Below are 115,343 nucleotides of genomic sequence, written 5' to 3'. Positions count from 1 at the left end.
GCTGCTGGCTGAGGTGCAACAGCTCGCTGCGACTGCGCTCGTGTTCGAGCAGGGCATGGATCTTGTGGCGCAAGACGCTGGGGTCGAATGGCTTGAGGATAAAATCCACCGCGCCGGTGGCATAACCGCGCAGCACCGCGTCCTGGGTCTGGGCGATGGCGGAGACAAAAATGATCGGGGTATGCCGGGTACGCGGGTTGCCGCGCATCAGGCGGGCCACTTCGAAACCGTCCATATGCGGCATCTGCACATCCAGCAGCACCAGCCCGACATCCTCCTCCAGCAGGCATTGCAAGGCGGCCTCACCGCCATCGACGCAACGCAGTTGCCAGTCGCCATGCTCAAGCAGGGCCTGCATCGCCTCGAGATTCTCCGGACGATCATCCACCACCAGAAGAATCTGCGTCGCCTGCTCCACCCTCATCTGCACCGGTACCATTCCATTCACCCTCGTCCCTGGCGGCCGCCTTACGGACTCCCGCTGTGCTTCAGGTTAGATCATGTGGCGCAGATGACACCGACAAGCTGTCGCGGCTCGCCAGCCAGCGCCCCAGCATGCCCAGCAACGCATCGCGACTGACCGGCTTGGCCAGGTAGTCGTCGGCCCCGGCGGCGATGCATTTTTCCCGATCACCCTTCATCGCATGGGCGGTCAGGGCGATGATCGGAATGCCGCAGCCATGCTCGCCCTTGAGCAGGCGGGTCGCGGTGTAGCCGTCCATGTTGGGCATGGCCATGTCCATCAGAATCAGGTCGCAGGGTTCGCGCTGATAACAGGCGATGGCCTCCAGACCATCGCGGGCCGGAATGACTCGCAGCCCCACCTCGTCGAGCAGGGCCGTCAGGGCATAGACATTGCGCACATCGTCATCGACCAGCAGCACGCGACACCCCTGCAGCGCCTGCTCGGTCATGTCAGGCGCGGACTCTTGCGGTTCGCGCACGCCGCCGAGAAAACCCTGCACCGCCTGGCTCAGGGCCTGCATGTCCTCGCCGTGCTTGTGCACCACCACGGCACTGTAGCGACGCAAGCGCTGCAGGGTCTGATGGGTGACATCCACCCCGGTATTGATCACCACCCGCGTGCCGTTCAGCGAGCGCTGGCGGTCGAGGCTTTGCAGCAGTTCGAAACCATCCTGGTCGGGCAGGTCGAGGTCGACGACCAGGGCGCTGAACACGCTGTCGGTATAGGCCTGCAGCGCTTCGTCGGCCCTGGCGCAGGCCTGTACGGTGAAACCCAGGCGCTGCAAATGCTCGCGGTAATGCTCCCGTTCGACCTGCACATCCTCCACCAGCAGCAGACGATGCTCCGGACTCTGGCCGAGATGCTGCAGATCGACGAAGACCCGCTCCAGGTCCTCACGCCGGATCGGCTTGACCAGGTAACGCGTGCCGTCGTCGTTCCAGTCGGCCGGCTGCGGCACGCAGGAGATGATATGCACCGGAGTGTGGCGGTACCGGGCCTGCCCGCGCAGACGGCGGAACAGCTGCCAGCCGCTGATATCCGGCAGCAGGATATCGAGGATCACCGCGCTGAACTGTTCGTCGTGCAGCAGTTTGAGCGCCTGCAGCCCCGTGCGGCAATGCACGCTGGTAAAGCCGTGGGTCTGGGCCTGCTCGGCGAGCACCGCGGCGAAATTGCCATCGTCCTCGACGATCAACACCGCCGGGCCCTGACCGCTGCGCTGGGGCTCTGCGGCCTCGGCCGGCTCCTCGCTGACGGGCAGCATCTGCACCGGCAGACGCACGGTAAAGCAGGAGCCCTGCCCCGGCGCGCTTTGCAGGCTGATCTCGCCATCCATGGCCAGGACCAGCTGGCGGGTGATCGCCAGCCCCAGACCGGTGCCGCCGAAACGCCGGCTGGTGGAGCCGTCGATCTGCTGGAAGGCCTGGAAAATCTGCTCGTGCTGCTCGGCGGCGATGCCGATACCGCTGTCGCGCACGCTGAAACTCAGCCATTCGAGGCCGTCCCCTGCCGCGCCGGGGGTGCAGGCGACCACCAGACTGACTTCGCCCTGTTCGGTGAACTTCAGGGCATTGGACAGCAGGTTGCGCAGGATCTGCTGCAGGCGCACCCGGTCGCTGTGGATCATCCGCGGCACCCCGGCCTCCTGCCGGGTATGCAGGCGCAGGCCCTTGAGTTCGGCCATCGGCCGCATACTGGCATCCAACTCGACGAGAATATCCTGCATGTTCAGCGGCTCGAGCTTGAGTTGCATGCGCCCGGACTCGACCTTGGCCAGATCGAGCACATCATTGATCAGCTGCAGCAGGTCGCTGCCGGCGCGATGGACGATATCGGCGTGCTTGGTCTGCTTCTCGGTCAGGTTGCCGGCACTGTTCAGACGCAGTTGATCGCTGAGAATCAGGATGCTGTTGAGCGGCGTGCGCAGCTCGTGGGACATGTTGGCGAGGAACTCGGATTTATAGCGGTTGGCCAGAATCAGCTGTTCGGCCTGGTCACGCAGGCGCTGCTCGGCCGCCTTGCGCTCGCTGATATCGATGATCACCGCCTGCACCCAGGCTTGCTCGCCACCGTGAATCGGCGAGAGCCCCACCTCCAGTGGAATCAGGTGGCCGTCGCGGTGCTGGCCGAACAACTCGCGGTTGTTGCCCATGCGCCTGGGCTCGGGGTTGTCCTGGTAACCGCTGCGCAGGCTGACATGGCCGCCGCGCTTGGCCTCGGGCAGGAGTTTCTCCACCGCCTGGCCGACCAGGTCCTCGCGCTCGTAACCGAACATCTGCTCGGTCTGCTGGTTGACCATGGCGATCTTGCCATCGCTGTCGACCAGTACGATGGCGTTGGGCGAGGCCTCGACCACCAGGCGGAAGCGCTGCTCGGCGGCCTTGCGCTCGCTGATGTCGATGATCACCGCCTGCACCCAGCTTTCCAGGCCACTGCGCATCGGCGACAGGCCCACCTCAAGGGGGATCAGGTGCCCATCGCGGTGCTGACCGAACAGCTCGCGGTTATTGCCCATGCGCCGCGGCTCGGGGCGCTCCTGGTAGCCGCTGCGCAGGCCGACATGACCGCCGCGCTGCGCCTCGGGCAGAAGTTTCTCCACCGGCTGGCCGACCAGCTCCTGGCGCTCGTAGCCGAACATCTGCTCGGTCTGCCGGTTGACCATGGCGATCCTGCCCGCGCTATCGACCAGCACGATGGCATTGGGCGAAGCCTCGACCACCAGGCGAAAACGCTCCTCCGCTCCCTTGCGCGCACGCAGATCGACCAGATTGAGCAGGTAGTTGACCCCCGCCGAGTCCCCCAGCATGCTCAGGCTCAAGCTCACCGGTACCTCGCCGCCGTTGTCGCGATGGGCCTGATATTCGTCGCTCAACTCGGCCGTGCCCTGGTCGTTGACCAGCCGGCTGAGCTGCTCGATCGCCGGCAGAAAGCGCCGCACCCGCTCCCCCAGCAGCTGCTGTGCGGTACAGCCGAGCAGCTCGGCAGCGCTGTGGTTGGCCATCTCGATACGCCCATCGGCGCTGCACAGCAGGGTTGCCACCGGCAGCCGCTCGACCAGCAGACGAAAACGCTCCTCGCGCTCCCCCAACTGCTCGGTGGCCTGCTGGCTGGCATGCAGTTCGCGCTCGCGCAGGTGCAGGTAACCGCCGACCAGCAAGGCCAGGAGTACCGCAGCCACCAGGCCGGCCCAGAGGCTGAAGTAGCTGCCGGGGTTGATTAATGCCGCCTCATAGACCGCCGTGCTGCTCACCTCCAGCACCCAGTTGCGGCCATAGAGCGGCAGCTCCAGCGTCTTGCGAAAGCTCGGTTGCCAGCCGGGGACCTGGTCAGGGTCGCTCAGCAGCAGGGTTTGCGGTGCCTGCAGATCCTTGATCGAAACATCGAAGCGCCGACTCTGCGCGCCCAGGATGCCCGCCATCAGGTCATGGCTGCGAAAGGCCCCGTGGACCATGCCCAACAAGGCGGCGCGGCGCTCCTCGAGCGTGCCCTGGGGCATGCCCACCCGATAGACCGGCAGATAGAGCAACACCCCGCCCTGCACATTGTTCTGGGTTTCCTGGCGCAGGGTGACCGGGGCGCTAAGGGTGGCTTCGCTCCTGACAATCGCCTGCTCGATCGCGGCCAGGCGCACCGACTCGCTGAGCATGTCGAAACCCAGGACGCGGCGATTGCGCCAATCCAGCGGACTGATGTAATCGATCAGCAGGTAGTGTTCCCGCGGCCCCGGGGGAAAGACCCGATATTCCTCGCGGCCCTGCCCATGCACCTCGGCCAGCAACGTATCGAGCTGCTCCTGGCGCACGTAACGCGACCAGGCCAGCGCCTGGATGCCGGGGTAACGATCCTGCACCTGCAATTGCTCTAGCGCCCGCTCCCACTCCTCGGGGGAGACGTTGTCGCTGCCCGTCATCAGCCCCGACACGCCACGCAGGACCATCTCGTAGGCGAGCATGCGGCTTTTCACCCGCTGGCCGATGTCCTCGGCCTCCAGCTCGAAGCGCTGCTGTCGCTCGAGCAGTTTGCGCTGCTCGAGGGCCTGCCACTGCCAGAGAATCAGCGCGCCCAGGCCAAGCAGCAGCGCCAGGGTGACCCAAAACGGCAACCAGGGCTTGCGTGAGCTGGCGCTATGCCTGACGTCCATGTGACCTCCAGTGTCATTCCCCGCCCGGCGGCCGGTCGCACCTGGGACCGCGGGCCTTACAAAACCATGCAAAGGATTCTAGTCACAAATCGAATCAGCGCAGATCGGCACCCCCAGATTTGACAGGCGGTAAACGGCAGCGGCGGCCGCTGGCGCGAGGCAGAGCCGCCCGAGCGAGGCGCTGGATCGGTATCGTCCGGGCAAAAAAATACCGCGCCCCCTCACGGGGGCGCGGCATCTTTTGACGCGACTGCGCTTACAGCGGACGCAGGTTGATCTCGACCCGACGGTTCTGCGCACGGCCGGCTTCGCTCGCATTGCTGGCGATCGGCTGGCTCGGGCCCGCACCGTAGGAGGAAATTCGCGACGCGGCCACGCCATTGGCGCTGAGGTAGGAGGCTACGCTCTGGGCACGGCGATTCGACAGGTTCTGGTTCAACTCGAGAGAGCCGGTGCTGTCGGTATGGCCGACGATGTCGATACCGTTCTTGTCGAACTCCTTGAACACCAGGAGCAGGGAGTTCAGGGTCGGGTAGAACGCGCTGGAAATGTCCGACGAGTTGCTCGCGAAGGTGATATTGCCCGGCATGATCAGCTTCAGGTCATCGCCGTTGCGTTGCACCTGCACGCCGGTACCCTGCAGGGTCTGGCGCAGCTTGGCTTCCTGGGTGTCGACATAGTAGCCATAACCGCCACCCGCCGCGCCGCCCACGGCCGCGCCGATCAATGCGCCTTTGGCACGGTCCTTCTTGCTCGAGGTGGCCGCCCCGATTACCGCCCCGGTCACTGCTCCAACACCACCATAGATGCCGGCCTTGCCCGCCTCCCGCTCACCGGTATAAGGGTTGGTGGTACAGCCGGCCAACAGGCTCAGGCCCACCGCTGCAAATGCCATATTTCGCAAGTTCATCATTGATACATCCTTTTCTTTCGTGTTGTCAGAGCAGTCTCTGCCTGCGTCTTCGACGCCAGACCAGGGCATTAAGTTCATTGTGCGGCCCGACGATTGGTCAACCGATGGTACAGGGTCCTGGCCCGGTTATTTGCGGCAAGGCCTCCAAAACCGCCTGGCTAGCGAGGGATGCTAGGCACGCACAAAGGGATTTTCGCGCATTTCATCGCCCAGACGGGTGTCGTCGCCATGACCGGTGACCACAGTGGCGTCCTCGTCCAGGCTGTACAGACGCTGCTTGATCGAGCGTTCGATGGTCTTGTAGTCCCCGCCCCACAGATCGGTGCGGCCGATGCCGCGGCGAAACAGGGTGTCGCCGGCGATCAGCAGCTTGTCCTGGGGGAACCAGAAGCTCATGGAGCCCGGCGTATGCCCCGGGGTATGCAGCGCCACGCCACAGCCGCAGGCCAGCGCTTCGTCATCACTCAGCCACTGGTCTGGGGCCGGCACCGGGGTGTAGGGCACGCCGAACATGCGGCACTGCATCTCCAGATTGTCCCAGAGGAACTGATCCTCCTTGTGCAGGTGCAGAGTCGCCCCGGTCTTCTCCTTCATCTGCCCGGAGGCGAGGAAGTGATCCAGATGGGCGTGAGTATGGATGATGCTGACCACCTTGAGGCCATGGGCCTCCAGGCGTGCCATGATCAGTTCCGGATTGCCGCCCGGATCGACCACGATGGCCTTCTTGGTCACCGGGTCGCCGATGATCGTGCAGTTGCACTGCAAAGGCCCGACGGGGAATGTTTCGCGGATCAGGGCGGGGGCTGCGGCAGAACTCATGGTCAATCCTCACTGCGGTAATCGCTGGGCAGTTTACCCGTCCACTTCTTGAAGGCACGGCGAAAATTGCTCGGGTCGCTGAAACCCAGCAGGTAGGCGATTTCATACAGCGGCAGATGGGTGGTGGTGAGGTACTGCAAGGCCAGGCTCTTGCGCACCTCGTCCAGTACCTCCTGGTAACTGGTGCCCATGGCCGACAGGTGCCGGCGCAGGCTGCGTCCGCTGGTATGCAGGGCCTCGGCGGCGCTGGCCAGGTCGGGGAAATCGCCGGGACGCGTCAGCAGCAGGCGGCGCACCCGGGTCAGCAGGCCATCCTGCACGTCCAGGCTGGCCAGCAGCGCTTCACACTGCTGCTCGCACATCTGCACCGTGGCCGGGTTGGCCAGGGCCATGGGCCGGTCCAGATAGGCGCGCGGCAGACTCAGGCGGTGGTAAGGCTGATCAAACCCCACCGGCACACCAAACAGCCGCTCATAGCGCTCGGCATAGTGCGGCGCGGCATGGGCAAAGCCCACTTCCACCTGCTGCAAGCGCTCACCCACGAGAAAACGCGCGATGGTGTACAGGCTGGCGAGCAATCCTTCGGCGGCGAAACGACTGAGCGGGCCGAGCGGCATGGTCTCGCTGGCGCGCAACTCGACCCGCGCGCCCTCCTCGACCATTTCCAGCTCATAGGTCAGGCCAAGCACCCGGTAATACCTGAGGGCGAATTGCATGGCCTTGCCCAGGTTGGCGCTGGACAGCACGGCATAGCCGAGGATGCCGTGGGTCGAGACGTTCAGCCGCTGGCCGAGCAGCAAGCCCAGGGCCGGCTCGTCGCACAGGCGCAGGGCGCAACCACTCAGCTGGGTGAAGTCGCTGAAGGACAGACGTCCCTGGGGATTACCCAGCACCTCGGGCCGCACCCGGGCCGCGGCAAACAGCTGGTCACGGGCGACGCCCAACTCCTCGACCAGGTCGAGCAAGGCGGCGGCGTAGGCGACAGGTACCAGTTCGGCCGTGAAATTCAGGGATGGTTTCATGGGCTTTCTGGGGGCGATGGCCATATATGACTCATTTTTTTATCGAAGATACCCCTGTTCGACAAACACCGACAAGCCCATAAATGCACCTTAGTGCCAATTCGGCCGAAGCAGTGCAACTGCCCGACACGAGTACCGGACAGCTTCCGCGACAACCTCATCCGCCTGCCACCACCTAAGGTTTGGCAAATCCGCCTTGCTGCCAGCGCGGCACAGGGTCGCCCTGCGCCGGCACGCTGACAAGCCCGGACACCGGCACTTCTGGCCATAAATGACCGAAATATTGGCTGTTGTTAACCTTTGCCAAGCCTGCGGATCGACCCATAGTGCAGACATGCTTCAGTCACCGACTCAGGGAGTCAGTATGGTCAGCACTACCCCGGAAGGTTTGCAGATTCGCCCGCGGCATATGGATTTCGATTTCCCCAATCCACTGCCACGCCACTGGCACAGCGGCGACGCCTTCAAGAGCCACCTGTTCGATGCCATGTCGGTGCTGTTCCCCGATGGCGAGCGTTTCTTTATCGACTCGGTGCGGCATTTCCGCGAGCAGATCGAAGACCCGGTACTGAAGGAACAGATCCGCGGCTTTATCGGCCAGGAAGGTCATCACAGCCGCGAGCACCTGGAATACAGCAATCGCCTGCGCGACCTGGGTTACGACATCAGCCGCATCGAGAAACGCGCCCAGGCGCGCATCCGCTACACCCAGAAGAAATTCTCGCCGCAGCGCCAGCTGGCGGCCACCGCCGCGCTGGAACATATCACCGCGATCATGGCCGACGGCCTGCTCAAGGACCCGCGCCATATGGCCGGGGCGCACCCGACCATGGCCCGCCTGTGGCGCTGGCACGCCCTGGAGGAAACCGAGCACAAGGCGGTGGCCTTCGATGTCTACAACCAGGTCTGCGGCAGCCGCAAGCTGCTGCGCCGGGCGATGCTGATGGGCACCTTCTTCTTTATCCTCGACACCAGCCGTGGACTGACCCATATGCTCAAGCAGGACGGCCTGCTGTGGAACTGGCGGGTCTGGCGCGACGGCCTGCAGTGGATGTGGGGCAAGCAGGGCGTATTCCGTCCCCTGCTCGGCACCTATCGGGACTTCTTCAAGGCCGACTTCCACCCCTGGCAGCACAACAACCTGGACCTGCTCTACCAGACCCGCCACGAGTTCGATGTGCAGCCGGACAGCCAGACGGCCTGAGCCAAAGTAGACCCGCAACGACCAAGGGAGCCGACTGGCTCCCTTTTTTTGTGACTATGCCATGCGCGCTCAGGGGGCGGCTTAGCGGCCTGGGTGGGTGCGCACGGCGCACCCTACAACGCTTAGCCCTGGAGAAAACGCAGGGTGTCCGCCGCGCTCTGCTGGGGGATTTCTTCCATGGGGATATGGCCAACCCCCGGATAGGTCTTGACCTGGATGCCCGGCAGATCACGCTGCCACAGCGGTACATGCTCGGGGGAAATCCAGCGATCGCGCTCGCCCCACAGCAACAGGGTCGGGGCCTGGATCTGCGCCACCCGTGCCGGCGTGCCCTGCAGCTCCTGCTTGTTGACCTTGAGCAGGATGCGGAAGATTTCCATCATCGCCCGCCGGTTGCCGGGGCGGCGGCTCAGGTCGTTGTAGCGTTCGACCACCCCGGGCTTGATCCGCCCCGGCTCGCCGTAGACCTCCTTGATGCCCTGGGCGATCAGGGCGCGCGGCATCCACAGCGGCATGGCCAGGGTGGCTCCCGGCAACGCCGCAGAGGCGATCATCCAGGGCACCTTGCGCATGTGGTAGCCGGCCGGATCGATCAGTACCAGCTTGTCGACCCGTTGCGGCTGGGCCAGGGCGAAGTTCCAGGCGATATAGCCGCCCAGGGAGTTGCCGGCGATCGAGGCCTTGTTCACCCCGAGATGATCGAGCAGTAGGCCGAAGACCTTGATCATCCGCTCGGCCGAGTACTGGCCATCCCGCGCCGGGCCAGTCAGGCCGAAGCCCGGCACATCGAAACGGATAATCCGGTAGTGCGCGGCGAAGGCCGGCACCCAGTCATCCCAGGTATGCAGGGAAGCCACCACGCCATGGATCAGCACCAGCACCGGCTTGTCCCGGCTGCCCTCGTCGCGGTAGTGCAGATGGAAGCCATCCAGCTCGACATAGCGTGAACCGCTGGCGGCATTGCCGTAGCGCGATTTGAGACTGGCCAGGGGCAAGGCCCCGAACCCCAGGCGGGCGAAACCAGCCGCCAATGGCGGCGTCAGCGAAAGGCTGGAAGCGGACATGCAGGCACCTCGACAGTGTTGTTATAGGAATAGTCACCGGCCTATCAGAGCATGGGCGAACAGGGCTGACGCCTAACCTAGGTTGAGCCTGAGCGCGGACACAGCGTGGCGATCAGCAATTGGCCGAGCACCTGCTTGGCCCGTTCGATTTCGCCGCGGCTGGCGGCGCGGCCGAGCAGATCCAGCGAGGCGGCCTCCAGCGCCCAGAGCAGCGCGCGGTAGGTCAGCGGATCGGCCCGGGGGCCGTCGCCGTGCAGGCGCTCGGCAAGCAGTCGGGCCATCTCGGTATGGGCGCGCTGACGCTGGGCAGCCAGGGGCGAGTCGGCACGCAGGGCTTCCTCCTGCATCAGGCGGATGATCGGCCCGACCGCCAGGTGATAGTCGAAATAACGCTCGACCATGGCCTGCAGCCAGGCCTGTGGGCTGCCGGCGATGCTCTGCATTTCCCGGAAGCGCGACAGCAGCAGGGCGACCGCGGTCTGGTAGATGCCTTCGAGCACCTGCATCTTGTTCTCGAAGTACTTGTAGAAGGTGCGCCGGGAGACATTGGCCGCCGCCAGCAGGTCATTGACCGTGGTCTCGGCCAGGCCCTTGCGGGCAAACACGGCAATGGCCGCCAGCTGGATATGGGTGCGTTGCAAATGCCCCACCAGCGGGCCCTCGCCGCCCTGCCCCTGCTGCTGCGCCAGCGCGCCGTAACCGCCGAGGTCCTCGAAGACCGCCTGCACCGCGCCCAACCCGGCCAACTCCTGCTGCATGACGGTTTCCCCAACCAAGGCGCGGGTGACGCGCAGAGCCAAGCTGGTTACTCTGGGCCACGCCATATCCGCAGGATTATCGATGTGCTGAACACGCTAACACGCCGCATCGCCTCACCGCTGGCCATCCTTTTGCTGGTTCTGCTGGCCGTCCTGCCCGTGCAGGCCGCCGAGCTGTTTTACCTCGGGCAGAAGATTCCCGATATCCACAAACCCTGGAACAGCGCCGACTATCAGCTGCTGCTCGATGCCCTGGAAAAGGTCGACAAGACCCAGGCCAATGCCCTGCCCAGACGTAGCGGCGAATTCACCGGGCCGATCTATGCGCGGATGGTCAGCGAGGAGAATTTCCGCCCGCAGCTGAATATCTACGCACCGCTGGAGCTGCGCCAGAACGAAGCCCGCGACGCGCTGTTCCGCCTCAAGGAACTGATGCGCCTGTACTTCGACTTCCGCGCCGCTCAGCAACCCTACGCCGCCGAGGCCCTGGGCCTGATGAGCTACTCGCTGCGCCAGCAGTCGGTGCTGTTCACCCTCACCACCGAATTCTGGATGACCCTGGCGCAGAGCGAGCAAAGCAATCCCGTGCGCCTGCAGGGCCTGCATGAAACCAAGGCCGCCGCCGCCATGCTGACCTCCAGCGCCCTGGATTACCTGGGACTGACCAAGCAGTTCGGCCGCGAAGAACTGGTGCTCTACAGCGCCGAACTGAGCAAGCAGCTACCGGAGCTGTTCGTCAACCTCAATGGCGAGGTGCGCGAGCAGTTGCTGCTGCGCTGCGAACAGCTGGCAGAACAGCATGCCTATGCCGAAGTGCAGCGCAATATGCAGGAACTGCTGCCGGTGCTGCAGAGCATTCAACAGGACGTACAGGCCAAGCTGGCCAGCGCCAAGCCGATGCCGGCCGCGCCGCCGGCACTCGATCTGTCGGTTCCCGCGCCAGCCGACTCAGCGCAATAAACCCAGGCCCTTGGCCCGCGCCACCGCCTGGGTGCGCCGCTCGACACCCAGCTTGCTGTTGATATGCCGCGCGTGGGTTTTCACCGTGTGCAGGGAAATAAACAGACGCTCGCTGATCTGCTGGTTCGAGCAGCCCTGGGCGATCAGCTGCAACACCGCCAGTTCCCGCGTACTCAGGGCCTCGACCACCGCCTGCTCGGCGACACCCGGGGTATTCACCGGTTCGGGCAGGGCGGCCAGCAGAGCATCGACGAGCGGGCAGCGAGCCTGCGCCAGCAGCTGCTGATGCAGCCAGTCCGGCTGTTGCAGCAACAGTTCCTGAAAGGCCAGCAAGCCTCCGCCAGAAGCCGCCTGCAAGGCACTGCGCAGTTGCTGCTGAGCCTCGCGCTCGCGCCCCATGTCCAGCGACAGCAGGGTCAGCTGCACCTGGGCGATGCTCGCCAGCAACTGCCCGCCAGCCCCCTGGGCGCGCTGGCTGAGGGCGCGCAGGCGACGTTCGGCTTCCCCCGGCAGGCCGCGTAAGCGTTCGAGTGCGGCCAGGTGCAGGTCGATATACAGGGGCAGTTGCGGATGCAGTTCGGGGGCCGTCGCCGCTTCCTCGCCGCTGTAGGTCTGGGCCAACCGGTTGAGCCAGAATCCAGCCAGCTCGTACTGCTCCTGGCGCAGCCACAGCTCACACTTGCACAAGGTGATCATCGCCAGGTAGTAGACCGCCGGAATATCCCAGATATGCATCAGCCGTTCGGCCTCGGCCAGCTGGGCAAAGCCTTCGGCAAGATTACCGCGACGGCCCTCCAGGCCGGCCAGAACGCAATGCCCGATCAGCAGGCTGACATCACGGCAACCGCGGGCCTCGGCGATTCCGGCCAGCAGGCGTTGACGCGCCTGCTGCGGCTGCAGGCGCAGGCTGAGCAGGTAACCCTCGTACAGGGTCAGACGCCCACGCACCGCGTACTGACGCTGCGCCGACAGCCCGTGCAAACACTGCAAGCCCTGGCGGACTTCCTCCAGCGCTCGCAGCACCTCGCCGCGAGCCTGTAGCACCCGTGCCCGGTCGTAATGGGTCAGCGCTTCGAACAGCGGATTACCGACCCGCTGCGCCAACTCCAGGGCCTCACGGTTAAGGCCGCGGGCACGCCACATATCGCCCTGCACAATCGCCAGATTGGCCAGGCTGGACAGGCACATCAGACGCTGCCCATAGCGCTCCAGCGGCAAGCAGGTCAGGGCCTCGGCGCAATACTGCCGGGCCCGCTCGCTCTCGCCACGGCCCCGGGCTATCACCCCGCTCAAGGCCATCCATTGCGCCAGCAGGCCCTGCTGCTCGGCCGCACCGGGAGCCGGGAGGAAACGCTCCAGCTGGTTGACCAGTTCTTCGGCGGCATCCAGTTGGCAGGCCAGGGCCAGGGCCCAGCCATACAGCACCACCAGGCGCGGGGTGCTGGCCAGCAGGCTGTCCGGCAGGTCCATTTTCCAGCGCAACAGGGTCGCCACATTCTGCTCGGCCAGCAGCTGCTCCTCGGACAGACTCTGCACCAGATTGGCCGCTACATCCGGGTGTCCGGCGCGCAGGGCCTGTTCGATGGCCTCATCCAGCAACCCCTGGGCACTGAACCAGCGGCAGGCGCGCAGGTGCAGACCGGAGACCGACTGGAGCATGTCGGCGGCCGGGCGGCTGCGCAGCAGGTCGGAGAACAGATGATGGTAGCGAAACCACTTGCCGTGTTCGTCCAGGGGCACCAGAAACACCTGATGCGCCTGCAGGTGACGCAGCATGGCCGCGCTGTCATGGGCATCGCGCAGGGCATCGCAGAGTTCGGCGCAGAAGCGCTCCTGGCTGGCGGTTTCGTAGAGAAAGGCCTGCACCTCGGCTGGCAGTCCCTCGATCACCTCCTCCAGCAGGTAGTCGCGGATCAGGCCTTCGGCCCCGTGGGCCGGCGACGTCCGCCCCTCCACCTCCTGGGCCTCGCTACTGGCCAGCGACCACAGACGCAACCCGGCCACCCAGCCTTCGCTGCGCAGCAACAGGCTGGCCAGGGATTCGGCCGACAGTTGCGTGCCCTGACGGGCCAGCAACTCGATACTTTCCTCGTCGGTCAGACGCAGGTCCTGCTCGTGCAGCTCCAGCAACTGACGCGACAGACGCAGACGCGCCAGGTGCCAATCCGGACGCTGGCGGCTGGTCACCAGCAGCACCAGGCCGGCGGGCAGATGGTTGAGGAAGAACTGCAGGCAGCGGTCCAGCACCGCGCCCTGGGCCAGATGATAGTCATCCAGCACCAGCAACAGCGGCTGCTGCGGATCGAGGCGCAGGGCCAGATCGTCGAGCAGCCCGTCCAGCCACTCCTCGAAGGCAAACGGCTGATGCCGCTGGCGGAGCCGAAGCAGGCCGAGCGCGTCCTGGCCGAGCCCGGGGAAGAACTGCTGCAAGCCGGCCAGCAGCCGCTCGAGAAAACGCCCGGGATCGCTGTCACGCGGGTTCAGGCCCAGCCACAGGCTCTGCCAGCGCTCGGGCAGCGCTTCGCAGAACTCGATCGCCAGGGAGCTTTTGCCAAAGCCTGCCGGTGCGCTGATCAGCAGCAAGCGCCCAGGCAAGCCGGCCATCAGCCGTTCGCACAGACGCGGACGCGATACGTAACGGGAGGGCAAGGGCGGGCGGTAAAAGTGCCCCCCTACCGCCGCGCCGGGAGCAACAAAGCCAGAAATTCGAAACAGATCAGTCATCGGCCGGTTCTTGTAGCAGTCAGGCAGCAGCACTACCAATGCTCGGCAGCCTAGCGCCTTAAGCCGGGCATTTGAAGCCCCGCCCGCCAACGGCGGACCACGCCGACCGCCCCATGCGCCAGCATCAGCAGGTCCCGCAAGCCTTGCGGCCTGACGCCTGCAGGCCCTTCCGAGGCTCCGGCGCGGTTCACCCCATGACGCAAATTGAGGCATAAAAAAGCCGGCCACTAGGGCCGGCTTCTTATGCAGCAGCGACGCAGATCAGCGCACGCCCGCCTGGCGCAGGGCCGCCGGGGTGTAATCGCTTTCTTTTGCCGGGTAGTCGAACTCGTAAGCACTCTTCTCTTCGTTCTTCATACCCAGAGCCAGGTAGCGACCGGACAGCAGGTCGTACAGGGTCTCTACGCTGTACCACGGCACTTGCTTGTCGTAGTAGTACTGGGCATGGGCCTCAGCGACGCGCCACAGGGTACCGCGACCGTCGTAATGGTCGATCTGCGCGGCCTGCCAGGTATCCTCGTCGATGAAGAAGTCACGCTTGGCATAGATATGACGCTCGCCCGACTTCAGGGTCGCGGTCACGTGCCAGACGCGGTGCAGCTCATAACGGGTCAGGTCCTGGTTGATATGGCCAGCCTTGATGATCTGGTCATACTTCAGCTTCGGCGAATCCAGACGGTAGCTGTTGTAAGGAATGTAGATCTCCTTCTTGCCGTTCAACTTCCACTCGTAACGGTCAGGTGCACCGTTGTACATGTCGAAGTTGTCGGAGGTGCGCAGACCATCGGCGGCGGTACCCGGACCGTCATAGGACACCTGCGGCGCGCGACGTACGCGACGCTGACCGGCGTTATACAGCCACGCCAGACGCGGCTCCTTCACCTGGTTGAGGGTTTCGTGCACCAGCAGCACGTTACCGGCCAGACGCGACGGCGCGGTTACCCGCTGCTTGAAGTAGAACAGCACGTTGCTCGGCTTGCTGGTGTCGGCATCCTTAAGCGCACCACGGAAGGTGAACTCATCCTGGAAGTACACCATGCTGTAGGAACCGTTCGGCTGCGGGGTCGCCTGGGTGACCAGACGCTTGACGCTGCCGCCGCGATAGCGGGTGATGTGGTTCCAGATCGCTTCCAGGCCGTCCTTGGGAATCGGGAACGGGATGGCCTGTTCGAAGTTCTCCAGACCGTTACCGCCCTCGACCATCTTGGTGTTGGAGGCGTTGCGCATGGCCGCTTCCAGCACGAAGTCAGGCATGCTGGCCGAACGGTGAGTCGGGAACACCGGCATCTTGTAGCTGTCCGGATAACGCTTGAACAGCGCCAGCTGACCCGGGGTCAACTTGTCCTTGTACTGTTCCGCGTTGGCCGCGGTGATGGTGAACAGCGGTTGCTCGCTGGGGAACGGATCCGACAGGAAGCCCGCCGCATCGGCAGTGCCGGCAGTCTTTGGCAAGCCGCCGGTCCAGGCCGGGATCGAGCCGTCGGCGTTGCCGCCCATTTCCGCTCCGACCGGCGTCAGGCTTTTGCCCAGCTTGGCGGCTTCGTCCGCGGACACCGCAGCCATTACGCTGCAGGCCATCAGCGACAATGCCAATACACCGCCTTGCAACAGGTTTTTTGTTGTTTTCATCTGCATATTCTTCCTCAAAATTCCTGTCTGCTTAGAAGTTCACGCCAAAGCTGAGCGCAACGAAGTCGCGATCGATGTTGGTGTTGTATTCGCCACCGAAGAAATCGGTGTAGGAAAGGCTGGCGGTATAGGTGTTCTGGTATTCGGCATCCAGACCCAGGCTGATGGCCTTGTTGCCTTCGTTGAAGGTCGGGCCGTAGCCATCGACGTCATGCGACCAGGACACGTTCGGCTTGAGGTTTACCCCGGCAAACACGTCGTTGTAGTCGAGGATGGCGCGAGCGCGGTAGCCCCAGGACGTGGTGGTGTAGAAGCCCTTGTTGTTGCACTCATCCGGGTTGGCGGTGTTGGCAATGCCAGTACACAGGCTGTTGCTCGGGAACTCGCCGGCACCGAACTCGGGTGCACGACCGAAGCGCAGTTCGTTCTTGCCCAGGTCGCTGACATGGGAATAACCGACTTCGCCCACCAGGGTCAGACGCGAGGCCCCCATGACCTGATCGACGAACTGGGTCACGGTAACCTGCGCCTGGGTCAGCGGCTTGCGCACATAACCCTGCAGCTCTTCGCCCGGACCAAAGGCCGCATGGCCGCTGGTGTAGATCGGCAGATTGGTATCGACACCCAAGGCCTGCGCCAGACCACCCTGGGCAACAGCCCCGAGAGTCAGGTCAGTGGTATTGATCTGCATCGGCATATTCGGCCGATAGCTCAGTTCACCGGCAACCGAGGCGGAGCCCACGGTGGTGGAGAAGCTGACGCCGTGCAGGCGAATATCTTCCGGATATTCCAGGTAGTACTTGGCGAACATTTCGCCCGTGCTCGGATCTTCTACCGAGTCAGGCAGCAGGAACACGCTTTGACCGGCGGTATAGGACAGGCTCGGCGTACGGCTGTGGTAGTTCATGGTGTAGAAGCCGAACTCGGTGTCCAGCTCCTGCGAGAACCAGCGCAGGGCAATACCGTACTGGCCGCTGTCGCGAGCATCGCGGTCGCCGGAACGACCTACATAACGATAGCCTGGGCTGCCAGGGCCACCTGCGTCGCTACCGGCAACGGCCAGGCGGTCGTTACAGCCGTCGGCCAGCACGTCAAGGGCGAAGAAGGTACCGCAGTTATCGACGATGGTCTGGTCCCACTCGAGCTGGTAGAACACCTCGGCGGAGAGGTTGTCGGTCAGGCTCTGGGCCACATAGAACATGTTGACCGGGATCAGACCTTCCTTGATCTCGGCACCCGGACGGCGGAAGGAGGCCACATCGACAGGGTTGATCGAGTTGATCGAGTTCAGAATGAAGGTGCTTTCACCCCAGCTGACAACCTGACGGCCAGCGCGGACCGAGCCCGGCAGATCGCCAATCGAATAGTTGTGATAGATAAAGGCATCGAGAATCTGTGCGCCGGACGACTGCGCGCCTTCCTTGCGGTTACTGTCGCTGATGTCGTACAGCTGACGGCTTTCGTCCTTCAGCTCGAAGTCGTACCAGTACTTGCCACGGACGAAGACGCCGGTATCGCCATACTTCAGCTCGAGGTCATGGATACCCTTGAAGATCTTCGAGAAGGTCTCGCCGCGCTTGAAGTTCTGACGGCCATCGTCGCCGGTTTGTGAGGAGGCCTTACCGCCGTTACGGGAACCGATCAGATCCGGGTCGGCGCTACGCACCGACCAGCTGGCACCGACCGACATGGACGAGTCGAGCTGGCCTTCGATTTCGCCGATATTGAAAGTAACGCCGAACGCTGGTGCGGCGAGGGTGGATGCTAGGCTGACGGCCAGTGGCAGTTTTGCCAGGCGCCAGGTTTGCTTTGTCTTTGTCATCGACGCTACTCCATGTGTTTTTGTTATGGATGGTGCGAACTATAGCCAGCGGGTGGTACTGCTTGATCCCTCGAAAGTGTGATTTGCAGCCCCCAGGCACTCTGGCTCGCAGGTTTCGGCCGGGTGGCCGCTCTCTGCAACAGCAAGAATGGCCTGAGTACAGCAATTAGCAAGCCAAACGCTTGTTTGACTGGACAGTCACTAAACTACGCTCGGGTTCTCGCCGAGCGACACTTCGCCGAACCGCCCAACGAAGTGACAAGTTATAGACGCCGGTTACTCGGCAGCCCAGTTAAAACGCCCGTTTCAGGTCCACACCGCAGGCCGGACAGGGCGGCTGCCCCGCCCAGCCGCCCAGCTTAAAGAGTGGATAAAAAAGCACTGCCGGCGGCCTGCCACTGGACGATATCCAGGCGAATGCGCTTCTTGTCCAGCTTGCCGACGCTGGTCTTGGGAATTTCGGTAACAAGAGCGATCTGGGTCGGTATCGCCCACTTGTTGATGCTGCCCTGCTCGACAAATGGCTTGAGGTGATCCTTCAGCCCCTTGGCATCCAGGCTTTGGCCTTCGCGCAGCACCAGCAAGGCAAAGGGCCGCTCGCCCCACTGCGGATCGACCACACCAACCACCGCGACTTCGCGCACGGCCGGGTGACGACTGATCAGGTCTTCCAGCTCCAGGGAGGAAATCCACTCGCCGCCGGTCTTGATCACATCCTTGATGCGGTCGCGGATATCGATAAAGCTGAAGTCGTCGATGGTGGCGACATCGCCGGTATGCAGCCAGCCATGCTCCCACAGCTCCGCGCCCTTCTCCGGTTCGCGGAAATAGCCCTGGGTCAGCCAGGGCGCACGCAGCACCAGTTCGCCCTGACTTTCGCCATCGGCCGGCAACAGGCTGCCGTCGGGGGCCATGATCGCCGCCTCCACCAGCGGCACCGGCACCCCGGCCTTGATCCGGTAAGTGGTGCGCTCATCTTCGCTGCCGGCCAGCATCTCGTCGTTGATATGGGCGCAGGAAATCAGCGGGCAGGTTTCCGACATGCCATAGGCCGCGGTCAGCTGGATACCGCGGGCCTTGGCCGCCTCGTACAGCGAGCGATTCAGCGCACTGCCGCCGATGATCAGCTTGAGGCCGCCAAAGTCATAACCCTGGGCCGAGGGCGCGCCCATCACCATCTGCAGAATGGTCGGCACACAGTGGGAGAAGGTGACCTTCTCCTCCTTGATCAGCCGACAGAGCATGTCCGGCTCGTAGCGGCCCGGGTAGACCTGCTTGACCCCGAGCATGGTGGCCACATAGGGGATGCCCCAGGCATGCACGTGGAACATCGGGGTGATCGGCATATACACATCGTTGGTGCCGAGCAGACGGATGCTGTCCAGGCTGCCGAGCACGCTGGCTTCGGCCAGGGTGTGCAGCACCAGCTGGCGGTGGCTGAAGTACACACCCTTGGGGTTACCGGTGGTGCCGGTGGTGTAGAAGGTGGTGGCCACCGAGTTTTCGTCGAAATCCTCAAACGCGTAGCTCGAACTGGCCGCGGCCAGCAGCGTCTCGTACTCGCCGACCAGATTGGGCAGCTCGGCGGTTTTATCGGCCGCATCGGTGAGCAGGATGGTCTTCTCCACCGTGGTCAACTGGCTTTCGAGGCCCTTGTACAGCGGCACGAACTCGCTGTTGACCAGCACGAACTTATCTTCGGCATGGTTCATGGTGTAGAGGATCTGATCGGCCGAGAGGCGGATATTGATGGTGTGCAGCACCGCGCCGAGCATCGGGATGGCGAACATGCACTCCAGGTAACGGTGGCTGTCCCAGTCCATCACCGCCACGGTATCGCCGGCCTTGACCCCGGCCTCGCTCAGCACATTGGCCAGGCGGGCGATGCGCTCGTTGAGGGTGGCATAGCTGTAACGCAGCTGATCGCGGTAGACGATCTCGCGGGTCTTCTCGTAGCGACTGCCGGACAGCAGCAGGCGCTTGATCAGCAAGGGGGCTTGGTGAGCATTCTCAGCGGGCGCAATCACGCGGGTCTGCAGCATGGCGGTACCTTTTCTGGTTTTTTTCAGTGCAGCCAATCTAGAGCCCCGACGACCCGACCAAATCAGCCCAAAGAATGATTTTTTGCGTGACCGCACGAGCGCTTTCGGTCACGACAGAAGATCGACAGCGCGCCACGCGTCGATGCGGCCCGCTAGATCCCGATAAAGTCCAGCGACTTGCCGACCCTGCGCCAGAAGCCGCGCTGCATGCGTTCGCTCTCGCCGCTGGCGGCAATCCGCTCGAAGGGCTGCACTTCGCGGGTCGCCGCGATCTCTGCGCTGGCTGCCGCCGCGGACACCAGTTGCAGCGGGCCATCGCCCTGACCTGGGGCCTGCGCGTTGACGGCCGGCGGATTGAGCTCGTCGTAACGCAGGTAGTAGGTGCCCCCGGCCTCGGCGTCCAGGGCAAAACTGGCGATCAGGGTAAAGTCCAGCGGGCCATCGGCCAGCAGGGTCCAGTAGCTGCCGAACAGGGGTCGGCGCATCTCCAGCTGGTAACTGGCAACGTCGAACTCCAGCACCAGGTAGCCATTGCTCGGCAGGCTGCCGATCAGCTGGTTGTTGAGAAACAGCGCCGGGGCCTCCAGCTCCTGATCGGCCCAGTCGCTTTGCGGGCGGTAGAGGTAGACCAGGGCATGGTTGTCGTCGCTGAGTCGGTGCGGGCGAAAGGACTCGCCCTGGGTTGTGCCAAAGAACGCACCGGGCGTCGAACAGCCGCTCAGTGCAACCGTTAACAGCAAGGCAAAAAGACTAAGACCGCGCATCGCCAGCCCCTGATTGGATTCGTTCGCCGAGCATAGCCGCGCAATCGACCGGCCACACCCGACAAAAGTGCGGGTCAGCGCCGGCGGTCGAGCAGGTTCACCGCCAGCCTGTCCAGCCAGCCCCACAGACGTTGCTGCGCGCGCCGCCAGAGGGGCCGCGCGCGCCAATCCTCCAGGGTAACCTGCTGGCTGTCGGCGAAATCCGCCTGAAAACTCGCCACCACGCTGGCCGTCAAGGTTGGCTCCAGGGCTTCGAGGTTGGCGTCGAGATTGAAGCGCAGGTTCCAGTGATCGAAGTTGCAGGAGCCGACACTGACCCAGTCGTCCACCAGCACCATCTTCAGGTGCAGAAAGCGCGGCTGGTACTCGAAGATCTGCACCCCGGCCCTGAGCAGGCCGGGGTAATAGCGCTGGCCGGCAAAACGTACCGGCGGATGATCGGTGTGCCGACCGCTGAGCAGCAGGCGCACCTCGACGCCCCGGGAGGCCGCCTTGCGCAAGGCCCGACGGACTTTCCAGGTCGGCAGAAAATAGGGGGTCGCCAGCCAGATGCGTTGCTTGGCACCGCGCAGTGCGCGCACCAGCGACAGCAGAATATCGCGGTGCTGAAGGGCGTCGGCGAAAGCCACCCGGCCCAGACCCTGCCCCACCGGCGGCACGGGCAGCAACAGCTTGAGCCCCAGGGGCATGCGCGGTCGCCAGGCGATCCGGGCCTGGCAGGCCAGCCACTGGCGTTCGAACAACTGCAGCCAGTCGGCCACCAGCGGACCGCCGATCTCCACCATCGCCTCGTGCCAACGGCCGGCCTGCTCGCCCGGGTTCCAGAATTCGTCGGTGGCACCGGTACCACCAACAAAGGCGAATTGCCCATCGACCAGCAACAGCTTGCGGTGATCACGATGGAAGTTGCGCAGCCCCTGCTTCCAGCGCACCGGGTTGTACCAGTGCAACTGCACCCCGGCCTCATGCAGTCGGCGGCGCTCGGCCTGGTGCAGGCCCTGCGCGCCAAAGGCATCGAACAGACAGCGCACGGCCACGCCACGTTGCGCCGCAGCGCACAGCGCGTCGATCAGCGCCGCGGCGCAGGCACCGCTCTCGACCAGATACAGCTCCAGCTCCACCTGCCGCTGCGCGCTCGCGATCAGCTCCAGCATGCGCGGGAAGAAGCGCTGGCCATCGAGCAGCAAGGTGAAGCGATTACCCTGCCGCCAGGGAAAGACGTTATGGGGCATGGACACGGACGCATAAGCAAACAGGGCTGGGCATTACGCCTCCGGCAACGGATTGAGCTGCCACCATAGCCATCTGGCCGCACCTTGCAAGCCTCGACACGGGCGGCGATGGCGCGCGCACCAGCTCAGGGCAGCGGCGCGGCCACGGGGAGCAACTGGCAACCCTGACGCGCCCCCAGCCACTGGGCACTCTGGCGGCTGCCCAGGCCACGGGCGGTCACCTGTTTGTGCGCGGCGTCATCGAACAGCTCGCCGAGCGGCACGTACTGCTCGACATAGCCCAGGCAGTAGTCGGCCGGCTGCTGGCTGACATAGCGGCAGGAGCAGTACTCCTTGGCCGAGTAGGCCGCGATGATGCCGGGGAAGGCCTGCAGGTGCGCACGGTTCTGCCAGGCCCAGAGCGCGAGCAGGAGCATGCCCAGCACCAGCAGAATGCGTAGCGGACGACGACGGATCATGGCTGCACCTCGTGGGCAAAGGCCGCCTGCACCAGTTTCAGCAACTGGTTGTGCTGGAAGCTGGCGTCGCGGTCATCGGCGTAGCGCACGACCACCAGTTTTTCCCGCGGCAATATATACAGGCCCTGACCCCAGTGACCGAGGGCGGCGAAGGCCTCGCCCGGTGCATCCGGCCAGGGCTTGCGCGCGCCGGCCACCGCGGCGTTGAGCCACCAATGGCCGCCCGGCACGGCCTCGTCGGGCTTGCCGGCCTGGGGCCGGTAGTTGGCGAAAGGCGTGCGGTTGAACTCGACCCAGGCCTTGGGCAGCAGTTGCCGCTCTCGCCAGCGGCCGTCACGCTGCATCAGCAGGCCGACGCGAGCCAGATCGCGGGCGCTCATATAGAGGTAGGAGGAGCCGACGAAGGTGCCGGCCGGGTCCCGCTCCCATACCGCCGACTGGATGCCCAGAGGCTCGAACAGCGCGGTCCAGGGGTAGTCGGCATAGGCCTCGGCACCGACCATGCCGCGCAGCGCCGCCGCCAGTACATTGCTGTCGCCGCTGGAGTAGCGAAAGCGCGCGCCGGGTTCGACGTCCGCGGCATGGGCGGCGGTAAAGGCGGCCATATCGGCGCGCCCGCGGGTGTAGAGCATGGCCACCACCGAGGACTTCAGCGGCGCGTATTCGTAGTCTTCCTGCCAGGCCAGGCCCGAGGCCCAGTTGAGCAAATGGCCGAGTTTGACCTCGGGGTGCGCGGCAAAGGGCGGGTAATACGCGGCAGCAGGCTGATCCAGGCGAAACAGTCCCTGCCCGTAGGCCACGCCCAGGGTGCTGGCCAGCAGGCTCTTGGCCATGGACCAGGTCAGGTGCGGCGTGCTGGCAGTGGTCGGCGCGGCGTATCGCTCATACACCAACACACCATCGCGGATCACCAGCAGGGCATCGCTGCGCACGCCACTGCGGCCGACTTCGTCGCGTGCGGGGAAGGCATAGCTTTCCAGGGCACTGAGCGCCGCGCTGGCCGGCGCTGGCTGGCTCGGCCAATGCGCATCGGGCCAGCTTTGCCCCCAGGCCATGCTGCCGGCCAGGGCGACGCTGCAGGCCAGGGCCCAGCGCATACAGCCGTGGAGAAAGGACATAGATCCGCCTAGAGAATCGTCGAAGGCGGCACCCTAGCACGCCATCGATGACGCTAAAAAGCGCCAGAAGCGTCTGTTTCCAGACCGCGCCTATTTCGGCAGGCGGTAATCCTCGGGGCCCATCAGGTCCATGCCGCACTCGAGGTTCTCGATCCAGTAGAGGAAGGCATTGATCATCTCCGCGCCGACAAAGGGCCGGCCGTGTTGCGGCACTATCATCGCCACGTCCATCTCGCGCACCATGGCCGCCCAAAGCCGGCAGATCTTGTTGCTGGCCATATAGCGGCGGTGAAAACCGAGCATGTTCGGCACATGGTTGACGAAGTCGTTCACCGGGCTGGCGTCGTCCACCAGGGAGGCCCCCATATCGCCGGAAAACAGGATCTTGCTGACCGGATCGTACAGCTGGAAGTTGCCCACCGAGTGGAGGAAGTGCGCCGGCACGGCTTTCAGCGTGCACTTGCCCAGGGCGAAGGACTGGCCAGCGTCCGGCAGGGCGATGATCCGGTCGAAGGTGTTGATGCCACGGCTCAGGGCCAGGTAGTTGGCCGTCAGGTGCGGCAGAAAACGCGCCCACAGCTTGGAGCAGATGACCTTGGCGCGGGTGTGCAGCAGCCACTTGTCCAGGGAGGCGATGATGTCCGGGTCCTGGTGCGAGGCGAAGATATAGGTCAGGTCCTGCACCGGAATGTGCTTGGACAGTTCCAGCGACAACGGCGTATAGGTCAGGTCGCCGCCCGGATCGAGCAGCAGGTATTGCTCGTGGTCGGTGATCAGGAACTGGTTGGACTGCACCCCTTCGCCGCTGACCAGGTCATCGAACATCATGCATTGGTGGTGACCGTTGTCGAACAGAATGATGGGGTCGCGTCGCATGGCGGGCTCTCTTCGCAAAGCTCACGACTTTAATCCCGACGCGCCCGCGGCTTACTGATCTGCATCAATCCGCCTCGCTATCGACGCGGCGCTCGGCTCAACCGCGCAACAGCGCCAGGGCTTTGTCCAGACGCTTGCGCCGCGCCGCACCGGCAATCGCCAGCAGCCCCTGGTCACGCTGCCACAACTGTGCCCAACGCCCATCGCCGGCGGCAAAGGCTGCATCCAGCTCGCCACACAGGGCGTCGAACTGGGCGAACAAACCGGCCAGCAGCAGGTGGCTGGCCGCTGCACTCGGGCACTGCCGCGCCACTTCTGCGCAGCCGGCCAGCAGGCCGAGCAGGCGCAACTGCAGGGCCTGCGGCCAGGCCGAATCCTGGCCCAGGCCAAACAGCCAGGCCGTCAGCGCCGCCAATACATAGGTGTCTTCCAGAGTGCGGAAGGGTTTTACATAGTCATCCCAGCCATCGCCGGGCAGTCGCTCGCAGTGCGCGCCCTGCAAATACAGACGGCCATGGCTGATATCCGGCATCAGCGGCAACGCCGGCAACGGCTCGATACGCACGCCCGGTGCGCCATTGCGCACTACGCCCAGGGCCAGTTGCACTGGCGCACCCGCGCCTTCCTCACGAGCGGCCACCAGCAGCCAGTCGGCGGCTTCGGCGGCGGTGACGAAATCCTTGCGGCCATCGAGGGTCAGCGCGTTGATCCACGTACTCATGTCCGCCGGCCGGGTGCTGCGATTTTCCGTCACGCACAGCGCCCCCAGGGTCCAGGGCGCGGCCGGCCAGAGTGCGCGCAACGCGCCCTGATAGCCGGCGAGAAACGCCAGCCCCGGAGTCGCCGCCAGCCGCCCACCGAACAAGGCCAGCTGCAAAGGCGGCGGAGTGCCGAGGCGTTCGAGCAGGCTGGCGTACCAAGTTTCCAGGCCCGCGACCGGCAGACGTGCTTGTGGGCTTAACAGCTGTTGCCAGGGCATGCATGGCTCCTTGTTGGGGTGTTGAAGTCAGTGTCACGCAAGCATCACCAAAGATTCACGGAGGTGACACCGCCGCTACCTAGCCTGAGCTTGCCCAACAAGATCGACCGGCTGCAAGGCAAAAAGCCGGCTAACGGAGATGACGGCATGACCCAGATGGCAATCACTCGCGACCGCACTACCCCCGCCCGCCGCCTGCAGGCCGAGCGCTTACAGGGCGCTGCCGCCCTGCGCGAAGCCCAGGCCCTGCGCTTTCGCGTATTCAGCGCCGAATTCGATGCCAAGCTCAAGGGGGCCGAGCTGGGCCTGGACATGGATGACTACGATATTCACTGCCAGCATATCGGCGTGCGCGATCTCAACAGCGGCGAGCTGGTCGCCACCACCCGCCTGCTCGATCACCAGGCCGCGGCCGGGCTCGGACGCTTCTACAGCGAAGAGGAATTCAGCCTGCACGGCCTGGCCGGCCTCGAAGGGCCACTTCTGGAAATCGGCCGCACCTGCGTCGCCCCCGCCTACCGCAACGGCGCGACCATCGCCGTGCTCTGGGGCGAACTGGCCGAGGTGCTCAACGAAGGCGGCTACCGCTACCTGATGGGCTGCGCCAGCATCTCCATGCAGGACGGCGGCATCCAGGCCCAGGCGATCATGCAGCGCCTGCGCGAACGCTATCTGTGCACCGAACACCTGCGCGCCGAGCCGAAAACGCCGCTGCCGACGCTGGATGTGCCGGGCAACGTGATCGCCGAAATGCCGCCGCTGCTCAAGGCCTATATGCGCCTGGGCGCGAAGATCTGCGGCGAGCCGTGCTGGGACCAGGACTTCCAGGTCGCCGACGTGTTTATCCTGCTCAAGCGCGACGAGTTGTGCCCGCGCTATGCACGACATTTCAAGGCCGCCGTCTGAGCGCACTTGCCCGAATCGCCGCCAGCCCGGTAGGGTGCGCCGCGCGCACCGCAAAGCCAGCCTGGTGACGGGCGCAGAAACCCCTGTGGTGCGCATGGCGCACCCTACCCGCTGTAGCACTTTGCCCGCGGAGCGGCCGATGAAGAAATTGCGTTTGTACCTGCGCCTGGCGCGCCTGCTGGCGGTGATCGGCCTCGGCACCCTGCTGGCCAGCGCCATCACCCTGCTGGAGCGCCTGGTACGGCACGACCTGATGCCGACCCGTCAGCGCCTGACCCGCTGGTTTCTCGCGCGCCTGGCCGCCGCCCTGCCGTTCCGCCTGCAGGTGCAGGGCGGGCTGCCGCGCCAGCCGATGCTGTGGGTCAGCAATCACGTGTCCTGGACCGATATTCCGCTGCTCGGCATGCTCACCCCGCTGTCCTTTCTGTCCAAGGCCGAGGTGCGCACCTGGCCGGTGGCCGGTTGGCTGGCGCACAAGGCCGGCACCCTGTTTATCCGCCGCGGTTCGGGCGACAGCAATCTGCTCAACCAGCAGCTCGGCCGCCACCTGCAACGCGGGCGCAACCTGCTGATCTTCCCCGAAGGCACCACCACCGACGGCCTCGGCCTGCGCACCTTCCACGGGCGCCTGCTAAGCAGCGCGATCGACAGCGGTGTATCTGTGCAGCCGGTGGCCATCCGCTACCTGCGCGGTGGCCAGCCGTGCAGCGTCGCCCCTTTTATCGGCGACGACGACATGCTTTCGCACCTGCTGCGCCTGCTCGGCAGCGAGCTGAGTGAGGTGCAGATCCAGCTGCTGACCCCGATTGCCAGCAGCGAGTTGAACCGCAACGCCCTGGCGCGGGCGGCGCAGCAGGCGATCAGCCAGGCGCTGTTTGGCGCAGCCGAGGTGCCCCAGACGCAAAGCCAGGCCGCCTAGCGCTGTCGAACAGGCCGTTGTTAACGGCCTGCGCGCTCACGGGCGGCATAAGCCTGCAGCTCGGGATAGAACTGGCGAAAATCCTCCAGCAGCGGCTGATACAGCCGCTCCAGCTCGACCAGGCCGCCGGCCAGCAGCCCTGGGCGCGACAGACGCCGGTCGAGCCCCGCCACCACCTGCTCCAGCACGGCGAATTCGCGGTAACTGCCCAGCCAGTCCTGCGCCGCCATGCGCGGTGCGATCAGCGCCAGGCGCTCGGGCAAGCGCGGCTCGGTCGCCAGCACCTGGTACACCCGCCCGGTAAAGCGCGGCAGCGGCTCACTGGCGTAGTCGGCCCAGTGCAGTGCCAGGCAGTGATCGAAAAACACATCCAGCAAGATGCCGCTGTAACGCCGGCGCTCGGCGGCAAAGCGCGCCCGCGCCTGCAATTGCAGCGGGTGGCTGTCGGTGAATACATCGATGCGTCGGTGCAGGCGGATCGCCGCCTCGATATCCGCCGGCCACTGCCCGGCCAGCGGCCCTTTGACGAAATCGCCATACAGGCTGCCCAGCAGTTGCGCCGGCGCGTCGCCGCCCAGGTGTAGATGCGCGAGGTAGTTCATGACCACAGCTTACACATCAGCACGCGTGATGAAGACTATCGCCACGAACGATCTGTATATCGCCGACAACCGATATAAGGTTCGCCCCATCGCGATATGACGTTACAGCACACAGGGAACGCCCCCATGCAACTCGACATCGATGAAGTGATCAAGGCCCTGGCCCACCCGGTGCGGCGCGACATCCTGCACTGGCTGAAAGACCCCCAGGCCTATTTCGCCGACCAGGAACACTCGCTGGAACACGGCGTCTGCGCCGGCAAGATCGACCAACGCACCGGGCTGTCGCAATCGACGGTCTCCGCGCACCTGGCGACCCTGCAACGCGCCGGCCTGATCAACAGCAAGAAGGTCGGCCAGTGGCACTTCTTCAAGCGCAACGAAGAGGCCATCCAGGCGTTTCTCGAACATATCAGCCAGGCACTCTAGGAGCCTGTCGGGCTTGACCGTCCGTAGCGAGGGGAAGTCCGGTTTGAGTCAGTTTTGTTGGTCTTTTGAGGCGAATAGCGAGCTATTTAACGAGAAAGAACAGCGAAAATGGCCAAATCCGGCTTCCCCGCAGTAGGACAGCGTTAAGTCCGACAGGCTCCTAGCCATTTCTAGTCAGCCCCAACATAAAGGACGCTCACCCATGACCACGCTTTTCGACCCTATCCAGATCGGCGACCTGCACCTCAACAACCGCATCATCATGGCCCCACTGACCCGCACCCGCGCCGATGAAGGCCGTGTGCCCAATGCGCTGATGGCCGAGTACTACGTCCAGCGAGCCAGCGCCGGGTTGATTATCAGCGAAGCCACGGCCGTCACCCCGATGGGCGTCGGCTACCCGGACACCCCCGGCATCTGGTCGGATGCGCAAGTGCGCGGCTGGAGCAATATCACCAAGGCTGTACACGCCGCCGGCGGCAAGATCGTTCTGCAGCTGTGGCACGTCGGGCGCATCTCCGACCCGATCTACCTCAACGGCCAATTGCCGGTCGCGCCAAGCGCCATTCAACCTGCCGGGCATGTCAGCCTGATCCGCCCGATGAAGAATTTCGTCACCCCGCGCGCACTGGAAACCGAAGAAATCGCCGACATCGTCGAGGCCTATCGCCTGGGCGCAGAAAACGCCAAGGCTGCCGGTTTTGACGGAGTGGAAATCCACGGCGCGAACGGCTACCTACTCGACCAGTTCCTGCAGAGCAGCACCAACCAGCGCAGCGACCGTTACGGCGGCAGCCTGGAAAACCGCGCACGCCTGCTGCTGGAAGTGACCGACGCAGCGATCGAAGTCTGGGGGGCCGGCCGTGTCGGTATGCACCTGGCACCACGCGCCGACGCCCACGACATGGGCGACGCCGATCGTGCCGAAACCTTCACCTACGTCGCTCGCGAGCTGGGCAAACGCGGCATCGCCTTTATCTGCGCCCGCGAGCAGGAAGCCGACGACAGCCTGTCGCCAAGCCTGAAACAAGCCTTCGGCGGCGTATTTATCGCCAACGAGCGCTTCACCAAGGACCAGGCCAACGCCTGGCTGGCCGAAGGCAAGGCCGACGCGGTGGCCTTTGGCATTCCCTTTATTGCCAACCCGGACCTGCCCGCGCGCCTGGCGCAGGACACCGAGTTGAACGTTCCCCGGCCGGAAAGCTTCTACGGCCAGGGCCCGGTCGGCTACCTCGACTACCCGGCGTTGTAGCCTGCGCTGCACCCTGGATAAAAAAGCCCGCCAATTGGCGGGCTTTTTTTGAGCAGTTAACTCAGAGCGCGTCTATCTGCTGCTGCAGGTTCTGCACTTGGGCCTGCAGGGCACTGATATTGCGGGTCATCTGCGCACGGAAGGCATCGAACTCGGCGGTATTGCTGCTGGCCGCCGGGCGGGTTTCCAGATCGCCCTTGAGCACCAGAATGTCCTGCTCCAGACGGGCAATGGCCTGATTGGGGTTACCGATTTTCTTCAGGGCCTCGACCTCGCCGCTCAGGCTCTTGAACTGAGCGTCGAACGTGCCGGTATCGGCCAGCGCCGTCTGCAATTTCGCCTGCTGGCCTTTCAGCGCGGCCTGCTCACTGCCCAGGGTCTTCAGGTTGCTCTCGAACTTCCCGGTGGCCCCCTGCTGACTTTTCAGCTCGGCGGCCAACTGTTCGATCTGCTTGCCCTGACCGCTCTGCTGGCCGGCCACGGCCTGCTGCTGCTTGCTCAGCTCGGCCAGCTTGTTTTCCAGTTGCTTGACCTGCAGCTTGAGCGCCTCGCTGCCGCTGGTGACGCTGGACTCGGTGGCCACCACCTTGCCGGAAATATCCTGAATGCGCCCGGCCGCTTCCTCGCTGATACGGGCGAAGCTTTCCTGGGTGGCAACCAGTTGCTGCTCCATCAGCTTGATCTGCTGGAAGCTCCACCAGCCCAAACCGCCGAGGGCGATCATCAGGGCACCGACCAGGGCCCAGAGCGGCCCGGTGCTGGCGCTTTTGACCGGCACCGTCCGCCCATAGGCCGCAGGCGCGGCGGCGGGCTCGTGGTGATCGGCGGCGAAATCGTCGTGATCGCGCGCCCCTGCCCTCAGGCTGGGCACATGATCGAGTTCGTCGTGGGCATCGTTACGCATGGGTCAACCTTCAAGAAAATGCTAATGGCGCGCAGTATAACGATTCGCAGATCCCGCTTCAGCGTTGCGCAACACAGGTGTAATACGCACCGACGAAGGGCGCAATAGTTCGCGCCTGCGCTCTGTAGACCACGAAATCCGCGTTTTTGTGAACTGGTACAGGCTTTGCATTTACCCCCTTGCGACATTTGCCCGCGGTTTCGCGACAAGACGAACAACCCGGGCCGGCATAACCACCAGGGGAAGGCATATGGAACTGAACAAAGCAGTTTTGGATTGCATGCAGGCTTTACGCCGCAGGTTGCGCGAAGAACAGGCCGTGGATATTCGCCTGAGCCAACCCGACGCGATCAACGCCATGCTCAGCGCCTGCCTCGGCTCCAGCGACGAGCAGACCCGGCAACTCGGCCAGCGCCTGGCAGAGCTCAGCGACAGCCCCTACAGCACCGCCCCAGCGGCCCCGGCCCCACGCATGCAGGCCGGCCACCCGCTGCTGCTGGAGACCGCCCACGTGGTCAGCAGCGGCTCGGTGCGCATCTACCGCGGCCAGCGGGTCTATGCCTGAGGCCAGGCCTCAGGCGGGCTCGCGACCCTGCCACCACTGACAGAATTCATCCAGCGCGGTCCACAGGTCGACCCTGGGCTGGTAGTCCAGATAGTGCCGCGCGCGGCTGATATCCAGGGAGAAGTCCTTGGCCATCACCGCTACCCCGAGGCGAAACAGGCTGGGCTCCGGACGCCCGGGCAGCAGCCGGCACAGCCCCTCGTTAAGTGCGGCTGCGCCATAGGCCAGGGGATAAGGCAGATGACGGCTGACCGGCGGCAGATCGAGCCGCTGCAGCACGTAGTTGACCGCCTCCCAGAGCGGCACCGGCTCGCCATTGCTGATGTTGTAGACCTGCCCCAGCGCCGGCTCGGCCACCCGCAGCGCACTCAGCAAGGCCGCGTTGAGGTTGTCCACACTGGTGAAATCGACCCGGTTGCGGCCAGTGCCGATGATCGCCAGACGCCCCTTGCGCTGCATAGCAATCAAGCGCGGGAAGATGCTGGTATCGCCCGCACCGGTGACGAAGCGCGGGCGCAGGGCCAGCACCTCCAGGCCCCGCGCCTGGGCGGCGAACACCCGCTGCTCGGCCAGGTATTTGGTCTTGCCATAATGGTCGGAGAAACGCCGGGGCAGCTGTTCCTCCCGAAGCCCGACATGGGCCCTGCCATCGAAATACACCGAGGGCGAAGACAGATGTACCAGGCGGCGCACGCCCTGTTCGACACAGGCGTCGATCAGGTTCTCGGTGACGGTCACATTGGCCTGATAGAAATGCGCGTAGCTGCCCCACACCCCCACTGCGCCCGCGCAATGCACCACCGCATCGACATCGCGGCAGAGTTGCCGCGCCAGCGCCGGGTCGGCTAGATCACCCTGGACGACTTCGCCGCCGCGCGCGCATAACGCCTGCATGCCCTCGGCACGTCGCCCACTGACCCGCACGTCCAGGCCCTGCGTCAGGGCAAAGTCGGCAAAGCGTCCGCCGATAAAGCCGCTGGCCCCGGTTACCAGAATCTTCATTGCCGCCCCCTGTGTTCGAAGTCCTTGCTCACTCTAGCAGCGCCCGCGGCGGCCGCTCGTGGCCCTGCCGGCCAGAACAGCGACCCCAGCACCCGCTCCAGGCCAACGGCAGCGGCCGTAGCGACTAAGCTGTCAGCGCAGACAACTGACCAAGGAGCAGCGGATGGCCAACAACTGGATGATTTACGGAGCCAACGGTTATACCGGCCACCTGCTGGCCGCCGAAGCGCAGCGTCAGGGCCTGACGCCCATCCTGGGCGGGCGCAACCCCGCGGCGGTGCATGCCCTGGGCAGCCTGCTCGGCCTGGAGTGCCGGGTGTTCGATATCCAGCAAGCCGAGCGCGCCCGCGAGGCCCTGGCCGATATCGCCGTGGTGGCCCACTGCGCCGGGCCGTTCTCCGCCACCAGCGCGCCGATGCTCGACGCCTGCCTGGCCAGCAACACCCACTATGTGGACATCACCGGCGAGATCGGCGTGTTCGAGGCGGCCCACCGCCGCGATGCCCAGGCCCGCGAACGGGGCCTGGTGGTCTGCCCCGGCGTAGGCTTCGATGTGATCCCCAGCGACTGCCTGGCCGCCTGCCTGCACCAGGCCCTGCCGGATGCCACGCACCTGGCTTTGGGCTTCGACAGCGGCAGCGGGCTATCGCCCGGCACCGCGAAAACCGCGGTAGAGGGCCTCAAGTTTGGTGGCAAGGTGCGCCGCGCCGGGGTCATCACCGACGTACCACTGGGCTACAAGCGCCGCGCGATCAACTTCGGCCGCGGGGAAAAACCGGCGGTGACCATCCCCTGGGGCGATGTTTCGACCGCCTACCATTCCACCGGCATCGACAATATCGAGGTCTACCTGCCCACCCCCACGGCCGTGGCCATGCTGATGCGGCTGATCGACCCGCTGCGCCCCCTGCTCGGCCTGGACGGGGTGCAGAACTGGCTCAAGGCGCTGCTCGGCAAGCGCGTCCAGGGCCCCGATGCGGCCGCCCGCGTACGCCAGCGCACCTGGCTGTGGGGCGAAGTACGCAATGCCGCCGGCGAGGTGAAAAGCGCACGCCTGGAAACCGCCAACGGCTATGAGGTCACCGTGCACGGCGCGCTGCTGGCGGTCCGGCACCTGCTCGACTACCAGGGCCCCGGCGGCTACTTCACCCCATCCCGGCTGCTCGGCGAACGCTGCGTCGAGCAACTGCCGGGCGCGGGCAGAGTGCTGATTTCCTGAGGCGCGACCGCACTCAATCCAACGTCACCAGGCAGGCGGCTGTCGCCTGGCCGAGGTGGCGAGTCAACTCGCCGAGCAACTCGCCGCCATTGCGCCAGTGGTGCCAATACAGCGGCACATCCAGCGGCCGGCCGGGCAGCAGCTCCTGCAGGCTGCCGCGGGCCAGCTCGGCCTGCACTTGCAACTCGGGCATCAGCCCCCAGCCGAAGCCGGCCTCGGCCAGGCGCACAAAGCCTTCGGACGAGGGGCAGAGATGGTGGAGAAAACCGCCTTCGACGCCCAGGGCAGACAGGTAGCGATGCTGCAGCTGATCATCAGGGCCGAAGACGATGGCGGGGGCCTGAGCCAGCGCCGTCGGCGTCACCCCCCGCGGAAAGTGCCGGGCGATAAAGCCCGGACTGGCCAGGGCGCGGTAACGCATTCCCCCCAGCAGCACGGCCCGCGCCCCCGCCACCGGGCGCTCGCTGGCGCAGACACAGGCCGCCACTTCGCCGGCCCGCATGCGCTTGAGGCCGACATCCTGATCCTCCACCACCAGATCCAGTAACAAGCGCCGGCTGGCACAGAACTCGCCCACCGCCGCCGCCCACCAGGTCGCCAGGCTGTCGGCGTTGAGGGCGATGCGCAGCCGCTCGGGCAGGCCGCCCTCATCCAGCGCCGGCACCTGCGCCTGAATATCCCGCTCCAGCAGGCGCACCTGCTGCACATGATTGAGCAGACGCTGGCCGACTTCCGTGGCCACCGGTGGCGTGGCCCGCAGCAGCACCGGCTGACCGACCCGCGCCTCGAGCAGTTTGATCCGCTGCGACACCGCCGACTGCGACAGGCCCAGCACCTGCGCCGCCCGTTCGAAACCGGCCTGCTCCACCACGGCCGCCAGGGCGGCGAGTAGTTTGTAATCCAACAAAATAAGATTTCCTAATGAGCGATCAGCAAGATTGGTTTTTCTTATACAGACAGACGCAGCAGACTGACCAGCATCAACCACCTCGAACAAGGCAATCCGCATGGCCGGCGAAACCTCACTGACGACATTGCTGCGCAGCATGAACCCACAGCTGAACGATGGCGCTTATGTATTTTGCAGCCTGAGCGATGCCGCGCAACTGGACGGCGTACAGCCGCTGGGCAGTTTTCAAGAGGCTGAAGGCCTCACCGTGATCCTGCCGCGCCTGCAGGCCGAACAACTGCGTTTGCCCTACAACTATGTCGCGGCCTGGCTGACCCTGCACGTGCATTCGGCGCTGCAAGCAGTCGGTTTGACGGCCGCCGTCGCCGGCGCACTGGCTCAAGCCGGGATCAGCTGCAACGTGATCGCCGGCTTCTACCACGACCACCTGTTCGTCGCCCACGCCGATGGGCCACGTGCGCTAGCCGTCCTGCAACAGCTCACTGACAGCGCGGAATAACCGATATGTGGCAGAGCTATTTGAATGGATTACTGGTCGCCGCCGGGCTGATCATCGCCCTCGGGGCGCAGAATGCCTTCGTCCTGGCGCAAAGCCTGCGGCGCGAACATCACCTGCCGGTCGCCCTGCTGTGCGTGGTCTGCGATGCCCTGCTGGTGGCTGCCGGGGTGTTCGGCCTGGCCGCCCTGCTGGCACAGAGCCCGCTGCTGCTGGATGTGGCGCGCTGGGGCGGAGCCATCTTTCTGCTCTGGTACGGCGGCCAGGCATTGCTGCGGGCCTGCCGGCCCCAGGCCCTGGACCAGATGGCCCAGGCCGGGCCGCGCTCGCGCCGGGCGGTGTTGCTCGCGGCCCTGGCCGTCACCCTGCTCAACCCCCACGTCTACCTGGACACCGTACTGCTGATCGGCTCGCTCGGCGCTCAGCAGAGCGTACCCGGGGCCTACGCCGTGGGTGCCGCCAGCGCCTCGCTGATTTGGTTCCTCTGCCTGGCCTTGGGTGCGGCCTGGCTCGCCCCCTGGCTGGCGCGCCCGAGCACCTGGCGGCTGATCGACCTGGGGGTGGCCCTGATGATGTTCAGCATCGCCTGGCAATTGCTGAACCAGCCGCTCTAGTGCCCCGGGCCGGCAGCTATTTTTCCACACAGTTGCCGCGTGTTTAAGCCGGGGGGCCGGTGCTATGATTCAAGGCTTGCGGCGCAAAGAAATAATTCCCGCCGCTGATATGGCCGCCCGTGATCGGCTTCGCGAACACCGCACCTGACCTGACTAGGAGATCAACCATGGCTTTCGAATTGCCGCCACTGCCTTACCCACATGACGCCCTGCAGCCGCACATTTCCAAGGAAACTCTGGAATACCACCACGACAAGCACCACAACACCTATGTCGTGAACCTGAACAACCTGGTGCCCGGCACCGAGTTCGAAGGCAAGACCCTGGAAGAAATCGTCAAGACCTCCTCCGGCGGCATCTTCAACAACGCCGCGCAGGTCTGGAACCACACCTTCTACTGGAACTGCCTGGCCCCCAACGCCGGTGGCCAGCCGACCGGTGCCCTGGCTGACGCGATCAACGCCACCTTCGGTTCCTTCGACAAGTTCAAGGAAGAGTTCAGCAAGGTTTCCATCGGCACCTTCGGTTCCGGCTGGGGCTGGCTGGTGAAGAAGGCCGACGGTTCCCTGGCCCTGGCCAGCACCATCGGTGCCGGCTGCCCGCTGACCAGCGGCGATACCCCGCTGCTGACCTGCGACGTGTGGGAACACGCCTACTACATCGACTACCGCAACCTGCGTCCGAAGTACGTCGAGGCATTCTGGAACCTGGTCAACTGGGACTTCGTAGCGAAAAACTACGCCGCCTAAGCACCCGCGTTACAGCCTGAAAACCCGGCCACCTGGCCGGGTTTTCACGTATCGGGCCCCGGCTTTCTGCCACCCCAGCACCGCCCCGCCGCCGAACGGCAACGACCTGCCGTATGGCGCACACCTTTATGCAGGCCACCCAGCGGCCGCGCCCGGGCAAATAAAGCGCAGGGTTCAAGTCGTGCGGTAGGGCGGCCGATACAGTCCTGAGCCCCTGTCACTTCGGCACAATCGCGGCCCCAGCCACAGCAACCGCGGGCGCAATAAACTTTGCTAATGGCCCTTTGACTGCAAGCACGACTTTGCCAATACTCAGTAGCGTCTGACGCCTAAGGCCTCGAACAAGGAACCACCACTTGAAGCTGGAACTCAAGAACAGCTTGTCCCTAAAACTGCTGCGCGTGGTACTGCTCTCGGCGCTGATCGTTGGGGTGGTTCTGAGCTGCGCGCAGATCATCTTCGACGTGTACAAGACGCGCCAGGCCGTGGCCAACGATGCCCAGCGCATTCTCGGCATGTTTCGCGACCCCTCGACCCAGGCGGTTTACAGCCTGGATCGGGAAATGGGCATGCAGGTCATCGAAGGGCTGTTCCAGCACGAGTCGGTGCGCGTTGCCGCCATTGGCCACCCGAACGAGCCCATGCTGGCGGAAAAAGCCCGCGAGCAGGCCGACATACCGACCCGCTGGCTGACCGACCCGATTCTCGGCAAGGAACAGAACTTCACCACCCAGCTGGTCGGTCGCGGGCCCTACAGCGAGTACTACGGCGACCTCAGCATCACCCTGGACACCGCCCCTTACGGCGAGAGTTTCGTCACCAACTCGGTGATCATCTTTATCTCCGGCGTGCTGCGTGCCCTGGCCATGGGCCTGGTGCTTTATCTGGTCTACCACTGGCTACTGACCAAGCCGCTGTCGAAGATCATCGAGCACCTGACCAATATCAACCCCGACCGGCCCAGCGAACACAAACTGCCGATGCTCAAGGGCAACGAGAAGAACGAACTGGGCCTGTGGATCAACACCGCCAACCAGTTGCTGGCCTCTATCGAACGCAACACCCACCTGCGCCGCGAAGCGGAAAACAGCCTGCTGCGCATGGCCCAGTACGACTTCCTCACCGGCCTGCCAAATCGCCAGCAGCTGCAACAGCAACTCGACCAGATTCTCGACGACGCCGGCCGCCTGCAACGCCGGGTCGCGGTGCTGTGCGTCGGCCTGGACGATTTCAAGGGCATCAACGAGCAGTTCAGCTACCAGACCGGCGACCAACTGCTGCTGGCCCTGTCCGACCGCCTGCGCGGCCACAGCGGCCGCCTCGGCGCCCTGGCCCGCCTGGGCGGCGACCAGTTCGCCCTGGTCCAGGCCGATATCGAACAACCCTACGAGGCCGCCGAACTGGCCCAGTGCGTGCTCGACGACCTCGACACACCCTTTATGCTGGACAATCAGGAAGTACGCCTGCGCGCCACCATCGGCATTACCCTGTTCCCGGAAGACGGCGACAGCACCGAGAAGCTGCTGCAGAAAGCCGAACAGACCATGACCCTGGCCAAGAGCCGCTCACGCAACCGCTACCAGTTCTATATCGCCAGCGTCGACAGCGAGATGCGCCGCCGCCGTGAACTGGAAAAGGACCTGCGCGACGCCCTGGCCCTCGACCAGCTGCACCTGGTCTACCAGCCCCAGGTGGATTACCGCGACCACAGCGTGGTCGGCGTCGAGGCGCTGTTGCGCTGGCAGCACCCTCAGCACGGCCTGGTCCCGCCCGACCTGTTTATCCCCCTGGCCGAGCAGAACGGCACCATCATTGCCATCGGCGAATGGATTCTCGACCAGACCTGCCGCCAGCTGCGCGAATGGCACGATCAGGGTTTCAGCGAACTGCGCATGGCGGTCAACCTGTCCACCGTGCAACTGCACCACTCGGAGCTGCCGCGGGTGGTCAACAACCTGATGCAGATCTACCGCCTGCCGCCGCGCAGCCTGGAACTGGAAGTCACCGAAACCGGCCTGATGGAAGACATCAACACCGCCGCCCAGCATCTACTCAGCCTGCGCCGCTCCGGGGCACTGATCGCCATCGACGACTTCGGCACCGGCTATTCCTCGCTGAGCTACCTCAAGAGCCTGCCGCTGGACAAGATCAAGATCGACAAGAGCTTCGTCCAGGACCTGCTGGACGACGAAGACGATGCCACCATCGTGCGCGCCATCATCCAGCTGGGTAAGAGCCTGGGCATGCAGGTGATCGCCGAAGGGGTGGAAACCGTCGAGCAGGAGGCCTACATCATTGCTCAGGGTTGCAACGAAGGTCAGGGCTACCTCTACAGCAAGCCCTTGCCGGCCCGCGAGCTGACCGGCTACCTCAAGCAGGCCCGCCGCCTCAACATCGCGGCCAACCCCGCCACGCTGTAAAAGCATCAACCAGCCAGGGTGCGCCGCAAACCACAGCCCCCTGGTGCGCACGGCGCACCCTACCGGGCGACCTTATCAGGCAACGGCGTTAAACCTGCTGCACGCCCAGTAACCAGGCCATGGCCAGCGCCCCCAGGATGCACAACAGCGCCCCGCCGGCGGCCTGCCAGTAGAACTGGCGCACCAGCTCATCCTCCCCCGCACAGGACAGCACGAAAGGCTGAGCTTCGCCGGGTTTGGCCAGATGGTGCTGCGCGGGCCGGGCGCTTTGTCGGCGATGGCGGTCTTCGGCCTCCAGGCTCGCCGCCAGACGCACGCGCTGCCATTCCCGCTCATCCAGCTGGCCATTGCCGTCGCTGTCAAAACGCTGCAGCAAGCCGGCAAAGTCACCTTTCCACTCACGAATCACCGCGCCCTTGGCCGCCGCCAGATCCAGGCCCTGACGGCCACCGCCGCCGCTGCGGAAAGCGCCGATGGCATACAGCGGCTGGCCGACCTGCAGGCGCTCTTCGCTGTAGCGATAGCGCTTGCCGCTGGCGAACAGCGCACTCCAGCCAGTTTTCGGCGGCCCCAGGGGGTGACGCAGCTGCCCCTGCCAGACCACCCGGGTGGCCGGACGCACCTCGGCCCCGCGGGGATCGATCAGACAACTGCCCGTGCCGTCAGCCAGGCCCAGCCAGGCTTCGCTGCTGCCGCTTTCCAGGGTGCGCCAGCTGCGGCTTTTGCCGCTGGAGCGGTATTCCTCGATCCGGTAACGCCACCACAGACAGGGCGTGCCGGTCAGCGGGGCGCTTAGCTGCGCCTCCGCCGTCTCCTCCAGAATGCCGTAGAACTCGACGTAGCCCTGGGCCGCCGAACGGATCTTCGAGGTCGGGGTATCGAGCAAGTGCCTGGCCTGGGAGAAACGCCGCAGAAACCACCAGCCGCCGCCCGCCGTTGCCGCGACGCTGCATGCCAGGCCGATAACCTGTGCCTGAATCTCCACGGCCTAGCCGAACAGGGTCTTGAGGTCGACGTCGGCCTTTTCCGCGTCGCTGAATTCCAGCAACACCGCCTCCTTGAAGGCGAACAACCGAGCGATCAGCACATCGGGGAACTGCTCGATACGCACGTTGTTGAGGTTGACCGCCTCGTTGTACAGCTCGCGACGGTCGGCAATGCCGTTTTCCAGACCGCTGATGCGCTGCTGCAGGTGCTGAAAGCTCTCATTGGCCTTCAGCTCCGGATAGTTCTCCGCCAGGGCGAACAGCTGGCCGAGGCCGGCGCGCAAGCCGCTTTCGGCCTTGCCCAGCGCACCCATATCGGTCTTCTCCCGGGCACTGGCCACCGCCTGCCGGGCGGCGACCACCCGCTCCAGGGTGGTGCGTTCATGCTGCATATACTGCTTGCAGGTCTCGACCAGCTTGGGCAGCTCCTCATGGCGCTGCTTGAGCAGTACATCGATATTCGCCCAGGCCTTGCTGACCCCGTGCTTCAGACGCACCAGGGCGTTATAGAGCACCACCGCGTAAGCGGCCGCGAGAATCAGAATAACGACAATGGCGACGCTGGTAAGGCTCATGCAGGACTCCCCTGGGGCTGTAGATGGCATCTGTGCTGGCATTTTAACCTTATCCCTGACACCCGATGGGGAGCCGGCTCACGGGTTTGGAGAAAACTCGGCGCAGCAACCCTTTGCACAAAATGCAAATCTTTCGCATTATGTTTTGGTTTCTAGTGCTCGCGCGCCGAGCTCGCTTCATTTATCTCGTAAAGGACTCCGTCATGCTTCGACTGCCCCTGGCTTCCGCCAGCCTGCTTGCTATTGCCATTTCCCTCGCCGGCTGCGGCGAAGACAAAGCCCCGGCCAGCCAGGCCGCCGCCCCTGCCGCCAGCAGCGCCAGCGCTCCGGTCGCCGCCGCCAGCCAGGTCGACGAAGCCGCCGCCAAGGCCGTGGTTAACCATTACGCCGACCTGGCCCTGGCCGTGTTCAGCGACGCCGCCAGCACCGGTAAAACCCTGCAAGGTGCCATCGATGCCCTGCTCGTCAACCCGAATGACGACACCCTGAGAGGTGCCCGCGAAGCCTGGCTGGCAGCCCGCGTACCCTACATGCAGTCGGAGGTGTTCCGCTTCGGCAACGCCGTGGTCGACGACTGGGAAGGTCAGCTCAACGCCTGGCCGCTGGACGAAGGCCTGATCGACTACGTCGCCAAGGACTACCAGCACGCCCTGGGCAACCCGGGCGCGCAGGCCAATATCGTCGCCAACAGCGAGCTGCAGGTCGGCGAAGACAAGCTCGACGTCAGCACCATCACCCCGGAACTGCTGGCCAGCCTGAACGAACTGGGCGGCTCCGAAGCCAACGTCGCCACCGGCTACCACGCCATCGAGTTCCTGCTCTGGGGCCAGGACCTGAACGGCAGCGGCCCGGGTGCCGGCGAGCGTCCGGCCAGCGACTTCGTGGTCGGCGAAGGCGCTACCGGCGGCAACAACGAGCGCCGTCGCGCCTTCCTCCAGGCCGCCACCCAGCTGCTGGTCAGCGACCTCGACGCGATGGTCGCGCAGTGGCAAGCCGGCAATGCCGACAACTACCGCGCCAAGCTTGAGGCCGAATCGGCCGAGAACGGCCTGCGCAAGATGCTGTTCGGCATGGGCAGCCTGTCCCTCGGCGAACTGGCCGGCGAGCGCATGAAGGTCGCGCTGGAAGCCAACTCCACCGAAGACGAGCACGACTGCTTCAGCGACAACACCCACAACTCGCACTTCTACAACGGCAAGGGCATCCGCAACGTCTACCTCGGCGAGTACCAGAAGGTCGACGGCACCACCCTGAGCGGCCCGAGCCTGTCGTCGCTGGTGGCCAAGGTTGACGCCGCAGCCGACAGCAGCCTGAAAGCCGATTTAGAAGCGACAGAGGCCAAACTCCAGACACTAGTGGACAGCGCGGCCATTAATGGCCAGCACTTCGACCAGCTGATCGCCGCCGACAACAGCGCAGGCCAGCAGATCGTGCGTGACGCCATCGCCGCCCTGGTCAAGCAGACCGCAGCCATCGAGCAGGCCGCCGGCAAGCTGGGTATCAGCGATCTCAATCCGGATACCGCTGACCACAGCTTCTAAGCACGACGCTGCGCAACAGCAGCGAAACGCCCCAGGCCGCGACTCTACCCGTAGAGTCGCGGCTTTTTTGTGGCTAAGTAGGGTGCGCCGTGCGCACCGAGGCTGGCTGCAGGTTCTTGGTGCGCACAGCGCACCCTACCGATTGCGGCTGCTGCAAGCTCCCCCTCTTCCAGCCACGCCTTCGGGGCCGTCGCTACGCTGATGCCAGCAATCGTTCCCGGTGATTCTTATGCACTGCGACCTTTAGCCACCACTGATAATGCAAATCCGTCTTATTTAAACCTGTCCAGACTGTTAAGATCGGCCGCCTGTTTTTCTGCTGCGGATCACTTTCCATGTTTGCGCCGTATCGCGTTGCGCTGCTGGCCTTGGGCCTGAGCCTGGCAGCCTGCGATCAAACGCCCCGCTTCACCCAGTCCGAGCCCGGCGAGGCCCTGTCCGCCGGCAGCGCCACGGTGTTCAAGCGCGACCACAACGCCTTTTCCATGCCCGCGGCCAACCTGTCGCCGAGCCGTCGCCTGGACTTCAGTGTCGGCAACAGCTTCTTTCGCAACCCCTGGGTCAGCGCGCCGGCGACCACCACCGCCCGCGACGGCCTGGGCCCGCTGTTCAATACCAACGGCTGCCAGAACTGCCATATCAAGGACGGCCGCGGCCATCCTCCGCAGCCCGATGCCCTGAGTTCGGTGTCGATGCTGGTGCGCCTGTCGATACCGGCCGGCAGCGAACACGCGCAGATCATCGAGCGCCTCGGCGTGCTGGCCGAACCCACCTACGGCGGCCAGTTGCAGGACATGGCCAACCCGGGCGTAGCACCCGAGGGCAAGGTACGCGTCAGCTACAGTACGCAGCTCGTCAACTTTGCCGATGGCCAGCAAGTCGAGCTGCGCACGCCCAGCCTGGAGATCAGCCAGCTCGGCTACGGCGATCTGCATCCCGACACCCTGTTCTCCGCGCGTATCGCCCCGCCGATGATCGGCCTGGGCCTGCTCGAAGCCATTCCCGAGGCCGCCATCCTGGCCAATGCCGATCCGGACGACCGCGATGGCGACGGCATTTCCGGACGCGCCAATCGGGTCTGGGACCGCGAGCAACAAGGCACGGTGCTCGGCCGCTTCGGCTGGAAAGCCGGCCACCCCACGCTCAACCAGCAGAACGCCGAGGCCTTTGCGGGCGACATGGGCCTGACCAGCACGCTGGTTGCCCATGACAACTGCACAGCGGCGCAAACCGACTGCCGCAACGCGCCCCATGGCGGCGAGCCCGAGGTCAGCGACAACCTTCTGGCCAGCGTGCTGTTCTACACCCGCAACCTGGGCGTACCGGCGCGCCGCGAGGTCGACGCGCCGCAGGTGCTCGCCGGCAAGAGCCTGTTCTACCGGGCCGGCTGCCAGGGCTGTCATACCCCGCAGTTCACCACCGCCAGCGACGCCGCCGAACCGGAACTGGCCAATCAGGTCATACGTCCTTACAGCGATCTGCTGCTGCATGACATGGGTGAAGGCCTGGCCGACCATCGTCCGGAATTTCTCGCCAGCGGCAGTGAGTGGCGCACACCGCCACTGTGGGGCATCGGCCTGACGGAGACAGTCAACGGTCATACCCAGTTCCTGCATGACGGCCGCGCGCGCAACCTGCTGGAGGCCATTCTCTGGCACGGCGGCGAAGCCGACGCGGCCAAACAACTCGTCCTGACGTTCGATGCCGAGGAGCGCGCGGCGCTGCTGGCTTTTCTGAATTCGCTGTAAGGAGCCACCGATGATCCGCTCACCCCTCACGCTCGCCCTGCTTAGCCTGGCCCTGGCTGGCTGTACGCCAGTCGACCCGCAGGACGCCGTCAGCAGCGCCCTGGCCGACGGCGTCCTGCTACCGATCTACAGCGCCTGGAGCGAAGCCGACCGCCAGCTGGCTGCCAGCGGCCAGGCCTTCTGCGCCGGCCAGCAGAACCTGGCGGACGCGCGTCAGGCCTTTGCCAGCGCGCAAAGCACCTGGGCCGCCCTGCAGCCGGCCGTGCTCGGCCCCCTGGCCGAAGGCAACCGCGCCTGGCAGGTGCAGTTCTGGCCGGACAAGAAGAACCTGGTGGCGCGCCAGGTCGAAGCGCTGGTCAACAGCAAACCCGAACTGACCCCGACCGATCTGGATAAATCCAGCGTCGTGGTGCAAGGCCTGACCGCCTATGAATACCTGCTGTTCGACCCGGCGATCGACCTCAATGTCGCCGAGCAGAAGGCCCGTTACTGCCCGCTGATCGTCGCCATCGGTCAGCACCAGCAGGTGCTCGCCGCCGACGTGCTGACGAACTGGCAGCGCCAGGACGGCATGGCCGCGCAGCTGAAAAGCTTCCCCAACCCGCGCTATGCCGAAGCCGCCGAGGCCGTGGCCGATATCCTGCGCACCCAGGTCAGCGCCATCGACGGCCTGAAAAAGAAACTCGGCACCCCGCTCGGCCGCCAGAGCAAAGGCCAGCCGCAGCCCTATCAGGCCGAAGCCTGGCGCAGCAAGGCCAGCCTGGCCAACCTCGCCGCCAGCCTGGCCAGCGCCGAACGCATCTGGCTGGGGGCCGAGCAGGATGGCATCCAGGCGCTGCTCGGCAGTGCTCAGGCCGAGCTGAAACAGCGCATCGACGCCGCCTACAGCGACACCCGCCAGCGTCTGGCCGCCGCCCAACGGCCGCTCGGCGAGCTGCTCGGCGACGAAGCCGGCCGCGCCGAGCTCAACGCCCTGTATGACAGTCTCGACGCCCTGCACCGCCTGCACGAAGCCGAGCTGGCGAAGGTGCTGGGGATCCAGCTGGGCTTTAACGCCCATGATGGTGACTGAGCCATGCCGATAAACCGCCGCGCCTTTCTCGGCCTGGGGGCCACCGCCCTGGCCGCCACCACCTTCGGCGGCTGGACGCTGCTGCACAGCGGCCCGCAGCCACTGCTGCTGTCGGCGCGCAACGACAGCGCCGGCAAACACTTCGCGGTGGGCTACCGCCTGGATGGCAACCAGGTGTTCGCCACCCAGGTCAGCGAACGCTGCCACGATGTGATCGGCCACCCGTTTCTGCCGATGGCGCTGTTCGTCGGCCGCCGCCCGAGTACCCAGAGCTACCTGATCGACACCCGCGACGGCCGCCTGCTGCAGACCCTGCACGCCCCCGAGCAACGCCACTTCTACGGCCATGCGGTGTTCCACAAGGATGGCGACTGGCTGTACGCCACCGAGAACGACACCTCCGAGCCCGGTCGCGGCGTGCTGGGCGTCTATCGCCTGCTAGGCGAACAGTTGCAGCGCACCGGCGAGCTATCGACGCACGGCATTGGACCGCACCAGCTGCTCTGGCTGCCGGACGGCGAAACCCTGGCGGTGGCCAACGGCGGCATCCGCACCGAAGCCGACAGCCGGGTGGAGATGAACCTCGACAGCATGGCGTCCAGTCTGGTGCTGCTGCGCCGCGACGGCAGCCTGATCAGCAAGGAGCAGCTGCCCGAACGGATGAACAGTGTGCGGCATATGGCCGTGGCCAGCGACGGCACTATCGTCAGCGGCCAGCAATATATGGGCGCTGCCAGCGACGCGGTGCCGCTGCTGGCGATCAAGCGCCCCGATCAGCCCTTCCAGCACTTCCCGGTGGCCGAGGCGCAGCGCCAGCTGATGAATCAGTACACCGCCAGTGTGGCGATCCACAGCGAGCTGCGCCTGCTGGCCCTGACCGCCCCGCGCGGCAACCGGGTGTTTATCTGGGACCTGGACAGCGCCGAGCTGCGCCTCGATGCACCACTGGCCGACTGCGCCGGGGTGGGCGCGGTGGCCGAAGGCTTTGTGGTCAGCAGCGGCATGGGCCGTTGCCGCCTGTACGACTGCCGCCGCAACGCAATCACCGCCCAGCCCCTGCAACTACCCGCCGGGCTATGGGACAACCACCTGCGCCTGGCCTGAGAACCTGTTTACGATCTGCTGCGCTTCGGCCCTGCTGCGTTAAAAACAGGCTCGGAATGCTCATGTACAAAAGTACACTCCGCTTCCTCGCCTGTTTTTGCCTTGCAGGTCTCTAGCTCGCGAGAGCGCAAGCAGGTTCTGAAAGCCCGGCGCTAGGCTGTTCGCCCTACCATTCCTACGTTTGTAACACGCCTGCGGCAGGCTAAAGAACGCTGCCGCAGAGCCGATCTATACTGGCTGACAACCCGATTGCTGATAGGCAATCGGGCCCAGTTGATACCAGTCGATAAGGATATTCGCAGACACGCCAGGCGCGTCGCTGGAGTTCGCCATCTATCTACTTAGGGATCTCACCCATGTTTCTGCAAAAATCCTTGCGCGCACAAATCCTCGCCCTGCTCGGCGGCAGTCTGGCACTGATCCTGATCACCGCCCTGGTCTGTTTCAGCTTCCTATCCAGCGGCCTGCAGAACTATCGCGGCCTGCTTGAGGGACCACTGGAGGAGTCGACCCTGATCGACGTCGCCAACCTGAACTTCAAAACCCAGGTGCAGGAATGGAAAAACGTACTGCTGCGCGGTAGCGACAAGGCTCAGCTGGATAAATACTGGAGCCAGTTCGAGGCGCAAGAGCGCAAGGTGCAGGACACGCTCGGCAAACTGAGCACATTGGCCAGCAATGACCCGACCCTCAAAGGCAAGATCGAGGCATTGCGCAGCGAACACCAGAGCCTGGGCGGTAAATACCGGGCAGGTCGTGATGCCTTTATTGCCGCCGGTGCCGACGCCAAAGCCGGCGACAAAGCGGTATCCGGTATCGACCGCCACGCAACCCAGCAAATGGACGCGCTCGCCGAAGAACTGCACAAGCAAAGCCTCGATCAGGCCGGCCTGATCAACGCTGCGGCCGACCGTACAATACTGGTCGGTACCCTGGGCATGCTCAGTGCCACCCTAATCATCGCCCTGTTCAGCCTGTGGCTGGTCAACCGTAACCTGATCAACCCGATCCGCGAACTGATCGCCCATATCGCGCAGCTCAGCCAGGGCAACTTCGACAAGCAGGTAGATGCGAGTCGTCAGGACGAACTGGGCCACCTGGCCGTGGCCGCGAATATTCTGCGCGACTTCCTGGCCGACACCTTTACCCGCCTGAAGCGCAGCACCGCCGACCTCGACATCGCCAGTGGCGAACTCAACGCCATTGCCACCCTGATGGCCCAAGGCACCCGCGAGCAGTTCTCGCGCACCGACCAGGTGGCCACGGCGATGCACGAGATGTCTGCCACCGCCCAGGAAGTCGCGCGCCACGCGGCCGAGGCGGCGAATGCCGCCGACGATGCCGACAGCGCCGCGCGCCAGGGCGAAACCGTGATGCAGGCAACCATCAAGACCATCACCGATATTCGCGGAGAGATCAGCAACACCTCCGAGGTTATCCGTCGCCTGGAGGCCGATAGCGGGCGTATCGGCAAAGTGCTGGAAGTGATTCGCGGCATTGCCGAACAAACCAACCTGCTGGCGCTCAATGCCGCCATCGAGGCCGCCCGCGCCGGCGAACAGGGCCGCGGCTTTGCCGTGGTAGCGGACGAGGTACGCACCCTGGCGCAACGCACCGCCGAATCCACCGCCGAGATCCACCAAATCATCGACACCGTGCAAACCGGAGCGGTCAATGCGGTACGCGCCATCGAAAGCGGCCAGCAACGCAGCGAGGAAGGCGTAACCCAGGTCACCGAGGCCGGTGCCACCCTGCAACTGATCACCGGCGCGGTTGAGGCGATCCGCGATATGAACCGGCAGATCGCCACCGCCGCCGAGGAGCAGACCTCGGTGGCCGAGGACATCTCGCGCAACCTCACCGAGATCACCGCCATCGCCACCGCCAACCAGGAAAACGTGCAGCGCACCGAAAGCGCCGGACAGAACCTGCACAAGCTTTCCGGGCAACTCAGTGAGGTCACTCAACGCCTGAGTGCCTGAGCCGGCATACATCCCGCAAATAAAATGCCGGCTGATGCCGGCATTCTGCTTAATAACTGACCCATTGATCAGCCGCGAAAAGGCCAGCAGCCTTTTGCAAATGCGAATCTTTGACAGGCCCTTGCACTCGGTCTAAGGTGCCTGTCTTGCCTATTCCCAGGCCCCATTTGCCCTGCCAAGGAACCGGAATATGTTGCTCCGCCGCATGCTGATCATGCTGGGCGTCGTGCTCCTCGTGGTACTCGCCCTCGCCGCCTCGAAAGGCCTCTCCATCTACCGAGAAATTCAGATGTTCTCGGCTCCGCAACCGGCCATCAGCGTGTCTGCGGCCAAGGCCGTCGAGCAGCCGTGGCAGACTCGCCTGCCGGCCATCGGTACGCTCAAGGCGATTCAGGGCGTCGACCTGACCGTGGAAGTGGGCGGCACGGTGCGCGAGATGCTGTTCAATTCCGGCGAGCAGGTCAGTCTCAAGCAGCCGCTGCTGCAGATGGACAGCGATGTCGAACAGGCCAGCCTGGGCACCGCCCAGGCCGAACTGGGCCTGGCGCGGGTCGAATTCGAGCGCGGGCGCAGCCTGGTCAACCGCCAGAGCATCTCCAAAAGCGAGTTCGATCGGCTCTCGGCCAGCCTGCAGAAGGCCAACGCCAGCGTCGCCCAGTTGCAGGCGCTATTGGCCAAGAAACGCATCCTCGCCCCCTTCGCCGGCACCATCGGCATCCGCCAGGTGGAGGTTGGCGACTACCTGTCGTCCGGCACCATCATCGCCACCCTGCAGGACCTGTCCAAGCTGCATGTCGATTTCTTCCTGCCGGAGCAGGCCGTACCCAAGCTGGTCCTCGGCGAGCGCGTGCGCCTGAGTGTCGCCGCCTACCCGGACGAGTCGTTCGAAGGCGCAATAACCGCGATCAACCCCAAGGTCGAAGACAGCACCCGCAACGTACAGGTCCGCGCCATGCTCGACAACCCCGACGGCAAGCTGCTGCCGGGCATGTTCGCCAACCTGCAGGTGCTGCTGGCGGAACAGCCGGTGCGGGTGGTGGTGCCGGAAACCGCCATCACCTACACCCTGTACGGCAACTCGGTGTACGTGATCGAGGAACAGGCCGCCGAGGGCGACACCCCGGCGCAACTGCAAGTGCAACGCCGCTTCGTCGAAACCGGCGAGCGGCGTCGAGGCCAGGTGGTCATCCTCAAGGGCCTGCAAGCGGGCGAACAGGTGGTGACCGCCGGCCAACTGAAACTGGATAACGGTGCCCATGTCGCCATTGTCGACGCACCGCTCGAGCCGAGCGCCGAGTAAGCGCGCCGGCTTAAAGGAAATTACTTATGGCTTTTACCGACCCCTTTATCCGTCGCCCGGTGCTGGCCACCGTGGTCAGCCTGTTGATCATCCTGCTCGGCCTGCAGGCGTTCAATAAGCTGACCATCCGCCAGTACCCACAGATGGAGAACGCCCTGATCACGGTGACCACCGCCTACCCGGGGGCCAACGCCGAGACCATCCAGGGCTATATCACCCAGCCGCTGCAGCAGAGCCTGGCGAGTGCCGACGGCATCGACTACATGACCTCGGTCAGCCGCCAGAACGTCTCGATCATCTCGATCTACGCCCGCATCGGGGCCAACAGCGACCGGCTGTTCACCGAGCTGCTGGCCAAGGCCAACGAGGTGAAGAACCAGCTGCCCCAGGACGCCGAAGACCCGGTACTGAGCAAGGAAGCCGCCGACTCCACGGCGCTGATGTATATCAGCTTCTACAGCGACGAGCTGTCCAACCCGCAGATCACCGACTACCTGTCCCGGGTAATCCAGCCCAAGCTGGCCACCCTGCCGGGCATGGCCGAGGCCGAGATCCTCGGCAACCAGGTATTCGCCATGCGTCTGTGGCTCGACCCGGTGAAGATGGCCGCCTACGGCGTCACCGCCGGCGACGTCAACGATGCGGTGCGCCAGTACAACTTCCTCGCCGCCGCCGGCGAGATGAAGGGCGAGTTCGTGGTCACCAGCCTCAACGCCGAGACCGAGCTGAAATCCGCCGAGGCCTTCGCCGCCATCCCGCTGAAGACCGTCGGCGACAGCCGGGTGCTGATCCGCGATGTGGCACGGGTGGAGATGGGCGCGGAAAGCTACGACTCGATCAGCTCCTTCGATGGCACCCCCTCGGTGTATATCGCCATCAAGGGCACGCCGGGGGCCAACCCGCTGGATGTGATCAAGGAAGTACGCGGCATCATGCCCTCACTGGAGGCCCAACTGCCGCCCAACCTCAAGGTATCCATCGCCTACGACGCCACCCTGTTTATCCAGGCCTCCATCGACGAGGTGGTCAAGACCCTGTTCGAAGCGGTACTGATCGTCATCGTGGTGGTGTTCCTGTTCCTCGGCGCGCTGCGCTCGGTGCTGATCCCGGTTATCACCATCCCCCTGTCGATGATCGGCGTACTGTTCTTTATGCAGTTGATGGGCTACTCGATCAACCTGCTGACCCTGCTGGCCATGGTCCTGGCCATCGGCCTGGTGGTGGACGATGCCATCGTCGTGGTGGAAAACATCCACCGCCATATCGAGGAAGGCAAGACGCCCTTCGATGCCGCCATCGAAGGGGCACGGGAGATCGCTATACCGGTGGTATCGATGACCATCACCCTGGCAGCGGTGTATGCCCCGATCGGCTTTCTCGAAGGCCTGACCGGCGCGCTGTTCAAGGAGTTTGCCCTGACCCTGGCCGGCGCGGTGATCATCTCCGGCATCGTCGCCCTGACCCTGTCGCCGATGATGTGCGCCAAGCTGCTGCGCCACGAGGAGAATCCCACAGGCCTGGCGCACCGCCTCGATGTCATCTTCGACCGACTCAAGCAGCGCTACCAGCGCGCCCTGCACGGCACCCTGGAGACTCGCCCGGTGGTGCTGGTGTTCGCCCTGATCGTGCTGCTGCTGATCCCCGTGCTGCTCACCTTCACCAAGAGCGAACTGGCCCCCGACGAGGACCAGGGCATCATCTTTATGATGGCCAACGCCCCGCAGCCAACCAACCTGGAGTATCTGAACGCCTACACCGAGCAGTTCGTGGACATCTTCAAGGAGTTCCCCGAGTACTACTCCTCGTTCCAGATCAATGGCTTCAACGGTGTGCAATCGGGCATCGGCGGCTTTCTGATGACGCCCTGGAACGAGCGCGAACGCACCCAGATGGAGCTGCTGCCCGAGGTTCAGGGCCGCCTGGCACAGATCCCCGGCCTGCAGATCTTCGGCTTCAACCTGCCCTCCTTGCCAGGTACGGGCGAGGGCCTGCCGTTCCAGTTCGTGATCAACACGCCAAACGATTACGAGTCGCTGCTGCAGGTCGCCGAGCGGGTCAAGCAACGCGCCATGGAGTCCGGCCAGTTCGCCTTCCTGGACGTCGACCTGGCCTTCGACAAGCCGGAAATCCTGGTGGAGATCGACCGCGAGAAGGCTGCGCAGATGGGCGTGTCGATGCAGGACCTCGGCCAGACCCTGGCCAGCCTGCTCGGCGAAGGCGAGATCAATCGCTTTACCATCGACGGCCGCAGCTACAAGGTGATCGCCCAGGTCGAGCGCGCCTACCGCGACAACCCGGACTGGCTCGGCAGCTACTACGTGAAGAGCGAAAGCGGTGCGATGCTCGCCCTGTCGACCCTGGTCACGGTCAGCGACCGCGCACGGCCGACCCAGCTCAACCAGTTCCAGCAGCTCAACTCGGCGATCATCCAGGGCGTGAGCATCGTCAGCATGGGCGAGGCCATCGCCTCCCTGGAGCAGATCATGGCCGAGGAAGCGCCGGCCGGCTTCGCCTACGACTATGCCGGCGCAGCGCGCCAGTTCGTCCAGGAAGGCAGTGCGCTGTACCTGACCTTCGGCCTGGCCCTGGCGCTGATCTTCCTGGTGCTGGCGGCGCAGTTCGAGAGCTTCCGCGACCCGCTGGTGATCCTGATCACCGTACCGCTGTCGATCTGCGGCGCACTGGTGCCGCTGTTTCTCGGCTGGTCGAGCATGAACATCTACACCCAGGTGGGCCTGGTAACCCTGATCGGCCTGATCACCAAGCACGGCATCCTGATTGTAGAGTTTGCCAACCAGTTGCGCCGCACCCAGGGCCTGTCGCGCCGCGCCGCGGTCGAGGAAGCCGCCGCCATCCGCCTGCGCCCGGTACTGATGACCACCGCGGCCATGGTCTTCGGCATGGTGCCGCTGATCCTGGCCAGTGGTGCGGGGGCGGTCAGCCGTTTCGACATCGGCCTGGTGATCGCCACCGGCATGTCCATCGGCACCCTGTTCACCCTGTTCGTGCTGCCCTGCGTGTACAGCCTGCTGGCGCAGCCGGATGCGTCGGCAGAAACGGCCAACGCTCACTGACGGCCGCAGAAAACGCCTGGGAGAGATGTGGCCGTCGTCCTGCGATGGCCCACAGGGTGGCAGACATAGGCTAGGGGACGCTCCATCCTACGGCTCTGAGCGCAAAAAAAATGCCGCTTCCCAGGTAAGGGGGAAGCGGCATTTTTCTTATGTGAATAGCATGACCACTGGCAGCTTTTTTACCGGTGGGCGCAGGCGGAGATTCAGCCTTGCGGGCCCTTGCCCTGTAACAGACCGAACATAAACAGCAACAGATCCTGATCCGGGCGCACCACCTTGTCCGCTCGCACCGTCGCCGGTACTGGGCTGTAGCCCTCCTCGTCCGGGCTGATCACCTGGGTGCCCGGCTCATGCCAGGCCGCCGCCGCCAGCGACGCCACACTGAGTGCGCCAGCGAGAAACAAACCTCGTGCGATTTCTAACTTCATCACTGCAACCTCTTGATAGCGCTGCCAAACGCTGTTTGTTTAACCTAGATCACCGATGACCATTCCGTCGCCCTAGGCGATAGACGGTCGTTACTGCCGGAATTCCGACAAACGCAGCCCGGATCATCCTGATCGGCAAGCAAACAACACAGCCAAACTTCGAGCACGCCCCGCCCAAAAGGTTCAACCGCCGGACGTGATACGCGCAATTGGTGCACGGGTAACAGTGCAGAGTCACTTAATTGCCCATCGGAATCAGCGCCGCGCTGGATAGAACCATCAATTTTAAGAGGCGCGCATCATGCAAAAGTCGCGACAATAACTTCCCCGGGTACGGGGATAACCGCATACCAGAGCACATCCAGGTGGGATCAACACAGGATGGGGTCACGCTGTTGGCCAGCATCGCCCCGAATTGACAGGCTCCAGTCCGGTAAGCCCGATAAAGACAAAGCAATTGACGTACCGCTTTGGCATACCAGCGGTCGTGCAAGACGATTGCGGGAAAGGCACGCCCCGGCTGGCGGCAATACAGGAGCGTATTTTTCAGGAGTGGCTCGGCCCTGCACACGCAGGCAAGCGCACAGCACTCATCACCGCCGATGCCGGCAGCGGCCCCATGGACACAAGCCAGAGGGGCACCCACAAAAGAAAACCCCGTGACAGGCACGGGGTTTTCTAAACAGCGTGCAAGCCGCCTGATGGCGGCCTGCGGGAGCCGGGCTGGCTTACATCATGCCGCCCATGCCACCCATGCCGCCCATGTCTGGCATACCGCCAGCGGCCGGCTTGTCTTCAGCCACTTCGGCGATCATCGCTTCGGTGGTGATCATCAGGCTGCCGATCGAAGCTGCAGCTTGCAGCGCCGAACGAGTAACCTTGGCCGGATCGAGAATACCCATCTCGATCATGTCGCCGTAGGTGTCGGTCGCGGCGTTGAAGCCGTAGTTACCCGAACCCTGCTTGACCTTGTCGACCACAACGCTTGGCTCGCCGCCAGCGTTGGAAACGATCTGACGCAGCGGTGCTTCAACAGCACGACGCAGCAGAGCGATACCCACGTCCTGATCGGCGTTGTCGCCTTTCAGCTCACTGATGGCCTGCAGAGCACGTACCAGAGCCACGCCACCGCCAGGTACCACGCCTTCTTCAACGGCTGCGCGGGTCGCGTGCAGGGCGTCGTCAACGCGGGCTTTCTTCTCTTTCATTTCAACTTCGGTACCAGCACCGACCTTGATCACGGCAACACCGCCAGCCAGTTTGGCCAGACGCTCTTGCAGCTTCTCTTTGTCGTAGTCGGACGAGGTGTCTTCGATCTGCTTACGAATCTGCAGGACGCGCGACTCGATATCCGCCTGAACGCCTGCACCGTCGATGATGGTGGTGTTTTCTTTGCTCAGGATCACGCGCTTGGCGTTACCCAGGTGCTCCAGGGTGGCGCTTTCCAGGCTCAGACCGATCTCTTCGGAGATAACGGTACCGCCAGTCAGAACAGCGATATCCTGCAGCATGGCCTTGCGACGGTCACCAAAGCCTGGTGCCTTGACGGCAGCGACTTTGACGATACCGCGCATGTTGTTCACAACCAGAGTCGCCAGGGCTTCGCCTTCAACGTCTTCGGCCACGATCAGCAGCGGACGGCCGGACTTGGCCACAGCTTCGAGAACTGGCAGCAGTTCGCGGATATTGGAGATCTTCTTGTCGACCAGCAGGATCGCCGGAGCGTCGAGCTCGGCAACCATGGTGTCCGGCTTGTTGATGAAGTACGGGGACAGGTAACCACGGTCGAACTGCATGCCTTCAACAACCGACAGTTCGTTTTCCAGGCCCGAGCCTTCTTCAACGGTGATCACGCCTTCTTTACCGACTTTTTCCATGGCTTCGGCAATGATTTCGCCGATGGAAGTGTCGGAGTTGGCGGAGATCGAACCGACCTGAGCGATGGCCTTGGTGTCAGCGCAAGGCTTGGACAGCTTCTTCAGCTCAGCAACGATGGCGATGGTCGCCTTGTCGATGCCGCGCTTGAGGTCCATCGGGTTCATGCCGGCAGCGACGGCTTTCAGGCCTTCGTTGACGATGGCTTGAGCCAGAACGGTGGCGGTGGTGGTGCCGTCGCCAGCGTCATCGTTGGCACGGGAAGCAACGTCTTTGACCAGCTGCGCGCCCATGTTCTCGAAGCGATCTTTCAGCTCGATTTCTTTGGCAACGGAAACGCCGTCCTTGGTGATGGTCGGAGCGCCGTAGCTCTTCTCGATGATCACGTTGCGGCCTTTCGGGCCGAGGGTGGCTTTTACTGCGTCAGCCAGAACGTTGACACCAGTGAGCATTTTCTTGCGGGCGGAATCGCCGAATTTAACTTCTTTAGCAGCCATGATGGTTATTCCTTGATTCGTTCAAATAGAGCGGAATTCGTAGCGACGGGGCGCTGAGATCAACCTTCAACTACAGCGAGAATTTCGTTCTCGCTCATTACCAGCAGGTCTTCGCCGTCAACCTTGACGGTGTTGCTGCCGGAGTAAGGGCCAAACACCACTTTGTCGCCGACTTTAACGGCCAGGGCACGCACTTCACCGTTGTCCAGCACGCGGCCGGTACCGACAGCGAGGATTTCACCGCTGTTGGCTTTCTCGGCAGCGGAGCCTGGCAGCACGATGCCGCCGGCGGTTTTCTTTTCTTCTTCGCTGCGACGGATTACGACGCGGTCATGCAGAGGACGAAGCTTCATTGTCGATCTCTCCCAATAGGTGGTTTACAGCGGCCGGTGTATGCACCGGCGGGTTAGCAAAATCCGGCGAGGCCGGTAGCGCTACGCCAGGCGCAACGCTGAAGTCTGATCTGCCGAAACGACAGAAAACCTTGCGGTGTCCGCTACATAAGGGCGATACGGATGATTTCAAGGGCAGCAGCCGATTTTTTTTGCCGCGCGGCACCCCCGCAACAGGCCCGAACAGGCCCGGGACAGCCAACCAGTCTAGTCGCGCCGCTCGTACTCGCCTTCCAGCACCCGGGGCCGGGCAGGGCCGGAGTGGGCAGCCTGATCATCGAAAAAGGCACGCTGGCGCATGGCCTGTTCGGCTGCACGCAGTCTCAGCTTGTTGACCAGCAGACGACGGGTAAAGGGAATCAGGCAGAACACGCCGAAGATGTCGCTGATAAAGCCCGGCAGCAGCAACAGACCGCCGCCGACGGCAATCAGCAGGCCTTCGAGCATTTCCTGCTCGGGCAATTCGCCACGGGCCAGACGCTCACGGGCGCGCCACGCGGTGGCCACCCCGGCGATACGCAGCAGGATGCTGCCGAGAATCGCGGAGCCGATCACCAGCATCAGGGTGGGCAGCACGCCGATGGCGCTACCGACCTGAATCAACAGCGCCAGTTCGATAATGGGAAACAGCAGAAATAAAAACAGAAAAGCGCGCATCAAAGGTTCCTTAACGGAAGATCAGCTTCCTATGAAACAGAAGTATGGGGCGTTAGGCTGAATTCAAGCTGAAGCCTGACCGCCGGTCGGCCAGACTTCAGCACGGGCCAGCGCTACCAGGGCCTGGCGCACCTCCAGCGGACTGTTACAGGATGTTGGAAACCCCAGCCAGTGCAGGCCCTGACCGATACGCAGATGAAAACCTTCACTGTCGATGCCGACCAGTTCGGCCGGGGCATGCCCGGGCAACCCCGCCAGCTCGACATAATGGGCGATGGCGGCAGCATGGTCGCGGTTCATGTGCGCGAGCATATCGGCTTCACTGTCGCCGGCAAAGGGATTGGCCAGCGCCACCTGGTCCAGCCAGTGAATCGCGCCAAAACCGCCGATATAGCGCCAACGCACCGGCTCCAGCTGCCAGAAGTCGAAATCGTGCACGCGGTGATGGTTCTGCGAATCAGGGAAATAGCGGTAATAGCGCGCCGCAGCCGCGTCGATCTGCGCCTCGTCATGCAATTGTCGCGCATGCGCGAGCAGAGTAAGACGGCCGACTGCCTGCACGTCCTCGGCCCCGCGCTCGCCCACCAGCAGCGAGCATTTGCCGTCCTGCTTGAGGTTATGGGTGTGCTGGGCGATACGGCTGATCAGGATCAGCGGCCAGCCCCGGACATCCAGACAGTAGGGCACCACCGATCCGAAAGGAAAGCCCGGCATGGCCTTGGAATGGGTGCTGAGCACGCCACGGTATTCCTTGAGCAGCAATTCTCGGGCATGCTTGCCGGCTTTCACGCTCACAATCTGACTCCTTGCAAAGAATCCGTCATTAACGGACAGGCGACTACTTCAGGCCAGCAAGGTTACACGACACCACTTGAGGGGATAAGCGATGCAACTCAAAGACAAAGTCATCATCATCACCGGCGGCTGCCAGGGCCTTGGCCGCGCCATGGCCGAATACCTGGCGGGCAAGGGCACCAAGCTGGCCCTGGTCGACCTGAACCAGGAAAAACTCGACGAAGCGGTCGCCGCTTGTCAGGCCCTGGGCGTGGAAGCACGTGCCTACCTGTGCAACGTCGCCAACGAAGAGCAGGTCACCCAGACCATGGCGCAGATCGCCGAGGACTTCGGTGCGATCAATGGCCTGGTCAACAATGCCGGGATCCTCCGTGACGGCCTGACCATCAAGGTCAAGGACGGCGAAATCACCAAACTGAGCCTGGCGCAGTGGCAGTCGGTGATCGACGTCAACCTGACCGGCGTGTTCCTCTGCACCCGCGAAGTGGCGGCGAAGATGATCGAGCTGAAGAGCGAAGGCGCGATCATCAATATTTCCTCGATCTCCCGCGCTGGCAATATCGGCCAGGCCAACTACTCCGCGGCCAAGGCCGGGGTGGCCGCCGATACCGTGGTCTGGGCCAAGGAGCTGGCGCGTTACGGCATCCGTGTCGCCGGCGTCGCCCCGGGCTTTATCGAAACCGAGATGGTTGCCAGCATGAAGCCCGAAGCGCTGGAGCGCATGACCTCGGTCATCCCGCTGCGGCGCATGGGCAAGCCGACCGAAATCGCCCACTCGGTGGCCTATATCCTGGAAAACGACTACTACACCGGGCGGATCCTGGAATTGGACGGCGGCCTGCGCCTCTGATCTCTATCGATCTGCTGCGCGTCGGCCATCCGTCGTTAAAAGCACTCGCGGGCTTGCTCATTTACAGCTCGTAAACTCCGCGCCCGCGAGTGCTTTTGCCTAGGCTGACTCTAGCTCGCGAGATCTTGGCCTTGTTGTAAATAGAAAAGCCCCGATGTCGGGGCTTTTTCGTTTGCAGCAGCGTTACACGTTACCAACCGACACCAAAGCCCAGACTGTAATGGGTTTCATCCAGCTCGCCTTCCGAGCCGCTGACCAGGTCCTTCTCCGCCTTCATATTCAGCGAGGCCCAGTCGGTCAGCTTGTAGCGCAGGCCCATGGCCGCATCCAGGGTGTAGTCGGCGACATTGGCCAGGGGCTTGCCCACTTCGCCGGTGCTGAACAGCTCGACACTCTTGCCGACCAGATAACGGTTGTAATCCCACTTCATGCTCAGGGCATAGAAACGGTCGCTCTCGCCATTGGCATATTCGTAGTCGCTACGGTTCAGCAGCCCGGCCACGGAAAAAGCCCCCAGCTCGTTGTCCCAGAACTGATAACCCGGACCGGTACCGACGGTACGCTGACGCTGCAGGTCTTCGACCTGATCGCGCTCGTATTCCAGCCGCCCCTGCCAGAACCAGTGTTCGTCGAGGAAACGGTCGAGGGCATATTCGGCATTCCAGTTATCCGTGGTCACCACGTCGTCCTGGAACTCGCGGTTGTAGCCCGCTTGCGCGTTATGCCGCCACAGGCCGTGACGCGCCTGACTCTTGAGGTCGATATCGTAGTCGTCGGTGTCGCTCTCGGCCCGTTTGTAATCCAGGGCAGCGTCGAGGTTGCCCTTCACGGTCAGGTCTTCGACCAGCGGCTTGGGCTTGAGGATCTGCTTGATACTCGCCAGCTCGATGGTCTTGGGCTCGTCGCCATTGGCCAGCACCACCTTGCCCGGCTCGGCGGCCTGCAGGGACTTGGCGCGCTCACCGGCCACGGCGGTCTCCTTGATCAGCAGCTCCTGATCGCTCTCCAGGGTGGCGATCTTGCTCCAGTCCAGGGCGATGGCACCGCCGTAGTCGGTCTGCAGTAGCAGCTTGCCACCGTCGTAGAACTTGATCTTGCCGCTCAGGCGGTCGCCGTTTTTCAGCCAGACGGTATCCGCCAGGGCGGAGGTGGCAACCACAGAGAGGGCCAGGCACAGCAGGGTCTTGGAAAACATAGGGGTGATTTGCATATCTAGTGGCCTGTACGGCCAGTGGGTTATCTCAAGTTCGGCTGACTGAGGTTCTAGGCGCTGCGGCGCGTCATAGCTGGAGCGGCGACGCAATATCAGGGCCTCGGGTACCGAAATTGACTGATTGAACTCGCCAAACAGGCCGCTAAGGTTGGCGGGGGGCCGGCATTATCCTCAAGCACGGTGGTAGAGCAAGTACTGACCGACAGGATCCCCCCGAGTTCAGCCGCCGGGACTTTTACCAGCCGACACCGACGCCAAGCAGGTAGTGCCGCTCACTGCTGTTACGGCCCAGACCGCGCACCTGGTCGAGCTCGTAGAGCAAGGACAGCCGCGCCCAGCTATTGAGGCGATAACGCAGGCCCACTTCGCTGTCGAGCACATAGTCGATCTGCTCAATGGCGGGGATCTGCAGCTCGGCATTAGTGAAGAATTCCAGGCGCGTGCCCCAGAGCAGACGCTTGTAATCCCACTCCAGGGAATAGGTCGAGAAGGTCAGATCGCCCTCGCTGGTATACAGCTGCATACGGTTTAACTGGCCAATCATGTCGAATCGCCCCAGTTCGTTATCCCAGAAGCGATAACCCGGCCCGGTACCGAGCGAGCGCTGCCGGGTCAGGAAGGAGAACTCGTCCTCGTCCTGCTCCGCGCCGACCCGCCAGAACCAGTGCTCGCTGATAAAGCGGTCGAGGTCGTATTCCAGCTGCCAGTTGTCTGCGGTTTTCACCTCATTCTTGACCTTGCGTTCCAACTCGCCCCGCAGCACATGCCGCCAGCGACCGTGCTCCATGCGGGTATTGCCCTTGAGCTTCCACTCGTCGGTTATATTGTCGTCGCGCGTCATATCCAGCTTGGCGTCCAGATTGCCCTCCCATACGCGGTCCTGCAGCAGCGAGCGCGGTGGGATCAGACGCTTGATGCTGGCCAGCGGCACGGTCTGGCTGGTCGCATTGACCACCCGCACCATGCCCTTACCGGCCGCCTCCAAGCGCTGACTGTTTTCACTGTCGAAGCCACTGCGGCGGATCAGCAGGGGTTTTTCCGAACGCAGGGTGTCGATATCCTGCCAGTCGATCAGCACCTGGCCGGCGTAACGGGTTTTCAGGGCCAGCTTGCCGCCGTCCAGCAACAGAATCTCGCCGCTCAAGCGGTCACCATTGTTCAGCCAGATCGTGTCGGCCCACAGGGGCATGGCCCCACCGAGCAGAACCGAGAGCAGCAGGATGCGTAGCGACATGGCGAAAGTACCGAATAGACCATCGAAAAATTCCCAGCAGCATGACGCGCCAAGGCCGTTGCCAGCAAGCCAGGCCGAACGCCGCGAGGCCCTCTACCTGGTGCTGGCGCAGGTGCCGGCGGGCCATGTGGTGAGCTATGGACAGCTGGCCGCAATGGCCGGCCTGGGCCGTGCGGCACGCTGGGTGGGGCGCACCCTGAGCCAGTTGCCCACAGACACGACGCTGCCCTGGCACCGGGTGATTGCCGCCGGCGGTCGACTCAGCCTCGCCGCCGGCACTGCCTCGGGTCACGAGCAGCGAGCCCGCCTCAGGGCCGAAGGCATATTGGTCCATGGCGATAGAGTGGATATCCGACGGTACGGCTGGCGTCCAGTGGAGCACAGCGGTTAGAGTGCGCCCTTTGTTAGGTCAAACTCAGGCTGATACCCGCCCAATGCCCCGTAAAAGCTGGCGCGATGCCATTGCCGCCTATTCCAGCCCCTCCACGTTGGTGCTTCTGCTCCTCGGGTTCGCCGCCGGCCTGCCCTATATGCTGGTGTTCTCGACCCTCTCGGTTTGGCTGCGCGAGGCCGGCGTGGCCCGCGAAACCATTGGCTTCGCCAGCCTGATCGGCCTGGCCTACGCCTTCAAGTGGGTCTGGTCGCCGCTGCTCGACCAGTGGCGCTTGCCGCTGCTGGGCAAGCTGGGTCGCCGGCGTTCCTGGCTGGTGCTGTCGCAGATACTGATCGCCATCGGCCTGGGCGGCATGGCCCTGTGCGACCCGCAAACCCATCTGACCTGGCTGATCTCTCTGGCCGTGCTGGTGGCCTTCGCCTCCGCCACCCAGGACATTGCAGTCGACGCCTACCGCCTGGAAATCGTCGACAACACCCGCCAGGCCGCCCTGGCCGCCAGTTATATGGCCGGTTATCGGGTCGCCGCGCTGCTGGCCACCGCCGGCGCGCTGTATTTCGCAGAAGGCTTTGGCTCCACCGTGCAGCTCTACCAGCACAGCGCCTGGGCCGGCACCTACGTGGTCTTCGCCATGCTGATGCTGCCGGGGCTGCTGACCAGCCTGTGGATGCGCGAACCCGATGTGCCGCTGCAAACCCAGATGGCGGCGGCGCGCTATGGCTTCAGCCACCAGATAGCCTCGGTACTGGTGCTGATCGTCCTGCTGATCTCCGTACCGGCGATGTTCACCCAGCTCTACCACACCGATTTCGCCAGCCTGGTCCGCGGCGAGGCCAGCCTGCTCGACCTGTTGCTGGAAGACCGCGCCTTTCTGCGCGCCCTGCTCTACACCATCCTCACCAGCCTGTGCCTGTCCACCATGGGCCGTCGTGGCTTGGCACCGGTGCTGACCCCGGTCAACGACTTTATCCTGCGCTACCGTTGGCAAGCCTTCCTGCTGCTGGGGCTGATCGCCACCTACCGCATGTCCGACACGGTAATGGGGGTCATGGCCAACGTCTTCTATATCGACCAGGGCTTTACCAAGGATCAGATCGCCAGCGTCAGCAAGCTGTTCGGCCTGGTGATGACCCTGCTCGGCGCGGGCATCGGCGGCCTGCTGATCGTGCGCTTCGGCATACTGCCGATTCTGTTTATCGGCGGTGCCGCCTCGGCGGCGACCAACCTGCTGTTTATGCTGCTGGTCAGCATGGGCGCAGACCTGCAGATGCTGATCCTCACCATTTCCGCCGACAACTTCAGTGCCGGCCTGGCCACCGCGGCGTTCGTCGCCTACCTGTCGAGCCTGACCAACCTGAAGTTCTCCGCCACCCAGTACGCCCTGCTCAGTTCGATCATGCTGCTGCTGCCGCGTATGATCGGTGGCTATTCCGGGGTGATGGTGGAAAAGTTCGGCTATGAACAGTTCTTTATCGTCACCGCCCTGCTCGGCGTACCGACCCTGATCCTGATTGCCCTGCAATGGCACCGCGAGCGCCCCCAGGCCAACGGTGACGCGCCAGCTACGGCAGCGGAACACATATAACAACCAACAATAATTGAAGCGCAGCGCTTCATATTCGGCCACGAGCATGCCGAAGCTGACGCTTCTACAGAGCGGAGCGGAACATGACAGCAAAGCCAGTCTCAGTGCTTGCCACTGACAGCCTCGATACCTGGTGGCAACTGCAGGGCGAATGGGTGGAAGCGCCCAACGTCCGGCGCGGCGGCCAGAGTGGTGTACAGCGCATCTGGAAGGGCGAAACCCTGCTCTATGCCAAGCGCCAGACCGGACATATCCACCGCAGCCTGCTCCACCCCTTTGGCCGCCCCACCGTGCTGCGCGAGCGCGACGCGCTCTTGGGTGCACGCAAAGCGGGGGTAACCGTTCCGGAAATCATCTACTGCGCAGCCGAGCGCAACACCCAGGGCTGGCGTGCCCTGTTAGTCACCAAGGCACTGGACGGTTTTCAGCCTATTGATGACTGGTATGCAGGCAACTGCCGCGAACAGTATGGCGAAGCACTGCACCAGCAATTGCTGCAACAAGTGGCTCACAGCCTGGCCCGCCTGCATAAAGCACGCTGGCAACACGGCTGCATCTATATCAAACATATCTTTGTGCGCATCACTGGCGAAGGGCAGACGCTCACCCCCGAGGTGGCATTGCTCGACCTGGAAAAGTGCCGCCGGCGCCTGACCAGCAAGCAAGCCGCGTTGCACGACATGCTCCAGCTGCGACGCCATTCGCCATGGGATCAGGCTGATTGGCAAAGCCTGATCGGCCACTACCAACTGGCGATGGGCCGCAATTTCAAAACGATCTACAACGCCACTCGCGGCTAACTCGGCGAACGCTCAGCAGAGTTCTGCTGCACCAGGTGCACCACCCGCTGCGGGAAGGGGATGCCGATACCGGCTTCGGTCAGGCGCTCCTTGGCCAGCTCGGTGAAGCCGAAGGTTACCGGCCAGAAATCCGGGGTCGCCACCCAGACCCGCAACGACAGGTTGACCGCGCTGTCACCCAACCCGGTAACGAACACCACTGGCGCGGGGTCGAGGTGCACCCGCGGGTCTTCGGCAATCTTCAGCAGCACTTCACGGGCCTGCCTGATATCGCTGGAGTAGTCGATCCCCAGGTTGATATCGGCACGGCGCTTGGACTCGCGGGAATAGTTGGTGATATGACCGTTGGACAGATTGCCGTTAGGCACTATCACCACCTTGTTGTCAGCGGTTTTCAGGGTGGTGTGGAAGATCTGGATACTGTCGACGCTGCCCGATACGCCCTGCGCCTCGATCCAGTCGCCGGCGCGAAAGGGGCGAAACAGCATGATCAGCACCCCGCCGGCGAAGTTCGCCAGGCTGCCCTGCAACGCCAGGCCGATGGCCAGGCCCGCGGCACCGATCACGGCGATAAAGGAGGTGGTTTCCACACCGATCATCGAGGCCACGCTGACCAGCAGCAACACCTTGAGGATGATCCCGGCCAGGCTGGCGATAAAGCTGTGCAGGGCACGGTCGACATTGCGCCGCTGCATCAGCGTACCGACCTTGCCGATCAGGCCATTGATCAACCACCAGCCGATCAGCAAGGTGATGATCGCCAGCGTCAACTGCCCCGCGTACTGCATCATGACCGGCAACCAGGTCTCGGACATCTTCACCAGTTGTTCGACGTTCATTTCCATTTGTTACTCCTTTTCTGCACTGCTGAAAACAAACCGCCACGGCAAGCCGTGGCGGTTCTATTGCGACTACAGGCCGTGCGACGCCTGCAACGCCATGAGCTTCAACCTCCCAGATTCAATCACGGAAGTTGTTGTACTGCAGCGGCATACCGAAATCCTTGGCGCGCAGGGCGGCAATCGCCTCCTGCAGATCGTCGCGCTTCTTGCCGGTAATGCGCACCTGCTCGCCCTGAATCGCGGCCTGAACCTTGAGTTTGCTGTCCTTGATATGGGCGACGATCTTCTTCGCCAGGTCTTTCTCGATGCCTTCGCGCAGAATCACTTCCTGCTTGACGCTCTTGCCCGAGGGGTAGGCATCCTTGAATTCCAGGCATTGCACGTCGATCTTGCGCTTTACCAGGCTGAGCTTGAGAATCTCGAGCATCTGCTCCAACTGGAAATCCGCATCGGCTGTCAGGTTGACAGTCAGCTCTTTCAGTTCAAAGCTTCCTTTACCGCGCAGGTCGTAACGACGCTCCAGCTCCTTGATGGCATTGTCGACCGCATTGGTAACTTCATGTTTGTCCAGCTCGGACACCACGTCGAATGAGGGCATGGGTTCTCTCCTGATAAACAGCGCATTCCGTATCACAGAAGGAATGCGCGTTGCTTGACGGTTAAAAAACCGGGCCATTATATAGCGGTAGCGACAAACACTGCCCGGCGATGTACCGGGCTTATGCGATTCCCTTCCAGCGAGCCTGCCAATGCCCAATCCCCATCTCAGCATTCTGGTCGTGGACGACGCCAAGTTTTCCAGCGCCGTCATTGGCCGCGCCCTGACCCAGGCGGGCTATCAGGACCTGCGCTTCGCCAGCAGCGCCGCCGAAGCCATCAGGCTTCTGGAACAGCGCCCCGCCAGCGTATTGCTGGCCGACTGGCTGATGCCGGAGATCAATGGCCTGGAACTGACCGAACAGGTGCGTCAGTTCGATGAAATGACCCACCACTACACCTACATCATCCTGCTCACCGGCAAGGAAGGCGAAAACGTCCTGAGCGAAGCCTTCGACAGCGGCGTGGATGACTTTATCAACAAGGCGGCGATGAGCGAGCAGCTGGTGCCGCGGGTGTATGCCGCCGACCGCCTGTGCAACACCCTGCAACGCCTGCTCCAGGAAAATCGCCTGCTCACGGACAATATCGCCAGCCTGGAGCAGCGCAACCTGGTCGACCCGCTGACCGGCCTGGGCAATAACCGCTACCTGCAGCAGAAGATGCTCGACAGCCTGCGCCAGGTGGAGTCCCGTGGCGGCGCGCTGTGTTACCTGATGATCGGCCTGCAGGATGTCCACGACCTGCGCCAGCAATACGGCGAGAGCTTCTACAACGAGTTGCTCAGCGGCGTGGCCCGTCGCCTGCAACAGCTGGTGCGCCCCCTGGACATCCTGGTACGCCTGGACGAGGTGCATTTCGGCCTGATCGCCATGCTCGAAGACCTCCACGAATGCTCGCCCAGCAGCTTCAAGCGGCTGCACGAAGGCATCAACCTCAAGGCCTTCAAAACCAGCGAAGGCTTTATCAGCCTCAAGGCCGGCATCAGCCTGATCGGCCTCGACAGCAAAGGCCTGCCCTGCACGCCCCAGGCCCTGCAGGAGCATGCCGCCAAGCTGCTGCCGGACTCCTACAGCAGCGGCCTGGTCACCGCCCACCGCCTGCCCCTGCCGCGTTAGGCGGGCACGCAATGAGCTGGCATATCCTCGGCGCGGGCAGCCTGGGCAGCCTGTGGGCCGCACGCCTGGCCCGGGCGGGCGTACCGGTGCAGTTGATCCTGCGCGACCCCCAGCGCCTGCTGGCCTACCGCCAGGCCGGCGGCCTGACCCTGGTCGAACAGGGTCAGGCCCGACTCTACCCGGTTGCCGCGCAAACGCCCGACAGCGCGCAACCCATTCAACGCCTGCTGCTGGCCTGCAAGGCCTATGACGCCGAAGCGGCCATGGCCCAGCTGGCACCGCGCCTGGCCCCCGGAGCCGAGCTGATCCTGCTGCAGAACGGCCTGGGCAGCCAGGACCGAGTGGCCCTGCAGGTACCCCAGGCACGCTGCATTCTGGCATCGAGCACCGAAGGGGCCTTCCGCGAGCGCGATTTCCGCGTGGTCTTCGCCGGCCACGGCCATACCTGGCTCGGCGACCCGCGCGACCCTACGCCCCCGGCCTGGCTCAACGAGCTCGAACAGAGTGGCATCGCGCACGACTGGAGCCTGGAGATTCTCGGCCGCCTGTGGCGCAAGCTGGCGCTGAACTGCGCGATCAACCCGCTGACCGTGCTGCACGACTGCCGCAATGGCGGCTTGCGCGAGCACCCGGCCGAAATCACCAGCCTGTGCGCAGAGCTCGGCGAGCTGCTGCGGCGCTGCGGACAAGGCGCGGCCGCCCATGACCTGCACGAAGAAGTCCTGCGGGTGATCCAGGCCACCGCCGCCAATTACTCATCCATGCACCAGGATGTCAGCCAGGGCCGGCGTACCGAGATCGCCTACCTGCTCGGCTACGCCTGCGCCGCCGCGCAGCGTCACGGTCTCACCCTGCCCCATCTGCAGGCCCTGCACGCACGCCTGCTGGCCCATCTGCAGGCACACGGATTGCCCAGCCATTAAGCCGCACACCAGGGCCTGTTGACGCTTCCTCGCGACGCGGCTTGCGCGCAAACCTCAACAGCCCCTAACCTGCCTGCACCTACGCCACCGCGACCCACGCCACCATGTCCCTGCGTCAGCACCTTGAAAATCTTCCGGTCGGGCGCAAACTGCTCGCCGCCCTGCTGGCCGTGCTGGCCACCGTACTGCTGGTGGCCAACCTGGCCTTTATCAGCGCGGCCTACTGGATATCCCAGCAAAGCGTGGCCCCCCAGGCCCTGCACACCCTCGGCCGGCTGATCGCCAGCCCGGCCCTGAGCCTTGAAGCGCTAAGCTCGGCCCAGGCGGCCGAAGCCCTGCTCAAGCGCCTGGATGACTACGCGCCGCTGCGCGCGGCGGTGATCTACGACAGCAACGGCGTCAGCCTGGCGCAGCTGCAGCGCGGCGGAAAACTGCTACTGCCGCTGCGCATGGAACAGGTCGAGTCCTGGCGCCACAGCGAATTCCGCATCAACCAGCTGGTCGAACTGCCACAGCCCGCCGGACCTCCCGGTTTCCTCCTGCTGGTCGCCTCCAGCGAGCTGCCGGGGGCCTTCTATACCGGCACCCTGACCGCCAGCCTGGTAATCCTGGCACTTAGCGTGCTGCTCTGGCTGGTGGTCTCGCGCCAGGTAAAACGCCTGATCACCCGGCCGATCCGCCGCCTGGAGGAGCTGTCGCGCCAGGTCACCCGCGAGGAGAACTACGCCCTGCGCGCGCGGCGCGGCAATGCCGACGAGATCGGCAGCCTGGCCGAAGCCTTCAACACCATGCTGTCGCGCATGGAGGCCCGCGAGCAGCAGCTCAAACGCGCCCGCGACGACACCCAGCAGGCCTTCGACCAGGCCCAACTGCTGGCCGAGGAAACCCGTCACTCCAACCGCAAGCTGGAGCTGGAAGTGCAGGTGCGCAGCAAGATCGAGAAAAAGCTCACCGGCTTTCAGAAGTACCTCAACAGCATCATCGACTCCATGCCTTCGGCACTGATCGCCCTCGACGAGCAGCTCTATGTCACCCAGTGGAATCAGGAGGCCAGCAGCCTCTCCGGCACCCGCCTGGACGAGGCGCTGAACCAGCCGATCTTTCTCGCCTTCCCGCCGCTCAAGCCCTTTCTGCCCCAGCTCAAGCGCACCGTGGAACAGCACAAGGTGGAAAAGATCGAGCGGGTTGCCTGGGGCGATCCCGACGCCCCGCACTATTACGCCCTGACCTTCTACCCCCTGAGCGGCAGCGCCGGACGCGGCGTGGTGATCCGGGTCGACGACATCACCCAGCGCCTGAGCCTGGAAGAGATGATGGTGCAGTCGGAAAAGATGCTCTCGGTCGGCGGCCTGGCCGCCGGCATGGCCCACGAGATCAACAACCCCCTGGGGGCCATCCTGCATAACGTGCAGAACATCCGCCGACGGCTGTCGCCGGAGCTGGAAAAGAACCGCGAACAGGCCGAGCAGATCGGCGTCTGCCTGCAGGCCATCGACCGCTACCTGCAGGCCCGGGAGATCCCCCGCCTGCTCGACGGCATCCAGCAGGCCGGCAGCCGCGCGGCAAAGATCGTCAGCCATATGCTCAACTTCAGCCGCCGCAGCGACCGCCAACTGGCCCCCTGCCAGCTACCCGCCTTGATCGACCAGGCCCTGGAAATCGCCAGCAACGACTTCGACCTGACCGAAAGCTTCGACTTCAAGAGCCTGAACATCGTGCGCGAGTACGACCCGGCCCTGGGCCCGGTACCCGGCACCGCCAACGAGCTGGAGCAGGTGCTGCTCAACCTGCTGAAGAACGCCGCCCAGGCCATCCATCAACGTCAGGACAATCGCATACCGGGCAAAATTGTCCTGCGTGCCCGGCTCGCCGCCCCCTGGGCGGAAATCCAGGTGGAAGACAACGGCGTCGGCATGCCCGAAGCGGTGCGCAAGCGCATCTTCGAACCTTTCTTTACCACCAAGGAGATCGGCCAGGGTACCGGCCTGGGGCTTTCGGTGTCCTACTTCATCATCACCAACAACCACAAAGGGCAGATGGAAGTGCAGTGCAAACCCGGCCAGGGCACCTGCTTCATCCTGCGCCTGCCGTTAGCCGCCAACCCTGCCGATAGGGATCCGTGACCATGGCTTATCGATTGTCGAAAATTTATACCCGCACCGGCGATGCCGGGGAAACCGGCCTGGCCGACGGCCGCCGGGTGGCCAAGGACCACCCGCGGGTAGACGCCATGGGCGAGGTGGACACGCTGAACAGCCATATCGGCCTGCTGCTGGCCGACCTCGCCGAGCATCTGCGCGAGTGGCCGGGGCTCGGCGAGATCATCGAGGTGCTCGCGCCCTGCCAGCACCGCCTGTTCGACCTTGGCGGGGAGCTGGCGATGCCGGACTACCAGGCCCTGCAGGCCACGGAAATCGAGCGCCTGGAGGCGGCCATCGACCGCTGGAATGACGAACTGGGTCCGCTGGAGAACTTTATCCTGCCCGGCGGCTCGCGCCTGATCGCCCAGGCCCATGTGTGCCGCAGCCTGGCGCGCAGCGCCGAACGCCACTGCCAGCACCTGAATGCCGCGGAGCCGATTCGCGGCGTTGGCCTGGCTTACGTCAACCGCCTGTCCGACTTGCTGTTCGTCGCCGCCCGGCTGATCGCCAAGCGCCAGGGAGTCGATGAAGTGCTCTGGCAGGCGGCAGAGAAGCAATAACCGTAACCCGGATGCAATCCGGGCTACTGGTCTAAAGCAGGCTAAGTTGGCTCTCGAAACTACGTCGCTCGCCACTCAAAGGGTCGATAAAGCTCAGGCCCCTGGCCAGCAGCTTGAGTGGCTTGCTGTAGTCATCGGGTGCATTCGGCGCATCCGTGACCTCGGGGTAGAAGGGATCGTTGAGGATCGGCGCGCCCAGGGCAGCCAGATGCACGCGCAACTGGTGCTTCTTGCCGGTGACCGGATAGAGCCGGTACAGCCAATGCTCGCCCAAACGCCGGGCGACCTCGATGCGCGTTTCGGTGTTGGCTTCACCGGCGACCTCCTGCATGCGAAAGAACGGCTCCGCGCCCTCCAGCCGCGTGGTCCGCAGCAGCGGAAAATCCAGGTGCGGCAAGGCCGCCGCCAGCGCCTCGTAACACTTGTCCATCTGCCGCAGACGAAACAGCGCCTGGTATTGCCCACGGCTCTGACGATTGGTCGAAAACAGCACCAGACCGGCGGTGTGCCGGTCGATGCGGTGCAGCGGCACCAGGTCGGCATTGCCCAGACGCTTGCTCAGGCGCGCCTGCAGGGTCTGCTCGACATATTCGCCGGCTGGCATCACCGGCAGAAAATGCGGTTTGTCGACCACCAGCAGGTGCTCGTCGACATGCAGCAGGGTTTCTTCGAAGGGAATCGGCGTCTCCGCCGCCACTTCGCGAAAGTAATGCACCTTGAGCCCTTCGCGATAAACCGCATCCATCCCCAGCGGCTGGCCCCGGGCATCCAGCACCCGGCCGCGGGCGATGCGCGCCTGCCACACTGCCGGCGCAATCGCCGGGAAATGCGCGCACAGGCACTCGAACACCGTCGCCCAGTTACCACGCGGCAGATGCAGGGTGCTGGGGCGCATATTCGAGGGGGAACGGGCATCGACAGACATGGGCAGACTCACCAGCCAGGCAGCGGAAAACACACAGGATAACCCAGACCCGCGGCTAGCCCGTGCCCGCCGCCGACGCGGAGCCCAGCAGGGACATGCGAAACAGCGCCGCCAGCAGGTCGGACTGGGTGACGATACCCAACAGCTGACGCCCTTCATCCAACACCGGCAGCCGATGCACATCGCTATCGGTGAGCATCTGCAGCAGATAGGTCACCGGCCAGTCGGCGCGACAGGTCAGCGCCTGACGGCGCATGCACTGGCTGACGGTCTGCGTATCGGCATCGACCAGCAACAGATCATGCAGGCTGAGCATGCCCTGCAACTCACCCTGCGAGTTGACCACCGGCATGGCGCTAAGCCGATGCTGATGCAAACGCATGCGCGCCTCGGCAAGGCTGGCATGCTCGGTCAGCGTCTGTACATCGCGGGACATGATGTCGCCACAGCGCACCTCGCCAAAGCGGCGCTGATAAACCCGCGCCTCGGTTTGCAGGAGAATCTCTTCCAGGTCTTCACGGGAAATATCGAGCAACTCGCCACGCGCCTTGAGCACGGCATCCAGATCCGCCGGGGTGAAACCCAGGCGGTCACGGGGGATGGGATCACGGGTCTTGTGCACGTTGTCATGCTCAAGCGGGCGGTGCGGGTACTGCCGGCGCAAGGCGTTATTGAACAGCAGCCCGATCAGCAGCAGGCCAATGGAATTCAGCCCAACCGGGTAGAGGGCAAAGTGATAACCCAGCTGAGCCACTTCCGGGCCCGCCAGCACGGCGGTCAGCGCCACTGCGCCACCCGGCGGGTGCAGACAGCGCAGGGCAAACATCGCGGCAATCGCCAGGCCACCAGCCAGCACCGCCACCAGCGCATCATGACCGAGCCAGGTGGCGCAACTGACGCCAACCAGGGCGCAGATCAGGTTGCCACCCAGAATCGACCAGGGCTGGGCCAGGGGACTGGCCGGCACGGCGAACAGCAGCACCGCCGAGGCGCCCATGGGCGCTATAAGCCAGGGGCTGGCACTGCCCAGCACCTCGCTGCATAGCCAGCCGCTGAACAGCAGCCCCAGCACCGCCCCCACACAACTGAGCACCCGCTCGCTGAGGCTGACCGCCATGGGAGCCGGCCAGAAACCTTTCAACCACGCCTTGACGCTTTGCACCGTTAACCGCTCACCTGTCACGCACCACTTGAGGGCGCGACTATAGCGCCCTTTGCCCAGGCGCGGCCAACAGCGACAGCTATTGCGGCCAGAATGCGCGAATACCCGCCACGCCCTGGGCACCGACCTGCCAGGCACGTTCCGCGTCGGCCGGGGTCACACCGCCCAGCAGATAGGCAGGCTGGTTAAAGCCCTGCAGCAGTTCGGCAACCTGCGCCCAGCCCAGCGGCTGGGCACCGGGGTGGGTGCGGGTAGCCTGCACGGGGGACAGGGTGACGAAGTCCACGCCCATCTGCGCGGCCAGCGCCAGCTCCTGAGCCGAGTGGCAGGACGCCGCCAGCCAGCGCTGCGCCGACAACGGCCGAGCGCCGCCGCTCGACTCGCGCAACTGCTGCGCCGTCAGGTGCCAGCCGGCTGCGGGAAAGTCATCCAGCCATTCCAGCGGCCCCTTGAGCATCAGCTGCGCCTTGCCCGCACAAAGCCCGAGGGCGTCGGCAGCAATATCGCGATACTGCGCAGCGGGCAGCGTCGGCGCGCGCAGTTGCAGCAGGCCAATGCCGTTCTCCAGAGCCGTCTGGATACCACGCAGCAGCTCAGGCCCGCTCAACCCCTCAGGGGTGATCAGGTAACGTTCAGGCAAGCGTGCGGCCGCGACAATCGGTCGATTGGCCGCCGGAAACTCATAATCGCCCAACTGCCGGGGGCTGACCCAGGCCAGAGGCTGGCCTTCGGCACCGTGGGGCTCGCCGACAAAGGCCGAGACCTCCCAGACATCCAGCAACACCTGCTTGTCCGGGTAATCGTGACGCACCTGGATCAAGGGTCGCGCGGCCGTCGGGCGAATACCCAGTTCCTCCTCCAGCTCGCGGGCCAGGGCCGCCTGCACCCTCTCGCCAGGCTCGACCTTGCCGCCGGGGAACTCCCAGAGGCCGCCCTGATGCTTATCCTCTGGACGCTTGGCGAGCAGTATCTGCCCGTCTGCACCACGAATAACCGCGGCGGCTACATGAATGCGTTTCACCCCAGCTGTTCCTCCCGAGCCGCCTGGTACCAGCGTTGAAAGGCCGGCCAGCGATAGATCGTCTCCACATAGGCCGCCGCCACCTCGGGCAGCGCCACCCGATAACTGCGCAGGCGCGCCGCAACGGGGGCGAAGAAGGCATCCGCCAGGCTGGCGTGACCGAACAGGAAGGGGCCACCCTCGCCGAACGTGCCACGGCATTCGGCCCAGAGCGCACAGATGCGGCGGATATCGGCCTCGACCTCGGCGGGTACCGCATCCAGCGCCCGATCGCGCTTGAGATCCATCGGCATATGCGTGCGCAGGGCAGAAAAGCCGCTGTGCATCTCGGCACAGGCGCTGCGCGCCACCGCACGGGCGTATTCGCCGCGTGGCCATAGGTAGGCCTCGGGGAAGCTTTCGGCGAGGTATTCGCCAATCGCCAGGGAATCCCACACCGGCCCGTCCTCGGTCTTCAGCAGCGGCACCTTGCCGGTCGGCGAATGCTCGAGGATGCGCGCCCGGCTATCCGCACGATCGAGCGGGATCAGCACTTCGTCATAAGCAGCCTCGGCCAGCGCCATGGCCAGGGCCGCGCGCAGCGACCAGGACGAATAGGTTTTGTTGCCGATAACCAGAACCAGGGACATGGGGGCACTCCGTGCGTGATGCGTTTGCTCATGGGGATCAATGGACATTAAGACGCCACGCCGCCCGATAGCAAATTCCCGTTGTTCATGCCCCCATAAACAACGGGAATAGTCGACTGCACGCCGCCAGCCAGGGCGTGGGAAACCGGGCTGGCGGCGTGTCGCTTAAGTCCGGTATTCGGCGTTGATCTTGACGTACTCGTGGGACAGGTCGGTGGTCCAGATCGTCTCGTTGCAGCCACCGCGGCCCAGCTCGATGCGAATGGTGATTTCTTCCTTGGCCATCACCGCCGCGCCCTGCTCTTCGCTGTAGCTGGCCGCGCGGCAACCCTTGCTGGCAATGCACACCTCGCCGAGGAATACGTCGATCAGGCTGACATCCAGCTGCGCCACGCCGGCACGGCCCACGGCGGCGAGAATGCGCCCCCAGTTCGGATCGGAGGCGAACAGCGCGGTCTTGATCAGCGGCGAATGGGCCACCGCGTAACCGACGTCCAGACACTCCTGGTGGGTCGCCCCGCCATTGACCTGCACGGTGACAAACTTGGTCGCCCCCTCGCCGTCGCGGACGATGGCCTGGGCCACGTCCATGCACACCGCAAACACCGCTTCCTTGAGCTTGGCGAACAGGTCGCCGCTGGCCTGGGTGATCTCGGGCAGCGCCGCCTTGCCGGTGGCGATCAGCATGCAACAGTCGTTGGTCGAGGTATCGCCATCGATGGTGATGCGGTTGAACGATTTGTTCGCCGCATCGCGCAGCAGGTCCTGCAGCACGCCCTGGGCAACCTTGGCGTCGGTGGCGATATAGCCGAGCATGGTGGCCATGTTCGGCTTGATCATGCCCGCCCCCTTGGAAATGCCGGTCACGGTGACCGTCACGCCGTCGTGGACGAACTGACGGCTCGCGCCCTTGGGCAGGGTGTCGGTGGTCATGATGCCGCTGGCGGCTTCGGCCCAGTTGTTCTCGGAGAGGTTATCCAGGGCGGCCTGCAGGGCCCCCTCAATCTTCTCCACCGGCAGCGGCTCGCCAATCACCCCGGTGGAAAATGGCAGCACCGCGGCTTCATCGACACCGGCCAGCCTGGCCAGCGCGGCGCAGGTGCGCGCGGCATTCTGCAGGCCCGGCTCGCCGGTCCCGGCATTGGCATTGCCGGTGTTGGTCAGCAGGTAGCGCACCTGGCCCGACACGCGTTTCTTGGCCAGGATCACCGGCGCGGCGCAGAAGGCGTTGAGGGTAAACACCCCGGCCACCGTGGCCTCTTCGGCACAGCGCATCACCACCACATCCTTGCGCCCGGGGCGTTTGATGCCCGCCGAGGCGATGCCCAGCTCAAAACCTGGAACCGGGTGCAGGGTAGACAGCGGGCCAAGACCAACAGCCATAGAAAACGCTCCTTGAGTGGTAAGAGTGATGCGATGGTAAAACGCCGCGAACGGTCAAACCGTTCGCGGCGTTCTTCTAGTCGAATCAAGCATAGCCAAGTTCGGCCCGGGCTCAACCCGCCTTTTTAATCGTCAGCGGCAGGCCGTAAAGGCAGGCCCTGGCGTTATTGCCCCACAGCCGGTTTAGTTGACCTGTCCGTGGCAGTGCTTGTACTTCTTGCCGGAGCCGCAGGGACACGGCTCGTTGCGGCCGATCTTCGGCTCGGTGCGCACCGGTGCGGCGGCGACGGCCACATCGCTCTCCTCGGCGGCCTCTGGCTGAGCCAGGGCCGAAGTCTCGGCGTGCTGGAACTGCATGCGTTCGGCCAGGGCCTCGGCTTCGCGGCGCAGACGCGCCTCTTCCTCGGCCGGGTCTTCGCGACGCACCTGGACATGGGAGAGCACGCGGATGGTGTCGCGCTTGATCGACTCCAGCAGCTCCTGGAACAGGGTAAAGGACTCGCGCTTGTATTCCTGCTTGGGGTTCTTCTGCGCATAGCCGCGCAGGTGAATGCCGTGACGCAGGTGGTCCATGGTCGACAGGTGGTCTTTCCACAGGTCGTCGAGCACGCGCAGCAGGATCTGCTTCTCGAAGGTGCGCAGGGCTTCGGCGCTGGCCTCGTTTTCCTTCTCGTTATAGGCGTCGACCAATGCCTGCAGAATGCGCTCGCGCAAGGTTTCTTCGTAAAGTTTCTGGTCGTCGTCGAGCCACTGCTGAATCGGCAGGCGCAGATTGAAGCTGCTCTGCAGCGCTTCTTCCAGGCCGGCGATATCCCACTGCTCGGGCAGCGACTGCGGGGCGATGTATTCGTTGATGGTGTTGTCCAGCACTTCGCGGCGGAAATCGGCAATGGTCTCGCCGATATCGCTGGCACTGAGCAGGTTGTTGCGCATGTGATAGATCACCTTGCGCTGCTCGTTGGCCACGTCGTCGAATTCCAGCAACTGCTTACGCATGTCGAAGTTGCGCCCTTCGACCTTGCGCTGGGCCTTTTCGATGGCGTTGCTGACCATGCGGTGCTCGATGGCTTCGCCGGGCTGCATGCCCAGGGCCTTCATAAAGTTCTTCACCCGGTCGGAGGCGAAGATGCGCATCAGGCTGTCTTCCAGCGACAGGTAGAAGCGGCTGGAACCCGGGTCACCCTGACGACCGGAACGGCCGCGCAGCTGGTTGTCGATACGCCGCGACTCATGCCGTTCGGAGGCGATCACATGCAGGCCGCCGGCCTCGATCACCTGCTGATGGCGCTTCTGCCAGTCGGCCTTGATCTGCGCGACCTGCTCGTCCGAGGGGCTTTCCAGCGCCGCCACTTCCACTTCCCAGTTGCCGCCCAGGAGGATGTCGGTACCGCGACCGGCCATGTTGGTGGCGATGGTCAACGCGCCCGGGCGACCGGCCTGGGCAATGATCTCGGCTTCCTTCTCGTGGAACTTGGCATTGAGCACCTTGTGCTCGATGCCTTCTTTTTCCAACAAGTTGGACACGTATTCGGAGCTTTCGATGGTCGCGGTGCCGACCAGGATCGGCCGGCCCAGGGCCATGCACTCCTTGATGTCGGTGATGATGGCGGCGTACTTCTCTTCCTGGGTCAGATACACCAGGTCGTTGAAATCCTTGCGCGCCATAAGCCGGTTGGTCGGGATTACGATCACCGCCAGGCCGTAGATCTGGTGAAACTCGAAGGCCTCGGTATCGGCGGTACCGGTCATGCCGGACAGTTTTTTGTACAGGCGGAAGTAGTTCTGGAAGGTGGTCGAGGCCAGGGTCTGGCTCTCGGCCTGGATCGGCAGCCCCTCTTTGGCCTCGATGGCCTGGTGCAGGCCTTCGGACAGACGACGGCCCGGCATGGTGCGGCCGGTGTGTTCGTCAATCAGCAGCACCTGGTTGTTCTGCACAATGTATTCGACGTTGCGGTTGAACAGCTTGTGCGCACGCAAACCGGCATAGACATGGGTCAGCAGGCCCAGGTTATGCGCCGAATAGAGGCTCTCACCCTCGGCCAGCAGGCCGACCTCGGTGAGCATTTCCTCGACAAACTGGTGGCCGGCTTCGTTCAGCTCGACCTGGCGCGCCTTCTCGTCGACCTTGTAGTGACCTTCCTGGGTCACCACGCCCTCCTCTTCCTCGACGTGCAGCTTGAGGCGCGGAATCAGCTTGTTGACTTCGGTATACAGGCGCGAGCTGTCTTCGGCCTGGCCGGAGATGATCAGCGGGGTACGTGCTTCGTCGATGAGGATGGAGTCGACTTCGTCGATCACGGCGAAATTCAGCTCGCGCTGGAATTTGTCTTCCAGGCTGAAAGCCATGTTGTCGCGCAGGTAGTCGAAACCGAATTCGTTGTTGGTGCCGTAGGTGATATCGGCGGCGTAGGCCGCGCGCTTCTCTTCCGGCGGCATAAAGGGGATGACGATGCCCACGCTCATGCCGAGGAATTCATACAGCGGACGCATCCAGTTGGCGTCGCGGCGGGCCAGGTAGTCGTTGACCGTAACCACGTGCACACCCTTGCCTTCCAGGGCGTTGAGGTACACCGCCAGGGTCGCCACCAGGGTCTTGCCCTCACCGGTGCGCATCTCGGCGATCTTGCCTTCGTGCAGGGTCATACCACCGATCAACTGCACATCGAAGTGGCGCATGCCCATCACCCGTTTGCCCGCCTCACGGGCAACGGCAAAGGCTTCCGGAAGCAGCTGATCGAGGGTTTCGCCTTGGCCCAGACGGGACTTGAATTCATCGGTCTTGGCACGCAGTTGCTCATCGGAGAGAGCGAGCATCTGCTCCTCGAAGGCATTGACGGCTTGCACCGTCTTGAGCATGCGCTTGACTTCACGCTCGTTCTTGCTTCCAAAGAGTTTCTTCAACAAAGGCGCAAACATATCGACAGGATCTTCCAGGCGTATGGATTGAGGGGCACTTGAAAGCGACCCATGCAGCCTGCATGGCTGCGTGCGAAGGGGGCATTCTACCCGGAAACGCAGATGAGGAAAGCGACGTTATTCGACGTCGCTGACTCGCGCTATATAGCTGGCGGGATTGACCACGCGGCCATTCTGGCTGACTTCGAAATGCACATGGTAACCACTGGCGCGGCCGGTGCGGCCGACCCTGGCAATGGTTTGGCCGCGCTGCACCAGATCACCGATCTGCACCAGATTGCTCTGGTTGTGGGCATAGAGGGTGACATAGCCGTCGGCATGACTGATTTCGACGGTATTGCCGTAACCCGACTTGCGACCGGAGAAGGTCACCACGCCGGCGGCTACGGTCACCACGTCACTGCCGGGCTTGGCGGCAAAGTCGACGCCCTTGTGCAGGGTGTTGCGACCGGTCAGGGGGTGGACGCGCCGACCGAACGGCGAGGACATATAGCCCTGACGCACCGGCATGCCGGACAAGTACTCGGCCTCGCTCAGGCGGCGTTCACCGATCAGTTGTTCGAGCACCTCGAGCAGCTGTTCACGGCTGTCCAGGCGCAGGCTCAGACGATCCAGTTCGTCCATAAAGGGCGGTGGGGCATAGGCCGCATCGCCCATGGCGTCTTCGGTACCGCCCTGCCCCACATTAAGGGAGAAGTCGAATTCGCTGGCATCCAGCTCCGCCAGCTCGGTGAGGCGTTCGCCCAGGGCATCGAGGCGGGTCAGACGGGCCTGCAGCTCGGCGACATGGGCGGCGAAGGCATCCAGCTGGCGCTGTGCATCGCGGCGCACCACCGTGACCTCGGCGCGCTGCTGATCCAGGGCCTGGCTGATCTGGGCTTCGCCCGCGGGGTCGACGATGGCCGGTGCCCACCAGGCTCCGACTGCGGCACCGCTGACACCGGCCACGCCCACCAACAGCAGCACGGCCATCAGCAACCAGCGCATATCCAGGCTCAAGGTGCGTGCGGCACCCTGATGCCGACTTAACAAAATAATCTGCAAGGCTTCCCCCTAGCGGGCATGCCGCAAGTGGCACCCCCTAATGATGAAAGCCTTCGCGACATACCCGCCCCCTCATCCGGCGCTTCGCGCCACCTTCTCCCGGAGGGAGAAGGTCATCAGGAGGACGTCGCTACGCGACTCTCACGTTAAGGTGGAGCCCAAGTCGGCAGCAGGGATTCTGCTACCATGGCGGCTCCACTCTCACAGGCGTCCTGCCATGACATTTCGTCCTTTGCCGGCTAAAGCGACCGCCGCGCTCATGCGCGAAGTGAAGCCTCTGAAAGCGCTGTTCAGTCAGGCGCAACGCCTCGACCATCTACAGCACCTGCTTGAAAGCCAGCTGCAACCCGCCGCCCGCGAACACTGTCACGTCGCATCCTGGCGTGAGGGCTGCCTGCTACTGATAATCACCGACGGCCACTGGGCCACGCGCCTGCGCTATCAACAAAAACGTTTGTTGAAACAGCTGCAGGCACTCGAAGAATTCGCGACCTTAACGAAGATACTGTTCAAGGTGCAACCTCCGACTGCCGAAAGGCGTGCACCCGGTCGCACTATTAGCCTGTCGAACAGTGCCGCGGAAAACATTCAGGCCACCGCCGACGGCATCAGCGACCCCAAGTTGCGCGCCGCCCTGGAACGCCTGGCCAAGCATGGCCAGAACAACAAAACCTGAGCATCGCGGTTAAATTCAGGAAAAAAAGAGGCCACCCTAAGGTGGCCTCGAAAAGCAAAGTAAAGAAGGTTCTGCGTTACACAGCCGCAACCGGACGCATATACGAAATCGGTGCCGTACTGGGGTCGTCGAAGGTGACCACTTCCCAGGCATCGGGCTGCTCAACCAGGGCACGCAGCAGGCGATTGTTCAACGCATGCCCCGATTTGAAGCCCTTGAACTCACCAATCAGGCTATTGCCCAGCAGGTAGAGATCGCCAATGGCATCGAGAATCTTGTGTTTGACGAACTCGTCCTCGTAACGCAGGCCGTCTTCGTTCAATACACGGAACTCATCCACCACGATGGCGTTGTCCACACTGCCGCCGAGTGCCAGGTTCTGCGAACGCAGGAACTCGATATCACGCATAAAACCGAAGGTACGCGCGCGGCTGACTTCCTTGACGAAGGAGGTGCTGGAGAAGTCGACGCTGGCCGACTGGGTGCGATTGCGGAACACCGGGTGATCGAAATCGATCTCGAAGGTCACCTTGAAGCCCTCGAAAGGCACGAAGGTGGCGCGCTTGTCGCCCTCCTCGACCGTCACTTCGCGAAGGATGCGGATGAACTTCTTGTGGGCGTCCTGCTCTTGCAGGCCAGCGGATTGAATCAGGAATACAAAGGGCCCGGCGCTGCCATCCATGATCGGCACTTCGGATGCGGAGAGCTCGACGTAGGCGTTATCGATGCCCAGGCCTGCCATGGCCGAAAGCAGGTGCTCTACCGTATCCACCTTGACATCACCATGGACCAAAGTGGTCGACATGGTGGTTTCACCAACATTGCCTGCGCGCGCGGGAATTTCCACGACAGGATCCAGGTCGGTACGACGGAACACGATACCGGTGTCCACGGGTGCCGGCTTCAGGGTCAGGTAAACCTTCTCCCCGGAATGCAGGCCGACGCCAGTGGCGCGGATAATGTTCTTCAGGGTGCGTTGTTTGATCATGGCTTGGCCGCTATAGCACTAGTTGCGAATTGTTTTCAACAATGGCCGGCGATAATAGCAGAACCGGCCTTTGCTGAACACCAATCAGCCCAATGCTCCTGATACATTCCATTAATCAGCCTGACGACGCAGAAAGGCCGGGATGTCCAGGTAATCCAGGTCATCCTGCGCATTCAGCTTGGCCGCAGTGGCCGCACCGCCATGGCTCTGACGCTGCACGGTTGGGCGCTCGTAGTCCTTGTAGTTGACGCTCTGCTCGCCGCGAGCCTGAGCCGGGGCCTGCTGGGTATGGGCAGCGTTGCTGGTCGTCACCTGCACGGTGTTGTCGATCACCTTGACCGGCTTCTCGACTTTCGCGCCCAGGCCGGTGGCGACCACGGTGACGTGCAGCTCATCGCGCATGTCCGGGTCGATCACGGTACCCACCTTGACGGTGGCGTGCTCGGAGGCGAACTGCTCGATGATGTTACCCACGTCGGAGTATTCGCCCAGGGACAGGTCAGGACCGGCGGTGATATTCACCAGGATGCCACGCGCGCCCTGCAGGTTGACGTCTTCCAGCAGCGGGTTGCGGATCGCCGCTTCGGTGGCTTCACGTGCACGGTTCGGACCGCTGGCGCAGCCAGTGCCCATCATCGCCATGCCCATTTCGCTCATCACGGTTTTCACGTCGGCGAAGTCGACGTTGATCATGCCCGGACGCTTGATGATGTCGGAGATACCGCGCACGGCACCGGCCAGCACGTCGTCCGCCTTGGCGAAAGCCGACAGCAGGCTGGCGTCCTTGCCGAGGATGGTCAGCAGTTTTTCGTTGGGGATGGTGATCAGCGAGTCGACGCTTTCCGACAGCGCGCGGATACCTTCCTCGGCGATCAGCATGCGCTTCTTGCCTTCGAACGGGAACGGACGGGTCACCACCGCAACGGTGAGGATGCCCATTTCCTTGGCCACCTGAGCGATTACTGGCGCAGCACCGGTACCGGTACCGCCGCCCATGCCGGTGGTGATAAAGACCATATCGGTGCCTTGCAGCACTTCGGCGATACGCTCGCGATCTTCCATGGCCGCCTGGCGACCGACTTCCGGGTTGGCACCCGCGCCCAGGCCCTTGGTCACGCCCGTGCCCAGTTGCAGAACGGTGCGGGCACCGATGTTTTTCAGTGCCTGTGCATCCGTGTTGGCGCAGATGAACTCAACGCCTTCAATGTTGTTTTTCGCCATGTGGTTGACTGCGTTACCGCCGCCGCCGCCCACGCCGATGACCTTGATGACTGCACTTTGTGGTGCGCTGTCTACGAGTTCAAACATTTTCCCTCTCCTTTACTTTCTAGGTGTAACGCCTACTGCAAAATCAGAAATTGCCCTGGACCCAGCGTTTCAGCCGTTCCAGCACAGGTTGTTTGGGTTCGTCGCTGTAACTGCCGATGGCCGACATGGAAATGCCATCGGTCTGCTTCTGCAGGCCGTACATCAGCAGGCCCACGCCGGTGGAATAGATGGGGTTACGCACCACATCAGCCAGACCCCTGACGCCCTGGGGCATGCCCAGACGTACCGGCATGTGGAAGATCTCTTCGGCCAGTTCGACTGCACCTTCCATCTTCGCCGTACCGCCGGTAAGGACGATGCCGGCCGGAATCAGGTCTTCGTAACCGCTGCGACGCAGCTCGGCCTGGATCAGGGTGAACAGCTCGTCGTAACGCGGCTCGACCACTTCGGCCAGGGACTGGCGCGACAGGTCGCGCGGCGGCCGGTCGCCGACACTCGGCACCTTGATGGTCTCGCCGGCACCGGCCAGCTTGGCCAGGGCGCAGGCGTAACGGATCTTGATTTCCTCGGCGTACTGGGTCGGCGTACGCAGGGCCATGGCGATGTCGTTGGTGACCTGGTCGCCGGCGATCGGGATCACCGCGGTGTGGCGGATCGCGCCTTCGGTAAAGATGCAGATGTCGGTGGTGCCACCACCAATGTCGACCAGGCACACGCCCAGCTCTTTCTCGTCGTCGGTCAGCACCGCATAGGCCGAGGCCAGCTGCTCGAGGATGATGTCGTCGACTTCCAGGCCGCAGCGGCGCACGCATTTCTCGATGTTCTGCGCCGCGTTCACCGCGCAGGTGACCACGTGCACCTTGGCTTCCAGTCGCACGCCGGACATGCCCAGAGGCTCACGCACGCCTTCCTGGTTATCGATCACGTAATCCTGCGGCAGGGTGTGCAGCACCCTCTGATCGGCCGGGATGGCCACGGCCTGGGCGGCGTCGAGCACCCGCTCCAGATCGGCCGGGCTGACTTCGCGGTCGCGGATGGCGACGATGCCGTGGCTGTTGAGGCTGCGGATATGGTTGCCGGCCACGCCGACGAAGGCCGAGTGGATGCGGCAGCCGGCCATCAGCTGGGCTTCTTCCACGGCGCGCTGGATCGACTGCACGGTGGACTCGATATTCACCACCACGCCCTTCTTCAGGCCGCGGGACGGATGGCTGCCGATGCCGACGATTTCCAGTTGGCCATCCGCATTCACTTCACCGACCAGCGCCACCACCTTGGAGGTGCCGATATCCAGGCCCACTATCATCTTGCCGCTCTGCACATTTGCCATGAGTCTTGCCTTCTCCTGATTCACTGCACGACAGCGGTTTGCGCCGCCGTGGGCGCGACCGGCTCGTGCCACGCCACGGCCAGGCCGTTGGCGTAGCGCAGATCGATCCGCGCGATATTCGCTTGCTGCTCTTTCAGCGTCTTGTCGTAGATGGCACTGAAACGGCGCATTTTTTCCACCAGATGATCACGCCCCAGCAGCAGTTCGATGCCCTGCCCGGTGGAGAGGAACCAGCTGCCGCGCTCGCGCAATTCCAGGCGCGTCACGCTAAAGCCCATGGGCCGCAGCATCTGGCTGAGCACTTGGTATTGCTGCATGACCTTCTGCTGCGCACGCTTGGGGCCATAGAGCTGCGGCAGGTTCTGGTAATGGGCCAGTTCGCTGGGCGCAAAGGCCTGGCCCTGGTTGTTGAGCAGCGCCTCGTCGCCCCAGCGGGCGATCGGCAACTGTTCCTCCAGGCGCACCAGCACCTGATCCGGCCAGATCCGCCGCACCTGGGCGCTGGCGATCCAGGGCATCTGCTCCAGTTCGCGGCGCATGCCGAGCAGGTCGACGCTGAAGAAGCTGGCCGAAACGAACGGCGCGATACGCTGCTGCACCGCCTCCTGGCTGATATAGCTGAGGTCGCCCTCGACGCTGATCTTGGCGATCGGCCGGTCGGCATAGGGCAGCAGGCGCAGCGACAGGTCGTACGCCCCGTAGCCCAGGGCCAGCAGCAACAGCGGCCAGCTGACGCGCTTGAGCCAGGCACCCATCCCAGAAAAACGCGGCTTGGCCAGCCACACCCGCGCACCGATCGGCTCCTTGGCCACCAGTCGGCTGGCACCACGCGGCACAGGCTTGCCGCGCAGAGGCGCGCGGGAAGAGCCTGACGGGTGGCGCAAGCTGGCGACCATGATTTAACCCCTTGCCTCAAGGCTGTCGGCGAGAATCGCCAACACCAGTTGCTGGAAATCCAGGCCGGCGGCCGCGGCGGCCATCGGCACCAGGCTGTGGTCGGTCATGCCCGGCACGGTGTTGACCTCCAGCAGCCAGAACTGACCGGCGGCGTCCTGCATCACGTCGACCCGCGCCCAGCCCTGGGTGCCGACCGCCTCGCAGGCGCGAGCGCTGAGTTGTTTCAGCTCCTGCTCCTTGGCCGCATCCAGGCCGCAGGGAATGCGGTACTGGGTGTCATTGGCCAGGTACTTGGCGTCATAGTCGTAGAAGCTGTGCGGGGTACCCAGGGCGATCGGCGGCAGCACCTGGCCGCGCAAGGTGGCGATGGTGTATTCCGGGCCCTGGATCCACTGCTCGACCAGCACCTGCGAGTCGTACTGACTGGCGTCCTGCCAGGCGGCGATCAGCTCGTCCAGGCTGGCGACTTTGGCCATGCCGATGCTCGACCCCTCGTGGGCCGGTTTGACGATCAGCGGGAAACCCAGCTCGCTCGCCGCGGCCTGGCAATCGGCCGTGCAGGCCAATGCGGCATGACGCGGCGTAGGCAAACCGAGGCTCTGCCAGACCTGCTTGGTGCGCAGCTTGTCCATGGCCAGAGCGGAAGCGAGGATGCCGCTGCCGGTGTACGGGATGCCGGCGCATTCGAGCAGGCCCTGCATGCTGCCGTCTTCGCCGCCGCGACCGTGCAGGACGATAAAGGCGCGATCGATCTTCTCGGCCAGCAGGCGCTGCAGGAAGTCATCGCCGACATCGATGCCGAAGGCATCCACCCCGGCACCCTGCAGGGCATTGAGTACGGCATTGCCGGACTTCAACGAGACTTCGCGTTCGGCACTCTTGCCGCCGAACAACACGGCAACGCGACCGAAGGACGTGACCGGGAGCTGGGATTTCAGGCTATCTGTACTCATTTCGACTTTCCTGCAGCCGCCGTGAACAGCGTGCTTTGCAACAGTTGCGGAGCCAGGCCGCCGATATCGCCGGCCCCCTGGCACAGGAGGATGTCGCCGGCGCGCAGCAGCGGCTTGATCAGCGGGGCCAGATCGACGCCGCGCTCGATATAGATGGGGTCCAGCTGGCCGCGCTGACGAATGCTGTGGCACAGGTGCTTGCTGTCGGCACCGGGGATCGGTTCTTCGCCGGCCGGATAGACCTCCATCAGCAGCAGCACGTTGGTATCGGCCAGGACCTGGACGAAATCCTCGTAGAGGTCGCGGGTGCGGCTGAAGCGGTGCGGCTGGTAGACCATCACCAGACGGCGCTCCGGCCAGCCGCCGCGCACGGCCTTGATCACCGCCGCCACTTCGCGGGGGTGATGGCCGTAGTCGTCGACCAGCATCACGCTGCCGCCATCCACCGGCAGCTCGCCGTAGACCTGGAAGCGTCGACCGACGCCCTGAAAGCCCGACAGGCCCTGAACGATGGCTTCATCGCTGATGCCTTCGTCGCTGGCAATGGCGATGGTCGCCAGGGCATTGAGCACGTTGTGGTTGCCCGGCATGTTGACCGATACGTCCAGCGGCTCGCGGCCGCTGCGCAGCACGGTAAAAAAGGTCTGCATGCCCTGCTGGCGCACGTTGATGGCGCGCACATCGGCACCTTCGTCGAAGCCGTAGGTGACGGTCGGGCGGGCGATCTGCGGGAGGATCTCGCGCACCACCGGGTCATCCACGCAGACCACGGCCAGGCCATAGAACGGCAGGTTATGCAGGAACTCGACGAAGGTTTTCTTCAACTTGTTGAAGTCGCCCTCGTAGGTGCTCATATGGTCCATGTCGATATTGGTGACCACCGAGACCATCGGCTGCAGATGCAGGAAGCTGGCGTCGCTTTCGTCCGCCTCGGCGATCAGGTAACGGCTGGTGCCGAGCTGGGCATTGGTACCCGCGGCATTCAGGCGGCCGCCGATGACGAAGGTCGGGTCCAGGCCGCCGGCGGCGAACACCGAGGCCAGCAGGCTGGTGGTGGTGGTCTTGCCGTGGGTACCGGCCACCGCGACGCCATGGCGATAGCGCATCAGTTCGGCGAGCATCTCGGCCCGCGGCACCACCGGAATACGCCGATCCAGGGCCGCGGCGACTTCCGGGTTGGCGGTATTGATGGCGCTGGACACCACCAGCACGTCGGCCTGCTCGACGTTTTCGGCGCTGTGGCCGATGAAGATCTGCGCGCCGAAGCTTTCCAGGCGTTCGGTCACGGCCGAGGCCTTGAGGTCAGAACCCGAGACTTCGTAGCCGAGGTTGAGCAGCACCTCGGCAATGCCGCACATACCGGCACCACCGATGCCGACGAAGTGGATGCGGCGAATGCGGCGCATACGGCGGATTTCCGAACGAGCAGCGGCGGGAGACTTAGCCACGGGCCACCTCCAGGCAGATATCGACAACGGTGCGGGTTGCATCGGGCTTGGCCAAGCGACGCGCGGTGCCGGCCATTTCTTTCAATCGTTCGGGGTGCATCAAAACCTCGGTCAGCTGCGCGGCCAGCTTGGCGGCGTCAGTGGAGCCTTGCGGCAGAAGGACAGCGGCCCCCTCCCTGGCCAGATAGCCGGCGTTATGCGTTTGGTGATCGTCGATGGCATGGGGCAGCGGCACCAGGAAGGCCGGCAAACCCGCTGCGGCCAACTCACTGACGGTCAGCGCACCGGCACGGCATACCACCAGATCGGCCCAGGCATAGGCACGGGCCATGTCCTTGATAAAGGGAACGACCTGCGCTTCGACGCCAACTGCGCCGTAGCGTTCAGCGGTAATTGCATCATGTTGCTTGCCGGCCTGATGAAACACCTCGGGGCGCAGCTCGCCAGCCACCAGCGCCAGGGCGGCGGGCAGCAGTTTATTCAGCGGCTCGGCACCCAGGCTGCCACCCAGCACCAGCAAACGCGGCTGGCGATTGCGCAGCGAATCGCGCGGGGTTTCCAGAAACAGCTCTTCACGCACCGGGTTGCCGGTGGTGCGGCGCTTGTCGCTGTTGCCGAAGGTATTCGGGAAGGCCTCGCAGACGCGGCTGGCGAATGGCACCAGGCTGCGGTTGGCGGTGCCGGCCACGGCGTTCTGTTCGTGGATGATCAGCGGCGCGCCACTCATGCGCGCGGCCAGGCCGCCGGGGCCGGTGACATAACCGCCCATGCCGAGCACACACACCGGCTCGAGCTGGCGCACAATCCGACGCGCCTGCAGCAACGCCCTGAGCAGTTGGAACGGGGCCTTGAGCAGGGACAGTTTGCCCTTGCCGCGCAGGCCGCTGACGCTGATTAGATGCAGCGGCAGGCCGGCCGCCGGCACCAGTTCGTTCTCGATGCCGCGCGGGGTGCCCAGCCAATGCACGCTGTAGCCGCGCGCCTTGAACTCCTTGGCGCAGGCCAGGGCCGGGAACACGTGGCCGCCGGTACCGCCGGCCATGATCAGCACATTACCGCGCATGGCGAACCTCCCCGGCGGCCTGGTCTTCGACAAAATCGGACTCTTGGAAATCCACGTCTTCGCTGCCCAGCTGGGTACGCCGCTCCCACTCGATACGCAGGAGCATGGCCAGGCTGACGCAGCAGATCACCAGGGAGCTGCCGCCATAGCTGAGGAACGGCAGGGTCAGGCCCTTGGTCGGCAGCAGGCCGACGTTTACGCCGATATTGATCAGCACCTGACCGATCCACAGAAAGGACAGGCCGTAGGCCACATAGGCGGCGAAGAACTGCTTGGCCTTCTCCGCCCACAGGCCGATATACAGGGCGCGCACGCTGACGAAGACGAACAGGCCGACGGTAATCAGCGCGCCGACCATGCCCAGTTCCTCGGCCAGTACGGCGAAGACGAAGTCGGTATGGGCTTCCGGCAGGTAGAACTGCTTCTGGATGCTGTTGCCCAGGCCGACGCCGAACCACTCGCCACGGCCGAAGGCGATCAGCGCCTGACTCAGCTGGTAGCCGGCACCGTACTGGTCGGCCCAGGGGTCGATAAAGTTGGTCAGGCGCTGCATGCGGTAGGACTGGCTGGTCATCACCAGCACCCCGGCCGCCAGAACGCCGGCCGCCAGGGGAATAAAGCGCAGCAGGTTGACCCCGCCGAGAAACAGCATGGCAATCGACGCGCCGACCAGAACCACGGTGGCACCGAAGTCCGGCTCGGCCAGCAGCAGCCCGGCGATGGGCCCGAGCACCGCCAGCGGCTTGAGAAAACCGATCAGTTTCTCGCGCACTTCGGCCTGGCGACGCACCAGATAACCGGCGAGGAACAGCACGGTAAACAGCTTGGCCAGCTCGGACGGCTGCAGGTTGATGATGCCCAGACCGATCCAGCGCTTGGCCCCGTTAACTTCGCGGCCGATGCCCGGCACCAGCACCAGCACCAGCAGCGCCACCGCCACCAGCAACAGCATGCCGCTGTAGCGCTGCCACATGGCCATGGGCACCAGCAGGGTGACCAGGGCCGCGACGAGGCCGATACCCAGGTAAATCAGATGACGGATCATGTGGTAGAAGGGATTGCCCGACTGCGCCGCGGCCACTTCGGAGGACGCCGAGGCGATCATCACCAGGCCCAGGCCGAGCAGCGCCAGGCAACCCACAAGCAGCGGGAAATCCAGATCGATACCACGACGGGTATGCAGCGGCGAGGGTGCGGCGAGCAGGTGCGCGAGCATCAGTGCAAACCCTCCACGGCCTGGGCGAACAGGCGTCCGCGCTCCTCGAAATTCTTGAACATGTCCAGGCTGGCGCAGGCCGGCGACAGCAGCGCGGCATCGCCCGCCTCGGCCAGTTCTGCGGCGCGCTGTACGGCCTCTTCCAGGGTCTTGACCCGGATCAGCGGCGCGGCATCGCCCAGGGCGGCAGCCAGCAGCTCGGCATCGCGGCCGAGCAGAATCACCGCGCGGCAGAACCGGCCGACCGGCTTTTTCAACGCGGAGAAATCGGCACCCTTGCCATCGCCACCGGCGATCAGCACCAGCTTGCCGCTGATATCCGCGCCCAGACCTTCGATGGCAGCCAGGGCGGCACCGACGTTGGTGGCCTTGGAGTCGTCGTAGTAGCTCACGCCCTTGCGCTCACCCACCCACTGGCAGCGATGGGCCAGGCCGGCGAAGCTACGCAGGGTCTGCAACATGGCCTCGAACGGCAGGCCGACGGCATGGCCCAGGGCCAGGGCCGCCAGGGCGTTGGACTGATTGTGCGCGCCGCGAATCTTCAATTCGCGCACCGGCAGCAGCGCATCGAACTGATAGGCCAGATACTTCTCGCCATTCTCCTCGAGCAGGCCGAAGCGCTTGAAGTCCGGCTTGCCCAGCCCGAAATACCAGCACGGCAGTTGATCGGCCACCAGGGGACGCGACAACGCGTCATCGCGATTGACCACCACCTGGCGCGCGCCACGGAAGATCCGGTGCTTGGCCAGGTGATAGGCGGCCAGCGAGGCGTAGCGATCCATATGGTCTTCGCTGATATTCAAGCAGGTCGCCACTTCGGCATTGAGCTGGTCAGTGGTTTCCAGCTGAAAGCTCGACAGTTCCAGCACATACAGCTCGACCTCATCATCCAGCAGGTCCAGCGCCGGCGTGCCGAGGTTGCCGCCGACCGCGACCTTCTTGCCCGCCGCCGCGGCCATCTCGCCGACCAGGGTGGTCACGGTGCTCTTGGCGTTGGAGCCGGTGATGGCCACGATCGGGGCCTTGGCATAGCGGGCGAACAGGTCGATATCGCCGGAAAGCTTGACCCCGCGCGCAGCGGCGGCCTGCAGTGCCGGGGTGGCGATGGCCAGGCCTGGGCTGACCAGCAGCTCGCGGGCGCGGCAGAGGAATTCCACATCCAGCTCACCACAACGCACTTCCACCTGCGGCAACTGTTCACGCAAGGTGGCCAGCTCCGGCGGGTTGGCACGGGTGTCGACCACGGCGAACGGCAGGCCCTGGCGCGCGAGGAAGCGCACCAGGGACATGCCGCTCTTGCCGAGGCCGACAACGATGCGGAAGTGGTCAGAAGCGATCAGGCTCATGCTGTTATAAATCCTCAGTCCTCAACGCAGTTTCAGGGTGGCAAGGCCGATCAGCACCAGAATCACGGTGATGATCCAGAAACGCACGATCACCCGCGGCTCGGGCCAGCCTTTGAGTTCGAAATGGTGGTGAATCGGTGCCATGCGGAACACCCGCTTGCCGGTCAGTTTGAAGCTGGCGACCTGGATGATCACCGACAGGGTTTCCATGACGAACACCCCGCCCATGATGAACAGCACCACTTCCTGGCGCACGATCACGGCAATGGTGCCCAGGGCCGCGCCCAGCGCCAGCGCACCGACGTCGCCCATGAATACCTGGGCCGGGTAGGTGTTGAACCAGAGAAAACCCAGGCCAGCACCGACCAGCGCGGCGCAGAAGATGATCAGCTCGCCGGCCCCCGGCACATAGGGGATCAGCAGGTATTCGGAGAAATTCACGTTGCCCGACAGGTAGCAGAAGATCCCCAGCGCGCCGCCGACCATCACGGTGGGCAGGATGGCCAGGCCGTCGAGGCCGTCGGTCAGGTTTACCGCGTTGCTCGAACCGACGATAACGAAGTAGGTCAGCACCACGAAGCCGAAGCCCAGGGGGATGCTCACGTCTTTCAACAGCGGCAGGATCAGGGTGGTTTCCACCGGGCTCTGCGCGGTCATATAAAGGAACAGCGCCGCGCCGAGGCCGAACACCGACTGCCAGAAATACTTCCAGCGGCTCGGCAGGCCCTTGGAGTTCTTCTCGATCACCTTGCGGTAGTCGTCGACCCAGCCCACGGCCCCGAACAGCAGGGTCACGGCCAGTACCACCCAGACGTAGCGGTTGGCCAGGTCGGCCCAGAGCAGGGTGCTAACGGTAATGGCGGAGAGAATCAGCGCGCCGCCCATGGTCGGCGTGCCCTTCTTCGACAGGTGCGACTGCGGGCCGTCGTTGCGCACCGACTGGCCGATCTGGCGGATCTGCAGGGTGCGGATCATCCAGGGGCCCAGCCACAACGACAGCGCCAGCGCGGTGAGCACGCCAAAAATGCCGCGCAGGGTCAGGTACTGAAAGACCGCGAAGCCTTTGTGGAACTGTTGCAGGTATTCGGCCAGCAGCAGCAGCATTAGTGACTCTCCCCGGATGTGCCACAGAGCGCCGCCACGACGTTTTCCATCGCGGCGCTGCGTGAACCTTTGATTAGAAGGGTGGTATCGCCCGACTCGCCGGCAAGGGCGGCGATCAGGCTGGCCTGGTCGGCGAAATGCCGGCCCTGGGCCCCGAATTCGGCGACGGCGTGGGCCATCAGCGGGCCCACCGCATAGAGTGCGGAAACCTTGCCTGCGGCATAGCGGCCCACCTCGCGGTGGCCCTGCTCGGCCCAGTCGCCCAGCTCGCCCATATCGCCGAGGACCAGCACGGTGCGCCCGGCAAAGCCGGCGAGGATATCCACCGCGGCGCAGATCGACGCGGGGTTGGCGTTGTAGCTGTCGTCGATCACCCGCATGCCGTTGGGTGCGAGTTGCGCCACCGCGCGGCCCTTGACCGGCTGCAGGTTTTCCAGACCGGTCTTGATATCCACCAGCGGCACGCTCAGGGCCGCGGCAGCCGCAGAAGCGGCCAGGGCATTGGCGACATTGTGTTCGCCGAGCAGATTGAGCTGAACCACCGCCTGACCCTGACGGCAATGCAGGGTAAAGGCCGAGCAACCGCGGACATCACGCTGCAGATCGCTGGCATGAAAATCCGCCGCCGGATCGTTCAGGGAGAAACTGGTGACGCTACGGCCCTTGGCGCGCTGCTGCCAGGTGGCAAAGGCGGCATCGTCCAGGTTAAGCACGGCCACGCCGCTGTCGTTCAGGCCTTCGAGGATCTCGCCCTTGGCCAGAACGATCTTCTCCGGGCCGCCGAACTCGCCGACATGGGCGCTGCCGGCATTGGTGATAATGGCCACCTGGGGCTGGGTCAGGCCGACGGTGTAGGCGATCTCGCCGACATGGTTGGCCCCCAGTTCGATCACCGCCGCAACGTGCTCGGCAGCCAGCTCCAGCAGGGTCAGGGGCACCCCGAGTTCGTTATTGAGGTTGCCGCGGGTGGCCAATACCGGCCCGCGCAGGCCAACCCGCAGGATGCTGGCGAGCATTTCCTTGACCGTGGTCTTGCCGCTGGAACCGGTGATCGCCACCACCGGACCACCGAAGGCGCGGCGCTTGAGTGCGCCCAACTGGCCCAGGGCCAGACGGGTGTCGCTCACCAGCAGTTGCGGCAAGGGCGCGCCGCTCACTTCGCGCTCGACCAGGGCGGCCACCGCGCCCTTGGCGGCGACCTCGGCCAGGTAGTCATGGCCGTCGAAGCGCGGTCCGCTCAGGGCGACAAACAGCTGACCAGGGCGAATCGCCCGGCTGTCGCTGCTGACGGCCTCGAAGGCGCAATCGCGACCGATCAGGCGCGCATCCAGGGCCACCGCCACTTCGCTCAAACGCAGGGCCTTAAGCATGGCTCACCTCCCAATCGGCCAGGGCCAGGGCGGCGCAGCTCAGGTCGGAGAACGGCTGGCGCTGGCCATTGATTTCCTGATAGTCCTCGTGGCCCTTGCCGGCCAGCACAAGCACGTCGTCGGCATTGGCGGCCGCGACCAGCTGGGCGATGGCCTGGCCACGACCGTGGACGAACTGCACCCGCTCAGGCGCGCTGAAGCCGGCGCGGATATCGTTGAAGATCTGCTCGGATGCCTCGCTGCGCGGGTTGTCGTCGGTCACCAGCACGCCATCGGCCAGGCGCTCGACCACGGCGGCCATCAGCGGACGCTTGCCGCGGTCGCGGTCGCCGCCACAGCCGAACAGGCACAGCAGGCGGCCTTTGACATGGGGGCGCAGCGCTTCGAGAACTTTTTCCAGGGCATCCGGGGTGTGCGCGTAATCGACCACCACCAGCGGCTGGCGGACACCGCCCAAGCGCTGCATACGACCGACCGGCCCCTGCAACTGCGGCAGCACCTTGAGAATTTCATCGAGCGGGTAATCCATGCCCAGCAAGGCACCGACCACCGCCAACAGGTTGCTCAGGTTGAAACGACCAAGCAGCGAGCTGCGCAGGCTGCGTTCGCCCTGCGGAGTGACAACAGTAGCGACCACGCCTTGTTCGTCGAAGCGCGCCTGACGGCAATATAAATAGGCGCGCTGGTCTTCCAGGCTGTAGCCGATCAGGCGCGAGTCGTGCTCGACGCGGGCCAGTTCACGACCGAAGTCGTCGTCCAGATTGAGTACCCGGCAACGCAGACCCGGCCAGGCGAACAGAGCCGCCTTGGCCTCGCCATAGGCGTCCATCGAACCGTGGTAGTCCAGGTGATCGCGGGACAGATTGGTAAACACCGCCACATCGAAGGCCAGGGCCGCGACCCGGCCCTGGTGCAGGCCATGGGAGGACACCTCCATGGCCACGGCGCGCGCGCCGGCCTTCTTCATATCGGCCAGGGTTGCTTGTACGCCGATCGGGTCCGGGGTGGTGTGGCGACCCAAGGCCAGTGCGTTGTAGAAGCCGTTACCCAGGGTGCCGACGATGCCGCAGCTTTCACCGAGCAGATCCAGGGCCTGGGCCAGCAACTGGCTGACACTGGTCTTGCCGTTGGTTCCGGTGATACCGATCAGATGCAGGCCACGGCTCGGCTCACCATAAAAGCGCCCGGCAATGGCCGACAACTGCCCAGCCAGCCCCTTGAGCGCCACCAGCTCGGCGCTATGGGCGGTCATCGCCGCCGCACCCTCGGCCTCGTAGGCCACCGCGGCGGCCCCACGGGCGATGGCGTCGGCGATATGCACGCGGCCATCCTGCAGGGTACCGGGCACGGCAAGAAACAGGTCGCCCGGACGCACCTTGCGGCTATCCAGGGTCAATTCGCGGATCAGCACCGAGCTGGCGGCTTCCGGCAGCAACTGATTAAGGGGCATAGGCATCAGATGCGCCCTCCTTTAAGGGGATCAACGGCTGCGGTTTCAACTTTCAACGATTCGGGTGGCGGCAGGTTATCCGGGGCGACGTTCATCAGGCGCAATGCACCGGCCATGACCTTGCCAAACACCGGGGCAGATACCAGACCACCGTAATAACCACCCTGACTTGGCTCATCGATCACAATGGCCACCGCGATACGCGGGTCACTGACCGGACCAAAACCGGCAAAAAGCGAGCGATACGCATTGTCCCGATAGCCTCGGCTACCCACCGAAGCCTTACGCGCAGTGCCACTTTTACCCGCTACGTGATAGCCCGGCACCTTGGCGCGATATACCCCTCCGGGCGCTTCAATGACCTGCTGCAACATGCCCTGGATGACCACCGCAATGTTTTCCGGAATCACCTGAACGGAGTCCGGTTTACGGTCAACACGCGCCAGTGAAAGATTTGTGCTGCGACCATTATTGGCCAGTACCGAATAAGCATGGGCAAGCTGTACAGCCGTGACTGACAAGCCATAGCCATAGGACAACGTGGCCGTTTCGGCCTTGCGCCATTCGCGGTGGTTCGGCAGATTGCCAACCCGCTCACCCGGAAAGCCGAGGCCAGTATCCTGGCCCAGACCAACTTGCTGCATGACTTCGTAAATCGACTGACCACCGATATCAAATGCAATTTTGCTCATGCCGACGTTGCTCGACTTGATCAAAATATCGGTGAGGCTAAGCGGACCACTGCTACGCGATACATCGCGAATGGTGTACTTACCGATCTGCAAGGTGCCTGGGTAGACATCCACCGTGTCCGACGACTTCCAGCGGCCACTTTCCAGCGCAGCGCTCATGGAGAACGGCTTCATGGTCGAGCCAGGCTCAAACACATCAATCATTGCCCGGTTACGCATCGCTGCGGGCTGCAGATTACGGCGATTGTTCGGGTTGTAGGTTGGCTGATTGACCATTGCCAGGACCTCACCGGTGCGCACATCAACCATGACCAGGCTACCGGCCTTGGCACCGAACTCGAGCAGCGCATTACGCAGCTCACGATGGGCGAGGTATTGCAGACGCAGGTCAATTGACAATGCCAAGGCCTTACCGGCCTTGGCATTCTGTGCAACCTGGACGTCTTTGATCAGCCGGCCGCGCCTGTCCTTGAGCACTTGGCGCTTTCCGGGAACACCGGCCAGCCAATCATCGAAGGCCAGCTCCATACCCTCGCGGCCGCGGTCGTCGATATCGGTGAAGCCGACCACGTGGGCGGCCACTTCGCCGGCCGGGTAGAAACGGCGGAATTCCTCGATGGCATATACGCCCGGCACCTTCAGATCGAGCACCCGCAGGCCCTGCTCCGGGGTCAGGCCACGTACCAGGTACATAAATTCGCGTTCGGCATTGGCCTGTAAACGCGCACTGAACGCCTTGGCCTCCTGACCCAGGGCTGCCGCCAGGACCGGCCACTGGGCCTTGCCATTCTGCAGCTCCTTGCCGTTGGCCCACAGGGTGGTCACCGGAGTACTGACCGCCAGCGGTTCGCCGTTGCGGTCGGTGATCAGGCCACGGTGCGCCGGAATCGGAATATGGCGCACGCTGCGGGCATCGCCATGGGCCTGCAGGAAACTCTGATCGAACACCTGCAGATCGACGATACGCCAGGCGATGGCCCCGACCATCAAGGCCAGCACCAGCAGTACCAGGCGGAAGCGCCAAGGGTAGAGTGCGCCTTCGAGCCGAATCATGGGGCCACCATGCGCACTTCGGCAGCATCCGGGATGCGCATGCCGAGGCGCTCAGAGGCCAGGGTCTCGATCCGGTTGTGCGCGGTCCAGGTGCTCTGCTCAAGGATCAGCCGCCCCCACTCAGCCTGCGCCTTGTCGCGCACGCTGAGCTCGGCATACAGGTTGTTGAGCAGCTGGCGGTTCCAGTGGGCGCTGTAGGACACCGCCACGGCCGATACCAGCACGCCGAGAAACAGCACCAGCATCAGCAGGCTGCCGCCGGGCAATGGCTTGGCGAAGATCGCACTCATCGCATTTTCTCCGCAATGCGCATAACGGCACTGCGCGAACGCGGGTTGGCTTTCAGTTCGGCCTCGGAGGCGAACTGCGCCTTACCGATCAGCTTCAAGCGCGGCTCGAAGGCTTTCGGAATGATCGGCAGGTCGCGAGGCAACTTGTCCTGTTCGCCCTTGGCATGCTTGCGCATAAAGAGTTTGACGATGCGATCTTCCAGGGAATGGAAGCTGATCACCACCAGCCGCCCGCCCACTTCAAGGGCCTCCAGGGCGGCATCCAGGCCGAGCTCGAGGTCGCCGAGCTCGTTGTTGATAAAGATGCGCAGGCCCTGGAAAGCACGGGTGGCCGGATTCTTGCCTTTTTCCCAGGCCGGATTGGCTACGGTCAGCACCTGGGCCAGGTCGGCGGTGCGCTCGAACGGCTGCTCGGCACGCCGCAGCACCACCGCACGGGCCATGCGCTTGGCGAAACGCTCTTCGCCGTATTCCTTGAAGACCCGGGCAATTTCCTCTTCGCTGGCGCTGGCGATCCACTGCGCAGCGCTAAGCCCGCGACTGGGATCCATGCGCATGTCCAGCGGACCATCGTTCATAAAGCTGAAACCCCGCTCGGCATCGTCGAGCTGCGGCGAGGACACGCCGAGGTCGAGCAGGATGCCGCTGACCTTGCCGGCCAGGCCGCGGACAGCAACTTCTTCACCGAGTTCCGCAAAACTGCGCTGCACAACGACAAAGCGGCCGTCTTCGGCCGCCAGCTCATTCCCCGTCGCAATCGCCAGGGGATCCTTGTCGAACCCCAGCAAATGCCCGTCAGGGCCCAGCCTCTCGAGGATCAGCCGACTATGCCCGCCGCGGCCGAAGGTACCATCGAGGTAGCAGCCGTCCGCGCGCACAGCCAGCCCCTCGACCGCCTCGTCGAGTAGCACTGTTATATGGCGAAAGCTGCTGGACATAGTCACAGGATCAGGTCCCGTAGTTCGTCGGACAGAGCACCCGGTTGCTTGATGGCGGCCAGATCGGCATCCGCCACAGCATTCCAGGCATCTTCATCCCACAATTGAAATTTATTGAGCTGACCGACCAGCATCGCGCGTTTATCCAGCTTGGCGTACTCGCGCAGCCGTGGCGGCACCAGGAAACGACCGCTGGCATCCAGCTCGAGGTCAACCGCGTTACCGATCAGCAGACGCTGCAAACGACGATTCTCCTCGCGAAAGGACGCTAGTTCACGCAATTTGGCTTCGATCAGCTCCCACTCGGCCAGGGGGTAGACACACAGACAGGGGTCGACGGCATCGATGGTGACGATAAGCTGGCCGGCACAACGCGAAACGAGCTCATCCCGATACCGACTTGGCATCGCGAGGCGCCCTTTGGCGTCGAGACTTATGGCGTTAGCTCCGCGAAACACGATCGCGCTTCCCCTTTAATTAGCTATCCATGCCCAAAAAAACCCACTTCATGCCACTTCTTGCCACTCGCGCACACTATAGGAACGCACGCCCCCCACCGTCAAGGCGCGCCCAGCGGGAAAAATCCTTATAGAACGGAGATTTAGCGATACAAAGAGAGAAAGAAACAGCGAATGGACGGATAACCGACTAAGTAAAACGAGCCCACACAAGAAGCTGCACTTCAAACTTAAAGTGATTTATCAAGAGTAAGAATTTTTCGGTCTTAGAAAGCGGGGAATGAAAGTGAAGCGGACCAAGGAGAAAGGTGGAGAGTCGATCTGTAAGCCGGGTTCTGTCGAGGACAGTCATTCCTCTACGACGTACATCACTGCACGTCTTTAGCAACCTACCCGGTTCCAGCGCGGGCCACGCCAATGGAACCCTATTTGGTCTTGCTCCGAGTGGGGTTTGCCTAGCCACGAACTGTTACCAGTCGCGCGGTGCGCTCTTACCGCACCTTTTCACCCTTACCGGCACCGAAGTGCTTAGGCGGTTATTTTCTGTGGCACTTTCCGTAGGCTCACGCCCCCCAGGCGTTACCTGGCACTCCGCCCTATGGAGCCCGGACTTTCCTCCCCCGCATTACGCAGAACGCAACACGGCAGCGACTGTCCGATCGACTCTCCACCGCCAAGGTTACCGGCACCCGCCCGATAGAACAAGGCTCAAGCGCCTTTCTGCCGCTCCAGCGCCACCTGATAGAGCAAGTTCTTGCGCACCCCGGTGATCTCCGCCGCCAGCGCCGCGGCGCGCTTGAGCGGCATTTCCTCGAGCAGCAGGTCGAGCACGCGCATGGCCTCGACACTGACTGCGGCCTCGCCCTCGGGAGCCTGCCAGCCGGCGACCAGAACCACACATTCGCCGCGCTGCTGATTGGCATCGGCCGCCACCCAGGTCGCCAGCTCGGCCAGCGGCAGCCCCTTGAGGGTCTCGAAGGTCTTGGTGATTTCCCGCGCCAGCAAGGCCGGGCGCTCATCGCCGAACACCGCCTGCATATCCTGCAGGCACTCGAGAATGCGATGCGGCGCTTCGTAGAAAATCAGCGTGCGCGGTTCTTCCTTTACCCGCTCCAGGCGCGCGCGACGGCCGGCAGTCTTGGCCGGCAGAAAACCCTCGAAGATAAAGCGGTCGGAGGGCAGACCGGCCGCCGACAGCGCCGCAATCAAGGCACAGGCCCCCGGCACCGGCACCACCGCCACGCCCGCCGCACGCGCCTGGCGCACCAGGTGATAACCCGGATCGGAGATCAGCGGCGTGCCGGCGTCGGAAATCAGCGCCACATCCTCCCCTGCCTGCAGACGCGCAAGAAAGCGCCCCCCCTGATCGCGCTCATTGTGTTCATGGCAGGCCGCCAGGGGCGTAGCGATACCGAAGTGCTGCATCAGCCGCGCCGAATGGCGGGTATCCTCCGCCGCGATCAAGGCGACGCTGCGCAGGACAGCCAGTGCCCGCGCACTGATATCGTCCAGGTTACCGATGGGTGTGGCCACCACATAAAGCGTGCCGCAGATGGGATTCGGAGCAGCGGATGCGGTCACAGCACAGGCCTCGTCAATCAGCAAAGCGCGCATTGTAGCCCGTTTCCGGCCTTCGACATCGCGCCGCTGGCTAGGCTTGGGTACAATTCACCGCTCATTTGATCAAGTATCAGGAACGCCCTACATGCCCACCCGCCTGATCGCCCGCCTGCGTCCGCTCTCCGCCTTCTGCCTCGCTGCCCTCCTCGCCGCCTGCGCCAGCTCGCCCACCTCCAACCTGGGCGAGCTGCCACGCACCCCGCAAGCCAGCATCGAGCAACTGCTGCAACAGGCCGGCGACAGCAGCTCCGAACAGGCCGAGCTGTTGCGCCTGTCCGCCGCCGACCTGGCCTACCGGCAGAAAAACTTCGCCCGCGCAGCCGGCATCCTCGAGAAGGTCCAGCTGGAAAACCTGAAACCGGCGCAACAGATCTATGCCAGCACCCTGCGCGCCGAACTGGAGATGGCCCGCGAACAGCCCAAGGCGGCCCTGCGCGCCCTGAGCCACCCCAGCCTGGAGCGCCTCGGCGAGCTGCCAATCGAGCAGCAGGTACGCAGCCAGCTGGTCCGCGCCAGCGCCCTGCAGGCCAGCGGACAGACCCTGGCGGCGGCACGCGAGCGTGCCTTTATCGCCCCCCTGCTCAGCGGCGAAGCCGCCGCACGCAACCACCAGGAAATCTGGACCCTGGTCTCCAGCCTGCCCCTCGAACAGCTGCAGGCCAGCAACGATGCCGACCTCAATGGCTGGCTGGCACTGGCCCGCGCCACCAAGAGCGCCGGTACCCTGGAACAGCAGCAAAACGCCATCGACAACTGGCTGCAGCAGAACCCCGGCCACCCAGCCGCCCAGCAGCTGCCTGAACCCCTGGTCGAGCTGAAGAAACTTTCCAGCCAGCCGCTGAGCGAAATCGCCCTGCTGCTGCCCCAGGATGGCCAGTTGGCCAACGTGGCACGGGCGCTACGCGATGGCTTCCTCGCCGCCCATTACCAGGCCCAGCAGGCCGGCCAGAATCCGCCCAACATTCAGATTTTCGACAGCTCGCGCATCGGCTCCCTGGATGAGTTCTACCGCCAGGCCCAGGCCTCTGGCGTGCAGCTGGTCGTGGGCCCACTGGAGAAGCCGCTGGTCACCCAACTCAGCGCTCGCGAGCAGCTGCCCATCACCACCCTGGCCCTGAACTACAGCGAAACCGCCCAGGAAGGCCCCGCACAACTCTTCCAGTTCGGTCTGGCCGCGGAAGATGAAGCCCGCGAAGTGGCCCGCCGCGCCTGGGCCGACGGCCACCGCCGAGCAGTGGCCCTGGTCCCCCGCGGCGACTGGGGCGACCGCGTTCTCGACGCCTTTCGCCACAGCTGGCAGGCGCAAGGCGGCACCCTGATCGCCGCCGAGCATGTCGACCAGCCGGTGGAACTGGCCCGCCAGATCGCCGAGCTGTTCCAACTGCGCGAGAGCGAAGCCCGCGGCAAACGCCTGCAGAACGCCCTGGGCAGCAGCGCTGCCGCCGCACCGTCGCGCCGCCGCGATGTCGACTTTATCTTCCTCGCCGCCACCCCGCAGCAGGCCCAGCAGATCAAACCGACCCTGGCCTTCCAGTACGCCGGCGACGTGCCCGTGTACGCCACCTCGCACCTGTTCACCGGCAACCACAGTCAGGCCCAGTACCTCGACATGAACGGCATCATGTTCTGCGAAACGCCCTGGCTGCTGGACATCAACGCCCCCCTGCGCCAGCAGGCCAGCAGCCAGTGGCCCCAGGCCGGCGGCAGCCTGGGCCGGCTCTATGCCATGGGGGCCGATGCCTACCAGCTGGCCCCGCGCCTGAACCAGCTCAAGGCCATGCCCGAGACCCGCCTGGACGGCCTGTCCGGCAGCCTCAGCCTGAACCCGGCACAACGCATCGAACGCCAGCTGCCCTGGGCCGAATTCCGCGACGGCCAGGTCCAGCGCCTGCCCGACAGCGCCCTTTGAACGAGCGAATCAGCCCGCAGCAAAGCGGCCAGGCGGCCGAAGCCCTGGCGCGCCAGTTCCTCGAACAACGCGGCCTGCGCCTGCTGGCGCAGAACTGGCGCTGCCGCCTCGGCGAGCTCGATCTGGTCATGCTCGACAGCGATACAGTAGTATTCGTGGAAGTTCGCTATCGGCGCTATAGCGCCTGGGGCGGCGCAGCTGAAAGCGTCGATGCACGCAAACGTGAGAAACTCAGCCGCGCCGCCCAGCACTTCCTGCAGCAGGAATCACGCTGGGCCCGGCACCCATGCCGCTTTGATGTGATTGCCATAACTGCCGACAGCCAAGCCCCCGCGCCACTGAACTGGATTCAAAACGCCTTTGATACCTGAGCAGACGCCCCACTGAAAATTCTATCGCCCATGGATATGCCAATGGATATGCAAGCCCGTATTCGCCACCTGTTCCAAGCCAGCATCGACACCAAGCAGCAGGCCATGGAAGTGCTCATCCCCCTTATCGAGCAAGGCAGCCTGGCCATGGTTCAGGCCCTGCTCAGCGAGGGCAAGATCCTCACCTGCGGCAATGGCGGCTCCGCCGGTGACGCCCAGCACTTCTCCTCGGAGCTGCTCAACCGCTTCGAGCGCGAGCGCCCGAGCCTGCCGGCCATCGCCCTGACCACCGACAGCTCGACCATCACCTCGATCGCCAACGACTACAGCTACAACGAGATCTTCTCCAAGCAGATCCGCGCCCTCGGCCAACCGGGCGACGTGCTCCTGGCGATCTCCACCAGCGGCAACTCGGCCAACGTGATCCAGGCCATCCAGGCCGCACATGATCGAGAAATGGTTGTCGTAGCCCTGACCGGTCGCGACGGCGGCGGTATGGCTTCACTGCTGCTGCCGGAAGACGTGGAAATCCGCGTGCCTTCGAAAGTCACCGCACGCATCCAGGAAGTCCACCTGCTGGCCATCCACTGCCTGTGCGACCTGATCGACAGCCAACTGTTTGGGAGTGAAGAATGACCCGCTCACCACTGATTATCGCCGCCCTCGCACTGACCCTGGCCCTGGCCCTCGCCGGCTGCGGCAACCGCAGTGTCGGCAACAAGATCGACGACCAGTTTATCGCCCCGGAAGTCAGCGCCAATGTGGCCCGCGCCCATGCGGACCTGACCAGCCCGACTTCGCGCATCGTAATTACCAGCTACAACGGCGTGGTCCTGCTCGCCGGCCAGACCCCGCGTAGCGACCTCAAGGCTATGGCCGAGCAGGCCGCGCGCAAGGTCAACAACGTAAGCAAGGTGCACAATGAGCTGCAGGTGCAGCAACCCACCTCGCTGCTGGTACGCAGCAACGACTCGCTGCTGACCACCCGAATCAAGAGCCAGATGCTCGCCGACGCCACGGTGCCCGGCTCGCGCATCAAGGTGATCACCGAGAACGGCATCGTCTACATGCTCGGACTGGTCACGCGCGCCGAGGCGGCCCAGGCCACCAACCTGGTACAGAGCGTGTCCGGGGTGCAGAAAATCGTGCGGCTGTTTCAGTACACCAACTGAGTTCGCCACGCCCACAAAAAAGGCGACCCTCGGGTCGCCTTTTTTGTAACGGCTGCCTTTCAGGCCACCGCACAAGATCAGAAATGGCTCCCTGCCATTTCTCTTTACTTGACCACTTTCAGGCTGGGCCGACCACTCGGCCGTGGCGGCTCGCCATCCGGCGGCCCCTGATCATCAGGCCCTTCCGGCTCCTCATCCTCGGCCAGCGACGATTCCACCTCGAAGACCATGCCCTGGCCATTCTCCCGGGCATAGATCGCCAGCACCGCGGCGGAAGGGATATACAGGCTCTGAGGGACGCCACCGAAGCGCCCCTCGAAGCTCACCGCATCGTTATCCATATGCAGATGACGCACCGCACTGGGCGAGACATTCAGCACGATCTGCCCATCGCTGGCAAAACCCGGCGGCACCTGCACGCCGGCGAACTCGGCATTGACCAGCAAGTGCGGGGTACAGTCGTTATCAACGATCCACTCGTACAGGGCACGAACCAGATAGGGGCGACTCGACTTCATCACGACCTCCTCGGGTTAACGCATATCACGTTCGACTGGCGACAAGCTGACCTGGAACGCCTCACGGGCAAACTGGCGGTCCATATAATCGAGCAATGGCTTGGCCGGCTTTGGCAACTCTATCCCCAGAATCGGCAAACGCCAAAGAATCGGCAGCAGACAGCAATCCACCAGGCTTAATTCCTCGCTGAGAAAATACGCCTTGTCGGCAAACAGTGGCGACACCCCGGTCAGGCTCTCGCGCAATTCCTTGCGCGCCAGGGCACGGGCCGGCTCCTTGCTGCGCGGGTCGAGAATCAGATCGACCTGGGCGCACCAGTCGCGCTGAATGCGATGGATCAGCAAACGGCTATTGGCCCTGGCCACCGGATACACCGGCAACAGCGGCGGGTGCGGGTAACGCTCGTCCAGATACTCCATCACCACGGTCGACTCATAGAGCGCCAGATCGCGATCAACCAGGGTCGGCAGACTGGCATAGGGGTTGACCTCCAGCAATTTCGCCGGATAGCGACCCTTTTCGACACTGATGATTTCGGCGCTGACACCCTTCTCGGCGAGCACGATGCGTACGCGGTGGGAATAGTGGTCAGCGGGGTCGGAGTAACAGGCCAACCGATTGGTCACGCCCATGGCGGTCCTCCTCGCTTATAAAGTTATGTGAAGCAGAAAAAATTGCCTGGAGCAATTTTTGACGTCGCTTGCGACGGCACCGCCGGGGTGACCGCCAGGGATGGCAGGGTACAAAACCTGCGCGCCCAAAGGGGCGCGCAGGTCAACAGCGGAGACACAAGAAATTAATGCACGTCCTTCCAGTATTCGCGCTTGAGCAGATAGGCGAACACGAAGAAGAAGGCAAGATACAGCAGAACGTAGGTGCCGATACGCTGACTTTGCAATTTAACCGGATTGGCCGAGTAAGCCAGGAAGGTCACCAGATTCTTGACCTTCTCGTCGAACTCTTCTGTGCTCAGCGCGCCGGTCTTCGGCTCAACGGTCAGTTGATCGCAAGCCTCATGGGTAATCGGCGTGCCGGTCAGCGGGTCGAACAGCTTCTTGCCGTCCTCAACCACCTGCACCTGCTTGCAACCTATGTACTGACGCCCCTGCAGGCCCACCAGCACGTTCGGCATACCGACGTTCGGGAAGACCTTGTTGTTGGCCCCCAGCGGACGGCTCGGATCATCGTAGAAAGTCCGCAGGTAGGTGTACAGCCAGTCGTTACCACGCACACGGGCAACCAGGGTCAGGTCCGGCGGTGCCGCACCAAACCAGGCCTTGGCATCGGCTGGCTGCATGCCGATCTTCATGTGATCGCCAATCTTGGCCTCACTGAACACCAGATTTTCCAGCATGATTTGATGTGGAATGCCCAGGTCGTCGGCAACACGCTCGTAGCGCTGATACTGGGCCGAGTGGCAGCCCATACAGTAGTTGGCGAACGTACGCGCGCCGTCCTGCATGGCGGCCTTGTCAGACAGATCGATATCCACTTTATCCAGCGGATAGCCGCTTCCAGCGCCCATGGCCAGAACCGGCATTGCAGCGATAACAAGTGCAGCAAATAGCTTTTTCATCAGCCAGTCACCCTTTCCGGAACCGGTTTGGTCTTTTCGATCTTGGTGTAGAACGGCATCAGGATGAAGTACGCGAAGTACAGGAAGGTACACACCTGCGACAACAGCGTACGACCTGGTGTTGGTGCCAATACACCCAAGACCCCAAGAATCACGAAGGACACGCAGAAGATCAGCAGCCAGACCTTGCTCAGCCAACCCTTGTAGCGCATCGACTTGACCGGGCTACGATCCAGCCATGGCAGCACGAACAGCACCGCAATGGCCGCACCCATGGCGATAACGCCCATGAGCTTGTCGGGGATCGCCCGCAGGATCGCGTAGAACGGCGTGAAGTACCAAACCGGGGCGATATGCTCAGGCGTCTTGAACGGGTTGGCCGCCTCGAAGTTCGGCTTCTCGAGGAAATAGCCACCCATCTCCGGGAAGAAGAAGATCACGAAGCAGAAGACAAACAGGAACACCACCACACCGACGATATCTTTCACGGTGTAGTAAGGGTGGAAGGCAATGCCGTCGAGCGGAATGCCGTTCTCGTCTTTCTTCTTTTTGATGTCGACGCCGTCCGGGTTGTTCGAGCCGACTTCGTGCAGCGCCAGGATATGCAGCACCACCAGACCGAGAATCACGATCGGCAGGGCCACCACGTGCAGGGCGAAGAAGCGGTTCAGGGTGATCCCGGAAATCAGGTAGTCACCACGAATCCACTGGGTCAGGTCCGCGCCGATCACCGGAATGGCACCGAACAGCGAGATGATCACCTGGGCACCCCAGTAGGACATCTGACCCCACGGCAGCAGGTAACCCATGAAGGCTTCCGCCATCAGCATCAGGTAGATCAGCATGCCGAAGATCCACACCAGCTCGCGCGGCTTCTGGTAGGAGCCGTAGAGCAGACCGCGGAACATGTGCAGATAGACCACCACGAAGAACGCCGAAGCGCCGGTGGAGTGCAGGTAACGCAGGATCCAGCCGTATTCCACATCACGCATGATGTATTCGACCGAGGCAAACGCCTCTTCGGCCGAAGGGGTGTAGCTCATGGTCAGCCAGATGCCGGTGACGATCTGATTGACCAGCACCAGCAGTGCCAGGGAGCCGAAGAAATAGAAGAAGTTGAAGTTCTTCGGGGCGTAGTACTTGGACAGATGGTCTTCCCACATCTTGGTCGCGGGGAAACGCGCATCGACCCATTCCATGAATTTACTCATCATGCTTGCTCCTGATCCACACCGATGATGATCACATCATCCGTCTCGTACGTGTGCGGCGGCACCGGCAGGTTCAAGGGTGCAGGCTGAGCCTTGTACACGCGACCTGCGAGGTCGTAACGCGAACCGTGGCATGGGCAGAAGTAACCACCAACCCATTCAGCGCCCAGGTCAGCAGGTGCCACTTCCGGACGGAAGGACGGCGCGCAACCCAGGTGGGTGCACAGACCTACCAGCAACAGCAATTCCGGCTTGATCGAACGAGTTTTCGGATCGACATAACTCGGCTGCTCAGACGCCTTGGAGTCAAAGTCGGCCAGTTGCGGCTCGAGCTTGACCAGGTTGCCGAGGATCTCCTCGGTACGGCGCACGATAAACACCGGCTGCCCCCGCCACTCGGCAACCATCTGCTGGCCTGGCTCGATCTTGCTGACGTTCACCTTCACAGGTGCACCGGCAGCTTTAGCCTTGGCGCTTGGGAACCAGGACCCTACGAACGGGACCGCGGCACCCACCGCTCCTGCAGCGCCCACCACAGAGGTGGCCGCTACCAGAAAGCGACGCCGGCCTGCATTCACGCCGTCATTGCTCATTCAGTCGTCTCCCATCAGCTTTATGGCCTTTTAAGCAGGCCTATACTCGGTAAGTTTCAGATCGCACAAAAAGTTGCCGAATGGTAAAGAAAAGCCCCTTTACTGACAAGGTAATTACCCCGCCATAATGGACGCAAAGCCTTGCAAATCACGGCATTCACCGCTGCGGCATGATGCCGCAGACTAAATCATCATCCATAAAAAACGCCCAGCTCCGAAAGGAAACTGGGCGTCTTTGAACGCAGGTCGCGAATTAACGCTTGGAGTACTGCGGACGCTTACGCGCCTTACGCAGACCAACCTTCTTACGCTCAACTTCACGGGCATCGCGAGTCACGAAGCCAGCTTTGCGCAGCGCAGGACGCAGCGCTTCGTCGTAGTCCATCAGGGCGCGAGTGATGCCGTGGCGGATTGCGCCAGCCTGACCACTTACACCGCCACCGATAACGGTAACGAAAACATCGAACTTCTCGGTCATTTCAACCAGTTCCAGCGGCTGACGAACTACCATGCGGGCAGTTTCGCGACCGAAGAAACCGTCGAGAGTACGGTTGTTGATGGAGATCTTGCCAGTACCAGCACGCAGGAAAACGCGAGCGGTTGCAGTCTTGCGACGGCCAGTGCCGTAATTTTGAGTCGCCGACATAATGAACTATTCCGTTAAAACTTCAGTTCTTGGGGCTGCTGAGCAGTGTGGGGGTGAGCAGCGCCCGCATACACTTTCAGCTTACGATACATGTCGCGACCCAGCGGGTTCTTCGGCAGCATGCCTTTAACCGCGGTCTCGATCACGCGCTCAGGGGCCTTGGCGATCAGCTTCTCGAAGTTGATCGACTTGATGCCGCCCGGGAAACCGGAGTGGGAGTAGTACATCTTGTCGGTGGTCTTGGCACCAGTTACACGAATCTGCTCGGCATTGATCACGACGATGTAATCGCCGGTATCAACGTGCGGAGTGTACTCTGGCTTGTGCTTGCCACGCAGACGGCTCGCGATTTCGGTGGCCAGACGACCCAGGGTCTGACCAGCAGCGTCGACGACAAACCAGTCGCGCTTTACTGTTTCCGGTTTAGCAGTAAAAGTTTTCATTCTTTATAGCCTCAGGGGCCGCCCTGATAAATAAGACGGCGGATCTTACTGAATAGTGCGTACTTTGACAAGTCAAAGGCAGCCGAAAACAGGCGCTATCGGGGGCTCGGGTCAGCGCGTCCGTAATACGGCAAGATTCTTCGGCAGACGGCGCATCACTTCCACTGCAGAAAGAGGTGCGCAATTATGCAGATTGCCAAGATAATTTCAACCAGATTATGCCAATGAGTTTTTAAGGAGCACGTTATGGATTACCGCCAACTCGGCCGAACGGATCTCAAGGTCAGCGCCCTCTGCCTGGGCAGCATGACCTGGGGCGAGCAGAACAGCGCCAGCGAAGCCCACGCCCAGATCGAACGGGCCAAGGCCTATGGGGTTAATTTTCTCGACACGGCAGAGATGTACCCGGTACCACCGCGGGCCGAAACCTACAGCAAGACCGAGCAGATCATCGGCGACTACTTCAAACAGCGCGGCGATCGCGCCGACTGGGTGCTGGCCAGCAAGATCGCCGGCCCCGGCAATGGCATCGACTATATCCGCGGCGGCCAGCTCAAGCACAATCGCACCCATATAGTCGCGGCGCTGGATGCCAGCCTCAAGCGCCTGCAGACCGACTGGATCGACCTCTACCAGCTGCACTGGCCGGAGCGCCCGACCAACTTCTTCGGCCAGCTCGGCTATCGCCACCAGGACAGCGCGTTCACCCCGCTGGAGGACACCCTGGAAGTGCTCGACGAACAGATCAAGGCCGGCAAGATCCGCCACATCGGCCTGTCCAACGAGACGCCCTGGGGCACCCTGAAATTTCTCCAGCTGGCCGAACAGCGCGGCTGGCCGCGCATGGTCTCGATCCAGAACCCCTACAACTTGCTCAACCGCAGCTTCGAAGTCGGCCTGGCCGAGGTCGCCATCCGCGAAGACTGTGGCCTGCTGGCCTATTCGCCCCTGGCGTTCGGCATGCTCAGTGGCAAATACGCCGGCGGTGCCCGCCCGACTGGCGCGCGCCTGAGCCTGTTTAGCCGCTTCGCGCGCTACACCAACCCGGAGTCGGAGTCGGCCTGCTCGCGCTATGTCGCCCTGGCCCGCGAACATGGCCTCGATCCGGCGCAGATGGCCCTGGCCTTCGTCACGGCGCAACCCTTCGTCACCAGCAACATCATCGGCGCGACCAGCCTGGAACAGCTGGACAGCAACCTGGCCAGCAGCGAGCTAAGACTCTCCGGGGAAGTGCTGACCGGCATCGAGGCGATTCACAAGGCCCAGCCCAACCCCGCCCCCTGATCGATATAGGAGACATAAAAAAGCCCGGCAATTGCCGGGCTTTTTATTCAACTGCAGATCACAGCGAGCGGGCGATGATCTCCTTCATGATCTCGTTGGTGCCGGCGTAGATGCGCTGCACCCGCGCATCGGCCCAGGCTCGCGCCACCGGGTATTCCCACATATAGCCGTAGCCACCGTGCAACTGCACGCACTCATCGAGCACCTTGCACTGCAGGTCGGTGCCCCAGTACTTGAGCATGGCCGCGGTCGGCACATCCAGCTTGCCCTGCAGATGCAGCTCCAGGCAGCGGTCGACGAAGACCCGGCCGATCTGAATTTCGGTGGCCATTTCCGCCAGCTTGAAGCGAGTGTTCTGGAAGTCCGCTACCGCCTTGCCGAAGGCCTTGCGCTCGCGGGTGTAGTCCAGGGTCCAGTTGAGCGCCGCCTCGGCCGAGGACAAGGCACCGATACCGACAGTCAGGCGTTCCTGGGGCAACTCCTGCATCAGGTAGGCGAAGCCCATGCCGGCCTGACCCAGCAGGTTTTCCTTGGGCACACGCACATCCTGGAAGAACAGCTCCGAGGTGTCTTGGGCCTTCATGCCGACCTTTTCCAGGCGCTTGCCCTTGGCGAAGCCCGGGGTATTGGCCTCCACCAGAAACAGGCTGGTGCCCTTGGCCCCGGCTTTCGGGTCGGTCTTGGCCACCACAATCACCAGATCGGCCAGGAAGCCGTTGGTGATAAAGGTCTTCGAGCCGTTGATCACATACTCGTCGCCATCCAGCACGGCGGTGGTTTTCACCCCCTGCAGGTCGGAACCCGCACCCGGCTCGGTCATGGCGATGGCGGTAACCATCTCGCCAGACACCAGCTTGGGCAGGTAATGGCGCTTCTGCGCCTCGCTGCCGTAATGCAGGATGTAGGGCGCAACGATATCGGAGTGCAGGGAGAAACCGATGCCGGTCAGGCCCAGGCGGCCGACTTCCTCGATCACCACAGTGCTATAGAGGAAGTCCGCCGCCATGCCGCCGTATTCTTCCGGGAGATGCGAGCAGAGCATGCCGGCCTCCCCCGCCTTGTTCCACAGGGCGCGATCGATATGACCATCCTTTTCCCACTGGGCATGAAAAGGCACAGCCTCCTGCTCGAGAAACCGGCGCACGCTGTCGCGGAACTGTTCGTGTTCGGAGCTGAAAATCGTTCTGGGGATCATGGCAACACCTGCTTGATAGCGCTGTTTTAAAGTGGCCTCGACTTTAGCCAAGCAAACGCTTGGTCACACTGGACACAAGCGCCAATAAATAAGACGATCCAGCCAGCCCGTGACCACTTAGCCTTTATAAGAACAATAGCCATGCCTATCCAGTCAACCGCTGCCCTGCGCCGCGTCAGCATTCTCGCCACCGACGGCGTATTCGCCTCCACCCTGATGCAGGCCAAGGACTTCTTCCATATGGCCAGCCTGCGCTATGGCAAACAACAGGGCCTGGGCCTGACGCCGACCTTCGAAATCCATCTGGTCAGCCCGGACGGCCAGCCGGTAAACAGCTTCAGCAATGTGCGAATGCCGGTGGACGGCCCCCTGGACAGCGCCGACATCATCATCCTGCCGGCCTTCTGGGATGACTTCGACGCCCTCTGCCAGCGCCACCCCCAGGTACTCGACTGGCTGCGCGAGCGCCACGCCGCCGGCAGCGCCATCTGCGGCGAAGCCACGGGGGTGTTCTGGATGGCCCAGGCCGGCCTGCTCGACGGCAAGGAGGCAACCACCTACTGGCGCTTCTTCAACGAATTCGCCGAACGCTTCCCCAGGGTGCTGCTCAACCAGGAAAAACACCTGTCGGACGCCGACAACCTGTATTGCGCCGGCGGCACCACCTCGGCCTGCGACCTGTATATCTACCTGATCGAGCGCTTCTGTGGTGCCAGCGTGGCCCAGGGCGTGGCCCGCGACATTCTCTATGAAGTGCAGCGCAACTATGCCCCGGGACGCATCGGCTTTGGCGGGCAGAAACTGCACCACGACATGACCATCCTGCAGATCCAGCAGTGGCTGGAGGATCACTTCGCCGACAAGTTCCGCTTCGAGGACGTGGCCCGCGAGCACGGCATGAGCATCCGCAACTTTATGCGCCGCTTCCAGACCGCCACCGGCGACAAACCACTGCACTACCTGCAGCGCCTGCGCATCGAAACCGCCAAGGGCCTGCTCAGCGCCACCCGCAAGAGCATCAAGACCATCAGCTATGAAGTGGGTTACGACGATGCCAGTTTCTTCGCCCGGCTGTTCCGTCAGCACACGGAACTGTCACCCAACCAGTACCGTCGGCAGTTCCAGCACAAGGACAGCCATGCTTAAGGTCGGCCCGGGGTAACACTGGCCACAACCCACGACGGCGCAACTCATCCTTGGATGGGTGGGTCGCGGCCGCCGGCGCTCTATGATCGACACATACCTACAACAATCAGGTCATCGCCATGCGCCGCACGCTTATTGCCCTACTCGCCACCTGCAGCTTCAGCGCTGTAGCCGCCGACAACTGGAAGCCCTTCCCTTACGATCAGAGCGCCTACGACTACTCGGGCGACAAACTGCGCCAGGCCTGGCCACAACTGACCCGCGGCTTTGGCAGCGACTACCCCTTCCCTGACGCCGACTGGGTAGTCACCATGGCCACCCGCCACCCACAGGCCCTGGAGAAAACCGTCACGGCCGACACCGGCTTTACCGGTAAGCCGGAAGAAGCACAAATTTATGCGGGCAAACTGCAGGACGTCTGGCGACTGGTGTTCCGTGGCGACTTCGCCCAGGCCAAGCAACAAGGCCTGGCCCTGGGAGTCGGCGGACAGGTTCCGGCGATGTTCGCCCAGGTGATCTACGCCATGTTTCTGGTGCCCGACCAGGCCGAGAAGCACAAACTACTGGAAGAAGTGATCGCCTACACCGACCAGGCCAGCGATCTGGTCCAGGCCGATGTAGCCGCCCAGTTCGGCCGCATCTATGCCAAGGCGCGCCTGGGTGAAGAACTCTCGGTACCCGTGGTGCTCAAACGCGGTTACACCACGCAGATCCCCAACGAACTGAAGGCCCTGCTGGCCAAGCAGCCGCAACTGCCCTTCGCCCTGGCCCTGTATGGCGGCTACGAGGCCGGGGTGATCCGCAAGGTCGGCAAGCTGGTCGGGCGCATGACTTACGGGGTCAGTGCCGACAATATGGAGAAGTATTTCAGCCGTAGCTTCAAAGCCCAGGACGACCTGCCCATCGGCCACTACGAGTATGCCAACGCCCTGACCTACGTGTACGGCGACGACGAACAAGACAAGGCCCTGCAGCACCTCAAGCGTGCCGTGGCGATCAAGCCGATCAGTGCCATGGAGGCCCTGGAAGTGGCCCACGCGCAGAAGATGCTCGCCCAGCACGAGCAGAAGCTGGCGCAGAACTGAAATCACTGCCGGCCGTAGGGTGCGCTGCGCGCACCGAACAAGCCTCGAACACTCAGGAACCGTGAGCATCTGGCGAGAACGGCGTAGGCCTCGGTGCGCATGGCGCACCCTACGTAGCACTGCGCCGCACATCCATGAAAAAGGCGACCGCTCGGGTCGCCTTTTTCATGTCAGCAGAATAATCAGGGTTTATGCGGACGCGCGAGAAACTCGTGGGACTGCATCTCCAGCAGACGGCTGAGGGTGCGCTGGAACTCGAAGGTCAGGCGGCCGCCGGTGTAGAGGTCTTTCAGCTCCACTTCGGCGGAGATGATCAGCTTGACGTTGCGGTCGTAGAACTCGTCCACCAGGTTGATAAAGCGCCGCGCCATATCTTCCTTGGCGGTGCTCATCTGCTCGACGTTGGCCAGCAGCACGGCGTGGAAGATCTTGCCCAGCTCGATATAGTCATTCTGGCTCCGCGGGCCGTCGCACAGCTCGCGGAACTCGAACCAGGCCACGTCGTCCCCCACCTTGCGCGCGGTGATGGCACGGTTTTCGATCATCAGCGCCTCGTTCTCCTGCACCGTGCAATGCTCGGGCAGCAAGCTGCTGAAGCTCTTCTGCAGGCTTTCCTCGGCCGCGGCATCCAGCGGCCAGTGGAACAGCTCCGCCTGCTCCAGGGCGCGCAGGCGGTAGTCGATACCGCTGTCGACGTTGACGATCTCGGTGTGTTCTTTCAGCAGCGCAATGGCCGGCAGGAAGCGCGCACGCTGCAGACCATCCTTGTACAGGCCGTCCGGCACGATATTGGAGGTGGCCACCAGGCTGACGCCATTCTTGAACAGCTCCTCCAGCAGGGTGGCGAGGATCATCGCGTCAGTAATATCGCTGACGAAGAACTCGTCGAAGCAGATTACCCGCGCCTCGTCGGCGAAACGCTTGCCGATGATGGTCAGCGGGTTCTTCTCGCCCTTGAGGGTGCGCATTTCTTCATGCACGCGCTTCATAAAGCGGTGGAAGTGGGTGCGTACCTTGCGCTCGAACGGCAGCGAGTCGAAGAAGGTATCGACCAGGTAGGTCTTGCCGCGACCCACCCCACCCCAGAAATACAGGCCCTTGACCGGCCCCTGGGGTTTACGGGCGAACAGCTTGCCGAACACACCGGTCGTGCCCTTGTCCGCGGCGACCAGATCGTCATACAGGCGCTGCAGATGACGCACGGCAGTTTCCTGGGCGGCATCATGGAAGAACTCGGGGCGTTTAAGGTCAGCCTGGTAGCGTTCTAGGGGCGTCATAATTCGTTAGCCGGGCAAGTAAAACGGGGGCGTCACTTTAGCGACGCCCCCGCGGCTTGGCAATCGGCCAGCACGGCTGGCGGGCGGAAATCCGATTAATGCACCGCCCCACCCTTTATTCTGCGGGTGCCAGGGCCTCACGCAGGCGCTGGATCGCCGCCTGACACGCACCGCTGTCGGCGAATGCCGGGCTTTGCGCCACGCACTCGTCATCCAGCCAGACGCCGAAACCGCCGTCCTGCTCACGCACATCCAGCGCTTCGCCGGACTGCAGGCGCTTGTTGGCCAGGCCAGCCGACTTGCCATCGGCAAAGGATTTGGACAGCAGCAGTTGCTCGCCAGCCGCATCCAGCAGGCGGAAGCGGAAACTGCCGTCGTCGTCGCGGAAGCTGACAAAGCGCGCACTCTTGCTCGCCTTCTTCTTCTCGCCCGCCGCGCTGACGGCCTGGCTACGGAAGGAGCGAAGGCCCACGGCTTCACGCAACTCGCCCAGAAACGGCGTGGCGATCTTGCGCGCCCTGGCCGCACCGGCCAACAGGATGTCTTCCAGGTCGGCCGGCTTTTCGATCAGCGCGTGGTAACGCTCGCGCGCCTCACCCAGTTCGGCCTCGAGCAGGTTGCACAGCGCCTGCTTGGCCTCGCCCCAGGCCAGACCGCCCTCCAGCGCGGCGCGGAAATCCGCCTGCTGCGTGGGTGCGGCGAAGGCCTGATAGAGGGTGAACAGGTGCGAGCTGTCCGGATCCTTCGGCTCGCCGGGCAACCTGGAGTCGGTGACGATACGCGCGATGGCGTCCTTGAGCTGCTTGGCGCTGCCGAACAACGGGATGGTGTTGTCGTAGCTCTTGCTCATCTTGCGCCCGTCGAGACCGGGCAGAGTGGCCACGTCCTCTTCGATCACCGCTTCCGGCAGGGTAAACAATTCCTTGCCGTTGCCGAACAGATGGTTGAAGCGCTGGGCGATGTCGCGGGCCATTTCCACGTGCTGGATCTGGTCGCGGCCGACCGGCACCTTGTGCGCGTTGAACATCAGGATGTCCGCGGCCATCAGCACCGGGTAGCTGAACAGGCCCATAGTGATGCCGGCGTCCGGGTCTTCGCCCTGCTCGACGTTCTTGTCCACCGACGCCTTGTAAGCGTGGGCGCGGTTAAGCAGGCCCTTGCCGGCGACGCAGGTGAGCAGCCAGCACAGCTCGGGGATCTCGGGGATATCCGACTGACGGTAAAAGGTCGCCCTATCCACATCCAGCCCGCAGGCCAGCCAGGTGGCGGCGATCTCCAGGCGCGAGCGCTGGATGCGCGCGGGCTCGTCGCACTTGATCAGCGCGTGGTAGTCGGCGAGGAAGTAGAACGAATCCGCATCGGCGGCGCGGCTGGCAACGATGGCCGGGCGAATCGCGCCCGCGTAGTTGCCCAGGTGCGGCGTGCCGGTGGTGGTGATGCCGGTAAGGATACGAGTGGTCATAACGTTCGCTTATCAACTCAGGCTCAAACAGCCTGCAGGATCAGAGACGCGGCAGTAAAAGATCTTTGAGATCAGTGAGCTTGCCGTGAAAAAAGTGTCCGCATTCTGCCACTTTCAGCAGCTCATGGGCACGCCCCAGGTCGGCAGACCAGGCATAAACCGCCTGCGGGTCGATCACTTCGTCATCCTCGGGCTGAATCAGGACCAGCGGGCAGCTGGCCGCGGGGGGATTCTCGGCGGTCAGGCGGTGTACCGCCGGGGCCAGCATAAACAGCTTGCCGAGCGTCACCCCCTGGGCCTCCAGACGTCCGCCCAGGGCGGCGGCAACGAAGCCGCCAAAGGAAAAACCCAGCAACGTCAGCGGCAATTCAGGGTATTGCGCACACAGCCAGTGGGCCACCGCCTCGGCGTCGTCCACCTCGCCACTGGCCATATCATGGCTGCCGGCACTGGCACCGACTCCGCGGTAGTTGAAGCGCAAGGTGGCCAGGCCGGCATCGCGGGCCGTGCGCTGCACGGTGGAGACCACCTTGTTGAGCATGGTCCCGCCCTGTACCGGATTGGGGTGGCAGATCAGCGCCACGCCACGGGCGTCGGGGGTGTCCAGCCAGAGGGCTTCCAGTTGGCCGCAGGGGCCATCGATAAATAGAGGGGTTTCGCGGGTGAGCAACAGTGAACTCCGTGACCTCGCAGTGGGTCGACTCGTCTAGCTGACAGCCTGCGCCGCACACATCTCGGCATTGCATTGCGGTATACAGCGCAGGTTCGAGCCGTTAACGTAAAGCAAAGCCGTTTAGAGAGGAAGGACTCGTGGAACAGACGCTCACCGCCTGGTTGCTACCCGCCATTACCCTGGTAGCCGGGATCGCCATTGGCTTCCTGATTGCTCGCCTTGCGCCCAATGCGGCTCCAGGCCGCACCCAGCGTCAACTGGATGAAATCCAGGAACGCTTCGATGCCTACCAAAGCGAAGTGGTCACCCACTTCAACACCACGGCCAACCTGGTGAAAAAACTCACCCAGAGCCACCAGGATGTGCAGGCCCACCTGTCAGAAGGTGCCAACAAGCTCGCCCTCGACGAACTGACCCGCCAACGCCTGCTCGCCTCCCTGCACGCAGAAGAAGGCGGCGAACGCCGCGAGCGCCTGAAGCCCCCTACCCATCAGGAAATGCCCAAGGACTATGCGCCGAAAAGCGCCGACGTACCGGGCATGCTCGATGAAAGTTACGGTTTGAAAAACAAGTAATAGCCGCTGACTCGGTCGCTTAGGCGACCAAGCAGCCAATAAAAAGCCCCGCACAAGGCGGGGCTTTTTATTGTGCAGCAAGTTCGTAGAACCTGCTTACGAGCTTGCGAGCTGGAGCCCTGCAAGGCGCTACGTTAGTAACAGCCTCCGGCTGGTCAAGCAGGCGAGGAAGCGGACTGGGCTCGCACACGAGTGTACTTCTGTACATGAGTATTACTCGTTTCACTCGCCCTTCGGCTCGACTGGCCGCACGCGGCCAGCCGAGCCTGTTTTTAACGCCGCAGGGCCGACGCGCAGCTGATCGTAAACAGGGTCTTAGATCGCGCCACGCTCGCGCAGCATGGCCAATACCTGCTTGACGCCCTCTTCCACCGACAGGCTCTGGGTGTCGATCACCAGATCGGCATTCAGCGGCACGTCGTAGGGGAAGGACTCGCCCGGAATGTTGTCGCCGGCGGCGGCGTACAGGCCCTGCGGATCACGCTCGGCGCAGATCTGCGGCGACGCCTGGACATAGACCGTGAGCAGACGTTCGGCACCGATCAGCGCCTTGGCCTGTTCGCGACCCTCGGCATCCGGGGCGACGAAGGCCGCCAGGGTCAGTAGACCGGCCTCATTGAACTGCCGCGCCACATGGGCGGCACGACGCCAGTTCTCGGTACGTCCAGCGCGATCCTGCGGCAGGCCCTTGTTCAGGTCATGAC

The 115,343-nt window shown here is 63.6% G+C and carries 104 protein-coding genes and 1 other RNA gene (2 of these 105 only partly in view); 36 read left to right on the top strand and 69 right to left on the bottom strand.

All coding sequences use genetic code 11. The annotated features are described in order from the left end of the window. The 5 genes from AACY13_RS04005 to AACY13_RS03985 form a co-directional block, all read right to left on the bottom strand. Positions 1-439, bottom strand: partial view of a putative bifunctional diguanylate cyclase/phosphodiesterase gene (locus AACY13_RS04005; protein WP_339460007.1) — the start only. The gene continues 1,712 nt to the left of window position 1, outside the view; 439 of the gene's 2,151 nt are visible here — the first part of the coding sequence; the start codon lies at positions 437-439; its stop codon lies off the left edge, out of view. A gap of 49 nt (positions 440-488) precedes the next feature. Next, positions 489-4,607 (bottom strand): PAS domain S-box protein, encoded by a 4,119-nt coding sequence (locus AACY13_RS04000; RefSeq protein WP_339459462.1) that lies wholly within the window; start codon positions 4,605-4,607, stop codon positions 489-491. Between the two features lie 256 nt (positions 4,608-4,863). Then, positions 4,864-5,517 (bottom strand): OmpA family protein, encoded by a 654-nt coding sequence (locus AACY13_RS03995; protein WP_339459461.1) that lies wholly within the window; start codon positions 5,515-5,517, stop codon positions 4,864-4,866. Positions 5,518-5,691: 174 nt separating this feature from the next. Further along, complete coding sequence (locus AACY13_RS03990) at positions 5,692-6,339, bottom strand: MBL fold metallo-hydrolase (RefSeq protein WP_339459459.1); 648 nt, start codon at positions 6,337-6,339, stop codon at positions 5,692-5,694. A 2-nt stretch (positions 6,340-6,341) separates the two neighbouring features. Further along, complete coding sequence (locus tag AACY13_RS03985; RefSeq protein WP_339459458.1) at positions 6,342-7,361, bottom strand: AraC family transcriptional regulator; 1,020 nt, start codon at positions 7,359-7,361, stop codon at positions 6,342-6,344. A 364-nt stretch (positions 7,362-7,725) separates the two neighbouring features. Between AACY13_RS03985 and AACY13_RS03980 the strand changes: the two genes are divergently transcribed. Continuing rightward, complete coding sequence (locus AACY13_RS03980) at positions 7,726-8,565, top strand: metal-dependent hydrolase (protein WP_339459456.1); 840 nt, start codon at positions 7,726-7,728, stop codon at positions 8,563-8,565. 122 nt (positions 8,566-8,687) lie between these two features. Here AACY13_RS03980 and AACY13_RS03975 read toward each other — a convergent pair whose 3' ends face one another. Together AACY13_RS03975 and AACY13_RS03970 are read right to left on the bottom strand one after the other, a co-directional pair. Continuing rightward, entirely contained in the window at positions 8,688-9,629 is a 942-nt protein-coding gene (locus AACY13_RS03975; protein WP_339459455.1) for an alpha/beta hydrolase, read from the bottom strand. Between the two features lie 77 nt (positions 9,630-9,706). Next, positions 9,707-10,387, bottom strand: a complete 681-nt coding sequence (locus AACY13_RS03970; RefSeq protein ID WP_339459454.1) for a TetR/AcrR family transcriptional regulator — start codon at positions 10,385-10,387, stop codon at positions 9,707-9,709. Between the two features lie 87 nt (positions 10,388-10,474). Here AACY13_RS03970 and AACY13_RS03965 point away from each other — a divergent pair, with 87 nt between their 5' ends. After that, positions 10,475-11,347, top strand: a complete 873-nt coding sequence (locus tag AACY13_RS03965; protein ID WP_339460006.1) for a hypothetical protein — start codon at positions 10,475-10,477, stop codon at positions 11,345-11,347. Here AACY13_RS03965 and AACY13_RS03960 read toward each other — a convergent pair. The 10 genes from AACY13_RS03960 to AACY13_RS03915 all read right to left on the bottom strand — a co-directional run bounded on the left by AACY13_RS03960 (position 11,336) and on the right by AACY13_RS03915 (position 24,991). Continuing rightward, a complete protein-coding gene (locus AACY13_RS03960; RefSeq protein WP_339459452.1) occupies positions 11,336-14,071 on the bottom strand; it encodes a LuxR C-terminal-related transcriptional regulator in 2,736 nt (911 codons plus the stop codon). The two genes, AACY13_RS03965 and AACY13_RS03960, sit on opposite strands and share 12 nt — an antisense overlap. 261 nt (positions 14,072-14,332) lie before the next feature. After that, entirely contained in the window at positions 14,333-15,700 is a 1,368-nt protein-coding gene (locus AACY13_RS03955; RefSeq protein ID WP_339459451.1) for a DUF1329 domain-containing protein, read from the bottom strand. A gap of 31 nt (positions 15,701-15,731) precedes the next feature. Next, on the bottom strand, positions 15,732-17,522 hold the full coding sequence (locus AACY13_RS03950; RefSeq protein ID WP_339459450.1) for a DUF1302 domain-containing protein: 1,791 nt from the start codon (positions 17,520-17,522) through the stop codon (positions 15,732-15,734). A 359-nt stretch (positions 17,523-17,881) separates the two neighbouring features. Then, entirely contained in the window at positions 17,882-19,564 is a 1,683-nt protein-coding gene (locus AACY13_RS03945) for a fatty acid--CoA ligase (protein ID WP_339459449.1), read from the bottom strand. A 152-nt stretch (positions 19,565-19,716) separates the two neighbouring features. Beyond that, a complete protein-coding gene (locus AACY13_RS03940) occupies positions 19,717-20,328 on the bottom strand; it encodes a DUF2846 domain-containing protein (RefSeq protein WP_339459447.1) in 612 nt (203 codons plus the stop codon). 74 nt (positions 20,329-20,402) lie between these two features. Further along, complete coding sequence (locus tag AACY13_RS03935; protein WP_339459446.1) at positions 20,403-21,560, bottom strand: phospholipase D-like domain-containing protein; 1,158 nt, start codon at positions 21,558-21,560, stop codon at positions 20,403-20,405. A 125-nt stretch (positions 21,561-21,685) separates the two neighbouring features. Then, the gene (locus AACY13_RS03930) at positions 21,686-22,018 is read right to left on the bottom strand and encodes an amidase (protein WP_339459445.1); all 333 of its coding nucleotides are present in this window, start codon (positions 22,016-22,018) and stop codon (positions 21,686-21,688) included. Beyond that, positions 22,015-23,115: a serine hydrolase domain-containing protein gene (locus AACY13_RS03925; protein WP_445262533.1), complete on the bottom strand. Its 1,101-nt coding sequence runs from the start codon at positions 23,113-23,115 to the stop codon at positions 22,015-22,017. Before AACY13_RS03925 ends, AACY13_RS03930 begins: the two co-directional genes overlap by 4 nt. A gap of 111 nt (positions 23,116-23,226) precedes the next feature. Next, a complete protein-coding gene (locus AACY13_RS03920) occupies positions 23,227-24,012 on the bottom strand; it encodes an MBL fold metallo-hydrolase (protein WP_339459444.1) in 786 nt (261 codons plus the stop codon). A 97-nt stretch (positions 24,013-24,109) separates the two neighbouring features. Next, a complete protein-coding gene (locus AACY13_RS03915) occupies positions 24,110-24,991 on the bottom strand; it encodes an acyl-CoA dehydrogenase family protein (RefSeq protein WP_339459443.1) in 882 nt (293 codons plus the stop codon). Between the two features lie 147 nt (positions 24,992-25,138). Between AACY13_RS03915 and olsB the strand changes: the two genes are divergently transcribed. Further along, entirely contained in the window at positions 25,139-25,897 is a 759-nt protein-coding gene (olsB, locus tag AACY13_RS03910; protein WP_339459441.1) for an L-ornithine N(alpha)-acyltransferase, read from the top strand. Between the two features lie 139 nt (positions 25,898-26,036). After that, on the top strand, positions 26,037-26,816 hold the full coding sequence (locus AACY13_RS03905) for a lysophospholipid acyltransferase family protein (protein WP_339459439.1): 780 nt from the start codon (positions 26,037-26,039) through the stop codon (positions 26,814-26,816). A 20-nt stretch (positions 26,817-26,836) separates the two neighbouring features. Here the strand turns inward: AACY13_RS03905 and AACY13_RS03900 are convergent, their stop codons facing one another. Beyond that, positions 26,837-27,418, bottom strand: a complete 582-nt coding sequence (locus tag AACY13_RS03900; protein ID WP_339459438.1) for an acyl carrier protein phosphodiesterase — start codon at positions 27,416-27,418, stop codon at positions 26,837-26,839. 126 nt (positions 27,419-27,544) lie between these two features. Between AACY13_RS03900 and AACY13_RS03895 the strand changes: the two genes are divergently transcribed. Both AACY13_RS03895 and AACY13_RS03890 read left to right on the top strand, forming a co-directional pair. Further along, the gene (locus AACY13_RS03895) at positions 27,545-27,847 is read left to right on the top strand and encodes an ArsR/SmtB family transcription factor (RefSeq protein WP_339459437.1); all 303 of its coding nucleotides are present in this window, start codon (positions 27,545-27,547) and stop codon (positions 27,845-27,847) included. A gap of 202 nt (positions 27,848-28,049) precedes the next feature. Further along, on the top strand, positions 28,050-29,099 hold the full coding sequence (locus tag AACY13_RS03890) for an alkene reductase (RefSeq protein WP_339459435.1): 1,050 nt from the start codon (positions 28,050-28,052) through the stop codon (positions 29,097-29,099). 61 nt (positions 29,100-29,160) lie between these two features. On the opposite strand, the gene AACY13_RS03885 is transcribed toward AACY13_RS03890, so the two are convergent. Further along, entirely contained in the window at positions 29,161-30,003 is an 843-nt protein-coding gene (locus tag AACY13_RS03885; protein ID WP_339459434.1) for an ATPase, read from the bottom strand. A gap of 250 nt (positions 30,004-30,253) precedes the next feature. Between AACY13_RS03885 and AACY13_RS03880 the strand changes: the two genes are divergently transcribed. Further along, the gene (locus AACY13_RS03880) at positions 30,254-30,568 is read left to right on the top strand and encodes a hypothetical protein (RefSeq protein WP_339459432.1); all 315 of its coding nucleotides are present in this window, start codon (positions 30,254-30,256) and stop codon (positions 30,566-30,568) included. A gap of 9 nt (positions 30,569-30,577) precedes the next feature. Here AACY13_RS03880 and AACY13_RS03875 read toward each other — a convergent pair whose 3' ends face one another. Then, complete coding sequence (locus AACY13_RS03875; RefSeq protein ID WP_339459431.1) at positions 30,578-31,570, bottom strand: NAD-dependent epimerase/dehydratase family protein; 993 nt, start codon at positions 31,568-31,570, stop codon at positions 30,578-30,580. A 163-nt stretch (positions 31,571-31,733) separates the two neighbouring features. On the opposite strand from AACY13_RS03875, the gene AACY13_RS03870 reads away from it, so the two are divergent. Continuing rightward, on the top strand, positions 31,734-32,789 hold the full coding sequence (locus AACY13_RS03870; protein WP_339459429.1) for a saccharopine dehydrogenase family protein: 1,056 nt from the start codon (positions 31,734-31,736) through the stop codon (positions 32,787-32,789). 13 nt (positions 32,790-32,802) lie between these two features. Here the strand turns inward: AACY13_RS03870 and AACY13_RS03865 are convergent, their stop codons facing one another. Further along, positions 32,803-33,696: a LysR family transcriptional regulator ArgP gene (locus tag AACY13_RS03865; protein WP_339459428.1), complete on the bottom strand. Its 894-nt coding sequence runs from the start codon at positions 33,694-33,696 to the stop codon at positions 32,803-32,805. A gap of 100 nt (positions 33,697-33,796) precedes the next feature. Here AACY13_RS03865 and AACY13_RS03860 point away from each other — a divergent pair, with 100 nt between their 5' ends. From AACY13_RS03860 to AACY13_RS03845, 4 genes are all read left to right on the top strand, one after another. Further along, the gene (locus AACY13_RS03860; RefSeq protein WP_339459427.1) at positions 33,797-34,198 is read left to right on the top strand and encodes an ACT domain-containing protein; all 402 of its coding nucleotides are present in this window, start codon (positions 33,797-33,799) and stop codon (positions 34,196-34,198) included. Positions 34,199-34,203: 5 nt separating this feature from the next. Continuing rightward, on the top strand, positions 34,204-34,809 hold the full coding sequence (locus tag AACY13_RS03855) for a LysE/ArgO family amino acid transporter (protein ID WP_339459425.1): 606 nt from the start codon (positions 34,204-34,206) through the stop codon (positions 34,807-34,809). A gap of 167 nt (positions 34,810-34,976) precedes the next feature. After that, positions 34,977-35,558: a superoxide dismutase gene (locus AACY13_RS03850; protein ID WP_339459424.1), complete on the top strand. Its 582-nt coding sequence runs from the start codon at positions 34,977-34,979 to the stop codon at positions 35,556-35,558. Positions 35,559-35,914: 356 nt separating this feature from the next. Further along, complete coding sequence (locus AACY13_RS03845) at positions 35,915-37,978, top strand: putative bifunctional diguanylate cyclase/phosphodiesterase (RefSeq protein ID WP_339459422.1); 2,064 nt, start codon at positions 35,915-35,917, stop codon at positions 37,976-37,978. A gap of 88 nt (positions 37,979-38,066) precedes the next feature. Here AACY13_RS03845 and AACY13_RS03840 read toward each other — a convergent pair whose 3' ends face one another. Both AACY13_RS03840 and AACY13_RS03835 read right to left on the bottom strand, forming a co-directional pair. Further along, on the bottom strand, positions 38,067-38,963 hold the full coding sequence (locus AACY13_RS03840; protein ID WP_445262519.1) for a GIDE domain-containing protein: 897 nt from the start codon (positions 38,961-38,963) through the stop codon (positions 38,067-38,069). A gap of 3 nt (positions 38,964-38,966) precedes the next feature. After that, positions 38,967-39,539: a LemA family protein gene (locus AACY13_RS03835; protein ID WP_325503047.1), complete on the bottom strand. Its 573-nt coding sequence runs from the start codon at positions 39,537-39,539 to the stop codon at positions 38,967-38,969. 203 nt (positions 39,540-39,742) lie between these two features. On the opposite strand from AACY13_RS03835, the gene AACY13_RS03830 reads away from it, so the two are divergent. The 7 genes from AACY13_RS03830 to AACY13_RS03800 all read left to right on the top strand — a co-directional run bounded on the left by AACY13_RS03830 (position 39,743) and on the right by AACY13_RS03800 (position 51,360). Continuing rightward, on the top strand, positions 39,743-41,080 hold the full coding sequence (locus tag AACY13_RS03830; RefSeq protein WP_339459418.1) for an imelysin family protein: 1,338 nt from the start codon (positions 39,743-39,745) through the stop codon (positions 41,078-41,080). Between the two features lie 335 nt (positions 41,081-41,415). Continuing rightward, complete coding sequence (locus AACY13_RS03825) at positions 41,416-42,828, top strand: di-heme oxidoreductase family protein (RefSeq protein ID WP_339459417.1); 1,413 nt, start codon at positions 41,416-41,418, stop codon at positions 42,826-42,828. Between the two features lie 10 nt (positions 42,829-42,838). Continuing rightward, entirely contained in the window at positions 42,839-43,900 is a 1,062-nt protein-coding gene (locus tag AACY13_RS03820) for an imelysin family protein (protein ID WP_339459416.1), read from the top strand. A 9-nt stretch (positions 43,901-43,909) separates the two neighbouring features. Further along, on the top strand, positions 43,910-45,004 hold the full coding sequence (locus AACY13_RS03815; RefSeq protein ID WP_339460002.1) for a DUF1513 domain-containing protein: 1,095 nt from the start codon (positions 43,910-43,912) through the stop codon (positions 45,002-45,004). A gap of 356 nt (positions 45,005-45,360) precedes the next feature. Then, positions 45,361-46,986, top strand: a complete 1,626-nt coding sequence (locus tag AACY13_RS03810; protein ID WP_339459415.1) for a methyl-accepting chemotaxis protein — start codon at positions 45,361-45,363, stop codon at positions 46,984-46,986. A gap of 190 nt (positions 46,987-47,176) precedes the next feature. Beyond that, on the top strand, positions 47,177-48,286 hold the full coding sequence (locus AACY13_RS03805) for an efflux RND transporter periplasmic adaptor subunit (RefSeq protein ID WP_339459414.1): 1,110 nt from the start codon (positions 47,177-47,179) through the stop codon (positions 48,284-48,286). 26 nt (positions 48,287-48,312) lie between these two features. After that, positions 48,313-51,360 (top strand): multidrug efflux RND transporter permease subunit, encoded by a 3,048-nt coding sequence (locus tag AACY13_RS03800; RefSeq protein WP_339459413.1) that lies wholly within the window; start codon positions 48,313-48,315, stop codon positions 51,358-51,360. Between the two features lie 203 nt (positions 51,361-51,563). Here AACY13_RS03800 and AACY13_RS03795 read toward each other — a convergent pair whose 3' ends face one another. The 5 genes from AACY13_RS03795 to AACY13_RS03775 all read right to left on the bottom strand — a co-directional run bounded on the left by AACY13_RS03795 (position 51,564) and on the right by AACY13_RS03775 (position 56,004). Beyond that, a complete protein-coding gene (locus tag AACY13_RS03795; RefSeq protein WP_339459412.1) occupies positions 51,564-51,788 on the bottom strand; it encodes a hypothetical protein in 225 nt (74 codons plus the stop codon). Between the two features lie 728 nt (positions 51,789-52,516). Continuing rightward, positions 52,517-54,160, bottom strand: a complete 1,644-nt coding sequence (groL, locus tag AACY13_RS03790; RefSeq protein WP_339459410.1) for a chaperonin GroEL — start codon at positions 54,158-54,160, stop codon at positions 52,517-52,519. A 59-nt stretch (positions 54,161-54,219) separates the two neighbouring features. After that, a complete protein-coding gene (locus AACY13_RS03785) occupies positions 54,220-54,513 on the bottom strand; it encodes a co-chaperone GroES (protein WP_325509595.1) in 294 nt (97 codons plus the stop codon). A gap of 246 nt (positions 54,514-54,759) precedes the next feature. Beyond that, entirely contained in the window at positions 54,760-55,209 is a 450-nt protein-coding gene (locus tag AACY13_RS03780; RefSeq protein WP_339459407.1) for an FxsA family protein, read from the bottom strand. A gap of 63 nt (positions 55,210-55,272) precedes the next feature. Beyond that, positions 55,273-56,004, bottom strand: a complete 732-nt coding sequence (locus tag AACY13_RS03775) for a HugZ family pyridoxamine 5'-phosphate oxidase (protein ID WP_339459405.1) — start codon at positions 56,002-56,004, stop codon at positions 55,273-55,275. A gap of 91 nt (positions 56,005-56,095) precedes the next feature. Between AACY13_RS03775 and AACY13_RS03770 the strand changes: the two genes are divergently transcribed. Continuing rightward, a complete protein-coding gene (locus AACY13_RS03770; protein WP_339459404.1) occupies positions 56,096-56,854 on the top strand; it encodes an SDR family oxidoreductase in 759 nt (252 codons plus the stop codon). Between the two features lie 190 nt (positions 56,855-57,044). Here the strand turns inward: AACY13_RS03770 and AACY13_RS03765 are convergent, their stop codons facing one another. Together AACY13_RS03765 and AACY13_RS03760 are read right to left on the bottom strand one after the other, a co-directional pair. Continuing rightward, positions 57,045-58,049, bottom strand: a complete 1,005-nt coding sequence (locus AACY13_RS03765; RefSeq protein WP_339460000.1) for a DUF481 domain-containing protein — start codon at positions 58,047-58,049, stop codon at positions 57,045-57,047. Between the two features lie 253 nt (positions 58,050-58,302). Further along, a complete protein-coding gene (locus AACY13_RS03760; RefSeq protein ID WP_339459403.1) occupies positions 58,303-59,301 on the bottom strand; it encodes a DUF481 domain-containing protein in 999 nt (332 codons plus the stop codon). Between AACY13_RS03760 and AACY13_RS03755 the strand changes: the two genes are divergently transcribed. From AACY13_RS03755 to AACY13_RS03745, 3 genes are all read left to right on the top strand, one after another. Next, complete coding sequence (locus tag AACY13_RS03755) at positions 59,300-59,692, top strand: MGMT family protein (RefSeq protein ID WP_339459401.1); 393 nt, start codon at positions 59,300-59,302, stop codon at positions 59,690-59,692. The genes AACY13_RS03760 and AACY13_RS03755 overlap by 2 nt on opposite strands. A gap of 43 nt (positions 59,693-59,735) precedes the next feature. Next, positions 59,736-61,280 carry an AmpG family muropeptide MFS transporter gene (locus tag AACY13_RS03750; RefSeq protein WP_339459400.1) on the top strand — a complete coding sequence of 515 codons (1,545 nt, stop codon included), beginning with the start codon at positions 59,736-59,738 and terminating at the stop codon, positions 61,278-61,280. 83 nt (positions 61,281-61,363) lie between these two features. Then, complete coding sequence (locus tag AACY13_RS03745) at positions 61,364-62,080, top strand: lipopolysaccharide kinase InaA family protein (protein ID WP_339459399.1); 717 nt, start codon at positions 61,364-61,366, stop codon at positions 62,078-62,080. Here AACY13_RS03745 and AACY13_RS03740 read toward each other — a convergent pair. Together AACY13_RS03740 and AACY13_RS03735 are read right to left on the bottom strand one after the other, a co-directional pair. After that, positions 62,077-62,925, bottom strand: coding sequence for a mechanosensitive ion channel family protein (locus AACY13_RS03740; protein ID WP_339459398.1), 849 nt, complete (start codon positions 62,923-62,925; stop codon positions 62,077-62,079). The genes AACY13_RS03745 and AACY13_RS03740 overlap by 4 nt on opposite strands. A 115-nt stretch (positions 62,926-63,040) precedes the next feature. Then, positions 63,041-63,520 carry a YajQ family cyclic di-GMP-binding protein gene (locus AACY13_RS03735; RefSeq protein ID WP_339459397.1) on the bottom strand — a complete coding sequence of 160 codons (480 nt, stop codon included), beginning with the start codon at positions 63,518-63,520 and terminating at the stop codon, positions 63,041-63,043. A gap of 151 nt (positions 63,521-63,671) precedes the next feature. Between AACY13_RS03735 and AACY13_RS03730 the strand changes: the two genes are divergently transcribed. The 4 genes from AACY13_RS03730 (at position 63,672) to AACY13_RS03715 (ending at position 68,261) form a co-directional block, all read left to right on the top strand. Continuing rightward, the gene (locus AACY13_RS03730; protein WP_339459396.1) at positions 63,672-64,637 is read left to right on the top strand and encodes a GGDEF domain-containing response regulator; all 966 of its coding nucleotides are present in this window, start codon (positions 63,672-63,674) and stop codon (positions 64,635-64,637) included. 11 nt (positions 64,638-64,648) lie between these two features. Next, positions 64,649-65,560 (top strand): putative 2-dehydropantoate 2-reductase, encoded by a 912-nt coding sequence (locus tag AACY13_RS03725; RefSeq protein WP_339459395.1) that lies wholly within the window; start codon positions 64,649-64,651, stop codon positions 65,558-65,560. A 104-nt stretch (positions 65,561-65,664) separates the two neighbouring features. Beyond that, positions 65,665-67,683 carry an ATP-binding protein gene (locus tag AACY13_RS03720; protein WP_339459393.1) on the top strand — a complete coding sequence of 673 codons (2,019 nt, stop codon included), beginning with the start codon at positions 65,665-65,667 and terminating at the stop codon, positions 67,681-67,683. A 2-nt stretch (positions 67,684-67,685) separates the two neighbouring features. Further along, positions 67,686-68,261: a cob(I)yrinic acid a,c-diamide adenosyltransferase gene (locus AACY13_RS03715; protein ID WP_339459391.1), complete on the top strand. Its 576-nt coding sequence runs from the start codon at positions 67,686-67,688 to the stop codon at positions 68,259-68,261. Between the two features lie 31 nt (positions 68,262-68,292). Here the strand turns inward: AACY13_RS03715 and AACY13_RS03710 are convergent, their stop codons facing one another. The 7 genes from AACY13_RS03710 to AACY13_RS03680 all read right to left on the bottom strand — a co-directional run bounded on the left by AACY13_RS03710 (position 68,293) and on the right by AACY13_RS03680 (position 77,341). After that, on the bottom strand, positions 68,293-69,186 hold the full coding sequence (locus AACY13_RS03710) for an RluA family pseudouridine synthase (RefSeq protein ID WP_339459389.1): 894 nt from the start codon (positions 69,184-69,186) through the stop codon (positions 68,293-68,295). A gap of 55 nt (positions 69,187-69,241) precedes the next feature. After that, entirely contained in the window at positions 69,242-70,303 is a 1,062-nt protein-coding gene (locus tag AACY13_RS03705) for an HPP family protein (protein WP_339459388.1), read from the bottom strand. A 124-nt stretch (positions 70,304-70,427) separates the two neighbouring features. Continuing rightward, on the bottom strand, positions 70,428-71,369 hold the full coding sequence (locus AACY13_RS03700; protein ID WP_339459386.1) for a Nudix family hydrolase: 942 nt from the start codon (positions 71,367-71,369) through the stop codon (positions 70,428-70,430). Continuing rightward, complete coding sequence (locus tag AACY13_RS03695) at positions 71,366-71,998, bottom strand: glutathione S-transferase (RefSeq protein WP_339459385.1); 633 nt, start codon at positions 71,996-71,998, stop codon at positions 71,366-71,368. The genes AACY13_RS03700 and AACY13_RS03695 overlap by 4 nt, the downstream gene beginning before the upstream one ends. 165 nt (positions 71,999-72,163) lie before the next feature. Further along, positions 72,164-73,381 (bottom strand): bifunctional glutamate N-acetyltransferase/amino-acid acetyltransferase ArgJ, encoded by a 1,218-nt coding sequence (gene argJ, locus AACY13_RS03690; protein ID WP_339459384.1) that lies wholly within the window; start codon positions 73,379-73,381, stop codon positions 72,164-72,166. A gap of 183 nt (positions 73,382-73,564) precedes the next feature. Next, a complete protein-coding gene (secA, locus tag AACY13_RS03685) occupies positions 73,565-76,297 on the bottom strand; it encodes a preprotein translocase subunit SecA (RefSeq protein WP_339459382.1) in 2,733 nt (910 codons plus the stop codon). Between the two features lie 117 nt (positions 76,298-76,414). Beyond that, positions 76,415-77,341 carry a M23 family metallopeptidase gene (locus AACY13_RS03680; RefSeq protein WP_339459381.1) on the bottom strand — a complete coding sequence of 309 codons (927 nt, stop codon included), beginning with the start codon at positions 77,339-77,341 and terminating at the stop codon, positions 76,415-76,417. Between the two features lie 217 nt (positions 77,342-77,558). On the opposite strand from AACY13_RS03680, the gene AACY13_RS03675 reads away from it, so the two are divergent. Continuing rightward, a complete protein-coding gene (locus AACY13_RS03675) occupies positions 77,559-78,017 on the top strand; it encodes a DUF721 domain-containing protein (RefSeq protein WP_339459999.1) in 459 nt (152 codons plus the stop codon). 76 nt (positions 78,018-78,093) lie between these two features. On the opposite strand, the gene lpxC is transcribed toward AACY13_RS03675, so the two are convergent. The 18 genes from lpxC to rsmI form a co-directional block, all read right to left on the bottom strand. After that, positions 78,094-79,005, bottom strand: a complete 912-nt coding sequence (lpxC, locus tag AACY13_RS03670) for a UDP-3-O-acyl-N-acetylglucosamine deacetylase (protein ID WP_339459379.1) — start codon at positions 79,003-79,005, stop codon at positions 78,094-78,096. Between the two features lie 111 nt (positions 79,006-79,116). Further along, entirely contained in the window at positions 79,117-80,313 is a 1,197-nt protein-coding gene (gene ftsZ, locus AACY13_RS03665; RefSeq protein WP_339459378.1) for a cell division protein FtsZ, read from the bottom strand. A 43-nt stretch (positions 80,314-80,356) separates the two neighbouring features. Then, the gene (ftsA, locus tag AACY13_RS03660; RefSeq protein WP_339459377.1) at positions 80,357-81,604 is read right to left on the bottom strand and encodes a cell division protein FtsA; all 1,248 of its coding nucleotides are present in this window, start codon (positions 81,602-81,604) and stop codon (positions 80,357-80,359) included. 20 nt (positions 81,605-81,624) lie between these two features. After that, positions 81,625-82,503 (bottom strand): cell division protein FtsQ/DivIB, encoded by an 879-nt coding sequence (locus AACY13_RS03655; protein ID WP_445262532.1) that lies wholly within the window; start codon positions 82,501-82,503, stop codon positions 81,625-81,627. Further along, positions 82,504-83,454 (bottom strand): D-alanine--D-alanine ligase, encoded by a 951-nt coding sequence (locus tag AACY13_RS03650; protein WP_339459375.1) that lies wholly within the window; start codon positions 83,452-83,454, stop codon positions 82,504-82,506. After that, positions 83,451-84,860 (bottom strand): UDP-N-acetylmuramate--L-alanine ligase, encoded by a 1,410-nt coding sequence (murC, locus tag AACY13_RS03645; RefSeq protein WP_339459997.1) that lies wholly within the window; start codon positions 84,858-84,860, stop codon positions 83,451-83,453. The genes AACY13_RS03650 and murC overlap by 4 nt, the downstream gene beginning before the upstream one ends. A 34-nt stretch (positions 84,861-84,894) precedes the next feature. Then, entirely contained in the window at positions 84,895-85,965 is a 1,071-nt protein-coding gene (gene murG / locus AACY13_RS03640; protein ID WP_339459373.1) for an undecaprenyldiphospho-muramoylpentapeptide beta-N-acetylglucosaminyltransferase, read from the bottom strand. After that, positions 85,955-87,181 (bottom strand): putative lipid II flippase FtsW, encoded by a 1,227-nt coding sequence (ftsW, locus tag AACY13_RS03635; RefSeq protein WP_339459371.1) that lies wholly within the window; start codon positions 87,179-87,181, stop codon positions 85,955-85,957. Before ftsW ends, murG begins: the two co-directional genes overlap by 11 nt. Continuing rightward, positions 87,181-88,527: a UDP-N-acetylmuramoyl-L-alanine--D-glutamate ligase gene (gene murD / locus AACY13_RS03630; protein ID WP_339459369.1), complete on the bottom strand. Its 1,347-nt coding sequence runs from the start codon at positions 88,525-88,527 to the stop codon at positions 87,181-87,183. Before murD ends, ftsW begins: the two co-directional genes overlap by 1 nt. A gap of 21 nt (positions 88,528-88,548) precedes the next feature. Further along, positions 88,549-89,631, bottom strand: a complete 1,083-nt coding sequence (gene mraY / locus AACY13_RS03625; RefSeq protein WP_339459367.1) for a phospho-N-acetylmuramoyl-pentapeptide-transferase — start codon at positions 89,629-89,631, stop codon at positions 88,549-88,551. Further along, positions 89,631-91,001, bottom strand: a complete 1,371-nt coding sequence (locus tag AACY13_RS03620) for a UDP-N-acetylmuramoyl-tripeptide--D-alanyl-D-alanine ligase (protein ID WP_339459365.1) — start codon at positions 90,999-91,001, stop codon at positions 89,631-89,633. The genes mraY and AACY13_RS03620 overlap by 1 nt, the downstream gene beginning before the upstream one ends. Then, positions 90,994-92,457, bottom strand: coding sequence for a UDP-N-acetylmuramoyl-L-alanyl-D-glutamate--2,6-diaminopimelate ligase (locus AACY13_RS03615; RefSeq protein WP_339459364.1), 1,464 nt, complete (start codon positions 92,455-92,457; stop codon positions 90,994-90,996). The genes AACY13_RS03620 and AACY13_RS03615 overlap by 8 nt, the downstream gene beginning before the upstream one ends. After that, entirely contained in the window at positions 92,457-94,196 is a 1,740-nt protein-coding gene (locus AACY13_RS03610) for a peptidoglycan D,D-transpeptidase FtsI family protein (protein WP_445262518.1), read from the bottom strand. Before AACY13_RS03610 ends, AACY13_RS03615 begins: the two co-directional genes overlap by 1 nt. Next, entirely contained in the window at positions 94,193-94,486 is a 294-nt protein-coding gene (gene ftsL / locus AACY13_RS03605) for a cell division protein FtsL (RefSeq protein ID WP_339459363.1), read from the bottom strand. The genes AACY13_RS03610 and ftsL overlap by 4 nt, the downstream gene beginning before the upstream one ends. Then, positions 94,483-95,424 carry a 16S rRNA (cytosine(1402)-N(4))-methyltransferase RsmH gene (rsmH, locus tag AACY13_RS03600; protein ID WP_339459993.1) on the bottom strand — a complete coding sequence of 314 codons (942 nt, stop codon included), beginning with the start codon at positions 95,422-95,424 and terminating at the stop codon, positions 94,483-94,485. Before rsmH ends, ftsL begins: the two co-directional genes overlap by 4 nt. A gap of 2 nt (positions 95,425-95,426) precedes the next feature. Continuing rightward, positions 95,427-95,882, bottom strand: a complete 456-nt coding sequence (gene mraZ / locus AACY13_RS03595) for a division/cell wall cluster transcriptional repressor MraZ (RefSeq protein WP_339459361.1) — start codon at positions 95,880-95,882, stop codon at positions 95,427-95,429. Between the two features lie 308 nt (positions 95,883-96,190). After that, positions 96,191-96,549: RNase P RNA component class A (gene rnpB / locus AACY13_RS03590), an RNA gene on the bottom strand. 41 nt (positions 96,550-96,590) lie between these two features. Beyond that, entirely contained in the window at positions 96,591-97,496 is a 906-nt protein-coding gene (gene rsmI / locus AACY13_RS03585; RefSeq protein ID WP_339459359.1) for a 16S rRNA (cytidine(1402)-2'-O)-methyltransferase, read from the bottom strand. A gap of 103 nt (positions 97,497-97,599) precedes the next feature. On the opposite strand from rsmI, the gene AACY13_RS03580 reads away from it, so the two are divergent. From AACY13_RS03580 to AACY13_RS03565, 4 genes are read left to right on the top strand one after another with little or no spacing between them, the layout of a single operon-like run. Beyond that, complete coding sequence (locus AACY13_RS03580; protein ID WP_339459991.1) at positions 97,600-99,411, top strand: penicillin-binding protein activator; 1,812 nt, start codon at positions 97,600-97,602, stop codon at positions 99,409-99,411. Beyond that, positions 99,408-99,782, top strand: coding sequence for a YraN family protein (locus AACY13_RS03575; RefSeq protein WP_339459358.1), 375 nt, complete (start codon positions 99,408-99,410; stop codon positions 99,780-99,782). The genes AACY13_RS03580 and AACY13_RS03575 overlap by 4 nt, the downstream gene beginning before the upstream one ends. A 42-nt stretch (positions 99,783-99,824) precedes the next feature. Continuing rightward, the gene (locus tag AACY13_RS03570; protein ID WP_325509558.1) at positions 99,825-100,418 is read left to right on the top strand and encodes a phosphoheptose isomerase; all 594 of its coding nucleotides are present in this window, start codon (positions 99,825-99,827) and stop codon (positions 100,416-100,418) included. Continuing rightward, complete coding sequence (locus AACY13_RS03565; RefSeq protein WP_339459356.1) at positions 100,415-100,954, top strand: BON domain-containing protein; 540 nt, start codon at positions 100,415-100,417, stop codon at positions 100,952-100,954. The genes AACY13_RS03570 and AACY13_RS03565 overlap by 4 nt, the downstream gene beginning before the upstream one ends. A gap of 104 nt (positions 100,955-101,058) precedes the next feature. Here the strand turns inward: AACY13_RS03565 and AACY13_RS03560 are convergent, their stop codons facing one another. The 7 genes from AACY13_RS03560 to rplM form a co-directional block, all read right to left on the bottom strand. Next, positions 101,059-101,472: a ClpXP protease specificity-enhancing factor gene (locus AACY13_RS03560; protein WP_339459354.1), complete on the bottom strand. Its 414-nt coding sequence runs from the start codon at positions 101,470-101,472 to the stop codon at positions 101,059-101,061. A gap of 15 nt (positions 101,473-101,487) precedes the next feature. Further along, positions 101,488-102,105 carry a glutathione S-transferase N-terminal domain-containing protein gene (locus tag AACY13_RS03555; RefSeq protein WP_339459353.1) on the bottom strand — a complete coding sequence of 206 codons (618 nt, stop codon included), beginning with the start codon at positions 102,103-102,105 and terminating at the stop codon, positions 101,488-101,490. Between the two features lie 164 nt (positions 102,106-102,269). Beyond that, on the bottom strand, positions 102,270-103,049 hold the full coding sequence (locus AACY13_RS03550) for a cytochrome c1 (RefSeq protein WP_339459352.1): 780 nt from the start codon (positions 103,047-103,049) through the stop codon (positions 102,270-102,272). Further along, positions 103,049-104,260, bottom strand: a complete 1,212-nt coding sequence (locus tag AACY13_RS03545) for a cytochrome b (protein ID WP_339459351.1) — start codon at positions 104,258-104,260, stop codon at positions 103,049-103,051. Before AACY13_RS03545 ends, AACY13_RS03550 begins: the two co-directional genes overlap by 1 nt. Further along, positions 104,260-104,853: a ubiquinol-cytochrome c reductase iron-sulfur subunit gene (petA, locus tag AACY13_RS03540; protein WP_339459350.1), complete on the bottom strand. Its 594-nt coding sequence runs from the start codon at positions 104,851-104,853 to the stop codon at positions 104,260-104,262. The genes AACY13_RS03545 and petA overlap by 1 nt, the downstream gene beginning before the upstream one ends. A 253-nt stretch (positions 104,854-105,106) precedes the next feature. Then, positions 105,107-105,499, bottom strand: coding sequence for a 30S ribosomal protein S9 (gene rpsI / locus AACY13_RS03535; RefSeq protein WP_339459348.1), 393 nt, complete (start codon positions 105,497-105,499; stop codon positions 105,107-105,109). Positions 105,500-105,513: 14 nt separating this feature from the next. After that, positions 105,514-105,942 carry a 50S ribosomal protein L13 gene (gene rplM / locus AACY13_RS03530; protein ID WP_007917032.1) on the bottom strand — a complete coding sequence of 143 codons (429 nt, stop codon included), beginning with the start codon at positions 105,940-105,942 and terminating at the stop codon, positions 105,514-105,516. 246 nt (positions 105,943-106,188) lie between these two features. Between rplM and AACY13_RS03525 the strand changes: the two genes are divergently transcribed. Further along, complete coding sequence (locus AACY13_RS03525; protein WP_339459347.1) at positions 106,189-107,226, top strand: NADP(H)-dependent aldo-keto reductase; 1,038 nt, start codon at positions 106,189-106,191, stop codon at positions 107,224-107,226. A 58-nt stretch (positions 107,227-107,284) separates the two neighbouring features. Here the strand turns inward: AACY13_RS03525 and AACY13_RS03520 are convergent, their stop codons facing one another. Then, entirely contained in the window at positions 107,285-108,421 is a 1,137-nt protein-coding gene (locus tag AACY13_RS03520) for an acyl-CoA dehydrogenase family protein (protein WP_339459346.1), read from the bottom strand. A gap of 240 nt (positions 108,422-108,661) precedes the next feature. On the opposite strand from AACY13_RS03520, the gene AACY13_RS03515 reads away from it, so the two are divergent. Further along, positions 108,662-109,567: a GlxA family transcriptional regulator gene (locus tag AACY13_RS03515; RefSeq protein WP_339459990.1), complete on the top strand. Its 906-nt coding sequence runs from the start codon at positions 108,662-108,664 to the stop codon at positions 109,565-109,567. Between the two features lie 119 nt (positions 109,568-109,686). Next, on the top strand, positions 109,687-110,652 hold the full coding sequence (locus AACY13_RS03510; protein ID WP_339459345.1) for a hypothetical protein: 966 nt from the start codon (positions 109,687-109,689) through the stop codon (positions 110,650-110,652). Between the two features lie 182 nt (positions 110,653-110,834). On the opposite strand, the gene zapE is transcribed toward AACY13_RS03510, so the two are convergent. The 3 genes from zapE to AACY13_RS03495 all read right to left on the bottom strand — a co-directional run bounded on the left by zapE (position 110,835) and on the right by AACY13_RS03495 (position 114,061). Further along, positions 110,835-111,929, bottom strand: a complete 1,095-nt coding sequence (gene zapE, locus AACY13_RS03505) for a cell division protein ZapE (RefSeq protein ID WP_339459344.1) — start codon at positions 111,927-111,929, stop codon at positions 110,835-110,837. Positions 111,930-112,044: 115 nt separating this feature from the next. Further along, positions 112,045-113,391: a tryptophan--tRNA ligase gene (locus AACY13_RS03500; RefSeq protein ID WP_339459342.1), complete on the bottom strand. Its 1,347-nt coding sequence runs from the start codon at positions 113,389-113,391 to the stop codon at positions 112,045-112,047. A 40-nt stretch (positions 113,392-113,431) separates the two neighbouring features. Beyond that, a complete protein-coding gene (locus AACY13_RS03495; protein ID WP_339459341.1) occupies positions 113,432-114,061 on the bottom strand; it encodes an alpha/beta hydrolase in 630 nt (209 codons plus the stop codon). 140 nt (positions 114,062-114,201) lie between these two features. Here AACY13_RS03495 and AACY13_RS03490 point away from each other — a divergent pair, with 140 nt between their 5' ends. Continuing rightward, positions 114,202-114,639 (top strand): YhcB family protein, encoded by a 438-nt coding sequence (locus AACY13_RS03490; protein ID WP_339459339.1) that lies wholly within the window; start codon positions 114,202-114,204, stop codon positions 114,637-114,639. Between the two features lie 315 nt (positions 114,640-114,954). Here the strand turns inward: AACY13_RS03490 and cysN are convergent, their stop codons facing one another. Continuing rightward, positions 114,955-115,343: the final stretch of a sulfate adenylyltransferase subunit CysN gene (gene cysN, locus AACY13_RS03485; protein ID WP_339459338.1), read on the bottom strand. 1,513 nt of this gene lie beyond the right edge of the window; the window shows 389 of its 1,902 coding nt (coding positions 1,514-1,902); the start codon falls outside the window, past its right edge; the stop codon is at positions 114,955-114,957.

Origin of the sequence: Pseudomonas sp. EA_105y_Pfl2_R69, from assembly GCF_963970915.1 — a bacterium.
Taxonomy (GTDB): Bacteria; Pseudomonadota; Gammaproteobacteria; order Pseudomonadales; family Pseudomonadaceae; genus Aquipseudomonas.
Note: the sequence above shows the minus strand (reverse complement) of the source record. Positions and strands in the feature narration are given on the sequence as shown.

Bases quoted from the DNA above. Each gene is read 5' to 3' on its own strand.
- AACY13_RS03875 (WP_339459431.1), bottom strand. From the start codon at position 31,570: ATGAAGATTCTGGTAACCGGGGCCAGCGGCTTTATCGGCGGACGCTTT.
- AACY13_RS03930 (WP_339459445.1), bottom strand. From the start codon at position 22,018: ATGATCCGTCGTCGTCCGCTACGCATTCTGCTGGTGCTGGGCATGCTC.
- AACY13_RS03735 (WP_339459397.1), bottom strand. From the start codon at position 63,520: ATGCCCTCATTCGACGTGGTGTCCGAGCTGGACAAACATGAAGTTACC.
- AACY13_RS03510 (WP_339459345.1), top strand. From the start codon at position 109,687: ATGCGCCGCACGCTTATTGCCCTACTCGCCACCTGCAGCTTCAGCGCT.
- AACY13_RS03960 (WP_339459452.1), bottom strand. From the start codon at position 14,071: ATGACTGATCTGTTTCGAATTTCTGGCTTTGTTGCTCCCGGCGCGGCG.
- AACY13_RS03520 (WP_339459346.1), bottom strand. From the start codon at position 108,421: ATGATCCCCAGAACGATTTTCAGCTCCGAACACGAACAGTTCCGCGAC.
- AACY13_RS03675 (WP_339459999.1), top strand. From the start codon at position 77,559: ATGACATTTCGTCCTTTGCCGGCTAAAGCGACCGCCGCGCTCATGCGC.
- AACY13_RS03940 (WP_339459447.1), bottom strand. From the start codon at position 20,328: ATGCGCGGTCTTAGTCTTTTTGCCTTGCTGTTAACGGTTGCACTGAGC.
- AACY13_RS03975 (WP_339459455.1), bottom strand. From the start codon at position 9,629: ATGTCCGCTTCCAGCCTTTCGCTGACGCCGCCATTGGCGGCTGGTTTC.
- AACY13_RS03570 (WP_325509558.1), top strand. From the start codon at position 99,825: ATGGATATGCAAGCCCGTATTCGCCACCTGTTCCAAGCCAGCATCGAC.
- AACY13_RS03705 (WP_339459388.1), bottom strand. From the start codon at position 70,303: ATGGCGGTCAGCCTCAGCGAGCGGGTGCTCAGTTGTGTGGGGGCGGTG.
- AACY13_RS04000 (WP_339459462.1), bottom strand. From the start codon at position 4,607: ATGGACGTCAGGCATAGCGCCAGCTCACGCAAGCCCTGGTTGCCGTTT.
- AACY13_RS03765 (WP_339460000.1), bottom strand. From the start codon at position 58,049: ATGTTTTCCAAGACCCTGCTGTGCCTGGCCCTCTCTGTGGTTGCCACC.
- AACY13_RS03770 (WP_339459404.1), top strand. From the start codon at position 56,096: ATGCAACTCAAAGACAAAGTCATCATCATCACCGGCGGCTGCCAGGGC.
- murG (WP_339459373.1), bottom strand. From the start codon at position 85,965: ATGCGCGGTAATGTGCTGATCATGGCCGGCGGTACCGGCGGCCACGTG.
- AACY13_RS03885 (WP_339459434.1), bottom strand. From the start codon at position 30,003: ATGCGTAACGATGCCCACGACGAACTCGATCATGTGCCCAGCCTGAGG.
- AACY13_RS03945 (WP_339459449.1), bottom strand. From the start codon at position 19,564: ATGCTGCAGACCCGCGTGATTGCGCCCGCTGAGAATGCTCACCAAGCC.
- AACY13_RS03870 (WP_339459429.1), top strand. From the start codon at position 31,734: ATGGCCAACAACTGGATGATTTACGGAGCCAACGGTTATACCGGCCAC.
- AACY13_RS03935 (WP_339459446.1), bottom strand. From the start codon at position 21,560: ATGCCCCATAACGTCTTTCCCTGGCGGCAGGGTAATCGCTTCACCTTG.
- AACY13_RS03650 (WP_339459375.1), bottom strand. From the start codon at position 83,454: ATGAGTACAGATAGCCTGAAATCCCAGCTCCCGGTCACGTCCTTCGGT.
- AACY13_RS03560 (WP_339459354.1), bottom strand. From the start codon at position 101,472: ATGAAGTCGAGTCGCCCCTATCTGGTTCGTGCCCTGTACGAGTGGATC.
- rsmH (WP_339459993.1), bottom strand. From the start codon at position 95,424: ATGTCCAGCAGCTTTCGCCATATAACAGTGCTACTCGACGAGGCGGTC.
- AACY13_RS03820 (WP_339459416.1), top strand. From the start codon at position 42,839: ATGATCCGCTCACCCCTCACGCTCGCCCTGCTTAGCCTGGCCCTGGCT.
- AACY13_RS03830 (WP_339459418.1), top strand. From the start codon at position 39,743: ATGCTTCGACTGCCCCTGGCTTCCGCCAGCCTGCTTGCTATTGCCATT.
- AACY13_RS03860 (WP_339459427.1), top strand. From the start codon at position 33,797: ATGGCCGGCGAAACCTCACTGACGACATTGCTGCGCAGCATGAACCCA.
- AACY13_RS03555 (WP_339459353.1), bottom strand. From the start codon at position 102,105: ATGGGCGTGACCAATCGGTTGGCCTGTTACTCCGACCCCGCTGACCAC.
- argJ (WP_339459384.1), bottom strand. From the start codon at position 73,381: ATGGCTGTTGGTCTTGGCCCGCTGTCTACCCTGCACCCGGTTCCAGGT.
- rpsI (WP_339459348.1), bottom strand. From the start codon at position 105,499: ATGTCGGCGACTCAAAATTACGGCACTGGCCGTCGCAAGACTGCAACC.
- murC (WP_339459997.1), bottom strand. From the start codon at position 84,860: ATGCGCCGCATTCGCCGCATCCACTTCGTCGGCATCGGTGGTGCCGGT.
- zapE (WP_339459344.1), bottom strand. From the start codon at position 111,929: ATGACGCCCCTAGAACGCTACCAGGCTGACCTTAAACGCCCCGAGTTC.
- mraY (WP_339459367.1), bottom strand. From the start codon at position 89,631: ATGCTGCTGCTGCTGGCCGAATACCTGCAACAGTTCCACAAAGGCTTC.
- AACY13_RS03795 (WP_339459412.1), bottom strand. From the start codon at position 51,788: ATGAAGTTAGAAATCGCACGAGGTTTGTTTCTCGCTGGCGCACTCAGT.
- olsB (WP_339459441.1), top strand. From the start codon at position 25,139: ATGACCCAGATGGCAATCACTCGCGACCGCACTACCCCCGCCCGCCGC.
- AACY13_RS03545 (WP_339459351.1), bottom strand. From the start codon at position 104,260: ATGAGTAAATTCATGGAATGGGTCGATGCGCGTTTCCCCGCGACCAAG.
- AACY13_RS03500 (WP_339459342.1), bottom strand. From the start codon at position 113,391: ATGACCACTCGTATCCTTACCGGCATCACCACCACCGGCACGCCGCAC.
- AACY13_RS03915 (WP_339459443.1), bottom strand. From the start codon at position 24,991: ATGCCCTGGCAACAGCTGTTAAGCCCACAAGCACGTCTGCCGGTCGCG.
- AACY13_RS03810 (WP_339459415.1), top strand. From the start codon at position 45,361: ATGTTTCTGCAAAAATCCTTGCGCGCACAAATCCTCGCCCTGCTCGGC.
- AACY13_RS03725 (WP_339459395.1), top strand. From the start codon at position 64,649: ATGAGCTGGCATATCCTCGGCGCGGGCAGCCTGGGCAGCCTGTGGGCC.
- AACY13_RS03805 (WP_339459414.1), top strand. From the start codon at position 47,177: ATGTTGCTCCGCCGCATGCTGATCATGCTGGGCGTCGTGCTCCTCGTG.
- AACY13_RS03995 (WP_339459461.1), bottom strand. From the start codon at position 5,517: ATGAACTTGCGAAATATGGCATTTGCAGCGGTGGGCCTGAGCCTGTTG.
- AACY13_RS03525 (WP_339459347.1), top strand. From the start codon at position 106,189: ATGGATTACCGCCAACTCGGCCGAACGGATCTCAAGGTCAGCGCCCTC.
- AACY13_RS03880 (WP_339459432.1), top strand. From the start codon at position 30,254: ATGGAACTGAACAAAGCAGTTTTGGATTGCATGCAGGCTTTACGCCGC.
- petA (WP_339459350.1), bottom strand. From the start codon at position 104,853: ATGAGCAATGACGGCGTGAATGCAGGCCGGCGTCGCTTTCTGGTAGCG.
- rsmI (WP_339459359.1), bottom strand. From the start codon at position 97,496: ATGCGCGCTTTGCTGATTGACGAGGCCTGTGCTGTGACCGCATCCGCT.
- AACY13_RS03785 (WP_325509595.1), bottom strand. From the start codon at position 54,513: ATGAAGCTTCGTCCTCTGCATGACCGCGTCGTAATCCGTCGCAGCGAA.
- ftsL (WP_339459363.1), bottom strand. From the start codon at position 94,486: ATGAGTGCGATCTTCGCCAAGCCATTGCCCGGCGGCAGCCTGCTGATG.
- ftsZ (WP_339459378.1), bottom strand. From the start codon at position 80,313: ATGTTTGAACTCGTAGACAGCGCACCACAAAGTGCAGTCATCAAGGTC.
- AACY13_RS03745 (WP_339459399.1), top strand. From the start codon at position 61,364: ATGACAGCAAAGCCAGTCTCAGTGCTTGCCACTGACAGCCTCGATACC.
- AACY13_RS03955 (WP_339459451.1), bottom strand. From the start codon at position 15,700: ATGAAAACAACAAAAAACCTGTTGCAAGGCGGTGTATTGGCATTGTCG.
- AACY13_RS03750 (WP_339459400.1), top strand. From the start codon at position 59,736: ATGCCCCGTAAAAGCTGGCGCGATGCCATTGCCGCCTATTCCAGCCCC.
- AACY13_RS03925 (WP_445262533.1), bottom strand. From the start codon at position 23,115: ATGCGCTGGGCCCTGGCCTGCAGCGTCGCCCTGGCCGGCAGCATGGCC.
- AACY13_RS03855 (WP_339459425.1), top strand. From the start codon at position 34,204: ATGTGGCAGAGCTATTTGAATGGATTACTGGTCGCCGCCGGGCTGATC.
- secA (WP_339459382.1), bottom strand. From the start codon at position 76,297: ATGTTTGCGCCTTTGTTGAAGAAACTCTTTGGAAGCAAGAACGAGCGT.
- AACY13_RS03950 (WP_339459450.1), bottom strand. From the start codon at position 17,522: ATGACAAAGACAAAGCAAACCTGGCGCCTGGCAAAACTGCCACTGGCC.
- AACY13_RS03990 (WP_339459459.1), bottom strand. From the start codon at position 6,339: ATGAGTTCTGCCGCAGCCCCCGCCCTGATCCGCGAAACATTCCCCGTC.
- AACY13_RS03615 (WP_339459364.1), bottom strand. From the start codon at position 92,457: ATGCCTATGCCCCTTAATCAGTTGCTGCCGGAAGCCGCCAGCTCGGTG.
- AACY13_RS03980 (WP_339459456.1), top strand. From the start codon at position 7,726: ATGGTCAGCACTACCCCGGAAGGTTTGCAGATTCGCCCGCGGCATATG.
- AACY13_RS03850 (WP_339459424.1), top strand. From the start codon at position 34,977: ATGGCTTTCGAATTGCCGCCACTGCCTTACCCACATGACGCCCTGCAG.
- AACY13_RS03620 (WP_339459365.1), bottom strand. From the start codon at position 91,001: ATGCTTAAGGCCCTGCGTTTGAGCGAAGTGGCGGTGGCCCTGGATGCG.
- AACY13_RS03920 (WP_339459444.1), bottom strand. From the start codon at position 24,012: ATGCGACGCGACCCCATCATTCTGTTCGACAACGGTCACCACCAATGC.
- AACY13_RS03780 (WP_339459407.1), bottom strand. From the start codon at position 55,209: ATGCGCGCTTTTCTGTTTTTATTTCTGCTGTTTCCCATTATCGAACTG.
- AACY13_RS03800 (WP_339459413.1), top strand. From the start codon at position 48,313: ATGGCTTTTACCGACCCCTTTATCCGTCGCCCGGTGCTGGCCACCGTG.
- AACY13_RS03895 (WP_339459437.1), top strand. From the start codon at position 27,545: ATGCAACTCGACATCGATGAAGTGATCAAGGCCCTGGCCCACCCGGTG.
- AACY13_RS03515 (WP_339459990.1), top strand. From the start codon at position 108,662: ATGGCCAGCCTGCGCTATGGCAAACAACAGGGCCTGGGCCTGACGCCG.
- AACY13_RS03715 (WP_339459391.1), top strand. From the start codon at position 67,686: ATGGCTTATCGATTGTCGAAAATTTATACCCGCACCGGCGATGCCGGG.
- AACY13_RS03695 (WP_339459385.1), bottom strand. From the start codon at position 71,998: ATGTCCCTGGTTCTGGTTATCGGCAACAAAACCTATTCGTCCTGGTCG.
- murD (WP_339459369.1), bottom strand. From the start codon at position 88,527: ATGAGCCTGATCGCTTCTGACCACTTCCGCATCGTTGTCGGCCTCGGC.
- ftsA (WP_339459377.1), bottom strand. From the start codon at position 81,604: ATGGCAAATGTGCAGAGCGGCAAGATGATAGTGGGCCTGGATATCGGC.
- AACY13_RS03610 (WP_445262518.1), bottom strand. From the start codon at position 94,196: ATGATTCGGCTCGAAGGCGCACTCTACCCTTGGCGCTTCCGCCTGGTA.
- AACY13_RS03740 (WP_339459398.1), bottom strand. From the start codon at position 62,925: ATGGAAATGAACGTCGAACAACTGGTGAAGATGTCCGAGACCTGGTTG.
- AACY13_RS03565 (WP_339459356.1), top strand. From the start codon at position 100,415: ATGACCCGCTCACCACTGATTATCGCCGCCCTCGCACTGACCCTGGCC.
- AACY13_RS03720 (WP_339459393.1), top strand. From the start codon at position 65,665: ATGTCCCTGCGTCAGCACCTTGAAAATCTTCCGGTCGGGCGCAAACTG.
- AACY13_RS03835 (WP_325503047.1), bottom strand. From the start codon at position 39,539: ATGAGCCTTACCAGCGTCGCCATTGTCGTTATTCTGATTCTCGCGGCC.
- AACY13_RS03710 (WP_339459389.1), bottom strand. From the start codon at position 69,186: ATGTCTGTCGATGCCCGTTCCCCCTCGAATATGCGCCCCAGCACCCTG.
- AACY13_RS03730 (WP_339459396.1), top strand. From the start codon at position 63,672: ATGCCCAATCCCCATCTCAGCATTCTGGTCGTGGACGACGCCAAGTTT.
- AACY13_RS03970 (WP_339459454.1), bottom strand. From the start codon at position 10,387: ATGCAGCAGGAGTTGGCCGGGTTGGGCGCGGTGCAGGCGGTCTTCGAG.
- AACY13_RS03825 (WP_339459417.1), top strand. From the start codon at position 41,416: ATGTTTGCGCCGTATCGCGTTGCGCTGCTGGCCTTGGGCCTGAGCCTG.
- AACY13_RS03905 (WP_339459439.1), top strand. From the start codon at position 26,037: ATGAAGAAATTGCGTTTGTACCTGCGCCTGGCGCGCCTGCTGGCGGTG.
- AACY13_RS03985 (WP_339459458.1), bottom strand. From the start codon at position 7,361: ATGAAACCATCCCTGAATTTCACGGCCGAACTGGTACCTGTCGCCTAC.
- AACY13_RS03890 (WP_339459435.1), top strand. From the start codon at position 28,050: ATGACCACGCTTTTCGACCCTATCCAGATCGGCGACCTGCACCTCAAC.
- groL (WP_339459410.1), bottom strand. From the start codon at position 54,160: ATGGCTGCTAAAGAAGTTAAATTCGGCGATTCCGCCCGCAAGAAAATG.
- ftsW (WP_339459371.1), bottom strand. From the start codon at position 87,181: ATGCTCGCGCACCTGCTCGCCGCACCCTCGCCGCTGCATACCCGTCGT.
- AACY13_RS03760 (WP_339459403.1), bottom strand. From the start codon at position 59,301: ATGTCGCTACGCATCCTGCTGCTCTCGGTTCTGCTCGGTGGGGCCATG.
- AACY13_RS03550 (WP_339459352.1), bottom strand. From the start codon at position 103,049: ATGAAAAAGCTATTTGCTGCACTTGTTATCGCTGCAATGCCGGTTCTG.
- rplM (WP_007917032.1), bottom strand. From the start codon at position 105,942: ATGAAAACTTTTACTGCTAAACCGGAAACAGTAAAGCGCGACTGGTTT.
- AACY13_RS03755 (WP_339459401.1), top strand. From the start codon at position 59,300: ATGGCGAAAGTACCGAATAGACCATCGAAAAATTCCCAGCAGCATGAC.
- lpxC (WP_339459379.1), bottom strand. From the start codon at position 79,005: ATGATCAAACAACGCACCCTGAAGAACATTATCCGCGCCACTGGCGTC.
- AACY13_RS03900 (WP_339459438.1), bottom strand. From the start codon at position 27,418: ATGAACTACCTCGCGCATCTACACCTGGGCGGCGACGCGCCGGCGCAA.